The organism is Coleofasciculus sp., from assembly GCF_046565525.1.
In the GTDB taxonomy this organism is placed as follows: domain Bacteria; phylum Cyanobacteriota; class Cyanobacteriia; order Cyanobacteriales; family Coleofasciculaceae; genus Coleofasciculus.
The window spans coordinates 1-110,567 of record NZ_JBKHUP010000010.1; the positions used below are offsets into that span (position 1 = coordinate 1).

The following is a 110,567-nucleotide window of genomic DNA, read 5'->3' on the forward strand; positions in this document are numbered from 1 at the left end:
CAAGAATTAACTGGGCATCAGTATGGGGTCAATGCTGTAGCCTTCAGTCCTGACGGTAAGCAAATCCTCACTGGCTCAGAGGACAAAACTGCTCGCCTGTGGGACAATCAGGGCAATTTAATTCAAGAATTAACTGGGCATCAGGATGCAGTTTGGGGCGTAGCCTTCAGTCCTGACAGTAAGCAAATCCTCACTGGTTCAGAGGACAAAACTGCCCGCCTGTGGGATGATCAGGGTAATCTGATTCAAGAATTAACTGGGCATCAGTATGGGGTCAATGCTGTAGCCTTCAGTCCTGACGGTAAGCAAATCCTCACTGGCTCTTATGACAATACCGTCTGCCTCTGGGATAACCAGGGCAATTTGATGCAACAATTAACTGGGCATCAAGGTGGAGTCAATGCCGTAGCTTTCCGCCCCAATGGCAAGCAAATCCTCACTGGCTCTTATGACAAAACCGCCCGCCTGTGGCATAACCAGGGCAATTTGATGCAACAATTAACTGGGCATCAGGGTGGGGTCAGAATTATAACCTTTAGCCCCGACGGCAAGCAAATCCTCACTGGCGACTTTGACAATACCGCTTATCTCTGGAATCTCCAGGGTACTTTAATTAAAGAACTGACTGGGCATCAGGGTGGGGTCAATACCGTAGCCTTCAGCCCCGATGGTAAGCAAATCCTCACTGGCTCATCTGACAAAACCGCCCGCCTCTGGGACAACAAGGGCAATTTGATTCAAGAATTAATGGGGCATCAGCGTGGGGTCAGAGTCGTAGCCTTTAGCCCTGACGGCAAGCAAATCCTGACCGGCTCATCTAACAAAACCGTCCGCCTCTGGGATCACGAGGGTAATCTAATTAAAGGATTAATTTGGCATCAGCATAATGTCTTTGCTGTAACCTTCAGCCCCGACGGTAAGCAAATCCTCACTGGTTCATTGGACAAAACCGCCCGTCTCTGGGACAATCAGGGCAATCTGATTCAAGCATTCACCGGGCATCAGGGTGACGTCAATGCCGTAGCTTTCAGCCCCGATGGCAAGCAAATCCTCACTGGCTCTTATGACAAAACTGTCCGCCTCTGGGACATCCAGGGCAATTTGATTCAAGAATTAACTGGGCATCAGGGTTGGGTCAAAGCTGTAGCCTTCAGCCCCGATGGTCAGCAAATCCTGACTAGCTCATCTGACAAAACCGTCCGCCTCTGGGACATCCAGGGCAATTTGATTCAACAATTAACTGGGCATTCTGATTCACTCTCTCATGTAGCCTTCAGCTTAGATGGAAAGCAAATCTTGACTAGCTCATTTTTTGATGAAACCACCCGCCTGTGGGACTTGCAAGGGCGGCAGATTGCTGAATTTGCAGGCTATGGAACTATCAGCCCCGATTGGCGCACCATTGCCCTCATTCAAGGGAAGAAAGTCGTGTTAAAGCGAGTTGACCGCAATTTAGATGAACTCTTGGCGCGGGGTTGTGATTGGCTCCAGGATTATCTGGCGACGCATCCGGAAGCGCGGGAGCGGTTGCCCGTTTGTCGAGAGTAGAGGATGGGGATTGGGAATTGGCTTAACCCCACAGTTGATACCCCGTTGAATTCCGCTAGATTAGGGCACGATAATATCGTACCCCTACCCCATGAATTATCCCTGATGTAGGGGCGCACGCCGTGCGCCCGATTTAATGGTAAAATCTATTCCACAATTTTAACTGTGTCAGTCCACTACAAACTATGACACGACTTGACAAACCTGTAAGCTTCAACTGGGCAATTTGCTCAAAAAACTGGCATCCTATTATATAGAGGAACTCAACGTCAGTATTCAGTCATCTATCTTTTGGCTTATCTGTCATCACTGAACCCTAGCACCGACTGAATCTGGATTGGCTCATCTATCCACAGAACCTTTTCAGGATAACGATTATGCCCTACCAAAATATTAGCGCTACGCTTTCCGACGAAGATAAAGAAGCGATTAAAGCCGCTATCAAAACCATTGAGGAAAAACTCTCGTTCTTGGTGAATCTGAGTGTTGAAGAACGCCGTAAGCTGTTTAAGATGGGAGATAAAAGCTTGGGATTTGTCCAGAATAGTTTAAATATTGCCCAGTCGAATCCGGATATTTTGCCCAATAGCTTTGATTTTAATGAATTTGTCCAGGATTATAAGTTAGCACTGGCGCTGCAGGAAATTTTCTTGGAGTTGCGCCAACTGGAGGAAAAGGTAGATGATACGCTGCTGGCGGTGGGAAGTGAGGCGATGGGGAGTAGTTTACAGGTGTATGAGTATGTGAAGACGGCGGCTAAGCGCACCCCCGGTTTAAAGGCGGCGGCGGAGGAATTAGGAGAACGGTTTAAGGCGATGAAGGCGAAGACGCCCAAGTCAGATGCGGGTTCTGCGCCGACGAGTTAAGCGGTTGAGGGATATTGGGAAAGGCAGGATTAGATAAGAATACGGGAACAGAAAGAATTATTGCGGCTTTAGCCTGATTGTTTTGTTATTCAGGTTTGGCTGGGCTGCATCCCAGTTTTAGAGACGCGCCATGGCATTGTAGAGACGCGCCATGGCGCGTCTCTACAGGCTGGGGAGGAGATGGATTCTGTTGACGAGTATTATAGATTCGTCAGTGAGTATCAAAGATTCGTCAGTGAGTATCAAAGACTCGTCCGCGAGTATCAAAGACTCGTCGGTGAGTATCAAAGACTCGTTGGTGAGTATCAAAGACTCGTTGGTGAGTATCAAAGACTCGTCAGTGAGTATCAAAGACTCGTTTATGAGTATCAAAGACTCGTTTATGAGTATCAAAGACTCGTTTATGAGTATCAAAGACTCGTTTATGAGTATCCGCAAGCTGGGCGGTTGAAACCGCAGCTACACAAACGAAACCCGCCTGCGCGGGTTTTCAATATTTCATTAGTCCGCGTAGGCGGACTTTGTTTGTCTAGCCGCGATTTTAATCGCCGTGGCAAAAGGGGATTACTAATCCTTTTTGATTACACCACGCTCAACTAAATAACGCTTAAATTCCACACCCTGACGCTCGACAATCTCCGTATCATAGACATGAAAGCCATATTTTTTAAACAACCCCAAGCTAAACTCACTGGCTTCTGCATATAAGCGCTCAATCCTGTGATTTTTGGCATAATCCAAGAGCGTTTGCATCAGAGTCGAACCAATCCCTTGGTGGATGCGATCGCGCCGGACATAAACTGAGGTAATATGACCATCATCGGCTATCCCTGCAAAGCCGAGAATCCCGGTTTCATCTGTCGCCAGAAATGTTGTCCCTGACAAAATGAACTCGCGGAACCTGACACCATCTGCTGCAAACGACGCCCAGCTATGAGTTTGCTCATCAGAGTAATAATGCGGCGCGATCGCGAGTACCGTTTCTTGATACAATTGTGCCAGTTCCGGAATATCCGATTCTTGTGCCATCCGAATCGTCATGTCTATAATCAGTGAAAAATTAGGTCACCGATGCGGTTGTCTCATCCGTCTCTGTTGAGAGTAAATGGTCTTCTGATGTCAGTAAGTGGTCTTCTGAGGGCTGCTCAGATTGCTCTTTTTCTGTACACACATCCAAGTCAAACCAAAAGGTTGTACCAATCCCCACTTCACTGACTAAATAGACTCGGCTGTGGTGTTTCTCCACAATATTTCGGACAATAGAAAGACCTAAACCTGTACCTTCTAGGGTATGCACCCGGTTTTCGACGCGGAAAAATCGATCAAAAATCGCTTCTTGATCCTCCCAATCAATCCCAATACCCGTATCAGAAATTTCCACCCGAACTTGGGGAATTTCATCCGGATGATGGGGATTGGTTTCTAGGGGATAGGTACGAATCACCACTCGTCCACCAGATTCTGTGAATTTCAGCGCGTTGCCCACCAAGTTATCAAAGACTTGCAGCAATAAGTCATAATGCCCTAACACAAGAGGCATTTGGGGCGCAATTTCCTGAACCAGTTCAATCCCTTTATCCCGGGCATTAAGCTGGTAGGTGCGGAGGGTTTGCTCCACAGGTCCTGCCACGTCTACAGGTTCAAAATGATATATGCGGCAAGATGTCTCTAGTCTCGACAAGTCCAAAACATCGTTAACCAGACGAGTTAAACGGTCGGTTTCTCGATTCGCCGTTTCCAGAAATTCTTGCCGTTCTACTTCGCTCAATTCTTCGCCGTATTCGTGTAGGGTTTCGATAAATGACTTGATATTAAATAATGGTGTTCTCAGTTCATGAGAAACATTGCTAATAAATTGACTTTTTGCCTCATTCAGTTCAACCTCACGGGTAATATCCTGCACTGTCATGGCAATGCCTTTGATACTCTCGCGATATTGGTCAAACACCCGTGTCAGCAGAATCCGAACCGTGCGAGGTGTAGGTTCACTCAGGGTAATGCGAAACTCCTCTCCTTCCCGTTCCCCTGTCGTTTCGCCGCCAGCAATTTGATACAGGGGTCGCGTTAGTTCCAGGGTAACGGCTGTCGGTAGATGATGCAGCACGTTTTCGCCAACCAGGGTATGACTATCCCAGCCAAAAAGACGCCGCGCCGTCGGGTTGACCAAAATCACGTTCAATGTGGTATCGATCAATACAGCACCATCCGCGATCGTAGATACCAAAGTTTCCAGTTTGGCTTTTTCTGCGGTCAACTCCTCAATATTTTGTTCCTCATAGCGCTCTAAGCGTTCTGCCATTTCGTTGAAGCTGGAAATCAGTTCTCCCAGTTCTCCTCCTAGGGGTAAGTCTATGCGCTGCTTGAAGTTCCCAGCGGCAATATTTTTGACACCCGTTAGCAGTTCTTTAATCGGTTGTGTAATCGTCAAGGCATTAAATACCGCGCCCAGAATCACCATCACCCAAATCGAGATAAACACAGCAATGGTGACATCCCGGGTCAAATTCGAGGAGGCGACAACTGTGGGATTGGGGTTAATGCCAATGGCTAAAACTCCCAGATACTTGCCTTCATGGGTGAGAGGAACAAAAACATCAGTAACTTCCCCGTCTGGGGTCAGATGCTGCCGAACCATCGGTAGGTCTGAGTTTTTGGCATAATCTTCAGGAAGCTGAATTCGGCGTTGAATCGTGAGAGAATTGTGAACTTCTGATTCAGAAAAGGGGATGCCGAAGAAGATTCTGCCATCCTCGTCAGCGTAAATCATATAGCGCACGCTAGAGGTACTGCTATAAAAACGGTTAGAAAAGCGAGCGACTTCTGTCAGATTGTTTTCCGCAATCTGAGGCGCTACATTAGCCGCCAGCAGTAGACCCAAATCCCGACCAAAACGAGTATCGTTCACTCGGGCGTCTTGTTGAATCGTGTTGACCGCCCAAAAGGTCAAGCCACTCATAATCAGGGAGACGGCTAAGGTCGCCGCCGCCATTAATCGGGTCTGGAGAGTAAACTCCGACCACCACCGTGCCAGTACTTCTCGGAAGGTTTTCAGCAAAGCCAGAAAAATTGGTTAATCAGCATTAAACGGAAAAGTTTCCTTAATTTATATTAAATTCTCTCAAAAATTGAAGCTTTGAGCAAGGAGAGGGTGATGGGGGAAGTTTTGAGTTAACTCCCATATCCTCCTCGGCTCCTCGGCTCCCAGACGTGGGATGACACGTCTGGAACATCCTCTGTCTCCCTGTTCCTGCTCTTGAGTACAACTGTCGATCTGACAGGGGTTAGGTTTGGGTGACGCGATGACCGATATCTTTACGATAGTACATTCCCTCAAACTCAATACAGTCGAGCGCACGATAAGTGGCTGAAATCGCACCTTCTAATGTTTCGCCTGTTGCTGTCACCCCTAAGACGCGCCCACCATCGGTTAGCATTTGTTGCTGCTTAAACTGAGTTCCGGCACAAAAAACCGTAGCACCTCGTTCCTGCGCTTGTTCAATCCCATTAATAACATGACCTTTCTGATAAGCACCCGGATACCCTTGAGCCGCCGCCACCACACAAGCAGCCGCCCCAGGTTGCCAGCTAATGGGGGGAAATTCTGCCAGTTTCCGCCCTGTACAAGCCAGGAGTAACTCGTGCAGAGGCGTTTCCAGCAACGGTAAAATCGCTTGGGTTTCTGGGTCACCGAAGCGACAATTAAATTCCAGAACGGTAGGATCACCTTGAGGCGTAATCATTAATCCCGCGTAGAGAACACCGCGATAGTCAATCCCTCGTTCCTGCAACGCATTAACCGTGGGTTGAAGAATGTCTTGCTCAATCCGTGCCATCAAGCTAGGATTCACCAACACAGAGGGAGCAAAAGCGCCCATCCCTCCCGTATTGAGTCCCGTATCGCCTTCACCAATCCGCTTGTGATCTTGAGCGGGTAATAAAGGACGAATTGTGATGCCATCGGTTAGTGCCAAAACAGATACTTCTTGACCTGTGACACATTCTTCGATGACCACGGCATTAAACTTATTCTTAAACAAGAACTCAACCGCCGCCACCGCTTCCTCAATGGTTTGAGCCACCGTAACCCCTTTTCCGGCTGCCAAACCATCTGCCTTGACGACAATCGGGGCGCTTTGATCTTTCAGATATGCGATCGCCTCATCCTTATCGGCAAACATAGCAAACCCAGGAGTAGGAACGCCAGCCGACTGCATTAACGTTTTCGCCCAAGCCTTACTCGATTCAATTTGGGCACCCGCTTGCGTGGGACCAAAAACCACCAAGTTTTGACGGCGCAGATAGTCCGTAATCCCCAACGCCAAAGGGAGTTCCGGACCAACAACCACTAAAGAAACATTATGAACCAAAGCAAACCGGGCAATTCCGGCAAAATCATCCACTCGTAAGGGCAGATTCTGACACTGTGGGTTTGTTGCTGTACCCCCATTGCCAGGAACACAGATTACTTGTTTAATGCGTTGAGATTGCAACAGTTTCCAGGCGAGGGCATGTTCGCGTCCCCCATTGCCAACCACCAAAATCTTCACGTTAGCCTTGCGCTCCCGAAGAAATGAACGATAAAGTATACACTGCCATAAAGCAGGTGGTACATCTGCTTGTGCTGTACCCAGTGAGTGTGTGAGTTGAGCAAATGCCCTCCATTATGCCACGGGATTGGGCAATAATTTACATCGGTGCTAGCCGTTCAGGGAATTTCCCTCAGCTTTCTGCTGTACGTAAGGGATCAGTTCACTCATTAGATTTATGAGTATTTTTTTAAAAAGTAAATATAGCCAATTTAAATAATTCGTGAAAAAAAGGGCTGAAAAGCATGTCCAGTAATGGCTACTAGGCTACTATTTGATGACAAATTTACACACACTGTTTGTATATTTTCGTTAAAAGTAATAAAGAACACAGAATTTTCAATTCAGTTTGAGTTATGCTACCTTCAACAAATGTTTCATATCCAAAATTTTCAAGCCGAAAGAACTGGAAAACAGAAGTCAAAAGGTAAAGTTATGCTTAATTTACCGGAAAGCCAGAATTTACCAGGAAACCAGAGATTTCCAGAAAATCAGAAGCCATATATTGAGCTTTCTGTAGTTATGCCTTGTTTAAATGAGGCGGAAACGCTGGAAGCCTGCATTAAGAAGGTGCAAGAGTATTTCGCCCAATATGATATCTCAGGCGAAGTTGTCATAGCTGACAATGGCAGCACGGATGGGTCGCCAGCTATTGCGAAGCAAATGGGCGTTCGGGTTGTAAATGTGAAAGAGAAAGGATACGGTAGCGCCTTAATGGGTGGTATTCGCGCTGCCCATGGGGAGTATATCATTATGGGTGACGCTGATGATAGTTATGACTTCACTAACCTGACTCCTTTTCTGAAAAAGCTACGAGAGGGCTATGATCTGGTCATGGGTAATCGCTTTAAAGGCGGGATCAAGCCAGGGGCGATGCCAAGGCTACACAAATATTTAGGCAATCCTGTCTTGACATGGATAGGGCGTTTACTGTTTCCTAGTCCCTGTGGTGATTTTCACTGCGGGCTTCGTGGTTTTCGGAGGGACGCGATCGCCAAACTTAACTTACGTACAACCGGGATGGAGTTTGCTAGTGAGATGGTAGTGAAAGCCAGCTTGTATAAGCTGCGGATTACGGAAGTCCCAACAACCCTATCTCCGGATGGTCGCAGTCATCCTCCTCACTTGCGGAGTTGGCGAGATGGTTGGCGACACTTGCGATTTTTGCTGCTGTACAGTCCGCGCTGGTTGTTTTTGTATCCAGGGGTGTTGCTAATGCTTATTGGTTTTATCAGCTCTTTTTGGCTTTTATCGAGTCCGAGAGTACACACTTTGCTATACTCATCCACGGCAATTTTTATTGGGTTTCAAACAGTATTGTTTGCGGTATTTACCAAAATTTTCGCAATTAGCGAGGGGCTGCTGCCAGAAGACCCTCGATTAAATAGGGTGTTGCACTATATCGACCTAGAGAAAGGATTAATTGTCGGTAGTATTCTGTTATTAGTGGGAATTGCCGGATCTATCTATGCTTTTGGCATTTGGGGAATCAATTCCTTTGGTTCACTCAACCCTTCTCAGATGATGCGAATTGTTATCCCAGCAGAGACCTGTCTGGCGTTGGGTTTTGAGATTATTTTGTCAACCTTCTTTTTGAGCATATTAGGATTGAAACGACAATGAATTTTGTTGAACAAATTCACGGCAGATATATTTTCAACCGAAGGGTTGATATACTCAGCGATCATTTAGCCAAGCTGATACCACAAAATGCTCACCTGTTGGACGTTGGTTGCGGTGACGGATTAATTACAGATTTGATTATGCAGAAACGTCCTGACATTCAAGCCCAAGGTATCGATGTCTTAGTTCGTAATCAAACGCATATTCCCGTCATTCCATTTGATGGACAAGTAATCCCCTTTGATGAGAAAACTTTCGATGTAGTGATGTTTGTAGATGTGCTTCATCACACAGAAGATCCGATGATTCTGCTTCGCGAAGCTGCTCGTGTTACTCGTAGAGCTATCGTTCTTAAAGATCACACATGTAATGGATTGTTTGCTGGCTCAACCTTGCGATTTATGGATAAAGTTGGAAATGAGCGTTATAGTGTGGTACTACCCTATAATTATTGGTCTAAACAGAGGTGGTTCACTGCGTTTGAAGAACTATTTCTAAAAATTGATGTTTGGAATAAAAATTTGTCACTTTATCCTCTTCCATTAAATTTAATATTTGATCGTTCACTTCATTTTGTTTCAAGACTTTATGTCACATAGTTGTCATAATCTATACTTGATAAGCTTTAGCAAAATTGTGGGTATAAGTTCAGCGACTAGCATCTAAGGGACTTGCGGCTTAATAATATACCAATCAAGCTTGGCTGAGTTGATGAATACAGCTTTCCTCACTGGTACTTTATTGTTACGCAGATCCCTAACATTAATTACAATTTCCCAAAATAACAAAAACATGATTAAGATTTTAAAGAGCAAAAGTGGATACTATGAATATCAACCTAAACTCGGTGGACTGGTGAGTGAAATTTCTTGGTATGTCCGTAAAAAAATATTTAAGTCATTGATGAATACTGCATATCCTACTTCTGAAACAACGGTTTTAGATGTAGGGGTAACTTGCGATAAGCGTCAAGAATCAAATTTTTTTGAAAAGTTATATCCATATCCAAATCAGATTACGGCTGTTGGTATAGAAGACGCCTCTTTTCTAGAACAAGATTATCCAGGCTTGAAATTTATAGAAGCTGATGCTTTAAGACTACCTTTTCCTGATAAAAGCTTTGATTTAGTCGTAAGTTTTGCTGTAATTGAGCATATAGGTAGTAGGGAACGACAACGTGCATTTGTTCAAGAACTTTGTCGTGTTGGTCGTAGCTGTTATATTACTACTCCTAATCGATGGTATCCGATAGAATTTCATACAGCATTGCCCCTTATTCACTGGCTTCCTCCCTCATGGTTTCGCTCTATCCTACAATTGATTGGTAAAGATTTTTGGACACAAGAAGAAAACCTAAATCTTTTATGCGAGAGGGATATGTTACGCTTTTTTCCCAAAAACTCTAAAATTAATAAAATGCATTTTCGACTACTCGGTTTGAGGTCAAATCTAGTTTTTTATATTGGAAATATATAGAAAAAATGGATAAAATAATAATAATTTTATTTATTTTCACCCTCAATGTTTTATTATTTGGGTCAATAAAGTCAGACCGACTGGTGCTGAATTTGCTCAAAAACGTTGGAGTTGGCACAATTGTACCCAGCATTATTACCAAATATTCAATCAATTGGTTCATGAAGTCAGGATTTAAATAAAACAAACAGATTTAATTATCACTTTGTTCCTTCCTTTTGGCTTAGTAAATCTAGAACGAACATTTCCCCATTGTCATATATTCGTTTTCGAGTTTCGCCAAGTTCATTTAAATTATCTTGGAAATCCAAAGTGTGCCGTGCCTCATTTCTAAACCAAATATGAACTTCAGGTCTGAGGTTACTTTCTAATGATTGCTTTGAACGTCCTAATCCTTTAGCATAAGAATAGGCGACATATCGAATAGATTTATCGGTTAAATAATCTGCTAAAGCCTCTCCTCCTTGAAAGAAAGGCATACCAGGCGGAGGGCTAGCCGCACCGGGAAAGTCCACAACAAATATTTGATTGCGCTTAAAATCTAGGAGAAAAGGTTTCTTAACTGCCGCTAATACTTCTGCTTGTTCTGGAATTGCCTGCTGCATTTGCTTATATTGATTGACCTCCTCTGGTGCAACCAACTCTACATTACTTAATCCAATCTTTATTTGGCTTATACTTTGGGCATACAAATCTTTATAGATGGGATTTCCCAAAAACAGACCTGCAACAAAGACAGCAACAATTACAGAAGTAGAAGGGTTAAAGTTTTTGCAGTAAGTAATATTCTTATCACTTAAAACTATTGTTATTAACAGAATTATACCAGGGATAACAAAGACAGTTGAATAACGAGCAGCAGATACTCCCCCAGTGGCTAAGGCTATTAAAATAGTTCCTAACCAACAACTAACAATCACTATCAGAGGAGAACTGCGACGTATTAATTGTTGACCTTGGCGCAAGACTATAATAAAACTCAGCAAATAAAACGCTAAAAATTTAACATTAATTACTGAGCTTAAGATAATTTTTGCCGATTTTAATATTGTGTTCTCGCTAGAAGGATTTAGATAAGTTCCATATACCGAGCCATGATATCCCTTCCCCAATAGCGGATATAGTAAAGTTCCTGATGATTGATACATGGATATCATCCAAGGTAGTATAAATAAGCATCCTAGAATCACAGCCACACAAAATTCAGACATAGCTATTTTCCGCTTATCCGATCTAATACTATAAAAAAAGTAACTCAGTGTAACTAGAACTATACAAGGAGGAATTAAATTAGTTTTTAGCGTACAAATTGCTGCTGTGAGTAAGGCGATAATACAGGCATTTACCGCAAAATAATTAGACTTCAGCTTATCCCAATCTAAAGTTATGTATAAACTTAAGAAAAGAGCCATACCTGTAACAACACTGGTCATGTTTCCCTGATCAGTTGGACTAACCAGAAATACAGTCAGAATGAGCAATGCTTTTTTCGGAGATATTTTTTTCTCTTGAAAATATCCTATAAGGACTCCAATAGCGACGAGTAAAGCAACTCCATAATCAATAATATTTAAATTAACTTCAGATAAGGTACTAAGACTGAAAGTATCTAAGAAAGCTTTGCCTCCCAAAGACGAAACCAGCCTTCTTCCATTAAAAGGATCAAGTCCCATCGATCCCATCTGAAGCATCTTTTTGGGAAAAATAAAATATGCCTGGTAGTCATCTAGAGGTTGAAATGGTAAAAAAGGAGGAACTCTAGGCGTAGACACCCAGCCTGCATAGCGCAAAAAAATTAGTAAACTGACAAAAATAGTACCAATAAGCACTACCTTATCTTTACGGCAATGGCGGATATACTGTGATAGCCGATTAAGCGTAAAGTTTCGCCTTGCAGACAAATCGAATAGCCAGAAAACTAAACCTAATCCTAGGTAGACTAATATAACCGTTCTAGAAATAACCCATGTAACATTTAATACACCACCCACAATAATACTAAACGCCATCCCCCAGGCAGCTTTTTGCCCCCAATCAACAGGAAATTTGGGGAACAAACAGCGGTTAACGACTCCTCCCCATCCAACAAGGGACAAAAGAATGCAAAGTCCCCAGGCAAAAGCGAAAAGATATGAGGTCATGGCTCATACACACTAAACTGTTTTTTTATTTTAGCAGCAAAATGCTCATTAACTGATATCGACAGAACTTTTTTGAGATTGATAGCGCTGTTTAAATTCTTGCTGTCGCTTTTTGTGATCCACGATGGGTTCAGGATAGCCACAACTCGAACGTTCATCCGCAGGAATTTTCCCCGTAACCAAGTCTTTAGTATCCAGTGAACTCAGTTCCGGTAACCATTGGCGAATATACTCCCCATCCGGGTCATATTTTTGTGCCTGAGTCGCTGGATTAAAAATTCGCAAGGGCTTCGGGTCCATTCCACTGGATGCACTCCATTGCCAGCCGCCGTTATTAGCGGCTAAGTCACCGTCATATAATTTTTGCATAAAATAGTTTTCGCCCCACTGCCAGTTAATAATCAAGTCTTTAGTCAAGAAACTGGCAACAATCATCCGACAACGGTTGTGCATCCATCCCGTTTCATTTAATTGGCGCATGGCAGCATCAACGATAGGATAACCCGTTCTACCTTCACACCAGGCTTTAAACAAGGTTTGATTATTGTCCCAGGGGAAATCTTGGAAAGTATCACGATAGGGTCCTGTTGCTAATTCAGGGAAGAAATAAAGGGCATGTTGATAGAATTCTCGCCAAGCTAATTCCTGTTGCCAGGTTTGGATACTATCACGAGTTTCATCGCTACGGCTACGCTCTATAGCCGTTTGGGTAGCTTGCCAAACCGTGCGAATTCCGATCGCACCAAATTTGAGGGCGGCGCTGAGTCGGGATGTGCCATCAATTGCGGGAAGATTGCGTTGGTGTTGGTATTTGTCAATGGCGCGATCGCAAAATTCCTCTAGTCTCTCTTTCGCGGCTTTCTCTCCTGGTTCTAGGATTAGGGGATTGTTCCAAGTCAACCCTAAATCTTTAGCCGTAGGTAACTCAATTGTGCCAACCTTTTTCACCACATCCTGTTCCGTTTCGGTGAGTCCTTCAGGATTTTTTAAGGATTCAGCAGGGGCGGCTTTGGCTTGGTCTTTCCAGTTTTTCCAGAAGGGGGTATAAACTTTGTAAGGATCGCCGGAATTGGTGCGAATTTCTCCGGGGGCGTGTAAGAGTTGATCCCAGAAAATTTCAACCGCAATCCCTTTTTCAGATAGGGCATCTTGTACCGTGCGATCGCGCCTTTGGGCATAGGGTTCAACATCCCGGTTCCAGAATACCGCTTTGGCGTTGAGGGCGTCAGCTAGGGCGGGAATTCCTTGAGTAGGGTTTTGATGCAGGATTAATAATTGACTCCCAACTTCAGCGTAGCGTTGTTGTAACTCCTGTAAACAGCCAATCATGTACGTGACTCTAGCTGGGGCTATATCATCGCGTTCTAGGATATCTGGGTCAAGGCAAAAAACTCCTATCACTTTCTGGCTTTTTTGACAAGCCGCAGCCAGCCCCATATTATCAGAAATTCGTAAATCACGGCGATGCCAGAAGAGAATCAGATCAGTCATGAATGATGAAATTTGAATCTGTAGGGGCAGGTTTAGTGTTTCTCGTTTCGCTGTCGATTATAACGTTTATTCAAAACGCGCCCTCCAAAGTCATCAATCAAGTGCATTAAAATGGGCTAAAACTCTTATCCAGTCAGCTTTAGCTGGCTTGAGCTTTTAGTCTTGGGTTTCAACCCAAGGCGGTTTAAGGCTTATAGGTCAGTGTTAGGATAAAGTAAAAATATTACAGGTAGCGTAGTTTCAGGTCGTTTATAATGATTCAAATCCTACCCAAATCACTAACATTTGACGAGTTTGTTGCTGAATACGGAGATCATCCTCGCTATGAACTAATTGATGGAGAATTAGTTGACAAGGAGCCAACAGGTTCCCATGAACAGGTAACGGGCTTTATTAACATGCAGTTGAACCTAGCCATCGCTCATCTTAAGCAACCCTACTTTATCCCGATGCGATGTCTGATTAAACCCTTAGGTCAATCTTCCGCCTTTAAACCGGATGTTATTGTCTTAGATAGATTTGCCCTACGCGATGAACCGTTATGGCAACGTGAACCGATTATTACACTGGGAACTTCAGTCAAATTAGTGGTTGAGGTGGTGAGTACAAATTGGCAAAACGATTATGCCCGCAAAGTGGATGATTATCAAGCCTTGGGAATTCAAGAATATTGGATTGTTGATTATCTGGGCTTAGGTGGAACATTTTTTATTGGTTCTCCTAAACAACCGACGATTACTATCTGCGATTTAAAGGGAGAAACTTACGAGATGAGACAGTTTCGACGGGGAGATTATGTGGTGTCACCAACATTTCCTGACTTGGAGTTAGACGCTGACCAGATTTTCAAGGCTGGTGTGTTAGATTAGCCGTAATCCCTGAATTTCGCTAGTTGTCATTTAGTTATGTCATTGGCAAAGAGTTGATCGTGCTTCCCTTTGTTTCCTCAATTCTATAAAATTGTCGCACAACTCCACTAACCTCCTCTGCGTTCCTCTGCGTTAACCTCTGCGTCCCTCTGCGTTAAAAATATACTTATCAGATAGAGAGAGACGTTCCAGCGAAACATCTCTACAATGTTCGCCACACAACCCTATTTTGCAACATAACCAATAGCATGAGGACGCAAATTGGATAGGGCGCACAGACGTGCGCCCCTACGGTTTCTGGGATATCTTCAACAACAATTCACCCACTATTGCTGCAAAAATGGACGCGCTAGGTAAAAGCTACAAATCGATTTAGCATCAACCGCATCCTCCCCATGAATCGCTTTTTCTAATTGTTCAGGTGTCATCAATACCGTTTCTAAATCTTCATCCGCATCCAATCCTGGCGGCGTCTCCAGTTTCTCTAAATCTTGCGCCAGAAATGCGTAAATATATTCATCAGAATACCCTGGTGCTAAGGCAAAATTGCCCAAAGATTGCCAACGATGCGCCCGGTATCCGATTTCTTCTTGGATTTCCCGTTGGATTGTCGTTTCTGGGTCTTCTAAGGGTTCCACGGTTCCAGCCGGAAATTCTAATAACCGCCGTTGTACCGTAAACCGATATTGACGCACGAGTACCAGTTTCCCATCTGGGGTCACAGGAACCGCTAGCGCCCCACCGGGGTGACGCACGCATTCCCAGTCGCCTTTAGCTTGGTTGGGAAGACGCAGGTGATTAACTTCAAAGTTAAATTTGCGTCCCTGATAAACAAAGCGTTGTCTGAGTAATTGAGGGGGTTCTTTACCTTGAGGCATGTCTAACTATACGGGGTGAACTCCAGAACAGTCTACCCTTTGTACGAGTTGTGCGATCGCACATCCGGATACCGGTTCTAGCCAGTCGGGGGCAATTTCGGCTAAGGGAACCAGGACAAAGGCTCGTTCACTCATCCGGGGGTGGGGGATTTGCAGGGTAGGGGTGTCTATTATTAAATTATCGAATAATAAGATATCTAAGTCTAGGGTTCTCGGTCCCCAGCGTTCCCGCCGTTCCCGCCCGAACTGTTTTTCGATGCTAAGGGTGGTTTGTAATAAATCCTGGGGGGTTAGCTGTACATCTATAATCACACAACCATTGAGATAATCCGGCTGCGGCGGACCAACGGGGGCGGTTTGATACCAGCTAGACTGAGAGGTTACCGTGATACCGGGAGTTTTCGCTAACATAACTATAGCCGCCTCTAGGATGGCACTCGAATCACCCAAATTGCTACCTAGCGCGATCGCACATTGTTGAGATTGTGACACAAAATCCCCCTGCGGTTAAGTTTATAGACTACCAGAAATAAACAAAGCTTTTGCTGCTATAGAGATGTATTAATGCACGAAGAACAAATTCTCGGTCTTTGGTTATCCGGACCCAAGGGAACCGTTTACTCCCTAGCAATGAGTCCCGATGGCAAAACCTTAATCAGTGGTGGCGGAGATACAATCGTGCGCGTCTGGGATTTAAGCAATGGACAGGAACTCTCCTGTTTCAGAGGTCACTCTGACTGGGTACATGGGGTAGCGATTAGTCCAGATGGTCAAACTGTCGTGAGTGGGAGTTTTGATTGCACACTGAAAGTGTGGAACCTGAAAAGTGGGAAAGAACTACACACCTTAGAAGGTCATTCAGATCGAGTATATTGTGTGACGATTAGTCCTGACGGACAGAGAATTTATAGCGGTAGCCAGGATACAACAATTAAAGTTTGGGATATTAAAAATGGTGCTGAACTTGACACCCTAACCGAACCGTCAGACTGGGTGTATTCCCTCGCCATTAGTTCAGATGGTAAAAGATTAGTGAGTGGTTGTGCTGATGGTACTATTTGGATTGGTCATCGAAAAATACTCACCGGTCATGCAGGTAGCGTTACCTCAGTGGCGATTAGTCCCAATGGGAAAACGTTGGTGAGTAGCAGTATTGACAAAACGATTAAACTCTGGGACTTGAGCACAGGAGAGGAAATTCGCACACTGTTCGGTCATTCGGGAACTGTTACTTCAGTGGTAATTAGTCAAGATGGACGTAGAATTATTAGTGGAAGTAACGATAAAACAGTTAAGGTTTGGGATTTACAGACAGGTGAAATTTTGCACAGGATTAGTGATCATGTAGAAGCAGTTTTAGCGGTAGCAATTAGTCCAGATGGACGGACAATTGCCAGTGGTAGCCAGAATGATGTGATTAAAATTTGGGGGATAAAATAAGGAATGCGAAAGATAGGCAAAATGAGGGTAGTCTAGATGTAGCAGATTACATCTGGAATATCTAGTCAGGGCGGGTTTTGAGGCAAGGTTATCATTAATAACGAAACTTCCTAAACCCCTCCCTACAGACGTACATTAAAACTATGTATTTGAGCCAAGCAAATGCTATAGCAATCCTAAATAGGATGCAACAAGTGAACGGTTTGAAACCCAGGTATAGCAAGGGTTCCAGTTTTGAAAATTGCCACAACCTAAATAGGATTGCTATATTGCCTAATCACCAATCACCAATGATAGTAATTGCTAGTATTGCTGCCCAAAAAACACTCACAATGACGGGGAAGGTCTGCGATGACGATCTTGATTCTGATCCAGATTCTGTTTCCCCTCGTGTTGATTGGGTGGTTGGCTTTTTTGCAGCCCCGCAATCTGCTGGGGATGGGGGTTCAAGCTCTGGTGACGGCGATTGCCCTGGTTGCGATCGCCCGGATGGGTATCTGGGTCTTTCCGCCCTGGTGGACACCCTATCTCTATGGGGTACTGTTTTTGCTGGCGTTGGGGCTGGGGGTGACGAAGCATCAGCCAAAGCATCGGATGCCCTTAAGCTGGCCGGGGTGGGTGATGGTGGTGGGCTGCGTGGCCTTTGGTGTGTATGTTGGCAATGAGGCGGTTCGCAGTTGGGCGGGGCCGTTTCCTGCGGCTGCATCTGCTGTTGACCTCACCTTTCCGCTGCGGGGTGGCCATTTTCTGATCGTCAATGGCGGTAGTAATATTCGCATTAATGCCCACCTGAAAACTTTGGATGAGTCAGTGCCGCGTTTTCAAGCCTATCGGGGCCAAAGTTACGGCACCGATATCATTCAGGTGAATCGGTGGGGGCTGCGATCGCGCGGCATCAGCCCTAAGCAGCCTGGGGCGTACTTGATCTACGGCGCGCCGGTGTTCGCTCCCTGTGCAGGCCAGGTGGTGCAGGCGATCGCGTGACCACGCCCACCTCCAGAGACTAAACCATGACTCCTGCACAATCTGCCCAACTCAAAGAACTGGTGCGTTACGGCACCCTCGCCCCCTCCAGCCACAACACCCAGTGCTGGCGGTTTCACGTAGAGCAGCAGGCGATCGCCATTCTGCCGGATCTATCGCGACGATGCCAGGTGGTCGATCCCGATGACCACCATTTGTATGTGTCCTTAGGATGCGCCGCCGAGAACATCCTTCAGGCCGCCAAGGCTCAAGGGCTATCTGGGCAAGTGAGCTTTGATGCGGCCGGGGACGGGAGTATACGCATTTCATTTACCCCTTGCGCGGTCGAGGCAACCCCGCTGTTTGAGGCGATCGCTTGAGTCTGTGCTGGTTTAAACGCATTCCACCTAAAAAAATAGCCCTGTCAATGTCGCTGGACTCAGCCAGTGGTTTCACCTTTAACCTACATTCGGCAGGCTGACAATTTACTCGATGGAGCATTTTTCTGCTGTGGTTTGGGCAGTTGAAGTTATTTGATTTCAATTAATGAAAAGTCAAGAAAACTTATCCAGGAAAACTCATGTTTTATTTGACTTTGATTTACATCTTCTTATTGGTTGGCCCTGCGATCGCCACGATCGCATTTTTCCGACGACTCTCGACCCGTTGGCACTTGTTTTTGTTGAGCCTCTGCATCTTCTACGGAATTTCTCCGTTTCTCATGACTGGGGGCGCATTCGGTTTGGCTAATCACTTTAATTGCTCGGCAGAAGCTGTCCGCTTTCGCTGTCCTTCCCCGGTTTGGCTAGGAGACGTGATCTCTGGGCTGGCGATGGCGCACTGGCTGGCGATTTTTGCCATTCCATCAGCAATTTTGGGCGCGATCGGGCTGCTGATTTCCGGAATTTTACAACATCGGCGCTCCCAAGATACAGGCAGCACTTCAGGCGAAATCCCTGCTGTTTTTTACCGGAGTCGCCGCCACAAAGTCATTGCAGGCGTCTGTTCAGCCCTCGCTCAACAATGGCACCAGTCCCTTTCACTGCTCCGGGTTGTCACTGTTGTTTTAGCGATCGTCATCCCTGGATTTATTTTTCTGTACTTGTGGTGTTGGTTGGCGTTTCCCATCGAGCCGAGATTGCAACAACAATTCTACGTCAAAGAAGACGGTGAAAAATGAAAAAACATCCCGTAACCTGGTTCTATATCTTGGCCTTTGGTATTGCATGGATTGGCATGATGTCAGCCGCATTGGGATCGCATGGTATTGCCCCCTTTGACAGCCCCTATGTTCAGCTTCTTTCCATCTTTTATGCTGTTGGCCCTGCTCTTGCGGCGGTCATTGTGGCACGCACAGCAGAGGGTAAAACAGGGGTTCAGAATTTGCTCAAGGGGCTGCTCCGATGGCGTGTTGGCCTAGTCTGGTACATCGTAGCCTTGTTTGGTTCTTTAGCTCTTTTCATTGCGGCGCAAGGCATCACTAAATTACTGGGATTTTCAGACACAGTTGTAACCCCACAGGTCGATCGATCTCTCTATATGGTTATTAGCCTCGTGGTCAATTTCTTCGCCAATATCTGCGAAGAAATTGGGTGGCGTGGTTTCGCCTTGCCCCGATTGCAGAAACGACATAATGCCTTCATAGCCACTCTAATCGTGGGTACATTGTGGGCTTTTTGGCATTTGCCAACTGTCTTTTTAGTGGGAAACCCGATGGCTGAGTACCCTTTCCTCTGGTTCATCCTGATCGTAACCAATGCTTTTATCTACACCTGGATTTACAACAGCACTAAAGGCAGTATTTTGCTAGTGGCACTTTTTCATGGTTCGCTGAATGTGTGGGGACTATTTATCACTGGAGTGTCTCCTATCGCGGATGTCCTTCTGAATTGTGTGGTGGTCATTATCCTGATTGCCGTGTTTGGGAAAGCAAATCTATCCCGCCAAAAACGGGTTTATGCAGGCTAATAGTGGGTCAATGACACATCATCATAAATTTGGCTTTTACCCGAGCCTTTTAGCATTTTTCGCTTTGGCGTTTGCTTGGTCGTGGATCTGCTGGCTGCTATCTTCGATGATCAGACCTCAATGGGTCACCGTTGGGATGGTGCTGTTTATTGCGGGGAGTTTTGGCCCCGGCATCGCAGCGATCGCGGTAGTGAGGTATTCCAGTGGACAGGAAGGGCTGCATCGTTGGCTCAGGCGATCGCTGCAATGGCGAGTGGGTTGGCGTTGGCTGGCTCTCTCGTTTTTCTTGCCTTTGGCGGTCATGGGGCTGGCCGCTGCTGGGCACATCGCATTGGGCGGCACGATCGCACCGTCTCCGGCATCCGGGCATGTGCTCCTAGCCGTGGTGAACTTTGGCCTGATACTGGTGCTGGGCGGCCCACTGGGCGAGGAATTTGGCTGGCGGGGTTATGCCTTGCCTGTTTTGCAAGAGCGCTATAGCTGGCGCGTGGCTAGCCTTTTCTTGGGTGGGGTGTGGGGCATCTGGCATCTGCCGCTGTTTTATATGGCCGACACGACGCAAAGCCACCTCCCCTTTGGCCTATTTATGATGAGTACGGTGGCCCTGTCGGTGCTGTTTGCGTGGCTGTTCAACCACACTCAGGGCAGTGTGTTGCCCGCCCTCGTGCTGCATACTGCGGTCAATGCTTGGGGGTGGGTCATACCGGTCATGGTGATGCCAGATGGTAGTAATCTACGACCCTATGGGCTGGCAGTGGGGTTGCTTGTGGCGATCGCCCTCGGTCTATTGTGCGATAAGAAACTCCATCTGTCCCTGCGATCGCGCTGAAGTCAAAATCAGGTTCAGCCATGTTTCATGTTGGCGGGGGGGCGATAGCGGTTTGGGAAACGCCTCAATCAACTCTGGGCGCTGGATTATTTGCCGCACCAGGAGTGGTAGGATTAGCGGTGGGTGGTGGGTTAGGATTAGCAGAATATGAAGGGACAGGGTTACTGGTATCGCTACTTGTAATCATCATGATAGCGATCGCGCGGATACCTTTGCCTAAACTCCCCTATCGTCAAACTTCTGATCCTGACTTGGTTCAGGAATCTACGGTTGTGGATCAGGATTTAGTCTTGCTGGTATTATTGAGTGCGATCGCGTTAACGTCTCTAGTTTGGACTAGCTTTGATTTTCTACTACAGGGTAATATTTCAGCTTTAATTGCGATCGCGATCGCTGCCGCTATTGGTAAAATTTTGGCAGGAATTTTACTCTTGAGTAATCACCCGCACTAAAGTAGCAGTATCAAATGCATCGGAGGGATAATAAACCGTCTCATAATCATTGATCACGATTATCGCTTTTTTCGGTTGACTATCCTCTCCACCCAATTGCTGCTTAGCGACCTCGGGATTATTGAAACAAAACCAAACTTGGCGATCATCGCCCCGAAATCTGGGTAACTGTTTGGCGGCGGCTTCATCAACAACAAAACATGGGATCTTGGTGTTTCCTGGAAGCTGGTGATTAGGTTCGTAAGTCCCAGTGAGAGCAATTTGACCTCGAAATTGGACTCGCCCAATTACACCATACTCAGGTAATGAGTCAGCTTGAACTGAGACAACTTCCAGACCCATAAATTCCTCGCCTGGTGCGAGTTGACGGGGGTCAAAATGGTTATCAACCGCTTTCAACTCAAAGGATAAGTCTTTAGTCGGTGTCGGGGATGGGTTAGTCTTAGCGGCTAATGCAGCCGTACTCCCTAAGCACAGAAGTGAAATAAGTGCGATCGCTGTTGGATGTTGACGCATTGGTAAATAAACTCATTTAGAGTTATCGATGAGGCTACAGTATCAATAATGACCTATATTCGCTAAACTGACGAGCTTGTGCATCACTCCCCAGGATTAAAATCAGGAACTTTCCCATCAAAACGTATTCAAGCTAGTCGCCGGATTACTGTAGATGAGGTATGCGATCGCGTCTAATTCTATCATGAACCTTCAGGTACAATACTGATAAATTGCGCCAGGGTTTGTGCAGTTAAAGCTACTTCCACCAAATCCTCTAATTGATTAATTTCAAGTACCTGTAAACGTTGCTCAATATCTAGCGGAACCTGTTCAAAGCGCATAGAGAGGATACGCAATAACTGTCGTAATGTCCCTTGTTGAAATCCTCGCTGTTGAGCCGCTTCTTCAGGTAGGGGAACAAGATTACCATTTTGATCATAAAATCGTAACCAAACCGCCGTCTCTCGGTCTATGGTTCCTTGCCAAGTTCCCAACCACAACCCCAATTTTTGACACCACAGCCAACCCTGCTCATTAGGGACTAATGGTTGATATTGTTGAGACGCATCCAAATGCCAACCCTGCAATGAATTGGGTTCAAAGGGATTAAAAACAAAGTAATCCGGTGTTCTAAAAATACGCTCATAAATATCTTTCTTCGTCCCCGTATCCACAGACGCCGTAGAAGGAGACATTAATTCGACAATTACATCAGGGTAACGCCCCCCTTCTTCCCACACAACCCAACCTTGCCGTTCAGTAGTCCCGTCAACATTTAATACCGCAAAGAAATCTGGTCCTTTAAAATCCCGGTTCCGCGCCTGCTCACTGCTGTAATAAATAAACATATTACCGCTCGTGAAGAAATCATGGCGAGCAAGATACGCTTGCTGCAACGACCGAATCAGGACATTTATAGAAATACGGTGGCGATTACTTTCCAACGGTTCTCCATCATCAAAGATTAAGTCAGTTGGGGGCATGGATGGTTCCCAGCCTACCATAGTTTGGGATGTTGTCTCTTGAGTAGCCAACTCTGACATAATAAGCGTCTCTTTACATTAAGGTTCTTTTTTTTAGATACCTGAAAGTATCTTAACAAGAATGGCACTGAAAAGCGTGCATTTTTGGATCGCCTAAACCCTTGATAGATCGTAGGGTGGGCAATGCCCACCAGCCTCATCTGAGCGTGCTATTCATCTTAACAAAAGCGCGATCGCTAACACTCCCTTGTAGTAAAATAAACCTTTAATAGGATGTCCGTCATAACTCACATTCTGCATCCCTTTCAGTCAGCCAATTTTCTAGAGTGGCGTGGCATACTAAAAATGACAAATGGCGATTTACTAATTATGTCTCATCGTCCAATTTACCTTGATAACCACGCCACCACCCCCATGGATGAACGGGTGCTAGAGGCGATGCTGCCCTTTTTTAGAGAACATTTCGGCAACCCTTCCAGTATCAGCCACGCTTACGGTTGGGAAGCGGAAGCAGCGGTAAAACAAGCACGACAAACTCTAGCTGACGCTATCCACGCCACACCAGAGGAAATTGTTTTCACCAGTGGTGCAACAGAAGCGAATAATTTAGCGATTAAAGGAGTTGCTGAAGCCTATTTCAGTAAAGGGCGTCATATTATTACCGTCCAAACCGAACATCGGGCGGTGCTTGATCCCTGTACCTATTTACAAAACTTAGGATTTGAGGTCACGCTTTTGCCCGTCCAAAGGGATGGACTACTTGATTTAACTCAGCTTGAAAAAGCGATTCGTCCTGATACAATCTTAGTCTCAGTCATGGCAGCCAATAACGAAATTGGTGTATTACAACCCCTGGCTGAAATTGGGAAACTGTGTCACCAGCATCAGGTACTCTTCCATACCGACGCCGCTCAAGGGCTTGGTAAAATTTCCTTGGATGTCCAGGATATGAATATTGACCTGATGTCCCTAACAGCCCATAAACTTTATGGACCCAAGGGTATTGGGGCGCTTTATGTCCGCCGCCGTAACCCAAGAGTTAAGTTAGCTTCACAAATTCAGGGAGGGGGACAGGAACGGGGAATCCGTTCGGGTACCCTCTATACACCACAAATCGTTGGCTTTGCTAAAGCGGTGGAACTAGGCTTAGCTGAACAAACCTCCGAATCTCAACGCCTCCTCCAGCTACGGGAACAGCTTTGGAACGCCCTGTCTCAGCTAGGGGGGATTCATCTAAATGGTCATCCTCACCAGCGATTGTCAGGAAATCTTAATATTTCCGTGGAAGGGGTGGACGGTTCTGCTCTCCTGTTGGGATTACAGCCGATAGTCGCGGTTTCCTCAGGTTCGGCTTGCTCCTCGACTAATGTAGCGCCATCCCACGTCCTTTTGGCACTAGGACATTCAGAATCCCTAGCTCATGCTTCGATTCGGTTTGGTATTGGGCGCTGTAATACAGCCGAGGAAATCGATACCGTTGCCCAACACGCGATCGCGACAATTACGTCCCTGCGTCAAGCTCAAAACCCTTACAGGTCGGTCTAGTTAGGGTGATTGGAGATTCCTCATTCGTCCTTTGTCCTTTGTTGATGAGGAAATCGCTCCCATCTCCCCAGCTTTCGGGAGCACCCGGAACCCCCTCACAGGTAAACTGATGGTTTCTACCCATTAACAATCAACAATCAACGCAGTATAATGTAAAATTGAGGAAACAGTTAGCGTACCAACAGTGACACTAGGTTCGACCTGTGTAAACTATCTGTAGATACTATCCGTAACTGATTCACACTTCCAGAGCTTTAACTTGCACGTTACCAAACTCCAATGCTAGCCCTTGGACAAAGGGGCATGACATTGGCTACCTGTAGCATTGGAGAAAAAGTTGATCTACGAGAGTGTCAGTAGTCTTCAGTCACTCCCCGATCACAATTTACGTTTTCTAAGTAAAGCTAAAGTTTTTGCTTTTCAGAATCATAAGGGGTAGCCAAAGCAAGAGTGACCGATCAATTTTAGGTATGCGATTTAATATTTTTGGAGGAAAAGGCAATTCAGACAAGCATTCAAGCATTTTTCAAGCTTGGCTCGTTTGCCTGCCCTCTAAACTAATCAGCTATCTAAAATTCCCACAAAAACCAAGCTTCAGTACTTGAACGTACTGCCAAATTTTGAGGAAATTGAATGGCAAAACAAATTATTATTGCAGAGCAATATCGGCTGGCTGCTGTATTTTCAGAAGATCAGATTCAAGAACTTGTCGTTGCCACCGGCAGCCACCAAGTCGGTGATATTTATCTCGGCATTGTCGAAAACGTTTTACCGGGCATTGATGCCGCATTTGTCAATATCGGCGATGCCGAACGCAATGGATTTATTCACGTTACCGACTTGGGTCCTGTGCGACTTAAACGTCGCTCTGGGGCAATTACGGAACTGCTCACCCCGCAGCAAAAAGTCTTAGTCCAAGTGATGAAGGAGCCGACGGGAAATAAAGGTCCTCGGCTGACTGGAAATATCAGCCTTCCGGGTCGTTATCTGGTGCTGATGCCCTATGGACGAGGTGTTAATTTATCCCGACGGATAAAAAACGAAAACGAGCGTAATCGCCTCAGAGCCTTGGCTGTGCTGATCAAACCCGCTGGGATGGGATTATTAGTTCGCACCGAAGCCGAGGGCAGAGCCGAAGAAGCGATTATGGAGGATTTGGAGGCACTGCAACGCCAATGGGAAGCCATCCAACAGGAGGCAACCTCGACGAGAGCGCCATCCCTACTCAATCGCGATGATGATTTTATCCAGCGAGTCCTCCGTGATATGTACACAGCGGATGTGAATCGAATTGTGGTTGATTCCCATACTGGGGTCAAGCGGGTGAAGCAGCAGTTAGTGAGCTGGAGTGGCGGCAGATCACCGGAAGGGGTTTTAATTGACCACCACCGCGATCGCCTCTCAATTCTCGATTATTTCCGCATTAATGCGGCGATTCGAGAAGCCTTAAAGCCACGAGTCGATCTGCCATCCGGAGGCTACATTATCATCCAACAGACGGAAGCTCTCATTGTCATTGATGTGAACTCCGGTTCCTTTACTCGTTCGGCAACTGCACGAGAAACGGTTCTGTGGACTAACTGTGAAGCCGCAACGGAAATCGCCCGCCAATTACGCCTACGTAACATTGCTGGCGTAATCATCGTGGACTTTATCGATATGGACTCGCGGCGTGACCAATTGCAGGTTCTGGAACATTTCAACAAAGCGTTGAAAATGGACAAAGCCAGACCCCAAATCGCCCAACTTTCAGAACTGGGATTAGTCGAACTCACTCGTAAGCGCCAGGGTCAAAATATTTACGAATTATTTGGTCGCACTTGTCCAAGCTGCGGTGGTTTAGGACATTTGGTGCATCTTCCTGGTGAACCAGAACCTCAAGTGCAACAAGAGCTAGAGCCTGTTTCTCGCGTTGAAGTCCCAGAAAGCTCTGATCTTCCAGAACCCTTGGATATCCCTGGCTTTAATGAACCGGATGAACTGGAACTCAATCATCCGAGTTATCAAGAAAGGGGAATCACCAATGGCACTAATCGCCGCCGCCGCCGTCGCCGCTTGGATGATGTGATCTCCAAAGATGAACCCATCGCCAAGAGCAATATTCGTCCAATACCCGTGTCTCAACGCTCCTCTGATGTGGGTGAAGACGTAGAGGAGATCAGGCGTGATAGTACCTCAGTTGAACGTCCCATCGCGCCAGACTCCAGCGAACGAGTGGGCAGACCCCAGCTAATTCGCTCGGTGGTAGAAATGGAACCACCGGAAGTTATTCAGGTTGAGATGACCCCGGAGGAACAGGATGTTTATGCTTTGATGGGCATTTCACCGTTAGTGCGCTTAGACCGGGAGATTAGAAATCCCAGATCGGTTATGGTTTCGGTGGTACTTCCTGGAGAAGCTGAATCGGATACTTCCACCAATGACATAGCTGACGTAGCGGACGATTCATGGGAGGATATTTCTAGCCCATCAGAGGAATCTGACTTAGAAGAGGGTTCAGACAAGGTATTGGTTACTTCATCGGGAGTTGCTGTCGATTCAGAATCATCGGCTGAATCAACCTCAGCCAGTGAATCGGAAACGAAGCCATCTTTGATTCGTCGTCGTCGCCGCCGTTCTTCGGCGATGGAAAATGAGTGAATGAGGAATGGAAACGTTGTCAACTACTCACGGTTACTTCGTTGAACCGTGAGCTTGGAAAGGTCAGTTTTCAGTAAAAGTTGTCTACCGCATGAGTCTGATAATGGTACACACGTTTAGTTGTTTTCCTAGACTAAACCTCTGTAAAACCTCTGACTAGGTTGCTCTAAGAAAGGACATCTTTTATCAGATGGCGGTAAGGAACAAGTAACTTTTTGTAAGGATTATATCCTATGCAACGAGTCCCTGTAATTTCACCTGATGGGCGTCCACTAATGCCCACCAAACCTTCAAGAGCTAGGCGATGGCTTAAAGAAGGAATTGCCAGAATCTATCCTAATAACCTGAATGTTTTTGCGATTCAACTCATCAATGAACCGTCTGGGCATAAAACCCAAGATGTAGTCATTGGTATCGACCCTGGCAAACTGTTTAGTGGCGTTGGAGTTCAAAGTTCTCTCTTCACCCTGCTCAAGCTGCATTTAATTCTCCCGTTCCCCAATGTCACAAAAAAGATGACAGCAAGGCGGATACTTCGGAGAGCTAGACGTGGACGACGAATCAACCGCAAACTACCTTATGACCAACGGTGTCATCGCGCCAAACGGTTTGATAATCGAGTAGCTAAAAAGCTGCCTCCGAGTATCAGAGCTAATCGGCAACTAGAGCTGAGAGTGGTTAAGGAAGTTGGCCGATTATTTCCGATCTCTAACATCGTTTACGAATACATCAAAACTCGTGGCGATAAAGGGTTTAGTCCAGCGATGGTAGGGCAACGAGTCATGTTGGAATGGTTGGAGAGAATTGCACCAACAGCTACTCAATTTGGCTGGCAGACCTCTAACTTAAGGCAGTGGCTAAAACTTCCAAAGGATAAGGCTGACAAGTCAAAAGCCGTGGAAGAAACGCACAGTAATGACGGTGTTGCACTAGCCGCTAGTCATTTCATTAAGTGGCGTGAGTGGCATTCCGGTAATGTAAGGGGTGGTAATTGGGAAGGCTCCGCTTGTGTCACGCCAGCATCATTCAAAGTGATAGCCAAACCTAATATTTATAGGCGTCAACTCCACTTCGAGAATCCCGACAGCCACAAGCCTAATTCCAACCAATACCGTAAGCGCAAGGGTGGAACAATTACACCTTTTGGTTTCCGTAGGGGTGACTTTGTTCAAGCCGAGAAAGCGGGACAGATTTACAGAGGTTGGATTGGTGGTTATACCCAAACAGGTAAGTCCAAAAACATCTCAGTCTACAACTATGAATGGAAAAGAATTGGACAATTCAGCCCTAGCAAGGTGAAATTACTTAAGCGTTCATGCAGATTATGCGTGGCTTAGGGGAGATGTGTTGGACGGCTTCGTCCCTAAGCCGTCCCGCTGTCCCTCCCCAGGTGGCTACGCAGAACCTGGGGACTCCCGCGAACACGTTGAGTGTTCCTTTCCGTGATGCAAGAAGCGCCGTTAAGGGCGGAGGCGAGCCACTCTCGTTGGACTATGTATGGATGATAACCTTCACTCAAAACCCGCCCTGACTGAGTCTCAGGTATCCATGACTATGGAGAATTCAGTCAACTATTGCCAACTACCGGAACTATCGGGCGATCGCAAATTGGTTGCCGGAGTGGATGAAGTTGGGTGTGGCGCTTTATTTGGTCCGGTTGTAGCAGCAGCGGTTATTTTACCTGCATCGACTCTGCTCAACTTGGCTGGTTCTGGAATGAAAGATAGTAAACAGTTAACTCGTCTACGACGCCAGAAATTGGCGCAAGCGATTAAAGAGCTGGCTATCGATTGGAGTATTGGTTATGCCACTAGTGCTGAAATCGATCAAATTAATATATTACAAGCCTCTTTGTTGGCAATGAAACGGGCTGTGCTTAAGTTGAAAGTGCAGCCCGATTTATGCCTGATCGATGGGAGACAAGCGTTGGTTGGTTTACCCGTATCCCAAAAGAGTCTAATTAAAGGGGATGAGCGATCACTAGAAATTGCGGCGGCTAGTATTGTGGCGAAAGTCTGGCGTGATGATTTAATTGAGCGTTTAGCGACTAAGTATCCCGATTATGACTTAGCCGCTAATAAGGGATACGGAACTCAACGACATCGTTTAGCCCTCCAACAGTTGGGTCCTTCGCCGCAACATCGCCGTTCCTTTCGTCCTTGTCAATTCAGGGATGGGGGATGAGGGAGATAGGAAGCTGGGGTGCAGGGGAGTGAACTCAAAACTTCCCTAATCCCCCTAAATGGTAGGATTATCGACAGGTGTAAGATGCTGAGAGTTAGACTGATTAAGGGTTTGACGATCCGCGTTAGCCCATTGACTATAATCCAATAGCAGTTGATGCATTAATTTCTGCTTAATCCGTAGTAAAACACTTTTGAGTAATCCATTGCCGGTTTTTTCGATAATGGGTTGAGGTGTCAGAGAAATGGGAAAGGGAATATCTACCCGAACCTTTACATCCGCTCTGCCTTTAAGTTTAGTTTGGCTGTGGTTTGACTCAGGATAGAGTTTCCCATTGACCTGTAGGGTAAAGCGTTGATTAATATAGTCCAATCCAGGAATGTCGCAGTCTACCGATCGTAGTTGAACTGTACCATTAACATCTGTCCAAACTTTGAGGGTGACTCTCGGTTGAAAGGTTAATGACAGAAAATGCAATGGACGCATCTTCAGGCGAAACTGCTCTGGACTCAGTTGCTCGATCAGATTTGGGTCGGCGATCGCCTGTACCAACCGCTGAGGTTGACGTAAATAGTGCTGAATGGGTACAGATTGTTCCGGTACAGTAATTTCTACGGATTGGGATGCAGTAAACTGGCTGGTCATAGGGTGAGAGCAACGTTGGGTTTCGTCTAAGTTTCTTAATGTTAATCTTACTTTAATTAAGCTTTATTTACATAATTGGGCGAAATTTTTTAAGGTTATGGACATGAGCGAGTCTCCTAAATGAGACCACAGCATATAACTTAATCCTTACTCTGATTGTAGAAATTTTGATCGCCAAGCGTTATCTTCCTATAGAAGACTTTAATGACCTCGATCAGTCTAAACGTTTAGTCCTTAGGAAGGAAAACATTAAATCTCATTACGGAGAATAAAAAAACGCATATTATAAGGTAAAGTGTATTTTATGTCAATTTCAATTGCCCATCTAGGACCACCAGGGACTTACGCGGAAGCGGCTGCCTTAGCTTACTGCCGCACCCTTGCCAGTAAATGTGATTCAAAACCCTGGTTATGCCCTTATCCCAGCATTGCCCAAACCTTACACGCGGTTGCCCTTGGGCAAGCTGATTTGGCTGTGGTGCCTGTGGAAAATTCCATTGAAGGCAGTGTAACAATTACGTTGGATACCCTATGGCAACTGGATCAACTGCAAATTCAACAGGCATTGGTTTTGCCGATCCAACATGCCCTGTTGTCACGAGCATCTCGTCTCCAGGCAATCCAAACAGTTTATTCTCATCCTCAAGCCTTAGCCCAATGTCAAGGGTGGCTCCAGAAGTGTCTGCCCTCAGTGCAACTTATACCGACCAACTCAACCACAGAAGCCTTACAGCATTTGGATACCGACTACACAGCCGGCGCGATCTCTTCACAACGGGCGGCGCTGCTTTACCAGTTACCTATCCTGGCGGCGGCGATCAATGATTATCCTGATAACTGTACTCGCTTTTGGATTGTTGGTCAGCAACCATCCTCTGGCGGTAGTCATACCTCCTTAGCTTTTAGCACCCCTGCCAATGTGCCAGGAGCGTTAGTTAAACCCCTGCAAGCCTTTGCCCAGCGAGAGATTAACCTAAGTCGAATTGAGTCTCGCCCAACGAAGCGATCGCTGGGTGAGTATCTTTTCTTTATTGATTTAGAAGCTAATGCTTCTACACCGTTGGTGCAAGAGGCGCTCTCAGAAGCTGCCGCTCATACAGAAATTCTGAAAATATTTGGCAGCTACAGTGTCATACCCATTGACTCAATGGCGCTGATTGAGGAAGAATAGGCTGCCTTTGCCTGTAGAAAACCCACAGCTCACTTTAAAGTGAGAGTTCCGGTCATTGGCTGGCTGAGAACTTATGAGCGGCTACCTGTCTGCTTTCAACCCAAGTCTGTGACCATATTTAGAACGGCTGACCGATGGTTTATCAGCTTTCATTTGGAATATGAACCAGTCAACCGCCCCAAACCCCATCCCGTAGTGGGAGTAGACCTGGGAATAAAAGCACTAGCTGTTCTATCTACCGGGATTGTAGTGGAGGGGGCGAAAAGTTACCGAAAGTACGAGAAAAAACTATCCCATATGCAATGGCTGAACCGCCATAAGCAAATCGGTTCAAGTAACTGGAAGTCTTCCCAAGTCAAGATAGCCCGTTTGCACCGAAAGATAGCTAACATCCGTAAAGATACGTTACACTCTTCTCACGTCCTATTTAGCCCAAAACCACAGCCGAATAGGAATAGAGAATCTGAACGTGTCCGGCATGATGGCTAATCATAAACTGGCGAAAGCTATTCAGGACATGGGATTTGGGGAATTCAAACGCCAACTAGAGTACAAGTGCCAGTTGTACGGGTCAACCTTAATTGTGGTTGATCGATGGTATCCCTCAACCAAAACCTGCTCAAGATGCCACACCGAAAAAGACTCAATGCCCTTATCTGAGCGGGTTTTTCGGTGTGACAACTGCGGGTTGGAAATTGACCGGGATTTCAATGCCTCCATTAATTTGGAGATAGCCGCCAGTTAGGTGGGGAGAGCCTGTGGACTGGTTGAGTGCCGTCACCTCCAGAATGAAGCAGGAAGTAAGCGTCAAGGATGTCCACTTGTGGGTAGCTTTGGGTAAGTCTTATGTAACGGCTAATTAAAGGCATCTTTAAGGACTGTACGGGCTGCCAAATGATTGCGCGTGGAGGTGAGTATTTCAGCTTCGCGTTCCAAACGGGCTGCTGTATCCTGCATTTCTAGCAAAGCTTGTTGTTCCGAAGCGACGCCGTAAAGATTGCCCGCTACCCAATAGGATAGTTCTAAAGGAAGGTCTGGCAAATCTTCAGGCAGCTCGATTTTCTGATCCGTCAGCTTGGCAGAAAGATGGACGACATCTCGCAGCAATTGCTCAACGGATTTGGAGAGTTCTCTTAAGTCTTTTTGGGAGGGTTGATCCTCTATCCATTCCACCAACCCGACGCGATAGGGTTTTTCTCGGACGTATTCTAAAACCCGAAATCGTTGCTGACCCAGGGTTAAGACTTTCATCCGATCATCGGGCAAGGGCAAACGCTGGAAGTGTATAATTTCAGCGCAGCAGCCAACGGCGGCGGGTTGACCTTGCACCGGGTCCCACATTAATCCCCCAAACCGCCGATCGCTCTCCAAAATCGTGTTCATCAGGATACGATAGCGAAATTCAAAGATATGTAGGGGTAGGGGTCGTCCCGGAAATAGAACCACTTCTGGCAGTGGAAACAAAGGAAGTTCTCTAACAGCAATTGAGGAAGAGGATGCCATTGTGCCTTGGGGAAAAGGGTAACTGCGCTTCTTTACCTACTTTAACGGATTTTTTGGGGACAAGAAGCAAGCATTGGAGCAGAGGAGCTTCAGAAGCTCCAGGAACAAGGGAGATTTTAGGTCTGCCAAGCTACGCTAACGCAGGTTTCCAAATCCTTACGCTTTATACTTTCGCTCTTTTCCCCTCCGCGTGATCCTACCCTCCTACCCTATAGTTTCACTTCAATATCCACACCAGCAGGTAAATCAAGTTTCATCAGGGCGTCAATTGTTTTGGACGACGGTTGATAAATGTCAATCAGACGTCGGTGAGTACGTGTTTCAAAATGTTCCCGTGAATCTTTATCAACGTGGGGCGATCGCAAGACACAATAAATACGACGTTTGGTCGGTAAGGGAATTGGACCGACGGCGGCAGCATTGGTGCGATTTGCTGTATCCACAATCTTCTCGCAAGAAGTGTCCAGCAATCGCCGATCAAATGCTTTAAGGCGAATCCGAATTTTTTGCTGCTGAATCGTTGCCATTTTTTTTGAGTTGTCTAGGTTCTGAAATAATTAAGAATTTTGATGAGGGTGTAGGGGCAGGTTTAGGGATTAATATGGATTGGTTTTCCCAAAGCCTCAGTTGCCAAACCAGCCCTGACTTTGAGTGCGATAGTTTCCACCTTTCGGACTTCCAAAACAGATAGTAAGGAGCAGAGAAGCTGATGCAGTTCTCTGCTCCTACTCTTTTGAGCCAGAACAGTGCTACTTGAGGATCTTGGAGACAACACCTGCACCGATGGTGCGACCGCCTTCGCGAATGGCGAAGCGCATTCCTTGTTCAATCGCGATCGGGTTAATTAGCTCCACGGTCATTTTTACTCGGTCTCCCGGCATGACCATTTCCACATTGCTACCATCATCAGCGGTGTAGGAACTGATTGTTCCCGTCACATCGGTGGTACGAACATAGAACTGGGGGCGGTAGCCGGAAAAGAATGGAGTATGACGACCTCCTTCTTCTTTTTTGAGTACATAGACTTCCGACTCGAACTGAGTATGAGGAGTGATCGAACCGGGCTTGGCAATTACCATTCCCCGCTCAATATCTTTCTTCTCAACACCTCGGAGTAGAATTCCGGCATTGTCACCCGCCATCCCTTCATCGAGACTCTTTTTAAACATCTCAATGCCGGTGACGGTTTTCTTGACCGTATCTCGGAGTCCAACTAACTCAACTTCGTCACCAATCTTGACTTTACCCCGCTCGATCCGACCCGTAGCTACTGTCCCCCGACCGGTAATGGTGAAGACGTCTTCGACTGCCATCAGGAAGGGCTTATCTACATCCCGCTCTGGGGTAGGAATGTAAGCATCGACCTCGTCCATTAACGCGTAGATCTGATCAACCCACTCATCGTCACCCTTCTTAAGGCTTGGGTTAGCTGTGAGAGAGTCGAGTGCCTTTAAAGCCGAACCTGCCACGATGGGAATATTATCCCCATCGAATTCATAATCACTGAGGAGTTCGCGGACTTCAAGTTCCACCAATTCCAGTAGTTCTTCGTCATCCACCATGTCTTTCTTGTTCAAAAAGACCACCAAGTTGGGGACGCCTACCTGCTTGGCAAGGAGAATGTGTTCCCGAGTTTGGGGCATTGGACCGTCAGCGGCTGAAACCACCAAGATGGCGCCATCCATTTGAGCCGCACCCGTGATCATGTTTTTCACATAATCGGCGTGACCCGGGCAATCAACGTGAGCATAGTGGCGATTTGCCGTTTCATACTCAACGTGAGCCGTGTTAATGGTAATCCCCCGCGCCTTTTCCTCTGGCGCCGCATCAATCTCTTCGTACTTCTTGGCGGTTGCTTGACCTGATGCAGCCAGAGTCATGGTAATGGCAGCCGTCAGCGTTGTTTTGCCGTGGTCTACGTGACCAATTGTGCCAATGTTGACGTGGGGTTTAGTCCTTTCAAACTTTGCGCGTGCCATGAATTACGTTTTCCTTTTCTTAGTTATGCGTTCCCTTTGCTCTTAGCAATGATAGCTTCAGCCACGTTACGAGGCACTTCATCGTAGTTGCTAAACTCCATTGAGAAGATACCTCGACCTTGGGTCTTAGACCGGATATCCGTAGCATAACCAAACATCTCGGCTAATGGAACTTTAGCAGAAACTTTAGCAATGCCTTCTTCGGTACCCATTCCTTCAATTTGACCACGGCGGGAGTTGAGATCGCCCATGACATCTCCGAGAAAGTCTTCAGGCACTTCAACTTCCACTTTCATCATAGGCTCTAGTAGCACGGGTGAAGCCTTCAGCACCGCTTGTCGAATTGCCATTGAACCGGCAATTTTGAATGCCATTTCCGAAGAATCAACATCGTGGTAAGAGCCATCAACTAATGTGGCTTTGACATCAATGAGAGGATACCCAGCCAGGATACCCGATTCGCAGGCTTCTTTCATACCCTGCTCAGCCGGGGAAATAAATTCCTTCGGTACGGAACCACCAACAATCTTGGAGACAAATTCAAACCCACTACCGGATTCACCTGGCTCCAATTCAATGACAACATGACCGTACTGGCCTTTACCGCCACTTTGACGGATAAACTTGCCTTCCGCTTGCACGGATTTACGAATTGTTTCCCGGTAAGCCACCTGAGGGGCACCCACATTGGCTTCAACTTTGAACTCCCGCAGCATCCGATCCACCAGAATTTCCAGGTGGAGTTCACCCATTCCCGCTATCACGGTTTGATTGGTTTCTTGATCGATACTCACCCGGAATGTCGGATCTTCTTCCGATAAGGCTTGGAGGGCTTTGGAAAGCTTCTCCATATCCTGTTTTGTTTTGGGTTCTACGGCTACCGAAATCACCGGCTCTGGAATATAAAGCGATTCCAAAATAATTGGCGATTCTTCACCACAAATTGTATCACCCGTTGTCGTTTGCTTGAGACCAATCGCCGCACCGAGATCGCCAGCCCGTAGCTCATCGACCTCAATCCGTTCGTTGGATTTCAAAATAATCAGACGGGATATACGTTCCTTCTGATCTTTGGTGGAGTTGAGAATATAGCTGCCTTTTTGCAGAACTCCCGAATAGACCCGCATGAAGGTTAAACGACCATAAGGGTCTGACATGATCTTAAATGCCAGCGCCGCTAGGGGAGCTTCATCGTCTGCAGGTCTGGTTTCAGGTGTACCATCGGGCAATAGTCCCTGAATTGCCGGAACTTCCGGGGGAGATGGTAGATAGTCCACCACTCCATCTAGGAGTAGTTGTACTCCTCTATTTTTGAAGGCTGAACCACACAGCACCGGGACAATTGTTCCCGCAATTGTACCTTTACGCAAAGCAGACCGAATTTCGTCTTCGGTGAGTTCTTCTTCCGCCAGATACTTTTCTAAAAGCGCTTCATCTGTCTCGGCTACGGCTTCGATGAGCTTGACTCGGTATTCAAGAGCTAGCTCTTGAACATCTTCCGGAATTTCTGTGTCTTGCATATCCGTACCCAGGTCATTGCTATAAATCCGGGCACGCATTTGGACAAGATCGACAATACCGTGGAAATCATTTTCACTGCCGATGGGAATTTGGATCGCAACTGCATTGGTACGCAGGCGATCGCGGAGTTGCTCGTATACTTTGAAGAAGTTAGCACCCGTGCGATCCATCTTGTTGACAAAGGCAATCCTCGGTACCCGGTAGCGATCCGCTTGTCGCCACACAGTTTCCGATTGGGGCTGGACACCTCCCACTGAGCAGAACACAGCAATCACACCATCCAAAACCCGCATCGAACGCTCAACTTCAATCGTGAAGTCTACGTGACCCGGTGTATCAATGATGTTAATCCGGTGATCCAGCCAGTTTGTGCTGATGGCCGCAGCAGTAATTGTAATTCCCCGTTCCCGCTCTTGCTCCATCCAGTCGGTCACGGCTGTCCCTTCATGGACTTCGCCTATCTTATGAACGATTCCTGAGTAAAACAGAATCCGTTCGGTTGTTGTTGTCTTGCCCGCATCAATGTGGGCTGCAATCCCGATATTGCGTATTTTCTCAAGCGGGATGGTACGTGCCACAGCTACCTCCTTCGTCGCCGCAAGTTTCCACGTTGCTATCTCTTTACAATTCTATACTTTGTTTAACTTTTTAGGGATTTGTTGTTTGTCCTTTGTCCTATTCGCTCCTCAAAAAGCCAGCCAGCTAGGTTATTGGTTATTCCTCACGGAACCCCCCGAATCAATCTTTAGCCTTCGCGAGTGCTGTCATTCATCGGTCTAACTGAGTTAGTAGCGATAATGGGCAAACGCTTTATTCGCATCTGCCATCCGATGGGTTTCTTCCCGTTTACGAATGGCATTCCCGGTTTCATTTGCCGCATCCATCAGCTCATTTGCCAATTTACTCGACATACTTTTCCCTGAGCGACTTCGGGAAAACTGAATCAGCCAGCGCATAGCTAATGTTGTTCCGCGTTCTGAGCGGACTTCCATGGGAACTTGATACGTTGCCCCTCCAACCCGACGGGCTTTCACTTCTACTAACGGGGTGACATTCCGTATCGCTTTTTCAAATACCTCTAGAGGTTCGTTACCTGTGCGTTCTTCAATCATTTTGAAGGCGTCATAGATAATTCCAGATGCCAGAGATTTTTTTCCATGACGCATAATCCGGCGCACGATCATACTAACCAAACGGCTGTTATAAACCGGGTCAGGGGGGACAGGGCGCTTTTTAACAACTGTACGACGAGACATAGTAAGCCTTTACAAAATACATAATCCGTTGGCAAATTTAACAAATTATCCGGGAATTGATTTTCTTTTCCCCAGGTTTAAGGGTTGCTTGGAAAAATCCAGAAAAACCCAGCCAGAAAAACCTAGCCACATCATCTACCATTTTCCAGGGCAGCTTACCCAACCTAAACCGCTATGGGCAAGTTGAACCAGGTGTGGGCAGACTTTAAAAAGCTCTATTTGCTTACTTTAGGACGCTTGGTTCCGTACTTGGAACGACCCTGCTTGCGATCTTTCACACCTGCCGTATCTAGGGTTCCCCGAATAATATGATATCGAACCCCGGGTAAATCTTTAACCCGTCCTCCTCTAATCATCACGACCGAGTGTTCTTGAAGGTTATGACCAATTCCAGGAATATACGCCGTCACTTCAAAACCTGATGTCAGGCGTACCCTTGCCACTTTCCGCAGGGCTGAGTTCGGTTTTTTGGGGGTTGTCGTGTAGACTCGGGTGCAAACACCCCGCCTTTGTGGACATTGTTTCAGTGCAGGCGATTTGGTTTTCGCCTTGATTTTGGCGCGTTCGCTACGAATGAGCTGCTGGATAGTGGGCATGAGTTACGGCGCGTAAAATTCCTTAATTGTTTGAACGTATTGACAAATTCTGATTGTACTGACTTTTGGGCAACAATGTCAATGTTTTTGTCCTTTGTCCTTGGTCATTCGTCATTTGCTACTCCTTACACCTAGGAGCATTGATCACGCCTTGACTTTTCACGGGAAGTCTAGAAACTATTGTAGAGACGCGCTTTTGAAGCGTCTGGGCGGGTTTAGTTAAATCGGGTTGCAACCGAAAAGATAGTGGTGAAACCCGCCCCTACACAATTCATACTCACGTAGCGCCATATACCGTGAAAAGTTAGATCACGCCTTGACTCGAAACGAGTTTCCGCAGCCACAGGTTTCAATGGCATTGGGGTTATAAAAGCGAAACCCACCACCCATGAGATCTTCTGAATAATCCAAGGTTAGGTTGGTTAAATACTTGATGCTCACTTCATCCACGACCACAGTGATACCTTGAGTGTCATAGACGCGATCGCTCGCTCTGACGGCATCATCAAACTCCAGAGTATAGTATAAATCAGCACACCCCCCTGGCTTCGCGCCTAAGCGTAATCGAGCTTGCTGTTGCTGGCGCTTGGTCTTGAGGCGTCTTATTTCATTGGTCGCCGCTTGACTCAGTGTAATCATCGGTTTTGTCCTGGCTTAGAAATCGTCGTCACTTGGGGCAAAAAAAATTTCCTCCCTTAGTATTAGGGAGGAGTTCATTTAGCGTCAAGCTAGTACAGCACAGTGTAATTAATCACCAATTTACCAAGCTAAACCGATATTAACCTTCGACTTCCCTGGAAGCCGTACTAGCTACTTCGGACAACCCCACCTATTCTGTGTCACACTCGTTGCGGGCATAGTCATCTTCATAGCGAATAATGTCATCTTCGCCAAGGTACTCGCCATTCTGCACTTCTATTAATACCAGCGGAATAACACCTGGATTTTCTAGGCGATGAGCATGTCCTTGAGGCACATAACTGGACTGATTTTGATGAATCAATAATTCCTTATCTCCGCAAATAACCTTTGCCATGCCGCTGACAACAATCCAGTGTTCACTACGATGGTAGTGCATTTGCAGGCTGAGGCGATGACCGGGCTTCACCTCAATGCGCTTAATCTTGTATCCTCGCCCCTCTTCCAGAACAGTAAATGAACCCCAAGGTCTTAGTTCTGTAGCGGCAGCGCCTTCGGCAGTCAACGATCTGGGCAGGGTAATCGCCGAATCTTGAGGAACTGCTTGCTGAACCATAGTATTTCTCCTGAAAATAGTTACGGTATTAATTGTGATCAAAAGGTTAAATCGGGTATTTAGCTATTGCCCGGTTATCAACAACACAAAAGCCAACTACAGTTAAGATTAGCAAATTCATCTTAGATTTTGCACCCATTAGGGGATAGATACGTCAAATTGTAGAAAGTCTTCACATTGAGAGACTTGAGCTTTATCGAAACTTTAGATAAAAGCTCGGGCAGATAAAGAAGAAGATGTTAAAGGTTAGAGCTAGCTTAGTGTTCGTCATTTGTAAGGATTTGAGAAATTTTTACATAACTTAACAGGGTTCAGTTGATTTCCAGCAACCTACTTAGGGGAAATTGGGTCGAAAGAGTCCCAAAGCATTGTGAACCCGGGCGGCTGTGTAAGGAGAACGATCCAGAAGATGACCCCCTAAATACAGTCCAGTGGAACTTCCACCATCGAGATTCAGTGCATCAACGGCTCCGAGTTGCTGCATCAACTGTGCTGTTTCGGTTAAGTTGGGACCTCTACCACCGAGGCGATTGTGCATGGCGGCAATAATTAGTGTGCCATTTGCCGTGATCCCGATCGCACTCCGAATAGCTGCTTGTTGAGCAAAGGCATCACTAAACTTTTCAGCTTGGGCATCTAGCACAATTTGGCGATTTTGCAGTAACAACGGACCAGCACCGAGGATATGAGGATAATTATTAAACTCAATCGGCACGGTTTTCTGTTCAATCTGAACTTGTGTGCCAATCGTGAGAGTACTTACCGCAACTTTTGGATCACTGCCTCTGTCTATGAGAAGATAGCCATTAACTGGAATAGTAAACGACTCCTTACCCGCTAAACCTCCCGGTAATTGAGCCGTAATCTGGTTATTTTGCACAACCGAGATCACTTCATTATCGGTTAACGGGGTGTAGATTGCGCCCCATTCTGGAGTATAGCGAGATCTCCCGGCTTGCACATAAGCGCTATTCAAGAACAGAATCGGAAAACGTTCTCCCTTGGCGGTGATTAAGGTTTCCTGAAGGCTGAGACGTCCAAATTTGAATTGATGCTGATCCGTCCACGCGATCGCACCTCGGTTGAGAATGGGTCCAGAATACCAGCGTCCATCGCGGCGGATGGCACCTAAGGGCAGTTGATTATTGCGGTTAAAAAAGCCACCATTGATGGCGGCTGAGGCTTGCCACAACTGGGCGGTTTGGATCAGGGGGGCGGTTCCCATTTGAGTTGTGGGATTACTCCAAATCGGCTTCAGGTTGACTTGGGGATTTTTGGGATCAACCTCTAGCCACACTAAAGGAAATCGAGTATCACCCAGGGTCACAGTCCGCTGACGCCACCAGATACCCGGCGCCCACAGAATATCTTTTTCCACCATGGCATCCGGTCGAAGTTCGATGACTAAGCGATTGGGATTAGGTAAGCTAAAGACGTGTAACCGTAGACCATCTGGAATCGAAACGCCGATAGTGGTTTGGGTTTGATTCGTTTCAACGCGGATAATCGGTTGATTCTCCGGCGCTGCATTGTTTTTCTCATCCCCCTCAATTGGGGACGTTTTAAGTGTTGAGTGTGTAGGGGCGGGTTTTACTACTATCATTTCTTGCTTCACCCGGATGTGACTAAACCCGCCCTGACTAAGTTTTGAGTTTTGAGTTTTGAGTGTTGAGTGATTTCCCTCATCTTCCTCATTTTCCACAGGCGGAGGCGGGGTAAACTGTTCAATTACAGACGGATTCGCGATCGCTTCTAATATAATCACCCCTTCACCGGGGCTTCTGCTCACTTGCCAAGGTGTGGGATGATCTAAATCAAGAATCATCCTAAACCCCCACGGGTGTGCCTCTTCCCGGATACTGTCTAATCGTGCGGGTGCAGACGTTAGCGCTAATGTATCTCCTTGGGCTTGAAATTGCCATCCCACCTGTTGGGCAAACTCTGTAATATCTAAATAGCGATAAGCATCACGATGGTGAGCCACCAGAACCAGAGGCGTACTCAGGGGATTAGAGAACCACTGCACAGGTTGTCGCGTCCAATTGCGGGTACTCAACAATTCCAGTCCGAAGAGTTGTTGGATTCCCACATCAGTGATACCCGTGCGTATGACTCCCCCAACTTGCCACTGTTTCCAGGCAAGGGGTACGATACGACCATTTAAGGAGAGTTTTGTCCCCCCGCCAACGACTTGAGTCGGGGTTTGAGCGAAAGTTTGCGTCTGAGGTGAGGGAGAAGCTGAGGGAGTCACGGCTTCAGCTTCTACCCATTCGCGATCGAGTTCAAGGGTTGACTGAACGACTAAACGTTGCAGAATTTCCCCCATGGTTAGACTCTCTATTACTAGGGATTCCGCACAACTAACACGTTTAGCGGTTAAACCTAGGCATGAAGTGCAAATTGCTAAGAGTCCTATCACAATTTTGGCTTTATTCCGTGAGAATCCCTTGGTCATAATCTTGGCTTTGGCGTGAAATGAATTGACGTTTAAACGTACAGATAAACTAATTCCTGTATTGTATGTATATTATGAAAATTAGTTCGATAATTAAAGCTAAATTCTACATAATCTGTTTTGCTGTTGACAGCCATCTCGGCTCAAAGGTTCCCTGGGAATTTGCTTGTAAGTTAAAATAGTCAGTTCAAATAAAGGGTAGATGGCAGACCTGTCCAGTTTTGAGTTGATTTATAATCGAAAAAAACGGGAGACTCAAATGACTTTAGCCACGATCGCAACACCCAAAAAGGAATCCCCCCTTTTGTTTGAGGGAATGACCTGGAGAGAGTTCAAAGCCGTTGAGCAATTGTTAGACCGCCCAGGATATCGACTTTCTTTTTTAGATGGAGTTTTGGAGATACGACGAATGCCTGGAGAACCTCATGAAACTGTTAAGGAAAGAATTGGTGCATTGTTGGAGCTTTATCTGTTGATGGCAGGATTTGATTTTACTCCAACTGGCTCGATGACGTTGGAAAGTGAAGGAGTCGCCGTCAAGCGAGAAGCCGATAAATCCTATAAACTGGCTCCTGGTCGAACTCATCCCGATCTGGCGATTGAGGTGGTGTTTACCAGTGGCGGTATCAACAAGTTGGAGATCTATAAGCGGCTGAAGATCAAGGAAGTGTGGTTTTGGGAAGATGGGGTGTTGGAGCTTTATCACCTGCGAGGAGAGGGGAAGACACTTGACTATGAACAGATTAAGAGTAGTGAGGAAGTGAAAGGGATTGATCTAGATTTGTTATTACGTTGCATCAATATGGTGAATCATGTAGATGCTATTAAAACATTTCAAAAGGCGCTGCAAAATTAAGGTTTTATGGTATATTGTTATCGTGGGAAAATGTGTGCGCCTGTAGCTATATAATTCGCGATCGCACAGGTTGAATCAGTCGCATCGGCTACAGGAAAGTGTTGCAGGATTTTAGCGATCGCGTGAGACCATGAAGCGGGCAAGCACAACAGGTTTAAACAGAACCCAAGCCCGATCGCATAGAGATACATTACCTTTTGCTGGGCTAAATTTCTTGGTAACAGGCTTCCCCGAGAGTGGATGAATTACTCTACATTGATCAATTGATCAATGTCCTTAAATCAGGGAAAAATGTTATGATTTAAGTATCTTCATTAAATTCGTACCATTTAAATCAAAAATGTCAAAGGAAAATATAGCCACTGTTTTTTGGGTAAAATTGGAAGCGAGTTGCGCGATCGCACCCATGAAGCTCCCGAATTTCCTACTGTCGTGAGAGAAGAATAGGAATTCCCCTCCTCCCCCGCTCTTTTTCACCACAAGAACTTATTCAGCAAGCCCTACTTAGTATTGACATCCCCAATTATCATCTTTTCGTCTGTTGGGGGTTCATCGTGCGTGCTATGCTAAAAATTACCTCTACCCTACTTATTATAAACCTGTAATAAGTGCAGCCCAGGCGCGATCGCAAGTCAAAACTCGAAACTCGAACCCCCAATCGCAAAGATTACGCCTCAACTGCACGTCTCAACTGCTAGGATGGGAAGCAATACGCTAGACTAAGGTTTACGTCATACCGATGTTCCCCACCCATCTAGATGGTTGTTGTTTTAAGCCATTTGGATCACTTGGCTAATATCCTAAATCATGCCATTGGGGATTGCCATAGCCAAGTATTTTCGATAAGATTAGTCTCCCCATCGAAAGAGCTTCATTTTAGAACCAAAGTTGCTGACCCTTCTGGGTCTGCAGTTTAGTGGCTGATGCTACTCCGTCTGCCAACCGTATATATAAAAATATTAGGACAACCACGCCAACTGGACACGAGATGACTCACACAATGATCACTAGAGAGCGAATTAACGTCAATTATTTCTGTATTTTTCAGTTTTTCAATGGAACTGGCGATGACGTAGCCGACTTGGATAGAACTGAGATTTTGCCGCATTGGTAATCAATGTCTAGTTACCGTAAGGTGGGCGAGAACAACTAACGATAAGACAAGGGTTTCAAGGTTTATACCCCTTGCCCCCCTTACCTCTAATGACGAATGACCAATAACGAATGACCAATAACACCAGGAACTATATTATGACAAACAGGAGCATCAACCTAAATCAACAGCATCAATCTTGGAATCGAGACGATGTAGCCTATCCAGGACAACGATGGTTAGTTGAAGAACGGGATGCTTGCGGCGTTGGCTTTATCGCCTCAGTCGCAGGTGTCGCTAGCCATGAACTGATTGAACAGGCACTTTCTGCTTTAACCTGTTTAGAACATCGCGGCGGCTGTAGCGCTGACCGAGATTCGGGTGACGGCGCTGGCTTAATGACGGCTATTCCTTGGGGTTTGTTTAACCCTTGGTTTGAGGAACAAGGAATCACCATGCCACCAACAGAACAGTTGGCGGTGGGTATGGTATTTTTACCCCAAGATGGGACATTGGCGACTAAAGTGCGGGAAATTGTTGCCGGAGTCTTTAAACAAAACGGTTTTACTGTATTGGGTTGGCGTGTCGTTCCCCTAAACGAGTCGGTTGTTGGACCCCAAGCCCTAGACAATCAACCGCACATTGAGCAAATTATTGTTAGCTGCCCCAATCAGCCTGGGGATGATCGGGAACGTCTCCTTTATAAAACCCGCCGTCGCATTGGCAATGCTTTAGAAGCGGATGGCACCCTCCATTGGTCCGATGATTTATATATTTGCTCCCTATCGAGTCGCACAATTGTCTATAAAGGCATGGTGCGTTCGGCGGTACTGGGTGAATTTTATCTGGACTTAAAACATCCTGAATTTCAAAGCCCCTTTGCTGTTTATCATCGCCGTTTTAGTACCAATACTCTACCCAAATGGCCCCTAGCGCAACCGATGCGGTTATTGGGACATAATGGTGAAATTAATACCCTGCTGGGTAATATTAACTGGATGAAGGCAAGGGAGGCGGATTTATCGCATCCGGTATGGGGGAATGAAATCGAAGATCTCAAGCCCACCGTTGATCCGGATAATAGTGACTCAGCTACTCTAGATAATATAGTTGAGTTACTCGTGCGATCGCGTCGCTCTCCTTTGGAAGCCTTGATGATCATGGTTCCCGAAGCCTACAAAAATCAACCCGATTTGCAGGATCATCCAGAAATTGTTGATTTTTACGAATACTACAGTGGCATTCAAGAACCTTGGGATGGTCCTGCGCTGTTAGTCTTTAGTGATGGTCAAGTGGTTGGTGCAACCCTAGACCGCAATGGACTGCGACCTGCCCGTTATAGTATTACTCGGAATGGTTATGTCGTCGTCGCCTCAGAAGCTGGAGTCGTAGACTTACCCGAAGCGGAAATCGTGGAAAAGGGTAGACTAGGACCTGGACAGATGATTGCTGTGGATTTAGCCAACCACGAAATTCTCAAAAACTGGGAGATCAAACAGCGAGTTGCCCAACGCTTACCCTACGGAGACTGGCTAAAACAGCATCGTCAGGTTTTATCCTCTCAACCTTTTACGGATAATCCCCAACTAGACGCCCAGACGTTACTACAGCAGCAAACCGCCTTTGGTTATACGGCTGAGGATTTGGATATGATCCTGGAACCGATGACCACTCAAGGGAAAGAAGCCACGTTTTGTATGGGGGATGATACTCCCTTAGCCATCCTCTCCGATAAGCCACGTTTGCTTTATGACTATTTTAAACAGCGCTTTGCCCAGGTAACCAATCCACCGATTGACCCCTTGCGGGAAAGCCTGGTTATGTCCTTGAGTATAGAACTGGGTCAACGGGGTAATCTGCTAGATGCCAAACCAGAGTATGCCCAACTGCTGAAACTGAAAACCCCTGTGCTGAATGAAGTGGAGTTAAATGCGGTAAAAACCTCTGGATTTGCCACCACAGAACTCTCAACTTTATTTGAAATTAGCGCAAGTCCGGATGGGCTAAAAAATGCCATTGACCAATTGTGTGACCAAGCTGATCAAGCCGTGAAATCTGGCTCAAAAGTCCTGCTTTTGAGCGATAAAATTGGCGGGGGTGTGGGTGAAACAACCAGTTATATTCCCCCGTTATTAGCAGTCGGGGCGGTTCACCATCATCTGATTCGCGAAGGGTTGCGGATGAAAGCATCCCTAATTGTGGAAACGGCACAATGTTGGAGTACTCATCATTTTGCTTGTTTAATTGGTTATGGAGCTTCAGCAATTCATCCCTATTTGGCATTGGAATCTGTGCGTCAGTGGTGGTCTAATCCCAAGACGCAGAAACTGATGGATCGGGGTAAAATTGAGCCCTTAACGATTGAAGAGGCACAGAAAAATTACCGTAAGGCGGTGGAAGCGGGTTTATTGAAAATCCTCTCTAAAATGGGGATTTCTTTACTGTCGTCTTACCAAGGGGCGCAGATTTTTGAAGCCATAGGAATTGGTGCAGAGGTATTAGATTTAGCCTTTCGCGGTACAACCTCCCGCTTGGGTGGTTTGAATTTGGCAGAATTGGCACAGGAAGTGATGGCTTTCCATCAACGGGCGTTCCCCGATTTGACGGGTAAGAAACTGGAAAATTTTGGCTTTATCCAGTATCGTCCCGGTGGGGAATATCACATGAATAGCCCGGAGATGGCAAAGGCGCTGCATAAAGCCGTGGCGTCTTTTAAGGGTCAAGGTTCCTCGGTCAAAAACTCAAACGGCAAAACCGACAACGAACAGACAGCCTATGACCACTATGAGGTCTATAAAAAATACCTCAAAGAGCGCCCAGTCACGGCGTTACGGGATTTGTTAGACTTCAGGAGCGATCGCGCCCCCATCCCGATCGAGGAGGTAGAACCTGTCGCTGAGATTGTCCAGCGCTTCTGTACCGGTGCGATGTCCTTGGGTTCCCTGTCGCGGGAAGCACATGAAACCTTGGCAATTGCCATGAATCGGATTGGCGGGAAGTCAAATTCCGGTGAAGGTGGGGAAGACCCAGTTCGGTTTAAAATCCTGGATGATGTGGATGATCAAGGAAATTCGCCCACATTGCCTCATCTTAAAGGGCTGCGAAATGGGGATACAGCGAGTTCTGCGACCAAACAGGTAGCCTCAGGGCGCTTTGGTGTAACGCCAGAGTACCTGATGAGTGGCAAACAATTGGAAATTAAAATGGCTCAGGGTGCGAAACCCGGAGAAGGGGGACAGTTACCAGGGAAAAAGGTGAGTCCTTATATTGCTATGCTGCGGCGCTCTAAAGCTGGTGTACCGCTGATTTCACCACCCCCCCACCACGATATCTATTCGATTGAAGACCTCGCCCAACTGATTTTTGACCTGCATCAAATTAATCCAGAGGCGAAGGTGTCGGTAAAATTGGTAGCAGAAATTGGCATTGGTACGATCGCAGCGGGTGTGGCTAAGGCAAATGCTGATGTGATCCAAATTTCGGGTCATGATGGTGGAACCGGCGCATCCCCCTTAAGTTCGATTAAACATGCGGGTGTTCCTTGGGAATTGGGTGTCACTGAGGTACATCGAGCGCTGATGAGGAATCAATTGCGCGATCGCGTGATTTTACGGGCAGATGGCGGCTTCAAAACCGGCTGGGATGTAGTCATGGCGGCGTTAATGGGCGCGGAAGAATATGGCTTTGGTTCTGTGGCGATGATTGCTGAAGGCTGTATCATGGCGCGAATTTGTCACACGAATAACTGTCCGGTTGGGGTGGCGACACAGCAGGATCATTTGCGGAAGCGGTTTATCGGGATACCAGATCATGTGGTCAACTTCTTCTACTTTGTTGCCGAAGAAGTGCGATCGCTCCTGGCACGGTTAGGGTATCGTAAGTTAGACGAGGTAATCGGTCGGGCGGATTTATTGCAGCAACGAGAGGATGTGGCGTTAACTAAGACGTCCACCGTATCGGTGAAATGCTTAACTGATTTACCCGATACGCGCACAGATCGTTCCTTCCTCAACCATGAGGCGGTGCATAGTAATGGATCGGTTCTCGATGATCAGCTATTGGCTAATCCAGAGATTCAAGCCTGCATCGCCAACCAAGGTACAATCACCAAAGACGTAGCGGTGTTGAATACCGATCGCAGTGTCGGGACACGTCTAGCGGGCGCGATCGCGAAAAAATACGGCAATAATGGCTTTGAAGGGCAAATTACCCTCAACTTCAAAGGCGCAGCCGGACAAAGCTTTGGTGCCTTTAATTTACCTGGAATCACCCTACGCCTAGTTGGGGAAGCCAATGATTATGTGGGTAAAGGGATGCATGGGGGTGAAATTATTATCACGCCTCCCACTGATGCAACCTACAACCCAGCAGAAAACGTGATTGTGGGCAATACCTGCCTCTACGGTGCCACAGGCGGTACTTTATTTGCCAATGGCTGGGCGGGTGAACGATTCGGCGTCCGCAATTCTAAAGGTCAAGCCGTGATTGAAGGCGCTGGCGATCACTGCTGTGAATACATGACAGGTGGTGTGATTGTGGTTTTAGGTCGTGTCGGGCGCAATGTCGGTGCGGGGATGACTGGAGGTTTAGCCTACTTCTTGGATGAAAATGGTCAATTCCCGGCAAAAGTCAACCCCGAAATTGTGAAGATGCAACGGGTAACCACATCGGCTGGGGAACAGCAGCTAAAAGCCCTGATTCAAGCCCATGTTGACCGCACCGGAAGTGCTAAAGCCAAGACAATTCTGGCAAATTGGTCGGACTTCTTACCGAAATTCTGGCAAGTGGTGCCACCCTCGGAGGAAGATACCCCAGAAGCCAATCCCGATGCGGTGGCACAACGGGAGTTAAGTCCAGTTCAATAAAACCTCGTAGAGACGTTGCATGCAACGTCTCTACAGTTCCCGAATGCTAGAACCGTTACGTTTTCACTAATCCTTTTTGAATCGCCAGAACAGCGGCTTGGGTGCGATCGCGCACGTCTAATTTTTGTAAAATGGCATGAAAAATCACAAATCTTCAATCCACTTGCTCCGGGTCAATACCCAACTCTCTCAACCGCTGTGCCAACCTTTCTGCCCGTTGTCGTTCAGCTTCTGCTCGTTGTCGTTCAGCTTCTGCCCGTTGTTCAGCGTCTTGGACTCGTTGTTGAGCCTTTTCTAGGCGTCGTTGAATCTCCACATAACTGGCAAATGGGTTCCCATCAGGACGATAAAGCTGCAACTGTTCCCCAGACAAATCAAAGCGAATACCCAGTCGGGGACTCACCCAATTATTCATCTCGTCAATTACATCCAAACGAGACTCAGAACGCAACCAACCACTCAAATCATTTTTATCCGGATCATACAGATAGTATTCCTCAACACCATAGCGATCGTAAAAGACCTGCTTCTTATTCATTTCCGTTAAGGTATTACCAGGAGAGAGAATTTCAAACACTACCTGCGGCGTGGTATTCCCCTCATTCCACTGCTGGTAGGAACCTCTATCGCCCTTGGTAACACCAAAGACAATCATCAAATCAGGGGCTTGACGAATTTTATTATTTCCTTGAACGGGATACCATAACAAATCCCCCGCAACAAACACATTGGCATCATCAGCGAAGAGCCACTCTAAATTGTAGTAGATGATCGTAATCCAGCAAAATTGCTTGGTATTGTCTGCCATCGGTTGACCATCACTTTCCGGGTAAATGACATCTTCTTTTGTCTGATCCTCTAGTCGAAAAACCATAACCCTACTCTCCATTCAAGACTGTCTAAGGCTGCTAGTTGAGAAGCGATCGCTTTATTTTAGACAGTTTGGTATTATTCGTCATTCGTCTTTAACATAAGCAGGCAGTTGAAACCCAAACAGCGCTCCTTTTGGTTTTCGGTTCTCTGCCCAAATTGTACCGCCATGCGCGATCGCTTCTTCATAGCGGCGGTTGCGATCGCTTAGCCAACCTGTCGCGACTAATGCCATCACCGCAATGAATCGATTGGCGACTGTTGCTGGATTGGTTAATTCTACAGTGGGAACCACCAGATTTAAAAGCGTTAGCACAGAGGCTATCAGCGTGGCTTGCAGGGTTGCTGAACGATTTAAGCGGGGGTTCGTGGGGCGAACCCCTGAACTCTTTGGACGCAAGATTGAAAAGCGAGAAATTATTCTGGCGAGTGTGATTTTGCTAGTTCACCCGATTATGATTTTGATTCCTGGTGCGATTAGTATTTCCTTCGCTGATACGGTGGGTTTGCCAGAGGTAGAAACCCTAGCCGGAATTACGAATCCCGGCTTTCACGGCATCTCCCAAGTTATTTACGAATATGCCTCTGCTGCCGCCAATAACGGGTCAGGATTTGAAGGATTAGCTGATGGTACGTTGTGGTGGAATTTGACAGCCAGCATTAGCCTTTTGGCAGGACGCTACATTCCCATTATTGCCCTATTGCTGTTAGCCGACAGTATGTACCGGAAACAGCCTGTACCCGAAACACCAGGTACGCTGCGGACAGATACGGGATTGTTTACCGGTGTAACGGCTGGCGTGATTCTCATCCTTGGCGCCCTCACCTTCTTCCCCGTACTTGCCCTAGGACCAATTGCCGAAGCCGTGGCAGAAGGGCGGGGGAAGGCACAGGCAGATTCCTTGCGTTCCACTCAATCCGATACCGTCGCCCGGAAACTTTTGCCTGATAATACCACCGTAGAGGTGAGTTCCACTGAATTGCATAAAGGTGAAACCATTAAAGTGATTGCCGGTGACATCATTCCCGCCGATGGGGAAGTGATTGAAGGGGTGGCTTCGGTTGATGAATCCGCCATTACTGGAGAATCCGCCCCGGTTCTCAAGGAACCCGGTTCAGATGTGGCAAGTTCTGTGACAGGGGGAACCCGGATTCTATCTGATGAACTGATTATCCGGGTAACGGCAGAGCCGGGTCAAACTGTTAACATAGTGTCTCTAAAATCCAGACTATTAATTGTGAAAAGAGAAATGACAAAGCTCCTCAACTTACCAGGAGTCTTAGTTGAAAAAATCCAAGAGACAGAAGGAGCATTGATTTTATCGGTTAAAGTACAAAAGAAAACAGGTAAATGCCCCCGCTGTGGTCATACTAGCCATCGCCTTCATCAAAACCAAAGGCATTTGGTGAGGAATTTACCTATATGTAACCGAGAAGTAATGCTTTACTTAAATCGTCGAAGATTTAAGTGTGATTATTGTAAAAAACCATTTAGTGAAAGTTTAGATTTTGTCGGATACAAAAAGAACTTCACTCATAGATATGCTCATGCTGTAACCAAACAAGTTATTCATAGTGATGTTATTAATGTAGCTAAAAACAATAAATTAACAACGGAAGACCCAAAAAATAGAACAATCTCTACAGAATTTCTTCCAACGCCGAAACTTACTCGCCTTGCGAGAATTGGCACTGCGGGAAGTGGCTGACAACCTAGAAGCCGTCGCTGAAAAGTCTGCCCTCACCGGCAAATTTTACAGCGTTCACGAACGGGTGTTAGTTTGTGTGTCAACCTATCCTAATTCAGCTCAACTGCTGCGACGGGGGGCACGGTTAGCGACTATCATGCGAGCGCGTTTATATGGATTGTTTGTGGCTCACCCTGAACAGTTTCTCACCAAAGATGAAAGCCTCTATATAGAAATGTGTGAGCATTTTTGTCAGGAATTTGGGGGTGAATTTTTACACGTCACCAGCACCAATATTCCCAAGGCGATCGCGAAAGTAGCACATAACTACCACATTACTCAAGTCGTGGTGGGACAAACTCATAAATCCCGATGGCAGTTAGCGTTACGAGGTTCTCCTGTGAAGCAGTTGCTGCGGTATCTCAAGGATGTTGACTTGCACCTCATTGCCACCTAGACTAATTGGAGTTCCCTACCCCCACCGCTTGCACTTATTCAGCAGTCCTTTGCTGTTTTTCCTGGCAAATCTTCAGCCAGAGGGAACAATCAAGTCTCGTTTTCGCTCATAATTTTAGTATGGAGAGAAAAATATCTCCTTAATCTGTACTGCGATACCATCGACCTTTTGTAGAACAAAGCACTGCCATGGTTCAATACTCCATTAGTGCCACGAACAATCCCAACAAGCCGATCAAACTGTGTATCTGGGAACCTGCTGTGCTGAGTGACTCTCGGGTTCGACCCTTTCAGTTTAAAGCGAATTATACTTGTGAGACTCTACCAGAAGCCATGGAGATTCTCCGACAAGTTGAGGCTCAATCCCAGTCATACGAGGCAGTCGCCTAATCAAACAAAGTGGAATAGAATCGTCGGGTGGGCATGAGAGCATGTCATCTTTGTCGCCATCGTTAGGCTGTTGGGTAACGCTTACGCTCTAACCAACCTACAAGAATTTTGTGCAGAACTGACATGATCCCACAAGAGATGCGATCGCGCCTTTTTTCTGGTATACTTGTAGAGTGGGAAAATGTGTGCGCCTGTATAGAGAACTGTAGAGAGAAAGTCACTTCCGTTCTGTTGGTAGGTGCAGAGAAAAACGTTCAAAGGCTTAGAAGAATAGCACTTCTGACGCGACAGGCAAAGGAACCTTAGAGCGGATTTAGGCACTCACATTCCCGGATGTGCTGCTGTTGAAGATTTGTTGAGCGGTGAGTTGTAACTCAGGGAAGATGGAGGAGACGAGCAAATCATCACTCCGAAATAATTGCTGCCGAACTTGTTGTCAGAAAAAATCAAAACAAGTTTCGAGAGACTGGCAATTCATCTCACGCCTCCCGATCGGGTAGGTGAGGCTTCTTGCCAAATGAGCTAAAATCGCCGCCGATATTCAATAATCGCCCAACTATCTTCCGAAAAATCAGTCCCCCCCCGCAACAGCACATCATCATTCACTCGATAGCGCAGGTTGTACTGGAACGGTTCCCCAGTGGTTAACTCCTTCAACACCGAAACCGAGAAACTTTGCGTGATATCAATCCCCGCCTCAGCCGCAAACCCTAAACTCGAACTCCGCTGTTCATCATCGGGAATAATCGTCGGAAACAGACGAAACTCACTCAACGGTAACGTATCCGCAATAAAATTACCCACCGGTCCCAACACCGCTGAACCCGCCAGATTCGCCAACCCCAACGTACTATCCCCTCGCCCTAAAGTATCCACAAAACCCCCACCCAACAGCGCCACAATTTCGGCTTCGCTGCGTGCCGGTGTACTCGTCAATTCCAACTGATCCTCCAGTCGAGACGCCGGTCCTTCCACCTGGGCGACAACCCGAACTGTTTGCACCGTACCCAACTCAAACTCCGGCACATCCGCAATTTCCGCCGTCTGGGCGGTAGTGGGGAGTCGCCGTTGGGTGGCTTCCGCCACTGATGCAACTAACCGTACATCTAAAAAGGGATTAAGTCCTTGACTGGGAATAAATGTAGCCGTCTGTTCATACCCCCGCGCCAACCGGAATTGAGTCGTAAATAAATTCACCTGACCCCGCCGCAGGCGAATCACGCCGTCGGGTCTCAAATCATCTAAAGTCCCATTCAGCGTTAGTGTCCCTTGGGCAAGGAAATTCAAAATTGGCGCCTTTCTAATCTGAATATCTTCCACCAGGGTAATTTTTAAGTCATTAAACTCGAAAACAATACCCTCCTCCGTGTCACCCCCAGTTCCTACACCAGTTACCGCACCGCCATCTTGCTCAGGTAGTGGTACAGTACCATCAACTAAGTTAATTTCACCACCAATTGTGGGATTCAACGCTGTCCCAGTTAGCACCACCTGACTTTGTTGGATCTGACCTCGATATAAGGCTTTCAGGTTAATTGCCAGTTCCCCAATATTTACCGTGAGTGGATTGGGTTGAGGGATAGGTTCAGAGATGGGTAGGGTTCCTGCTGCGGTAATTTGACCGCCACCATAGTTCGCCGTCAAGCCATTCACATCAACCTGGTCAAAGTTGAACTCAATTTCCCCTGTCACATCAGTCAGGGGTTCGGGTAAGGCTTGCGAGGCGATTGTTGCCCCTTCCACGATGGCAACTCCTGCTGCCCTCACTCCTGTGGGACGCCCTTGTTCTTGGTTAAAGTTGCCTTGAATATCCAAATTAACGCTTCCGGTTCCCCCTCTCCAGACAACTTGCTGGCGGGTGAGGATATTCAATAAAGCTAGCCCCTCGTCTTCCACATTCACACTCAGGCGAAGTTCCTCACTCTCTGGGGCGACGGCTTCTCTTAAGGGTAACTGGTAAGGGATACTCCCCTGAACCACCAATTGAGGTTCACCCTCGTCTGTGGGTATACTTTCGGCTAAGAACCGCAACCGGGCATCACTGTAACTGAAACTCCCCTGCAAGGTTTCAATAGCTTCTTGATTCAGCGTCGCATCGGTTACCGTCACTGCTCCTCTGGCTTGGGGATTCGCTAAATTCCCCGAAAGGGTGGCTGTAGCGTCCAGACTCCCACTAATAGGACCGATCGCAGGCGGTAAATCCACCACGTCTCGGATTAGGGCGATGGGGAAATTTTCGAGACGTAACTGACCCGATTGCGTCTCTCCACCGATAGTCCCAGAAAATGTGGCAAAACTCTCTCCCGATTGTAAGGTTATCGGCAGCAGAGTCAGTACTCCCTCTTGGAAGCTGCCTTGAAGCGTTGCCTGGTTAACCTCATAATCACCCCATTCCCAGTCTTGTCCCTGGAGGTCAAATTTGGCATTAATTCCTGTTGCCAACGAGCCACTAATTCGTACCTCACCACTAAATGTGCCATCTAACTCGTCTAAATCAGGCAGAATCTCCGCTTCTTCCTCCGCCTGTTGCTGCTGTCGCAGCAGGGTTTCAATTTCCGCAAGACGGCGCAGTTGGGTTTGCAGTTTGGCTTGGGGCATTCCCACTTGGGCGATATCCAAGGGTGCGGTGGGGGTGGTGGGTGGTGTTGTGGTCAGGTCGATTAACTGTAAGCCCGCCACCAAGGTTTCCAGTTGTCCCTGTTCAATATCCAGCGTCCCTTGAAATTGAGGTCCCGTGGGCGTTTGGGTAATTCGACCCGATAGGCTATACAGATTTTCCCCTGGTGCCGCTTCCCCTGGCAAACGACTGCCAAAAATTGGACCTGCTAATTCTACTTGGTCTAAAGCCACATCAAAGGTATTCAAATTGATCGCCAGTTCCCCGGAAATGTCACCCACCAAGGGTTGAGTCTGCAGGGCGACAGGAACCGGGGCGATATCTTTAATCAAGGCGATGGGAATACTTTCGGCATTCACCCGTAGCACATCACCCTGGCGTGTCCCGGTAGCGATCGCGTCCCCCCGACGAATATTAAAGGATACGGGGAGATAATCTGATCCTAGGGCTAATTCAATCTGATCGGTCTCACCTTGCAGATTGAGTTCTACGCCTTCTCCGGGTATCACCGTCACAGGACCTGCGAGTTCCTCTTCAAATGCCAAACCACTAACAGCAAAATTCTCAAGTTCGACATTCCCCTGAACAAGCGGATTCGTCAGATTCCCCGCGATAGTACCCGTAAAATCCGCCAATCCCGCCACATTCACATCCGCTGCGGCTGGGGGTAAATACGCCGAGAGTTCGGCTAAATCCAAATTATTTGCTGCCACATCCAGGTTAAAATTTCCTATCGCCCCAATTAAGTGATCCAACTGGGCGGGATTCACCCCAATAAAACCACTGGCAGACAGTCCCTCAGCGGTTAACTGTTGCAGGTCTATCCCTTGACCTGTCCAGCGAAATGTGGTACTTAGGGGACGGTCAATCAGAGCAAGTCCTTGACTAAATTGCAGTTGACCCGCAGCCGTTAGCGATCGCGCGATCGCTTCCGGGGTCAATGTCTCCAGACTGGTTGATACATCTACATTTCCGCTGACAGTTCCCGATAACTGTTCCCCAAACCGTGCCAATTCAATCCCTTCCGGCGCCAGTCTCCCTTGTAGCGTCCCATCCCTTAACTGCACCCCCGTTGCCCTCACCGTACCCCCCGCCACGGCTAATCTACCCTGACCTTGGGCTCGAATCTGATCCAGTGCCACCTTCTCAACAGACCCCGATAGATCAAAATTCCCACTAAACGCCCCAGCCAATTGCGGCGGTAAATCCGGCACTAACCTGTCCAACTCCAGCCCCGCCGCCTGTACATCTGCCTGCCAGCGTCCGGCGGCGAGATTAATATCCCTTGCCCTGACAACACCCCCTGCCAGGTCAATTAAAGCATTCCCATCTCCCCGAATCGTTTCCAGCGCCACCTGCTCCACACTCCCAGAAAGATTCATGATTCCGGTTAAATTTCCCGACAATTGCGGCGGTAAATCCGGCACTACCCTAGCCAGTCGCACACGATTCGCCGCCACCGTAGCTTGCCAGCGACCGGCATTTACATCCACATTCGACACCTGAACGGTTCCCCCACCCACATTTAGCTGTCCCTCACCAGCTACATTAATCGTCGATGGTGAAAACTCTTCCATTGACCCAGACACCAAGAACGTACCACTGAAGGGAGACTGGAGTTGAGGGGGTAATTGAGGCACCAACTGTGCCAACTGAATCTGATTCGCGTCTATCCTGGCTTGCCAGCGACCATTTTTTAGAGTCACCTCCTCTAAATTAATCTGTCCCCCAGCCGCCGTCAGCGTCACTTCACCGAGTCCAGTAATCGCGGAAACCGAAGGATCTGCCAGAGAACCAGAAAGGGCAAACGTCGCGTTGATTGGTTCTTGCAGGGCTTCCGGAATTTGCGGGGCTAACTCTCCCAACTGCACCCCATTGGCATCAACATTAGCCCGCCAGCGACCTTGAGACAGTTGAATATTCTCCACTCCAATCGTTCCCCCCGCCACATTCAGGCGTCCGCTACCCTGGGCGCGAATCTGGGATAGGGCAAACTCGTCCAAGGGGGTTGATAGGGTAAACTGACCCGCTACTGTCCCCTGAAATTGCGGCGGGACATCAGCGAGTTGGGACAGTTGCACCCCTTGGGCTTGGACTAAGGCGGTGAGACGATTATCCAGAACTTGTAGATTCGTGGCGGTTACTGTACCCCCAGCGGCTTGGACTGTTGCGGTTCCGGTGGCGCGGATGTTTTGAGGATTATCCAACGGACCAAATATTTTGGCGGTTCCGGAGAGATCACCGACGGGAATGGGTAGGGTGGTGTTGTAGGTTTTAGCCAATGGGGTGACGGGGACATTACTGGCTTCTAGGGTAAGTTGTAAACCCCCCTCTTCCCCCAGTTCAATCATGCCCCCTCCAGTAATTTTGCCGCCGATGATGGGTTGGGCTTGCAGGTTGCGAATAGCGAGGCGGCTCGGATCTTCGGGTTGGGCGGGTGTGGTTAGGGTAAAATCGGTACGGATTGTGCTGAAGGTAACCCGATCAATCTGAGTTGGTTTCGTGGTGACGGCTTCTCCTTTAACCACAGGTTGGGTCAAAGGTCCAGTGACTAGCAGGGCGGCTTTGACTTCTCCGGACAGGGGAACGGGCGTATCTTTGATCGCAAAGGTTTGCAAAACGGGCTTGATCTGTACGGCTTGGGTTTGGGCAGTGAGATTAAATCCCGTCTCTAGATCCACAGTACCGTTGGCAGTGGCGGGAATTTGCCCGAATTTTGTGGTTACGTCTTCTAAGCCAATGGTTGTCTCTTTGAAGCGTAATCGCCCATTGGTATTGATAAAGGGTTGGGGGAGTTGGGGGACTTTGGCGGTTACGTTGTTGAGGGTAGCATTTCCCAGAAACCGGAGTTGTTCGGGTTTAATCGTGAGTTCTAAGTCCCCGCCAACGTTACCGGCACTCACGTCTAGGGGTAGGGGAATCAGGCGATTTAGGGTGCTAGCGTTGACATTTTCCCCATTAACTTGTAGGTGGGTGGTGCTAGTGGGGAAGAGGTGTTCCCCTTGCAGATTAAAGGTGCCGCCACTGGCGATTTTCCCTTGGACATCGAAGCGAATAATTTCATTGTCCTGTAGGAATTGACTACTCCCCTGGGGAATCGCGATCGCGACAGGGGATTGGGGTTTGCCTTCCGGGGATCTGGGAACAAGCACCACCTCGGCATTCCGCACCCTTAACTGTTGTAATTCTGCTTTAATTGGACCGGGGTCTCCTTCTTGGAGTTCCAAGGGCATCCAAGACCCATCGACGGCTTGTTCGATATAGACATCGGGTTCAATTAGGGTAACCTCTAATTCTAACCGACGGTCGAGTATAAGGGGTATTAAATCATACTGAACTTCCACCGCTTCAATCGAGGCGCGATCGGGTTCGGTATCCGTAGGGGGTAAGGCGGCGCTATCAAACCGCAAACTATTCAGGGAAAAGCGTTCCACGTCTCCGATTTCTACGGGACGTTGCAGGAGTTGGGTAAGGTTTCTCGCCACCAGGGGTGCCAACATCCGTTGGATAAAATACCACGCCCCAACCGTACCCCCAGCGATTCCCACCAGTAGGATGATACTGATCCCAATTAACCAACGTCGGCGTCGCGATTGTCTAGGGGGTGGAGATTCAGGTTGTGGGTTGGAATTGGAGTCAGGTTCGTTGCTGGGAGGGGGTGAATTTGTCATGATCGTTGTTCACACCGAGCAATAGATGCTCTCTTGCGGTTGCGTTTCTTTTGTGGGTGCGATAGCTATGGCTAATTTCAATAAGGCATAGTCTTTTACTATAGACCGATACTACAATAAGCCAATTCCCCCAACAGGTATAGATGGAAAGAGGGAGCAGAGGGAGCTGGGGGAGCAGAGGGAGCAATGTAGAGACGTAGCATGCTACGTCTGGGAGCTGGGGGAGATGTTAGCTGTTGGCGTTATTTCTGCCTTCTTGCCCGATAAAGCGCCAAATGTCAGGATTTGTAAATATATTCCTCAAGAAATAGACAAGTATTACGGCAAAAAAGTATCATCAGATACAGAAAAAACAATTTACATGAAATTTCCGGCTCAGATTGGTAAGTAGGTTACGGCAAACACATTGATATAATTTTATGAACGTCGATACAGCGATCGATTGGGATGAAGCATTTGAATATTTACCTGGATCTCTGGTGGAATTGAAAGCGCAACCGGGAATCCTATACACCATTGACTTCTATGAACCCATGATGGTTCCCCCGATATGGTTAGTGGATAATCCGCGCCCACGCTATCCTCATGAATTAAGGATCGTATCCCGCCGAAATGAGCGGGTTTGTTCATTAGAGTCTCAACTGGTTTAAGCGCAGAAGGCTCCCAGGTAGAATTTAGTCAGGTTTATCTTGACTGAGGACTTGGCATGGACATGACGACGAACGATGCGATCGCACAATTTTATGGTATACTTTTAATCGTGGGAAAATGTGCCTGCCTATAGCCTCTTGATCAAGCTTTTTAGACCAAGATAGTAGAAGAGGCGATCGCACATCAGTAATTCGGGTTCTAATGTACAATCACCAAAGAGAGCGTAAATCTAGGGTAAATCCTGGTAACACTTCTTCTCCAGAAAGAGTATCTGGAGCCTCTAAAATTTCAACATTTTGCTGGGGACGATAAATTTCTACTCGTCTGTGTTCCGGCGCAATTAACCAGCCCAGACGGACGCCATTTTCCCTATATTCCTTCATTTTATCCTGCGTCGATTTTAAAGTATCTGAAGGAGACATCAGTTCCACAACAAAATCGGGGCAAATTGGCGGAAACTTGGTGCGTTGTTCAGGAGATAAAGCATCCCACCGTTCCTGTCTCACCCAAGCCAGATCGGGAGAACGATTGGCACCATTGGGGAGTTTAAAGCAGGTAGAGGAGTCAAACCCAACCCCTAATCGAGTTTGGCGATTCCATATAGCTAAATCAGCACCAAACTCAAAATTTTGATTTCCGGTTTCTCCTCCGGTTGGGGGCATAATAATCAATTCTCCATGGGCATTGCGTTCAAATTTCAGATCAGGATTAGCCCGACACAATTGATAAAATTGGTCATCGGTAAGCTGAATAACTGGGTTAAAATCTATAGTATAAGCAGTCATTTTAGTTTTTTGAGTTTTATCGATTAACTCAACTGAATTTAATCTATTCCCATTGTAGGGGCACCATCCTTGCGCCCTCAGATGGTTGGTGTGCGCCCTACGATGGGTGTACCATCAACCCTGAGCAAAGGAACCTTGATCGCGCCTCAACCCTCAATACTATAAAGCCAAGGTATCAAATATTGAGATAACCAATCAGAGCGGACGTTGTTGGTTCCGGTTGTGATGTATCACACTAGAAGAAGAAAGTCAAGTTCACTGCTGTTTTACCCTGTCGTCCAGTTGCCATCAATCCCATGCTGGACGAACCCCGAACCACGTTTGCCAATGATTGAAACCAAACAACCGGAAAATGTTACCGACTATAACCAGAGTTCATTGAACGCCCTCGATCGCGCGATCGCATTTTCTCAGGGAGAGTTCTCTCTCGTCTTGGTGCGCTGTAATTACAAGCTTTTACAGAAACGTATCTTACACCAACTGCACGAACGAGCTCAAGGTCGATACCAAATTCAGGAATTAGTTCTTCCCGAATCCGTCACCACCCTTTACACGACGATTCAAAATTATGTGGGGATGAATCAGCATGGCGCGTTTGGGAACAGGGTTGTAGGGGGGGGTTTTACCGATAACCTGTCGGAAACAACAGATAACTTAACTAAACCCGCCCCCATAGAGGAATCAGGAAGACGGGAAGATAGTAGAGACGTTCCGGTGGAACTTAAAACTCCTCCCGCCTTAATCATCCTCGGACTCGAATCCGTCGAAGCGCTAAAGGACTTACTCACCTCCACCAATCAAGTGCGGGATGAATTTCGCAAACGCTTACCCTTCCCCTTAGTCTTGTGGGTGAATGACGAAGTATTGCACAAACTCGTCCGCTCTGCTCCCGATTTTAGCAGTTGGGCAGCAACTCCGATTAAGTTTGAAATTGCCACCGATGAACTACTCGATTTGCTGCAACACAAAGCAGACTCCCTCTTTAGAACCGTATTAAAAGGAACTCCAGGGCGATATGCCCCCTGGCGTATTTGTACCCACCATACCAATCTTAATTTAGCCACAGGATGCCGTTCCCGCGCCGAACTCGATTGCGCTCTTCATGACTTACAACAGCGTCAAGAAACGATTACCCCGGAACTAGAAGCGAGTCTGCAATTTGTATTAGGTCAATATGATTATGCCAATGATCATATTGATGCAGCGGTTATCCGTTACCAAAAAAGCCTGCGGTATTGGCGCATTACCAATAATTTAGAACGTCAAGGAGTCCTCCTATTTCATTTAGGCTTATGTTATTGCCGTAATGCTGACTTACATCGGGCGCAACGACACCGCAACTGGGAAGAAGCGTGGCCCTATCTTCAGCGAGCGGTTGAGGCGTTTGAGTGGGCGGGGCGTCAGGATTTGGTGGCGCAGTTTATTACCCAACAGGCGGAAGTGTTGCAACATTTAGAAGGATGGGACTCCCTCCAACAGGTAGCCAAACAGTGCTTACAGGTACACCAACGCTACTGTTCCCCTATCCAACTGGCGCAAGATTATGGCTTTTTAGCAGAAGTCGCCCTAGTCAAACGGCGGTGGAGAGATGCCAATCACTGGGCGCAGCAAGCTCTCTCTCAGTTAGCATCTATCCCCAATCAACCCCAAGATTATCAAGGCTTACATCCCTATTTATTAACCCAACTCTATCAACTCATCCTGGTCAAATCCTATCATCAGTTGCATCAATCAACTGAAGCCACCCACTATCTCAACCGGGCAAGTCAAGATTTGCCGGATGCCATTGCTAAAAGCGATTATCATTACGAACCCCAGCGCTACTTATATCTTTTGGAAAGCTTGCGGCGGCTGTACTTTGAGCAACAGCGTTACTTAGAAGCCTTTGAGATCAAGCAAGAACAAGGGGCGGTCGAACAACTCTATGGATTTCGTGCCTTCATTGGTGCGGCTCGTCTCCAGCCTCGACGAGCCGTAACTAATCCTACCTTAACCCCAGTTGAACAGCAAGAAATTGTTGCCCAAGAAATTGCCGCATCCGGACGTCAGCAGGATGTGCAGCGTTTAATTGAACGTTTAAGCCGTGCGGATTGCCAATTGACGGTGATTCATGGACCCTCTGGAGTCGGGAAGAGTTCCATCGTTTCCGCTGGCTTAGTACCCGCCCTCAAGTATAGAGCATTAGGCGATCGCTTAGTGTTACCTGTGGTACTGCAAGTGTATACTGATTGGATTAAGGAACTCAATAAAGGCTTGAGAACCGCCCTGTCTGGGTTAACCTCCGGTCAATCTGACCAATTTGCCGCCACACAAACCATTGATGACGATAGTTCCGATGAACTTATTCTCAACCAGTTGCAAGCACAGTTACACGATAACGCCGATCGTAATATCTTAACAGTATTAATCTTTGACCAATTTGAAGAGTTTTTTCTGGGACATGCCTCTACCCAGCAAACCCGCTTATTTTATCAGTTTTTTCAGACCTGTTTAGATCTGTCCTTTGTTAAAATTATTGTTTCCATTCGGGAAGACTTCTTACACTACTTATTAGAATTTGAGAAACTTGATCTAGAAGTAATTGAAAATAACATATTGGATCGAAAAAATCGCTACCCTTTGGGCAATTTTTCCCCTCCCGACGCCCGGGCTGTGATCCAAAGCTTAACCGAACGCGCTCATTTTTACTTAGAATCCACGTTAATTGATGAATTAGTCCGAGATTTAGCACGAGAACTGGGAGAAGTCCGTCCAATTGAATTACAAGTCGTTGGGGCGCAGTTGCAAGCAGAAAATATAACCACCCTGGCGCAATATCGACAACGGGGTCCCGTGGAAAAGCTGGCGGAACGCTTCCTAGAAAAAGCCTTAAAAGACTGTGGTGTAGAAAACGAACAGGCGGCTTGGCTAGTTTTGCAACTCCTCACCGATGAAAATAATAATCGTCCCTTAAAAACCCGTGCCGAATTAGTTATTGAATCGGATCTTGATGTCCAGAAACTAGATTTAATCTTAGAAGTATTAGAGAAATCTGGCTTGGTTTTCCTGCTACCCGAAATTCCTAGCCATCGCTATCAACTGGTTCATGATTACCTGGTAGAATTTATTCGCCAGAATGAACAAAATAGTCTGCGGAAAGAACTTGAAGAACTGCGTCAAAAAGACAAGGATAGTCAAAATAAAATCCAACAACTGATTCGGGAAAAAACCCTGCGGTCTAAATTATCAGCGGCGACGAAAAAACATACTGCTGCTGTGGAAAAACAACACCAAGCTGAGGAGAAATTAAATCAAGTTCTACGACGCCGTTTGCAAGAAGCCCAGATTGTTGGCGTGACATTAGCTACACTGGCGGTGATTGCGGTAGGACTGGTATGGCGAGCGGTATTTAGTGAAACCAACGCCCAATTAATTGCCTTGAATGCTTCAGCAGAAGCCTTAGTCGCATCAAACCGCAAATTTGACGCCCTACTAAAAAGTTTATCAGCCGCCAAAGAATTAAAACAAGCCCTGGGGGTGACACAGGAAACCAGGATGCGGGTGATTTCTACATTGCAACAGGTGGTGTATGGGGTGAGAGAACGCAACCGTTTAACTGAACATAGTGATTGGGTGAGTAGCGTTAGTTTTAGTCCCGATGGTGAGTTGATTGCTTCAGCGTCTAAAGATAAAACGATTAAACTGTGGAGTCAGCAGGGGAAATTGCTGCAAGATTTGCTGGGACATGAAGAGGGGGTGTATTCGGTTCGCTTCAGTCCCCAGGGTCAAATCTTAGCTTCTGCTAGTGAGGATAATACAATTAAACTCTGGAGTCGAGAGGGTACATTATTAAGAACCTTAACCGGACATCGCGATCGCGTCCACAGTATCAGCTTTAGTCCCGATGGTCAACGGATTGTCTCGGCGAGTGAGGATAATACAATTAAACTTTGGCATATCGACGGGACACTGCTGAGGACTCTTTCCGGTCATAATCATTGGGTTTTAGATGTAAGTTTTTCTCCCAATGGTCAGTTGATTGCTTCCGCCAGTCGTGATAGAACGATTAAACTGTGGCAATCTGATGGTACGTTACTCAAAACCTTAACCGCCCACAATCAACCCGTACTCGACATCAGTTTTAGTCCCGATGGTGAATATCTCGTATCTGCTAGTGCAGATAAAACCATCAAACTATGGCGAACCGATGGTACATTACTCAACACTCTATCCGGACATCAAGAGGCTATAATTACAGTCGCCTATAGTCCAGATGGTCAGATAATAGCCTCTGGAAGTGAGGATAACACCATTAAACTCTGGCGTCCCGATGGCACATTAATTGACACATTGCAGGGACATGGTAAGGCAATTCTCGGATTAGGATTCAGTCCCAGTGGCAAAATATTGGCGTCTGCTAGTGCCGATAATACCATCAAACTTTGGCAAGTGGAGGGGGGAATGTTGCAACCAATTCCTGGACATAGCCAACCCATCAGCAGTATCAGTTTTTCCCCTAATGGTCAGAGAATTGCTACAGCTAGCTGGGATAATACGGTGAAACTTTGGACTCGCCAGGGCAAATTATTAAAAACAATTGCGGCACATCAAAAGCCGGTCAATAGTGTCAGTTTCTCTGACAATGGTAAGATCCTAGCAACAGGGAGTGATGATACCACGATTAAACTCTGGAATCAAGATGGAACCGGGCAGAAAACCTTGTCAGGACATCAAGATGGGGTAACCAGTGTTAATTTTAGTCCCGATGGTCAACAACTTGCCTCAAGTAGCACGGATCAAACGGTCAAATTGTGGCAAATGGATGGCAGATTGGATAAAACTTTAATCGGTCATCAGGGGACAGTGTGGGGGGTTAGTTTTAGTCCGGACGGGTCTTTAATTGCATCAGCCTCTGAAGATAAAACGGTGAAACTTTGGAGTCGTAACGGCAGGTTGATCAAAACATTGAGGGGGCATAGGGATGCCGTGAATTGGGTAACGTTTAGTCCCGATGGGGAGTTTATTGCTTCAGCAAGTAGTGATAGAACGGTGAATTTATGGAATCGAGAGGGTGAATTGGTGCATTCTTTGAAGGGACATAATGGATTAGTTAATTGGGTAACATTTAGTCCCGATGGGGAGTTTATTGCCTCGGCGAGTGATGACAAAACGGTGAATCTGTGGAGTCGGCACACGGGTCATTTAATTAATTCCTTTGTCGGTCATAAAGATGCCGTGTTTGGCGTGAGTTTCAGTCCTGATGGTAAGATTTTGGCATCAGCGTCTCAAGACACGACGGTTATTCTGTGGAATTTGGATTTAGCGGATTTAGTTGGACGCAGTTGTTCTTGGTTAGAGGATTATTTACAAAATAATTCAGAGTCGCCAAGGATTAATGATGCCAATCCCCAGGATTTTCGGGCGTTGTGTGCGAGGAGATAGGGAACGGGAGCATCCCATTTTGGATTAAGAGATAGCTCCCACAGGAAACAGGCAATTTTTTGTTCCTAAATAATCCAGGTAATATCGTGTCCGGTTGTATGGAAATTGTTTGTAGTAGGCACTTAAGTGCCTTAAAATGGCTTATTTCCAAGCACTAAAGTGCTGACTACAAACAGGCTCATACAAGTCTGATTAAACTGACATGATATAATAAGCTTATGATTTTTGCTTCTGTCGGCGCTTGAGGGTTGAAGCGGTGCCGACAACACCAACGGCTAATAAACTGAGTATTGAAGTGGGTTCGGGAACAGAAGTTGAGGGTTCTGTTGAGGGACCTGTTGATGGTAATGATGCAGCACCAAAGATTTGACCACTACTACCTGTAACATTCTGATTAAATGTGCCGGCTCCTGTGTTGGTATTAATAGTAATCTGTTGTCGATTAGCGGTATAACCAAACAGGGTGCCATCCTCAAAGAACAAGCCAAAAACATCCACGAAGCCAATATTACCAATCTGGGTAGCTGTACCATCTAGAGCAATAGATAATAAGGTATCTGTGCTACTACTTCTAGATGTGGCTAAAAACTGATTGTTGTCAGGATTAAATACAAGATCACCACTGCTACTAAATCCAGAAATGCGAGCCACTAATGATGTATTTCCACTGGACGTATCAACGGTATAAAAATTACCTGAAGTGCCAGCAGCGTAAAGCTGATTATTCGTTGAAAAGCCTAAAGCATTGATATCATTTACACCAAGTCCACCAATCAGCGATGATACTCCTTGACTTTGATTAATACTATATAATTGACTGAACGTCACCCCAAATAAATCGCCATCCGTCGATAAGGCTAAATCAGTAAAGCTTGGATCACTATTAATAAACGGTGTAAAATTTCCTGTAGCTGTGTCAATCGTTCCAACTTGTCCATTGCTAGTCGAAAGAATAGATGTCGCTTGTGCTACTCCTCCAGAAATTAAAGCCAAGGATACGGCTCCAGCAGTAGCTACCGATAATTTGCTCACCAGGTGAGAAATACCCATGAAGTTGAGCCTCATTATGAAAAAACTTTACTATTAGTATAGGTTCAACCTATTATATTTTCTATAGATAGCGGGAAAGTTTACAGAATCTTTAAGTTAAAAAACAGATAAATTTAGGCAATATATTTGTCAGATTCCTTTTGGGTGAATACTTTCAGGTATTTTTCTGGATCTTGACAATCCAGTCTCTGATGATTAGATATCCGATGTAGTAAAATGGAGCCTGTAGAGACGTTGCCTGCAATGTTTCTACAGTCCTTAATTTTCCCAATTCTCAATCCCTAATCCAAAAGCTTAGCCTGACAATACTTATTCAGCAAGCCCTAAATAACGTTTAACAATTGCCAAAATCCGTTGAGCGGCGTAACCATCACCAAAGGGATTAACGGCGGTAGCCATAACCTGATACGCCATCGAATTCCGGAGTAATTCACTGGCTACGGCGACAATGTGGCTGGGGTTGGTTCCCACCAGTTTCGCTGTCCCTGCTGTAATGGCTTCTGGACGTTCAGTGGTTTCGCGCAAAACTAATATAGGTTTACCTAAACTCGGCGCTTCTTCCTGCAATCCACCCGAATCCGTCAGCAACAAATAACAGCGTGCGATCGCGCCCACTAATTTGCCATAATCTAAGGGTTCACTCAAAAAGACTCGCGGATGATTGCCTAATATTTGTTTCAGGGGTTCTCTGACGGTAGGATTGCGATGGAGGGGTAAGAGTAAAGCAGTATCCGTAAACATATCCAAAAGTTGGACAAAGGCTTGGGCAATATGTTCTAAAGGTTGACCCCAGTTTTCCCGACGGTGAACCGTAGCTAATAAGACGCGATACTTGTTCCAATCTAATCCCGGAACCGGACATTGGGGTTCCTCCTTGGCTACTGTCAGTAAAGCATCAATCACCGTATTCCCCGTCTGGTGAATCTCGCCCACAATCCCCGATGTCTTCAGATTCTCCACCGACTTAGCTGTTGGTGCAAAATTCAGTTGGGCTAACTGAGAAATCAACCGCCGATTGGCTTCTTCGGGATAAGGATTAAACAAATCATCCGTTCGTAACCCTGCTTCTACATGACCCACAGGAATTTTTTGATAAAATGCTGCTAAAGTAGCAGCAAATGCTGTCGTCGTATCTCCTTGTACGATAACCAACTGCGGGTTAATCTCGGTAAATAACTCCTCCAATCCCCGCAAACTTCGACAGGTAATATCTGTCAGCGTTTGCTTGACTTGCATGATTTCTAAATCGCGATTAGCTTTTAGTTGAAATAGCTGCATCACCTGATCCACCATTTCCCGATGCTGACCCGTTAAGATGACCTGAGTATTAAACATCTCACAGGCTTGAAACTGTTGGATAACAGGCGCGAGTTTAATCGCCTCTGGGCGGGTGCCTAACGTAATACAGATTGTCGGTTTATAAGTCATTTTTCATTCGTCATTTTTCATTTTTCATTCGTCTTTAATCATCAGTCCATTCAATTTGATAGCGAATTAATTATGCCGCTGAATTCCCAAACCAGGATACTATTAAACCAAATCAAAGAATTAGGACTACCTCCTCTCAATGAACTGAACCCCGTACAGGCGAGAGAACAAGCAGCGATGGGAGATCAGTTCTCCCCTAAACCTGAACCTGTCGCCTCGGTGAAAAATTGTATCATTCCTAGTTCTGAGATAGACATTCCTATCCGTATTTATACACCAGCCGGAAACCCACCCTTTCCTATTCTGGTATTTTTCCACGGTGGCGGTTGGGTTGTCGGAAACTTAGAGGCGGCGGATAGTATTTGTCGCACGTTAGCCAATCAAGTCGGTTGTATTGTCGTTTCTGTGGATTACCGTCTCGCACCCGAACATAAATTTCCCGCCGCCGTAGAGGATGCGTATACCGCCACAGAATGGGTGGCTAAAAATGCGGCGTCATTTCAAGGTGATCCGGAACGTATTGCGGTTGGCGGAGATAGCGCTGGAGGAAACTTAGCCGCCGTTGTCGCCTTAATGTCACGCGATCGCAACTTTCCCTCCCTAGTCTATCAACTGTTATTCTATCCTGCGACTCAGTACGGTTTTGACACCGACTCCCATCGGCAAAATGGCAAAGATTACCTATTAACCATAGAGCTATTAGTGTGGTTTTGGCATCACTATCTCTCATCAGCCGCCGACGGACAAAATCCCCATGCTTCACCACTCCTGGCAGACAATTTGAGTAACTTACCCCCAGCGCTGATTATCACCGCCGAATATGATCCTCTGCGAGATGAAGCAGAAGCTTATGGCAATCGCTTGCAAGACGCCGGAGTATCTGTAAAAATGACTCGCTATGATGGCACAATTCACGGCTTTGTTGGCATGGCAAATGTTCTGGATCAAGGTCAAGAGGCGCTAGCTGAAGCCGCCGCCGCACTCAAGCATCGGTTCGCCATTGCTTAGTTCCCCAATTTTTGTCAGGCTTTTCTAATTCAACTAATTTATATTTATTCCCACGATATTTAATAATTACGTCCGACTCCTTAGGTCGAGATGCTTCACTCCGCTGTCGCTCCGTTCAGCATGAGATTTCGCCACGATACTTGACGCTTTTACATTTCTATTTCTCACTATCGGCAAAATTTACGTTTTCGTAAATATCACTTATATTGATCTGAAAATCGATTGACCTTAATTCGAGAACCGCCTCAGCTGATTCTTGCTCACTTAATAACCATTGACCATTAGGATTTTTGGCATACTGCATCAGATGATATTTGGTTTGGTCAATCAAAATATATTCCTTAAACTCCGGAATCGACCGATAGTAAATAAACTTATCGCCTAAATCATAATTTTTCGTCGATTTGGATAATACCTCAACAATTAACGAGGGATTCATCACCGTCGTTGTCCCCGTTCCTGTGTAAATCGGTTCTCCTTCAATAACCATCACATCAGGATAGGTGTACTGACGATAACGAGGTATCCATAACCGTACATCCCCGATATAGACCCGATAATTTTGCCCTCTCAAACCAAACTTTAAGTTGGCATAGAAATTCCCGGCAATTTCATTATGATTAGTCGTCCCACCCGTCATCGGTACAATGTCCCCATCGCGATATTCATGCTTATACTCCGCTTTCTCCTCTAGTTCTAAGTATTCTTCTGGCGTGTAGGAGCGTTTTTGTGTCTGTAATTGCATAAATAATACCCGCTATTCCTCTACCTCTATTATTTTCTCAGCCGAAACGTGATAATGCTCAATCTTGACTAACGGGTCTAGTCCGCGATATCGCCCATCTCTCTCAACGTCACTTGAATCGGGACAGGGTGAGAGAGGTTCCCCGATACTCTTTATTGAGCCTAACTCATGACCGAACCGCACCTCGTCTATTTAGGGCTTGCTGAATACCGTTTTAATCTTTTTCATAAATAATTTAAATGTATAAAACTGGATTGATATGTAAACATAATTAAAAGACCGAGTAAATGAAGTTGATATAAGAAAGGAGACGACCGATGGTAGCAGTAGCAGAGGGAATTCAGCGTCGGTTGACGATGCAGACGACCGAAATTGCCCTGGATACCACCGCAATCCGATCGCTAGATTGGGATCGCGATCGCTTTGATATAGAATTTGGTTTACAGAATGGCACGACGTACAACTCATTCCTGATTCGGGGTGAAAAAACGGCGCTGGTGGATACCTCCCATGAAAAGTTTCGCCAACTCTATCTCGATACTCTGAAGGGATTAATTGACCCAGCTCGATTAGATTATCTAGTCGTCAGCCATACGGAACCCGATCACAGTGGCTTAGTCAAAGATATTCTGGCACTTGCCCCGAATATTACAGTTGTGGGGTCGAAAGTGGCGATCCAATTTCTGGAAAATTGGGTCAATCAGCCGTTTCAATCGCAAATCGTCAAAAATGGTGATCGCATTGATTTGGGAAATGGACATATCCTCGAAGCCATAATTGCTCCCAATCTCCATTGGCCCGATACGATTTTCACCTATGATACCAAAACCCAGGTTCTGTTTACCTGTGATGCCTTTGGCATGCACTATTGTGATGATTACACGTTTGATGAAGACTTAGACCTACTCGAAGACGATTTTAAATATTACTATGACTGTTTAATGGGTCCAAATGCCCGTTCTGTGCTATCCGCCCTGAAACGGATGGACAAGTTACCCGAAATTACCACCATTGCCACAGGTCATGGACCCCTACTTTATCACAACCTGAGTGAACTCACGGGACGTTACCGTCGGTGGAGTGAGGAACAGGCAAAAGCAGACACGACTGTTGCTGTATTTTACATATCCGATTACGGGTATAGCGATCGCCTCTCCCAAGCCATTGCCCATGGAATTACCAAAACCGGTGTGGCGGTGGATATGATGGACGTGCGATCGGCTGATCCGCAAGAGATTAAAGAATTGATGAGTATAGCGTCTGGGGTGGTGATGGGTACACCACCGACGACGGGAGAAGTCGCCTCTATCGCCCAAACTGCGATGGGTACAATTTTGGGGGCGACGAATCCGAAGCAGTCTTTTGGTGTATTTGAATCGGGGGCTCTTGAGAGTGAATCAGCTTATCTGTTGGTGAATAAGTTTCGGGATTTAGGACTAACGCCAGGGTTTGCGCCGATTTTAGTCAAAGATACGCCTAACGAACAGGTTTATCAGTTATGTGAAGAAGCGGGAACGGATTTAGGACAATGGTTATCACGCGATCGCACGATTAAGCAAAGTAAGTCCCTGGATAGTGATTTGGATAAAGCCTTGGGGCGACTCAGCAGTGGATTGTATGTTATTACGGCTAAAAAGGGGAATATCAGCAGTGCGATGGTAGCGTCGTGGGTGACGCAAGCTTCATTCAAACCCCTGGGTATATCTGTGGCGGTGGCAAAGGATCGGGCGATCGAGTCGTTAATGTATGTTGGCGATCACTTTGTTCTCAATGTCCTAGAAGCTGGAAATTACCAGGGACTGATGAAGCATTTCCTCAAGCGCTTCCCCCCCGGTGCGAACCGTTTTGATGGGATTAAAACCTATTCTGCTAGCCATGGTTCTCCGATTTTAGCCGACGCCCTAGCCTATATGGAATGTGAAGTGAAAAGCCGCTTAGATTGTGGTGATCACTGGACGATTTATGCCACAGTTTCTACCGGTCGGGTTTCTCAGACGGATGGGATGACGGCGGTACACCATCGTAAGGTGGGGAATCATTATTAGTCATTTGCCATTTGTTTTTGACGAATTGGTGCGATCGCTGATCTCGTAGGGGCGCAAAACTTGCATCCGTGTGACATCCTCCTACACTGTACCCTTAGGGTACAGTGTAGGCTTCCTTTGTCGCAGCCTTACGACTACGCTTCCGGCGTTTTATAGTGGGGAGTATGCAAGAGCCCACTCTCTTGATGTTTATCGCTGCGTTCCAGTCCCTATCCATTATTAGTCCGCATAGACATTCATGGATTCGGACAGATAAATCTTTCTCTTCAAAGCGATTACAACAAGAACATACTTGGCTTGTATCGTGGGGTTTTACCTTCACCACCGACTTGCCAGCTTTTGCAGCTTTGTAAGCGAGAATTGATAGGAATTGACCCCAGCCAGCATCATTGATTGATTTGTTTAAACCTGATTTAGCGCTTTGTCCATTGGGTAAATATTTTCCATTTTCATCCTGTTTAGGTTTATTTTTCCGGGACAAATTTCCTGGCTTGATGTTCTCCACAAAAAACACCTGTTCATCCCGGCTCACCAGTTTTGTCGCCGACTCATAATGGAATTGTTTCCGCTTCCGTTGTAGCTTTTGGTGGTGCTTAGATATCTTTTTTGCCAGCTTCCGCCGTGAAGCCGATTTGTTTGGCTTTCCATCTTTGCGGTTAGCCAACCTTGCCAACTTCGCCTCAGAATTGCGATAGTGCTGTTGAATTGGCTCAATTTCCCCATCCGATGCCGTTTGTAAGGGCGAAGCATTTGCGGAGTTTAGTGAGCGGTTAGTTGCACAAGTTGTCAGCGCAAATGCTTCGCCCCTACCCAAGCCAACGTCCAAACCCAGAGAGTTCTCTTCTGTTGCTTCTATCTCTGGAGGCTTTAAGCTGGGGACAGACTTGTCTTCTAGTGTTAGGGTTATGTACCATCCATCTGCTTTGTGAGAAACTAGCGCCGCTTTGATAGTGAAACGTTCCGGAATGGGGCGGTGGTAGATAAGCTTAACCTGACCTACCTTGGGTAGGTTGATATAAGCGATATCCCGTCGTGCTGAGCCGTTTTTCCGTCGGTGAGGGTTAGCCGTGACGGTTAGGCAACCCGGCTTTAACTGGGGAATCGAAAATGTTCGATATCGCCGCACCGACTTAAACCGAGGCTTCCCGCTTCGCTTCCCGTTTAAATCACCTTTGACAAAGCGGTTAAATGTGTCTTTGCTTCGCTTCAATTTCATCACCTCCTTTACACTTTATTCTAACAATTTCAAGCCGAATAGTTAGGATAAATTGGAAATAAATTTCCTTAGAAAAAGCGATTCATCCCACGCTCAATCGAAGATTAGAGCGTGGGGCTTCTCGCAGATTAAGCTAAAGGTGGAACCAGCCCCTACATAAAACTCTAACTTTCCTATTTTCTTAACGTTGCAATCCGTTTCCTCGACCTTGGATTAATGGATTTTCAACTGCTTCTCGGTACTGCTCAACCTCTTCCGTATACGCAATCGGCAGAACACACTCCACATTTTCGTGAGGACGGGGAATAATCACCCACGATTCTAAGGTTGCACCATAGGTTTTTTCAACGGCGGCAATCCCCGCATCCATGGCAGTTTTTACCTCAGAAACATCGCCACGAATATTCAGATTAAAACGAGCGCTACCGACGCGGATATAGCCAACTATCGTCACTCGACCCGCTTTCACCATGGCATCGGCTGCGGCTAATATACCGGGAAAGCCCTTGGTTTCAATTGACCCAACTGCTACTATTGACATTGCCAATCTCCTTAATCAGTGAAATTATTAAATCAAAAACTTATTCTACGAATTATGGGTATTTTTTCAGGAAAATACTCTGTGTCTTTAGCATTTTTATCGCGAACCAGACCTAGAGCAACTGAAACTTTTACCCTTTCCTTAATCAGTTAAAATGTACGAAACTGTTCAACTTGACTGGTATATTCAATCGGTAGAACGGTGTCAACATTTTCGTGGGGATTAGGAATGATGTAGTAAGCGGTTATCTCGGCGCCATAGGTTTTCTCCACCGCTTCTAGACCCGCATCTACAGCCACCCTGACCTCGGAGATTTTGCCCCGAACGCTGACCATAAAGCGACCACTTTCATTGCGATCAAACTTCACCAGGGTAACAGCGCCAGCTTTGACCATCGCGTCTGCTGCGGCAAGTATCCCTGGAAACCCCAACGCTTCAATCGTCCCAACTGCTGCTGGCATGATTGCTCTGTTGCCTCCACCTCAAAAGACTATATCCAACTTATTGTACGGGGCTTGATGACCCATTTGGGCGAAATTAGATTATAGATTATTTTTTAGATGAAACAAAACTTCATCAATTGAAATATTTTAATGGGTTGGATTTCCAGAGGACGGGTTTGGCGTTGACGGGTAACATGACTGTCACCGTTGTCCCTTTGCCCACCTGAGTCGCGATCGCGATCTTCCCCTGATGCAAATCTACACAATTTTTAACAATAGACAGTCCCATTCCCGTGCCGGCAATTGTACTGACATTACTGGCACGGAAAAAGGGGGAAAATAATCGAGGTTGCTCCGATTCGGGAATACCAATCCCTTGGTCTTGAACTTGAATGATAATACTGTCATCCTCGTGGCGTAGAGACAAGGAAACCGTCGTGCCTTTGGCAGAATACTTAATCGCATTGCTGAGGAGATTGGTGACGATATGTCGCAGCATCTGCTTATCTAACTCCGCTTCACCAGACGAGAGTTGAGCGTCATAAGTCAAAGTATAGCGATCGCCGACCATCAGTCGCTGTTCGTCTACCAATTGGAGACAAAAGTCTTCCACATTCAACGGTTCGGGATTAAACTGAAGTTCGCCAGCTTGGGCTTTATTAAACGTGAGAACCTCTTCCACAAGCTGAGCCATCTGCTTGACGCCCATTTGAATCCGGTCTAAATAAGTTTGTTGTTTCTCCTGTGATAACTGATCACTGTACCGTTTCAGGAGTTCTGTTGAGGTTAAAATTACTGCCAAGGGTGTGCGGTATTCGTGGGAAATCATTGCCACAATCCGAGATTTCAGTTCACTTAATTCCTGTTCAGCGATTAAGGCTTTGCGAATTTCGGCTTCGGCTTTTTGGCGTTCGGCGACTTCCGTTGCCAGTTTAACCCGTTCTAGTTCTAGGGCTTGGGCTTGACGGCGTTCGCTGATATCGCAAAATACTAAAACCGCACCCTTGATATCATCATCGTTGGGGCGCATTAAGGAAACATGATCTACGATTGGCGTCTTGGTTCCATCTCTGGCAATTAACAGGCGATTATGTCCTTGATTCAGGACAGGTTCACCCCGCAGCAGTAGCATCACTGGGTTTTCCACAACTGTATTCGTGGCTTCATTGAGAATTTGCACGACTTCAGTAATGGGTTTGCCCATCGCTTCAGTAGACAACCAGCCCGTTACGGTTTGGGCGATAGGATTCATATAAGTAATGCCGCCCATTGCATCCGTTGCCACTACCGCATCATGGGTTGAGTCGAGAATCGTCGAGAGAAATTCCTCGCGTTCGATTAACTGCTGTTGGGTTTGATGCTTATAAAGCGCGATTTCGATCGTAATCCCTAAATCTCGTTGATTAAAGGGCTTGACAATATAGCCAAATGGCTCTGTCACTTTAGCACGCGCCAAGGTAGCCGCCTCGGAGTGAGCCGTCAGGTAGATGACAGGTATTTTAAATTGGCTGCGAATTTGATCGGCGGCTTCAATTCCATCCATTTCTCGGTGTTTGAGAACAATATCCATCAACACCAGATCTGGATGAGTTTCAGCGACTTTAGCGAGGGCGGCTGTACCAGAATTGGCAATATCCACCACGTCGTAACTCAGTCGTTTGAGTTGACCAGCAATGGCTTGAGCAGTAATAATTTCATCTTCGACAACTAGAATCTTTGCCCTTGCCACACCACTATTGCTCATATATATTGCACAGCTTGAACGGAACCCCGACTAAATCAAAGATTCTAGTCGGGGATTCTCCCCTGCTGTTACCACGAAGAGCCGCCGTTCTCGGTGGGTATCAGGAACTTGGGTCCTTTATACCCCTCCCTGCCATTTCTGCTAGGAAGTTAAGACTAGTCATTGACAAGAATCCCCCGTCTGTCACTCGGGGGAGGATCAACAGAGGACACCAAGTTTGATAACAGATGCTATGAAATTGTTGATGTATTGGTTACCACCTCAAGATCCTGGGCAGTCTTGCCATTTTTATTATTGGTATGACCATTGCCATTACGAGGCTGAAGCACACCATATCCGCCGTGATTTCGTTCATAGATGACGTTAATCTCATCGGTTTTCGCATTCCGGAACATATAGAAGTCGTGATCGACCAGTTGAAGCTGTTCCAAGGCTTCTTCAATGGTCATCGGCGGCATGGCGAAATATTTCATCCGCACGACTTCTGTGGGCAGTTCGGGAGCGCGATCGCCAATTAAATCCTCAGCCACAGGTGCTTCATGAATAACAGCGGCTGTTTTCGGTTGTGCCTGTGTTTTCTTTTGCAGCTTTTCTTTGTATTTACGCAGTTGACGCTGAATCTTATCTGCCACCAGATCGATACTGGCATACAAGTCTTCGCTACTCTCCTGGGCACGAATTACGGTTTTATTGGCATATATGGTAACTTCGGCAGTTTGCTTCGTGCTGATCCGAGGATTACGGGCAACAGAGAGATGCACGTCTACCTCAGTCGTCATATTCTGAAAGTGATTGACCGCTTTTTCTATCTTTTGATTAACATATTCTCGAATTGCATCAGTGATTTCAATGTTCTTGCCCTGGATCACAAGCTTCATACTGACTACTCCGTCCTGTAGTATTGTGTCGTAATAGAGCAGAGCTAGGGCTGGTCTTAGCTGCTCTTGGAGGATACTTCTATTGTAAGGCTGAGTGTGGATAACTTCTGGATGTAAGCAGCAATACTTTACGTAAGTTTGTTCTCTGATATATTCCTTAACCAGGGAATAAGGTATAAATGGCACAAAATGGGGACAAGGAATGCCCAGACGTAGGATTCTACGTCTGGAACAGTCAAGCGGCGCGGGTTGAGTGGCCTCTTCCCCAATAGAGGGAGATGAGGGAGTCAACGGAGGTGTTAACCCAAAATACAACCTGTCCGAGGCGGTAATTCTATCGCCAAATTGTTTTGATTCCAGGTGAAGCTGGCGTCGCCGTACAGGATTTGACGACGTGGTGATAATTCTGGCGGCGCCTCAACCTGAACTTGGGTGGTTGTCATTCCTGCATTGACGGCAATAATTAACTCATCTGCCTCAAGTTGGCGGGCGAAAATATACGTCATTCCCTCGGCAAAGAGCACTTTATAGCTACCTGTACGCAGGGCGGGGTGATGATGACGTAGGGCAATAAGCTGACGGTGACAATCGAGAATCTCTTGATTCCATTGAGATTCTAAGGGAAAACCCCGTCGGGAGTCAGGATCTAATGCGCCGGGTAAACCGACTTCATCTCCATAGTAGATGCTGGGGGCGCCGAGAAAGGTAAACAGTAATAGGGTAGCTAGCTTAACGCTTTCGATCGCTTCGGCGGATGGATTTTTCTTCCCGCCACTGGCAATGGATAGCAGTCGGGCTGTATCATGACTGGCTAGCAGGTTGAGTTGGGTGAGTTGAATTTCCCAGGGGTATAGCTGCAACAGATGCTCGATTTTAGCGGCATAACCCGGTGCATCTAGGGGAGGATAGGGTTCGTAAGAGGGTTGTTCTACGTATGCGTGAACCACGCGATCGCCTGCGGTAAAGGCGATGGTGGGTCCGGTGAATAGGTAGTTCATTACCCCGTCAAATTGAGTCCCATCTAGCCACTGACTCGAGTCTACCCACACTTCGCCGACAATATAGGCATCTGGGTTAATGGCTTTGACGCGATCGCGAAATTCTTGCCAAAATCCTGGCGCTTCAATCTCATACGCGACATCTAAGCGCCAACCATCGACGCCGAGTTTAATCCAATGTTCGGCAACCTGCATAATATATTCCCGCACGTCGGGATTATCATGGTTGAATTCGGGTAACGCCCGATTGCCTTCCCAACCGACATAGTTAGCTGGTTTGCTGCCATCATAGGCTGATAGGGGCCAGCGTTCAATCTTGAACCAATCTAACCACGGCGAATAAGGACCATTTTCGAGAATGTCATGGAAGAAGAAGAAGCCGCGACTTGCATGATTAAATACACCATCCAGGACGACTTTCATCTCCCGCTGATGACATTTCTCTAAGAGTGTCATGAATGTACCATTCCCCCCTAATACTGGGTCGATCTGATAATAATCGTGAGTGTGGTAACGGTGGTTACTGGCGGATTGAAAGATGGGGGTAAAGTAAATGGCGTTAACGCCTAAATCTTGCAAATAATCGAGTTTTTCCATTACGCCCCACAGATCTCCGCCCTTATAACCTTGTAAGGTGGGCAGGGCATCCCAGGGTTCTAAGGGAAGTGTTTTAGCCACTTGCGAACGGGGTGGATGACCCTTGGCGAAGCGATCCGGGAATATTTGATAGAAGACGGCGTGCTTCACCCAATCTGGCGTCTGAATCTGCATTGATAATGGTCTAGCTCTTCTCTACTAGAGTACAAGTATGGCTCGCTAAATACGATTTATGTTATTGAAGTTAGTATTTTACCCGAAAACTGTCTTTAAGCCAAAGAAAAACTTATGTAACGAAATCCAATGATTTCAATTGTGCCAATGATAAAACCGTTCAAGGAATACTGTCTGGATTTCTGGATTACTCACCTACCTAGTTCCTTATGGAGTGAATATTCATGGGCAGTATATCAGTCGCTCCCGACAACGATGATGGAATCTTGATAAAATGCATATTTAACTCGAATTTTTTGTCACCTGTCAAAAGTCGTATATTTTTAATTTCAAGAACGGCGTGAGAATCCCAATCCCCGTGAAAAGGATTGGGATTCTCAGATGGTTTAAGCCGCCATCATCATCTGCTTAGCGGTACTAATTTCCTCAGATGTAGTTTTACGCCATCCTTCAATATTGAGTTCTTGCAACACATCTTTTCCGGCTGGAGTCGTATTCATATCTAAAAGAATACGTTCTAATTGACTCTTATGATCCATGGCATTTGGACTAATATAGATACCATGAAAGATGACCTTTTCTTCCGATTCAGCAAAGGCATTAACCATCGCCTTGGTATTGGCTGAGAGTTCCTTGTATGTGTCTTTATAGACAATGCCGAAAGGGGCTTCGTTTTTGGACACGCTATTGACAACTCCTAACCAGGAGGATTTATCCAAAATTTGTGCCGGTGCAATTCCTTTTTCTTTGAGGCTATGTAAAGCAACCTTACTCGGTAGCATACTTATGACAGTGGCAATAGTTTTCCCTTGCAGTGACTCTAAGGTGGGATTGGCGATATCCTGATTGGCAATATACACGACTTCATCATAGAGATTGGTCGGACGAACTACAGCAGAAAAGCCTTGTTGTTCCCGCAGACGGATACTATCAGCAGGGTTAGCATAGACGATATCGGCTTGCTCTAGATGTTGATGAAAATCCTGGAAATCCAGCGAAACATCTAAATGTACTTTGACATCAAGCTGATTATTTAAATACTGGACAAACCGAAACCATCGATCCGGTTTCTTGGCTGTATCGTGGGGACAGATCATCAGGGTTAACTTGTTCATGGAGGGGTCTATTTTCTACGTACATTGGCGGAAGAGAATTCTTGTCTTCCTCTGATTCCTTTTTTCATGGAAATTTGACCCAATCAGGAACGTGAATTATTGCTTTTATTCATAAAACGGCATCAGGGGTATAGAGTGAGATATATTAACCGATGAATTAAGCTGTCATGGCGTTAAAGTGAGGAGAAGTAGCGGGACGCTTGGTCACACTATATAGATTTCGTAATTCTTGACAATAAGATTTAAATGACGAACATTTATCGGTGACTAGCTAACTTAGTGGCTAAACCCGCCCCTACAGTAGATAAAAACCTATACAAAATAACGAGCTAGACCCTCGCACTACAACCGTTCCCGGTTCCCTATTCTCACAACAATACTTATTCAAAAGCCCCTAATTATTACTGATTACCTAATCCCATTCAGGACCCGTCAATGTGCCTCGCAGACGCCAATTTCCTTGGGGAGAAAACACGTCTAAAAGACCACTATTTAATTCTTGCTGAACATAAGGACTATCCAACACCGCCCAATCATCGAGAATTCGCTCTTTGCCATTAATCTGAGCTACACCCGCCCCTCGATTGGGTTGATAGGTCATCTGTAAGCGATCGCCAGCTAAACTGGTATAGGTAAGCTGACCCATTGTCTCCCAGGAGCGATCGCGAATCTCTGTTTGGTCAAGGGCTTGCTGTAAAGCCTCGATTGTGGGATAATCATCAACACTGGCTACATCGGTAATCCAAGCGGTATTCCTGCCGATTGCCGCTAAAACTTGGTAATCAGAATATTTCTCTGATACCTGACTTTGCCAGTCTATCTTTTCACCCCAAGGACGGGCGCAAAGGAAGGTATTCTCAATTCGCCAAATGTACCAATCCCTATAGCGCTGAGGTTTCCCATATCGAGTCGGTAAAACCAGGTGAGAACGCCCCAGTACATCGGCGGCTTTATCTTGTGGATTTAATCGTAACTGATAAATTACTGCACCCTTTTCTTGGACGTACTGATCTCCTGGAGAACGCCCTGTCGCCATGGCGGAATGATAGGTTCCTCCCAAACTAACAACGGCATTATTTTGCCCCTTTGGATCACGGATGACTAATTTATAGGTAGCATATTGGGCATTAATGGTGCCTTTGACTTGGTAAGAACGACTGGGGTCAATTAATGTACCCAAACTATAATCTTGAGTCACATAAAATGTTTCCCAAAATCGGTTGTCTTGGTGATAACTATAATAACCAGGATGACTGGCTTTAAGCTGAAAGGGTAATTTTATCTCCTTACGGGCAATCGCTCTCAATTGAGGCGGCGGACGATAATCACTCAACGCGGCAGGTAATGCTACCCTAGTAACACCACGATCCATACGCTCGACAGGTGTCAAACTATCCCCCCACCAAATCCAAGCCACCCCACTCAAACCACTATCATCCCACGTCCCCCGATCAAAACCACGACTTTCTGCACCGCCTGCGGTTCCCCAACTGAAGCGCACCGCCATATTGACGGCGTACCAATCTAATGCGGCTTTTGCCAACTGGCGCAGTTCAGGAGTATCGGCAAAATCATAGAGATTTAGCAAACCTGCGATCGCATAACCATAATACGTCGAAGAATGAAACTCTCCCTGTCCAATCGTCAGGAACTTATTCAATTCTGCCCTAAGCCAAGCCTCATTTGTCGCCGCCGTCGCCGGGAGAGGCGTAGGGAAACCACTTCCATCCATCAGCGCTAAACCGGAAATACGCTGCATGAACTGATGGTTTTCTGTACCCTGTTCCAGCCACTCCCGCACACGCGGCGAATCCACCATACTACGGTAAGAGGATTGTACCGCTTTGGGCATGGTATCTCGAAATAAGAAGAAGATACGAATATCGTAGGGGCTGCGGAAGTGATAAAGATCAGGTTTTCCTTCATCTAAACCTAAGAGTATATCCCAGGTTTGCTGGCGATCGTATTGTTCCCCTAAGCTGAGGCGGGCAAGAATGACTGGAAGTAGGTATTTATGGGGGTCACTAATCGTGCGAGTACGCCACCAGGTATCCAATCCCTGCAAATCCTCCGCCGCCACCTTTTCCCGAATTGCCAAACTCCGCGCCCGAAATGCGGCTTCTGCTTCCCCTTCATCTAAAATACGCTCTTTGAGCAGGGTTTGGGACCGTCCAACTCCTCCCCATTGCCACTCAGACAACAGGGCTCGACTCAGGGGAAAATCTGCCGCCCAATCCGCCGTACCGATAAGTGCGGTAAGAGTTGTCAGCGCTAGAACTAGGACTTTGACTTTCATGATATCTAGCTATCTCGAATTGCTGGAACCGTCGCTAGGGTTTGGGCTGATTTTTTCATGGCTTCAATGTCAGACGGTAACCAGGAACGGGTATCTCGGCAATGATGAGCCGCAAGTAATCCCCATAACCGTCGCGGTGTGAGAATCGGCACAACTAAATTGGCATGTACTTTGAGGCTCCGCAAAAAGTCGCGGTGACAGGGATCGATGGGTTCGGTTTCAATATCTGCGATCGCTCTTACCCGTCCTGCATAATACAACTGGGCATACTCGTCATTAAAGCATTCATCGCCCCCTGTCGAGCCGAAGATAGAGTATTTGGGAGAACTTAATGACTCGAAGGTGACCTGACCTTTCCACTCGTGATAGAAATAATAAAGAACCACGCGATCGACTGCCAAGATGTCTCGCAGATAGTCAGTCGTTCCTTGAATTAGCGTATCCCGTGCCAAATTCTTAGCCAGACGGTCAGCAAAGGATCGTAAACCTGGATCACCAGTGGTCATCGATTGATCAGAATCAGAGTTGGTTTGGGGATTCCCTGGCACTGGCTGATTCATGTTAAGTCCCAATTATTGGTTACACTTGCTATTTTATCCCTATCTCCCCCATCTCCGGGAACCCCCTGCACGCCCGCTCAATATCACTGCGAATCAGAGCGCGATCGCAGATAATTGATTAGCAAAGCTGCCATGGAAAACACACACAGGCTTTTCCACACAAATAACCACCAAGGACGCCACCAGGCTCCTGTCTGCACTTCGATGATATCCGATAGTCCAAAGAAAAAGAAGGTGAGGAAAGCCATGAGTGCTTGATATCGCTCTGTTCCCGAATGGCGAATGATGCGGACTCCAAATCCGAGTGCGATCGCTATCCAAATCCCCGCCTCGATATAATTCCCCTTTTGGTAAATAGCTTCTAGCAGCTTAACTTGAGCGGCTGCCTGTTGGGGACTCGTCGGTTCCGAAAACGTTAACCCTGTCCAAATTCCTAAACTTACCAATAGGAAAAATAAGATGATCAGCCTTATCTTAGCAGCGTTAGTAATAGCAAAATGGTTTAGTTTAGTTGGTTTTTTGCTCATTACTTTCACACTCCACTCATTCAAAATGGTTTATTTATTAACTTATGAATAAGGGCGGGTTTTGTTGTTCATTATTTTGTCTATAGCTAGTTGAATAGGCTAAATCCGCCCCTACAATTGACTCATGAATTAGCCAGGAATTGTTACCGTAAACGTTGTGCCAACTTCAGGTTCGCTGGTCACGCTAATGTTACCGCCATGTACGCTAACACAAGTTTGGGCAACCGTTAACCCTAATCCTGAACCCGGAATACTATCAATATTTGTTCCCCGGTGGAAGGCTTTAAATATATGGGGAATATCATCAACCGGAATACCAATTCCTCGATCGCAAACTTGAAAAATTACCTCAGTTGCTGTGCAATTTATCCGAAAATCAATAGTGCCACCTTGCGGAGAATATTTAATTGCATTCGTCAGTAAATTGCTCAAAATAGAACGCAGCATATTTTTATCTAAACAGGCGCTGCCACAGTCGGCATTTATAACACAATTTAGAACATGTTGATGGTCAGGGTTAAGCGGTATATCAGCCAAAATATCTTGACAAAACTTTTCCAGCTCAACCTGCGTCGGCTGGAAATCCAATTGTCCCGTTTCAGCACGATTAATTGTGAGAATGTTATCTAACATTTGCCGTAGGCGTTGAGTCGCACCTTCAATACGTTGCAGATTTCTGAGTTTTTTATCAGGAGAAAATTTATCAGGGCAAAGTTGTAGGAGTTGAACGGAGGCTAAAATTGTACTCAAGGGAGTGCGAAATTCATGAGACACTAACGAAAAAAAGCGTAGCTGGAGTTGACTCAGTTCTTGCTGGCGTTCGAGTTGGCGACGCATTTCTTCGGCTTGTTTGCGCTCAGTGATATCAATGCCAATACCAATGAGATACTTAACTGCACTGTTGTCATCTAGCAGGACTGTATTGTACCAGGAAATTAGGCGACGATTACCATCTCGTGCGAGCCAGTAATTTTCATGCTGGTTGGTAAAGTGGAAATCGGAAGAGTATAGCGCATCTGCTATATCAGCTTTAGTCTCCTTTCTGGTTTATTCAAAAAATTGGCTATGAAAATCTTGTTCGTGGAAGACGATATACCGCTCGCGGAAGCACTCACAGAGGCGCTTATCGATCAGCATTATGATGTGGATGTTGTCAATGATGGGGAAGCAGGCTGGCAACAAGCGATCAGCCTTTATTATGACTTAATTTTGCTCGATGTCATGCTACCTAAGTTAGATGGTGTCAGTTTGTGCCGACGTCTGCGTGCTGATGGCTATCACGGCTCGATCCTGATGATCACAGCCCTTGACACCAGCACGGATAAGGTGAACAGTTTAGATGCAGGCGCTGATGACTATGTGGTCAAACCCGTTGATTTGCCAGAACTCTTAGCTCGCATTCGAGCGCTGTTGAGGCGGGGAGGATGTTCAGTACCGCCAGTGCTAGAGTGGGAGCGCTTACAGCTCGATCCCAGCCGTCATGAAGTAACTTATAATCAACAGCCTGTACATTTAACCCCAAAGGAATATTCCTGTCTAGAATTATTTTTGCGAAATAGTCAGCGTATCATCAACCGCGAGTTTATCATTGAACATTTGTGGTCATCAGAGGCAAGCCCTTTTGAAGATACCGTTAAAGCCCACATTAAGAGCTTGCGTCACAAACTCAAAGCGGTGGGAGCGCCCGATGACTTGATTGAGACGGTTCACAGTTTTGGTTATCGATTGAAACCCTTTTCTTAATCTTCTCTTTAACTAAATCACTAAATTTCCTTTGTCATTCCCCAAATTTTTTACGTTTAACCTGTAAAGTCTGTAGTGGTCATTGAGTCATGACCGATAGGGGTATTCCCGTTTTTGACTGGATGTCCTCTAATTTCAGTGTTTCCGTATGACGACAGCTCCATTCTTATCTCAGCAGGTAAACCATCAAGTTGAGGAAATGAACAATGTCTAAATCACTGTCTAAAGCGGTTGTAGACTTGGGACTACGATTAGTGAATGAAGAAATTGACAATGCACTGGCAGTTTATGGTGATGAGCTCTACAACGAACTGTTTGCCCAGCCTGATGTCCGTCAACGACTCGTTGACTACGTGATGGCAGCAATTCCTGAAGCTTATACCCAGGCAAAGAAAACGACGAACGGTTCTGTATCCACGAAAATTCCTTACCATTCCTTAGAACTGCGTTTGCGGGTTGAAACCTATGCTCATTGGGGAATAGAGTACCTTCTACACACTCAATCAGACTGGCAACCTCCCTCGTCCCTAACCAATGCTCAATTCTATACCTTGCCTTGGAGCCATACCTATCTTTTTGCGCCAGCCTTTTCATAAGGAAAGCTGTTCTTGAGACAACTTACGGATAAGCTGTTGGACATTTTGGGCAAAGTAAATAGGGGATTGAAGGTGTTTTAGCTGATTAAGTATCTGATTCAGTTTCAGCGAGGACAAAAAGGTAGAAAGCAGAAGGCAGAGGGTAGAAGGCTCTATGCTTTTGGTATCTGCTTTTTTGTCTAGTTTTGACGGAGTGGTATCGGAAACAGCTCTGCCCTAGTCTTCTGCAGTCAAACTTGTGGATAAAGCTTTTTGGTAATCCTTTATTCTGCTTCTAAGTAAGAATTGTGACCAACTGATAACATTACGGGGGTTATTGATGATGACTCAACTATTTTCTTCTCGGCTCAATGACATTAGTAATCTTATGCTTTGTTACTACACCAATGGAACAGGCAAAACCTTAATTGCTCGGATTACCAATATCCCAAGTTATTTAGCACGATTAGCCGAGAATTTTTCCGCTAAAAGCGTCTGCGTAAATCACACTTGGTTCAATTTGGCGAATGGGGTTGGGGGAATCATAAACGATTAATAGCGCATCGGATTCTCCTAAACAGGGAAACAAGGCTAAACCTTCGGCGTGATCGCATCCTGGGGTAAAGGGTAAGTCAAACAGACTCTCTAGCTCTCCTGAGGCTTGCCCAGTGATACTATCGGCTGAACGGTCTAAAATAGACTTGAGGCGAAATACATTGATAGCGCCTTCTAAATCCATTGTCGGTCCAGCGAGAATCAACAAATCGTCTCCTTGCCAACAGAGTTCCCGCACGCCTAAACCATTAAGATCGATAAAGTGCTTGAGATAGCGTCTGCCGTTTTCACCGATATTCTGAAGGGTTAATATCCCCGGTGCAGTTTCAGCCACTTTGATTTCTATGATAACTGCCCAACCCCTGAGAACCGGACCCCGACAGCCCAAAAACACGCGATCGCCACGCACCGCCAATCCTTCAATATCTAAGCCATTATCCTTACTGGGTAAGGGATGGGTGACAAACGGACCCAAGTGAATATCGTCAATTAAGGCGTCCATGAGAATATTACTCGCTTCTGTCTTTTGTAGACAGGCGGCGGTCAATTTCTTATCAGGATTATCCGGGAGAGAAGATACTTTTAATAATTCGCCATTCACCAGAGGAATACGAATCAGTAAATATCGATTCACATCGGTTTTAATTGTGGCAAGGCGTTGTATGTCTTTTTCTAAGTTTTTCCCTTTAGGTTTGCCACGTTTAGTGCTGTGGGAACCTGTTATCCAAAGATAATTATCGTCATGATCGATTCCTTCAATATCGATTTCATCATCTTGATTAAATAGTTCAATGAAATCTCCTACATAATAGGATTGGTGATTACCAAAAACACAAGGTTCGATCAGAGAAAGACGTTCTACATTTAACCCGTCATCGGAACCTAGCCACAAATTGCCATCCGGTGTGAACGTGGTGGCTGAGAGTTCGTTAAGTAGGTCTTCATCGGAGGAATTAAAGCGTAAAAGGACGCGGCTGAGCAAAAAGGGATTGGACATAATTAGTGATTGGTGATTGGTGATTAGGTATTGGTGATTAAGGTGCGTATTTTTTCACAAAGTCAATGATTCTTATTCCCACCAGTACCTCAAGCCCTCTGGAGAAAATTTAAAGTACCAATGTTGAGGGCAAAGTATGGAAAGCCCTCACAGTAACCACGATTTGTTAGCAAAATCAGCCGGCTTTTCACTTTCCTTTTGAATCGGTCGTCCTAGAGTGCGGGCTTGAGGACGCTTGGTTTCTAAAGGTCGTTTGGTCTCTACAGGTCGCTTTTGATTTACTTTGGTCGCTTCATTCTCTTGTTTAAGTGTATCAACCTCCTGGATCAATTTCTCATTGGCTTGGGCAAGTTGAACGGCGGCTTTTTTGGCTTGATCAAACTCACTCTTGAGATGATTAATTTTCTTTAACTCATTTTGTAATTGTTCAACAGATTCTTGCTGCTGCTGCAATTGTGTTTCTAATTCCGTAATTTGTTTTTTTAAATCACGTTCTCGTTGCTCAGCTTGTGCTAAACTATCTTTTAAATCAACCAAAGTGGTTTCTTGGTTTTGAGCTTCCTCCAGTGCTTGCCTCAATTCCGCAACGGTGGCTTCTAGGTCAGCTTTTGTCGGATTTGAGCTTCTTGTTGTACTGGTTCTCCGGCTAGTTGCCATAGTTGATGTCTCCTCTGTTTCAGTATTCGGTTCGTCGGTATCGTCAACATTTTGCTGATTCGGGGATGGCGATTTTTCCACTTCTTCCCGTAGCAAATCAGTTAAACGTTTTTTAGTCATTAGCACCCCCAATTATGGTGTATTTCATCCGCCACGCGGCGATAATCAGCTTGAGCTTCACGGGCATTTTCTCCCCGCCATTGAGTAATCGGTATCCCCTGTAGGGCGGCGCGTTCATGGGCTTTATACGCCCGAATAAACGTCCCGAATGCAGGAACGCCGAGTTCCCGGAGTGTGGTTTGAGCTTCTAAAGCTTCCCGGCGACTACGAGAGTCTACCCGGGTTAAGAGTACCCGATGGGAGGTTCCCACAGGCGCGATCGCACGGCGCACGGTTTCCATCAAAACCGCTAAATCCATGGGTGCGGGAGGTGTGGGTAAAACAATATAATCTGCGATCGCGACAACTGCATTCAAAGCTTGCGATCGCAGCGCAGGCGGCGTATCCACAACGGCTAACTCGTAGCCTTTCAGGGTTTGCAGGCGACTCAAGAGTTGAGGATTGGTTTCTTTAGCGACATCAAACCCGATTTTTCCCTCACTCCGTTCCACCCACCAACTCGCTGAACCTTGCGGATCAGTATCCACTAATAAAACCTGTTTCTTCTCCGCTAGTACGGCGGCTAAGTTGATTGAGGTCGTGGTTTTGCCCACACCTCCCTTACCATTAATAATAGCGATTATGCTGGTCATTCGTCATTTGTTTATGTCATTTGTCATTCGTTTATGTTATTTGGTAGGGGCGGGTTTAGTGACATCTGGGTCATTGGAAACAATAGGGGTGAAACCCGCCCCTACACAGGTTTTATTGCTTTGGGCAATGCTCCTTGCATCTTACTTAACCACTCAATTAAATTTTCTAACTGTTTGTTAGCTTTGAGGACGCCTAATCCCCGTACTGTTACTTTACCAGGAGAATAGACAAAGCGCGATCGCAAATTTTCGGGTAAGTTCTCTTTCAATAGATTCCACGCCGGTTCCTCCATGGGCGTTTCCAGAACAATGTGCTGTTTCCCTTCGGGTTTAATTCGACTAAATCCTAGAGACTTCGCCACCTGTTTGAGTTGTACAATCCGCAATAATTGCTCAACGGGTGCGGGTAAAGAACCATAGCGATCATTCCAATCAGCCGCAATTTGGGCTAACTCCGACGGGGTATTCGCAGCCGCCACTGTCCGATACGCACTCATTTTTTGCTCCAAATCGGGAATATAATCAGCCGGGATAAAGGCGGTGATATTCAAGTCAATCTGCGTATCATCCACTTGGGGAATTTCTTGACCCTGAATCTCGCGAATGGCTTCTTGCAGCATTTCCATATACAAATCAAAGCCAATCACATCCATTTGTCCCGACTGTTCCGCCCCTAGAAGATTTCCCACCCCCCGGATTTCCATATCCCGCGTCGCGAGTTGATATCCCGAACCCAACTGAGTAAACTCCTGAATCGCCCGTAAGCGCTTGCGAGCAGGGTCAGAAAGCGTTTCTCGCTTCGGATAGAATAACCAAGCGTGTGCTTGAACCCCAGATCGCCCGACTCGTCCCCGCAGTTGGTAGAGTTGGGCTAGACCAAAGCGTTGGGCGTCTTCAATCAGGATAGTATTCACTCGCGGAATATCTAACCCCGATTCAATAATAGTGGTACAAATAAGGATATCCGCATCCCCGTTACTAAAGGTGAGCATTGTCGCTTCTAATTCCCCTTCTGGCATTTGCCCATGGGCGATAGCCAATCTCGCCGCTGGTATCATTTCCCGCAGTTTAGTGGCTACTTCTTCAATTCCCTCGACTCGGGGAACAACATAGAACACCTGTCCCCCTCGATCTAATTCCGTGCGAATTGCGGTACGAACCGCTTCTGGATCATAAGGGGCTAAATGGGTTTTAATGGGACGCCGGGAAGGGGGTGGTGTGGTAATTAAACTCATTTCCCGCACCCCAGATAGGGACATATATAAAGTACGGGGAATGGGTGTAGCGGTTAAGGTAAGCACATCGACTTGAGTTTTTAGAGCTTTAATTTTCTCCTTTTGGTTCACCCCAAATCGCTGTTCTTCATCAATGACTAACATACCTAAGTCGCGGAATGTTACACCTTTTCCTAATAATTGATGGGTACCCACAACAACATCTAATTCCCCAGTATTGAGGCGGCGCTGAATCTCCTTGCGTTCCTGAGCGGTGCGGAAACGGTTGAGTAATCCCACATGAATGGGATAGGGAGCAAAGCGTTCTTTGAGGGTGTGGTAATGTTGTTGAGTCAGAATCGTGGTTGGGGCGAGGAAGGCGACTTGTTTGCCGGAGGTAATCACTTTAAAAATTGCCCGCAATGCCACCTCGGTTTTCCCAAACCCCACATCCCCACAAACCAAGCGATCCATGGGGCGCTCGCTCTCTAAATCTCGCTTCACATCTTGCACCGCCTTGAGTTGATCTGGGGTGGGTTGGTAGGGAAATGACTCCTCTAGTTCATCTTGCCAAGGGGAATCCACGGGAAACGCATAACCGGAACGTTGACTGCGTTGGGCATAGAGCTTGAGTAAATCAACCGCCAGTTTCTTAATGCTTTTGCGAACCCGACTTTTGGTCTTTTCCCAGGCTTTGCTGGACATTTTATTCAGTTGGGGCGCAGGGCTATCGGCGCTGCGATAGCGAGACAAAACCCCCACCTGATCGGCGGCTACTCGCAATAATCCATCGGCATATTGTAAAACTAGATATTCACGGGTTTCATGGTTAAGGGTGAGGCTTTCTAGCTTGACAAATTTACCAATCCCGTGGTTTTTATGTACCACATAATCCCCAGGGGTTAACTTATTCGGGTCAACCTGTTTCGAGGCGGCGCGGCGTCGTTTACGCACATAACTGGGGGTGGCGAGGGTATGCTGCCCAAAAAACTCGCGATCGGTAATGACAACAAGGCGAAACGTAGGCAGGATAAAGCCTTCGAGTTCAGCTAATCCGGAATATTTGACCGCCACGGGTGTTTTCTGGCTTTGCAGTTTATCAATGGCGGGATAGTCACGGGGATTAGGAACAAATTGGGCGGGACAATCATGTTCCTGTAGAAGAGAGACAGAACGACTAGGTTGAGCAGAAATCAGCCAAACCGAAAACTTGCGATCGCGTTCACTGCGGACAATTTCTGCAAGTTTGGCAAATTGGTGCGGTGTTGCGGGAATGGGGCGGCTGGCTAAATTTACCGCTTTGTCATTGGTTGCTTCTGCCAGTTCTGATAAATAGACTGCAAAAACGTGCCATGGCGCGTCTGGGTCAAATTGACGATGCAGAGGGGGAAGGGGATGGGCAAGGGTTTCTAAATGTTCTTGGGCGTGTTCCACCCAGCGATCGCAATGGGCGCGACATTGTTCGGGTTCGTCAATGGCAATAACGATATTATCGGGTAAATAATCCAATAGAGAGGCGGGTTTTTCAAAGGCAATACCCAAGAAGCGGCGACTCCCTTCCAGATGTCCCCCGGCTTGCCAAAGTGCCTGTTCCTCTTCCTCTAGATGGATTTGAACCTGTTGAACTTGGGTATCACTGAGGGCATCGGTAATAATGGGGCTAAAATCAGTAGGGGTAAGTACCAGTTGCTCAATTTTATCTAGGGAGCGTTGGGTCGCGGGGTCAAATTCGCGCAGTTGTTCGAGTTCATCCCCAAACCATTCCAAACGCACCGGTAATTCAGCCGCAACTGGGAAAATATCCACAATATCACCGCGCCGACTCCACTGACCTTCCATTTCCACCAGTGGCACTCGATCATAACCCAAGCGTGCTAATTGTTGATCGATTTGTTTAGTGTCCCAACTTATGCCTCGGTTGATTGTCAGGCAGTAGGATGCCAAGGCGGCGACGGGTGGTAAATGGGGTTGGAGTGCCGCATGAGTGGCGACAATTGCCAGTCCCTTGTGTTTTGTCTGTCCATTGTCTTTTGAAGTCCCTGGGTTAGCCTGATCAGAACTTGACGAATGACCAATCACCAAATCGGCTAATACCTGCATTTGTCCCCAAGTCATTTCCGATTCTGGGTTAAAAGGTTCGTAGGGTGAGGCTTCTGAAGTGGGATAGAAATGAACCGTCTGCCAATTCATCGCTTCCAATTGCGCCGCCCAGCGACTAGCTTCTTCCAACGTGGCACAGACAACCAAAAGATTACGCCCTGCGGCTTGGGCGATGGCAGATGAGACTAACCCCTTAGGTAGACGAGCAATCCCATTCAGGTGCAAAGACGACTGACGATTCAGTTTAGAGAGGAGTTCACTCGTCAGAGGCGATCGCTCCAGAGTCCGAATGATAGAAGAGAATGCCATGATTCACCGCACGTTATTAGAAATAGACAACCCAAGCCGCCATCCATCGGCTTATCTCATTGTAGAAGCCTTGGTCGAGGCAGATTTACTCACTTATGAGTCAAAAAGAAATAATAATCGTCAAAAGAAGCCCCGACACCAAACCCCCAACCTGATTCACCCCACACCCAATCTCCCGATCAACCCCTCTGCGTCCCTCTGCGTGAACCTCTGCGTCCCTCTGCGTTAAAAAAACTATTCTATCGCCACCCTCAAACCTTGGTCAGGACGGGTTTCCTCCCATGGATAGGAGTCAAAAGGAACCCCGACACCAAACCGCAGACGCTTCTCGCATCACATCTCTACAGCCAAAACCCAGAACTCAAGTCATGCTTAATACTAGAACGTGAGGAATACATCCTCCCTCACTTGCCAGCCACTAAACCCATGTCCTCTGTCTCTCGCGAAATTGTCTTTATCCTCTTACTTATCGGACTCAATGGTATCTTTGCTATGTCAGAGATGGCGATTGTCGCCGCTCGCAAGGTGCGCCTGCAACAATTAGCTAATCAAGGTAATTCTAAAGCTCGCACGGCTTTGGAGTTGACTAATTCCCCGAATCAGTTCCTCTCCACAGTTCAGATTGGGATTACTCTGATTGGTATCCTCGCCGGTGCCTTTGGCGGTGCGACGATTGCCGAACAACTCGCTACCCAGTTGAAGGGGATTCCCCTACTTGCCACCCGGGCAGATGCGATCGCGTTATTTGTTGTCGTGGTGACGATTACCTACCTGTCTCTGGTTATCGGGGAACTGGTGCCTAAGCGATTGGCACTGAGTAACCCAGAATTAATCGCCACGGCGGTAGCGACACCGATGAAATTTTTGGCAAAACTCGCAGCGCCTGCGGTTCATTTATTAAGCTATTCCACGGAAACTGTATTGCACCTGTTGGACATAGCCCCTTCCCAAGAACCGACGGTAACTGAGGAAGAAATCAAGATTTTAATGCAGCAAGGCACAGAAGCAGGAACCTTTGAGAAAGTCGAACAAGACATGGTGCAGCGAGTATTTCGGTTAGATGATCAACGGGTTGGTGGCTTGATGACGCCTCGTCCCGATATTGTCTGGCTAAATTTAGACGATTCCTCGGAAATGAACCGCCATAAAATGATGACGAGTTCCCATACTCGTTTTCCGGTTTGTCAGGGTGGAATTGACAATGTGCTGGGTGTTGTGCAAGTCAATGCCTTACTTGCCCATTGTCTGGCGGGTTATCCTCTCGATCTAACCTGTTGCTTGCGGCAGCCATTATTTATCCCCGAAAGCACTAGGGCGCTGAAAGTACTGGAGTTATTCAAGCAATCAGGACCCCATTTGGCATTGGTGGTGGATGAGTATGGAATAATTCAAGGATTAGTGACACTCAATGATATTTTAGAAGCCATTATTGGTGAAATTCCCTCTTTTGATGATGCGGATGAGTTGCACGCGGTACAGCGGGAGGATGGTTCCTGGTTAGTTGATGGTATGTTATCCGTTGAAGAGTTCCGCAAACTATTTGGCATTGACGAGTTACCGGGAGAGCAACGGGGAAACTATCATACGTTAGGCGGTTTTGTGATTACTCATTTAGGTCGCATCCCTACTGCGGCTGAATATTTTGAATGGGGAGGGTTACGGTTTGAAGTGATGGATATGGATGGCAATCGGGTGGATAAGGTATTGGTGGCACCGTTGCAAAAAGAGTTTTATCCGCGTTCCAATGATGTGTATTGAAACTCATACCAAGTTGCATTCAAAGATATAACTTTCCCTCCCCCTGCTTCCAGACGCGCCATGGCACGTCTCTACATTGCTTCCCCTGCTTCCCCTGCTTTTCCTATTTACTATGTTTGAGCACAACTCGGTCTAAGGCGGGTGGGCATTGCCCACCCTACGGTAAATAGGAGGATGTCACCGAGTCTCGATATCGTACAAATGGCAGAGAGTGTGTAGTTTTTGTTTGACACGCTCACGCACATTCTCTGGCGACATGACTACGCAATCTCCCCCGTACCGCAAGACTTCTCGTTCCAACCAGAAGGGGTTTGATACGCGCCGTATGACCTGTCGTACCTCTCCGACAACTTCATTGCTAATGTCTTTCGCTCTCGGTTCGTAAGCTTTAACCATTCCTCGATAAAAGTGTAAGTACACTTTTAGGTGATCTAAGCCTTCACTGTGCCACTGTCCTTCAATCGGTTCAATCGCTTTGATTCGATCTAGGCGCAGACAGCGATTGTGTATGAGTTCTGGAAAGCTTGTATTTTTGAGGTCTTCTGTTTCTTCACACCAGATTTCTAGGTAAAAACGCTTTTCTTCAAAGGAAATTTCAGCGTAACGAACGGTGAACTCTAACTCTTGCTCTTGAGCGTTGTAGTAAAGCAGACGAAACGGTTGTTGGTGATTGATGTGTTGATCGACCCGGATTCGCCATGCTTCGCTAGGTTGGCTAGCTAGCTGCTGGAGGGATTGACGCACTGGATTCTCCAGGTTTCCCTGTTCTAGCAACAGACTTAAAAGCGTATGAGCTTCTCCGATGTAGCCTGAGTCAATGAGGACTTTGGTTGCTTGCTGTAGTGCAGCTACATGGGTTGAGTTTAGGTTGAGGGATTGTCCAACTTCAACTTGTTGCTGTGCGATCGCCACAATCAAACCTGACACACTGGGTTCTTTGCCCCAGAGGATGTTGAGGCGACGGGCGATCGCTTCGAGTTGCTCCTTGGTTCCTGGTGGAATTGACAGTGTTAGGGTTTCTTTTTTTCTGGGCATTCAAAAATGTACTTGCACTATTTTTATTTTTATGCCATGATGTTTTATGTAAGGGCATTATACCATCAATTCATCAAGTTTAAGTGTGGCTGCTGTCGCTAATCTTGACCCTGTTCAATGTTGCGTTTTATGAAGCGCACTGTTTACACACACCTACTGAATGAAAGGAAAGCAAGATGCTAAAACGCCGTCGGCTCCTGAACCGTGAGCCGGAAAGTTTAGATGAGCAATACTTTAAGGAGATTCGCCCCAAGCTGTACGAGTTACACGCTACTCATGGACAGTATGGAACACGCAAAGGGCGGACTCTGGCGGAACACCTTGACTCAGCCTGTCAGTTTGTCCTTACCGTCAGCAAAATTGCTAAGGTTCCTGAAGAGAAACGAGCTTGCATCCTTGCAGCAACGGCTGTTCATGATTTGAACAAACTGATAGAAGATGGGCGCAATGTCAAAACCTTAGCACGCGATCGCAACGTTCTCACCGAACAACTTGATCGTGCTGGTGTAAGTACACTGGTCAAAACCGATGAAGATCTTGAACTGATTCGCCGTCTGATTGAAAGCCATTCAGGTCATGGTAATAGCGATGGGATGCGGTTTGTTGCCGAAGATCCCCAAGTGAAAGACCAAATCAAACGCTGGGCGGCGATGCTGATTGGTGGGGATTTATTCGATTTGGAAATTCCTAAAGAAACGCGGATTCGTAAAGTCGAAAATGAATTAACCGTTGCTTTGGCTCGTCCTAGCCAGTTGTTTGAAGTGAGGTTATCAGAAGATCGGGGTTATCTAACTTCACTGTTACTATCTGCTTGTGAACAAGTCTTGCATAAGCGCGATTTGCATACCCTTGCCATTGACCCTGATGGACATATTTTTGCAGGTGAAGTCTTTCCTGAAGACGATTTAACCGTTGAGATTGCCAGCGCATGGCAGAAACAGATTGATCGGGTTTTTGGTGGCAATATTGAACAACTGGTTAAAGCCACTAAAGATGGAATTAAAGTCGATCCGCAAGCCATTCAACAGAATCTAGAAGGGGCGCTTGAGCAAGTCGAAATTTTGCTAACCCGGAAGCTGAGTGGCTACAAATCTGATAAAGTTGCACAAGATATTCAGAAGTACGGTAAAGATGCGGAAGAAGACGCGATCGCGGCGGCTCAATCTGTTGGATTAACTCCTGTAGCCACGGCTGATGAGTTTGCGCTTTCGGAAGGAATGAAAGCCGCCTATCTCAGCTATCGAGAAGCCGAACTTAGTCCTAAAGCGGCTTGGGATCGCATAGCTACCCAGGTTGGACTTTCTCCTGCACAACGTAGGGCTTTAGAACCATTCAACGCTCAATATGGGCGGAGTTTGTTTGCCGTTAAAGGGGTAGCCTGTGGGATAGAAAGCATTCGCGCCACGTTACAAGATTCATTTCAACTTCGACAAACTGAAGATGTTGATGTTTCAGAAGATTTGATAATAGCGGTCAGACGATTACTAAATTTTTCTAGTGCAACAGATTGGAAAAGGTTTGCAGAACTGACAGCTTATGTCGAGGCAAATCCGCGCCAGCGCTGTTCTCTGGGAGCAACTTCTGCTCAGGTTGATGAATTGATTTCTAACAAAATGCCACCGGGAACAAAAGTACAAGCGTTCTCAAATCGTCTTCCGGGTGGTATGAGTGCAGAACCTAAGCGACGGGCAGATAGTTTGGCATCCCTGGCTTATCAGCTAATGACAGTGGGGGCTAACTTTCCTAAAGCCAGCAAACAAGACCCACTTTACTTACACTTTGCCCTACCTAAAGGGTCAAGTCCTCAATTACAAGCCATTTGGCGAAAGTGGCTTCACGATACAGCAGCAACGAACGCAGAAGGAGGAACGGTAACAATCGATGAATTGCAATTATATCGAGATAACTTAATTGCGTTTAAAACCAATAAAGTTGTTGGGTTTGCATTACCAAAGCGTCCAGAGTTCACCTATTCTACTGTGACAATTCCGGTGGTTTGGGGTGATGTTAATAATTCAGTGGCGTTGCTCAAATCGTTACGCTTGGCTTTAGAACTATCCCTTGCCCCTGATTTTGGATTTCCCTTTATTCTCAGTGCTAATTTAGAAGTTGAGCCAGAGTGGGATGTTTTTGGCAGAGTGGAAGGAATTGCTTCGTCACTTCAACCGTTACTCGGCTCAGGCATTTATCAACGTCAAGGGCATTTATCTAAACAAGAACAGCAATTGGCTTTGACGGCTGAAGCGGTTTTAGAGCGTTTACAGTGTATTGGTCAATTAACGATTAATGTGGCTAGTCTTCAGAAAAAAGATGATTGCCTCTACGATTTAGCTCGCGCCGCTCAACGACCCCTAAATCTGTATTTTGTCCTATTGCGATGGATTTTACGAGAACAAGAGAACCCAAATCTAGAAGCAATATGGACTCGCATTTGTGAACCTTTAACCACACTACTGAAGAGTCTTATGTCAGAAGAACATGATCGCGTTTCACATTATCTCAAACAAGCCGCTCGTATTGCTGAAGTCGGCAAACTGCGGGGCAGTTCATTTCGTCGTACTGCTCAAGCTGAACCCTTTTCTGAATTCATTAAGGCTGTGCGATCGCGTAAATCTCACATGGATTGGGAAACGATTTTTGCGGCGCTGGTTCAGGACTATCACACTCGCCTTGATCGGATTCGAGAACATGGTGTTGGGGCAACGAAATATGAGCAAGTTAAACAGTTTTATCAAATTATAAGAGAACTGTTTGAAGAGGTTTATCATTCACGTCCAGAACGGCTTTTAACCGATAGCAAAACTCTGGAAGCCGCTTATCTGTTCTTTTTACAAGAAGCTCGTCAAGAATTAAAAGCCCAAACTAAACCAGCAAAACTTGTCAGTGACCAGTAATCAGTAATCAGTAATCAGTAATCAGTGATCAGTGATCAGTGATCAGTAATCAGTAATCAGTGATCAGTAATCAGTGATCAGTGATCAGTAATCAGTGATCAGTAATCAGTGATCAGTGATCAGTAATCAGTGACGGATTAAAACCCAAAACTAAACCAGCAACTGAAACTAAATCGGAGTAATTATCATGTCCCTTGAAACCCTAAAGCTATTTCTCGCATCCAGCTACGAAAACTTTCCTAAAGGACGCACTATAGGAGTTGTTGTCCTTCGCACCACGCAATCTGAAACGATTTTTCGCACGGAAGGTACAGGGGAACCGATGTGCAGTGAGTATGTTCAGGCTGGAATCGAGCATACCCAATCAATTCCTCGGTTGGTAATGACTAAGCGTAAGCAGGTTGCACCCGAACGGCGGCGAGGACGGGAATTTCTGCGATCGCACGAACTCCTCTACTCTGCACCCAAGAGCAATGCTCTTTGCGCTCTTAACACGAATGCACCTTGTGAAATGTGTATTGACTGTTTCCTCTATGGTTTTGCTGCTGGAGGGGAAGGCGCACAAAAAAGCCGGGTTTGGACAGAAGATGCTTTTAGTATTTTGCCTTCCACGGAATTAATTGGCGATCGCACGATCAACGCCATCTTTGAAAATGGAACGATGCGAGATGAAAAAGGTAATCCCTCAACTGCTCTCAATACCAGCGAATACATTAAACCGGGCGTTCATTTTCTTGATATTGTCACCCTCAAAGATGTAACCGCTGATGAGTTGCGCTATGCTCTCGGTAACATTCTACTGACTAGCCGTTATGGAGCGGTTTCGAGCCGCGTTGGACGGATGGAAAACCAGATTATCGGCGTCTTTGGTGGCATTGCTGAACTGCCAAGTTCTCTGGAATTGGTGCAGGGTGTTTACGACAAGCTGATTGCTGATGGAAAGGCTCTCGAACATCCGTTTAATACTGAAGCTTTAGTGTCGGTGACTCAATCCGTTATTGCTAATTGGACTAATAAACGAGGAATTTCTGTGCAACTGTCTGCTGAGGAACTGGATGCTCTGATTGCTGATGTCGATCGCCATTGGGATTTGACTGAACAGGAAACATTTCTCAAGCGACTCGATCAATCTTATGCACCCCTGCGCCAAGTGAAAAGTGAAGGGAAGAAAAAAGGACGAGGAAATAAACAGGAAGAGTAAGCGATGCAACAGTTAGAACTTTCGTTCATGTCCTCTGATATTAACCTACCGTTTCCAACCGCTCGTCTAATCGAGTTGTGGTGTGCTGAACCCGTCTTTTTTGCGTCGCGGGAATTATCAGACACCTACTACACCGAAGGCGCGATCGGTAATTATGCTCTCGCTTATGCACTGGGATGGGCGCGCGCGCCCTACCGCCTGATGGGGAAAGATACGGGACGACCGAGATATTTAGAGGATCTTACCCCATTAGCTCAACAGTGCTACATTCTTCCGGCTTACCCAGTCGAGGGGGGACTATCATTCCGGTTTGAGCGTTTCAATGCTCTATCTGATTCTTACTGGTATGCCATGACAAATAACCGTGTGGCAACGGCGCGGGAAGATTTGCCCCTGAAGCGAACCGGGAAAAAGCCAAGTACTTTTCGCCCTAGCAACTTTCCCCAAACTGGCAGATTGCGAGTGATTGAGCGAGGTAGCCGCTTTCAGACATTGGTATTTGGAAATCAAGAACTACCTGAATACATCCGCGTGGGCAAATTTACTAGCAAAGTGCGTGTTGATGTTATGGGAGAACTGACGGTAACGTTACTTTCTGCGGGTGAACATTACTGCAATGTCTATCTTAGTGCGGCTGATCTGCCGAATAATCTGGAACTATTTAGCTTTGATTTAATCTCGATTCCTCCGGTTTCATTGCTGAAAAACCTGCGGTTTAATGGTGCAGCATGGAAAGTTGGCGATTTTACCCTACCTGCAAATTTAAGATTCTGTGGTGGACGTACTAATGAGTAATCTAAAAATCAACCTCGAATCCCGCAGCATTGCTGCTTGTCCCAATCCTGACTTACCCTCAGACTTGGCGCAAGCATTCATGCAGAAAACACTTCAACACCAAGTTGATGTTTATAAAGCAGCAGAAACGAATGATATTATCCTTGACCTTGCACCAACAGGAACTGGAAAAACGAAGGCTGGCTTGAGTGTGCTGCGTCATAATTCCAAATCTAATGCTGTCTACATTGCACCCACTAACGCACTGATTAAACAGCAAACGGAAGCGGCTGATAAATTTGTGCGGGATGCTGGTTTACCCCATATTGTCAAAGCGGCATCGGCAAAACATATTAAGCGTTGGCGAGGGGATCGAGTTGGCAAGCGTTCAGGAGAAAAGCTTTACAATGTATTGCGTGAACCTGCAACGATTTTTCCAGAGTGCGGCGGTGGTCAACCTATTCTGCTGGTGACTAACCCCGATATTTTTTATTACGCCACATTTTTTGCTTACAACAGGTTAGATCGCAGCAATATTGCGAGTGAGTTTTACAACAGTTTTGCCACGGTTATCTTTGATGAGTTTCACCTGTACGATGCCAAACAGCTTGTTAGCTTGTTCTTTTATTTGGCGCTTTCTAAAGAGTTTGGTTACTTTCAGTACAATCGCAAAGTTGTTCTTTTGACAGCAACACCGGAACCCGCCTGTGAAGCTGCTCTAAGAACCCTTGAATACTCTGGTGTTAAGATTGCTCACATTGATGGAGAATCAAAAACAGACTATCTTATTCCTTCCCAAACGGCTGTTCGTTTGGAAATTCGGAAGCGGTTAGACAAAAACAAACTGATTTCTGACATTGCTAATGAAGTCATCCAGAGACTACAGACTTATCCTCAGCAATACGGTGCAGTTATCTTAGATTCTCTAGACCAAATTAATCGGCTCAATGAGCGACTCTGTGATGCAGGTTTAAAGCAGTTGCGTGGGCGGATTACAGGTGTAATCGAGGGTGAAGATCGCCAAAAGTCAGCTCAGAAACAAGTCATCTTAGCAACCAGTACAGTTGATGTTGGGTTTAACTTTGAGCGTGAAGTTGAGCCAGAGCGACAGAACCTAGATTGGCTGATTTTTTCATCTCGCGATCGCTTTGCTTTTTGGCAGCGTCTTGGGCGAGTTGGGCGGGTGTTGGGTAAGCCGCAAACGGATGTTCCCTCAGACGCGATCGCGTATTTACCTGAACAAGCTTGGGAACAGGGAATCGAGAATTTAGACTGCTCAGGTGGACGAGAAGCCCTCAAGCAAATGCTAGAGAGTTTGGACTGTATGAATCGTCCGTTTTTAGAGATTTACTGGCGTTCTGAAGCCTTTCTAGAGATAGCAAAACCTTTACTTGAATTTGAGACTTTTCTCGACGGTTTACCTAATGAAGATTTGGTTGTTAAACTTTATCAAACGCTTCAGAATATCCTGAATGGAAAACGACAATGGGACTATTACAGAAGGCGAATGAAAGTCTTAAAAGGTGCAGAGGATATTGCCCGGAAAACGGTTAAAGAGATTCAAAAGGATTGGAAATATGTCAAAGGCGGTCAAAGCTTTGTCATGAGTTATCTGAGAGCTTACTGTCCAGAATATTTTGATGAGATTCAATCTGTACGCACTTCTATTAAAGATATTGAGCAGATGATTCAGAAAGACAAAGAGCTTGCACAAGACATACAAGAATACGCCGTAATTATCAAAGAAAGCTATGCTCCTTTATTTCGGTTTCGAGACAGCTTATTTAATAGTCTAAAAATTTATGATCCACATAATCTGCTTTTGGATGAAGTGGGAGAAACCAATCTTGACCCCATTCATTTACTGCGCTTCTATGAATTTGAGACTGATGGTGAGCGCATTGAAGTTACATCACGAGCTGAACAACCGTATAATCTAGCATTTTCGCTGCTCGTTGATGATTTGGAAGAATTCAAAAATACGCTCTTGTGCAAGCTTTATGCGTTTGAAAATTGCAGTATTAAGCGAATGCATGGCGATGTTGTATGTCCTACACCATTAGTTATTGAGAAACAGCTGATTCCCGGCGTAATTGTTGCTGAAACGGCGAAGAATCGCTGGGCGATCATGCGTTTGAGAAAGCAGGGATTAGAGTGTTACCCTATTTTTGTCTCGTCCTACGAGTCTCCCGCACCGAAGCAATACACATTCTTTCCAAGTTTATCTGGAATTTTGGCGATCGCGGCTGCTGGAGTTGCCCTAAAATGTCCTGATGAAGAGGATTTCTGGGTAATTTAAATGCTGTCACTTAGTGTTAATATAGAAGCTATAATAATGGTTAGCAATATGCCCCTTTTAAATCCCAATCAATCTTATACGTTTAGTAAAATCTTTGAACTCCAGATTGAGCCAGAGGATTTCGTGACTGAATTTGGCTACACACTTGAACGAATTCGACTGAACATTAAGCCAATCAATGCGTTAGCTAATTTTGCCCTTTATAGTCGCGTTGGACGCAAAACTCCCATGGGTGGTGAGACGAATTAGGGGCTGCTGAATAAATGTTGTGGTGGGGGTAGGGAGATGGGGGAGTGTCAAGAGAAAATAGTTTTATGTGTAGGGGCGGGTTTCATTACTATCGTTTTTTGTTCACCCTAATGTCACTAAACCCGCCCTGTCTAAATGATGAATGACAAATGACAAATGACGAATGACAAATGACGAATGATGAACGAAATAGATTATATTCCCATCACAGCACTCAACCACTATGCTTACTGCCCCCATCGCTGCTGGCGGATGTTTTGTGCGGGGGAGTTCAGTGATAATCAATACACAATTGAAGGGACAACATTACATACTCGCGTCCATACTTCTGGAGAGGGACAGCGAGAGGAACGAGAGCAAATTCGAGCGATTTGGCTTAAGTCGGAACGTCATCAGCTAATTGGAAAATCGGACTTGATTGAATCAGAATCGGGTCAATTATATCCGGTGGAATATAAGCGGGGACGTCCGGGTGAATGGAATAACGATGAATTACAAGTGTGCGCTCAAGCTTTATGCCTTGAGGAGATGACTGGAAAAAGGATTACAACAGGCTATATTTACTACGCGACGTCCCACCAACGCCAACTTGTAGACATTTCAACGGAGTTGCGACAAGAGACGCTGACAACATTAGACGCGGTAAAAAAGTTGCTGGCTACGGGTATAATGCCTGCGGCTATTTATACTAAACGTTGCTCTGGATGCAGTCTTTATTCCCAATGTTTACCCCAAGCGGCTAGTAAAGTGGAACGTTATCAGGAAATGAATTGAAAGAGGAGAATAGTATGGGAACCGTTTATATTACGTCTGAGGATGCCTTTATCGGCAAAACTGATGAACGCTTGCAGGTGAAAGCGAATCAACAAAAGCTTTTGGATGTACCGTTGATTAAGGTCGAGGGTCTGGTTGTTCTGGGACGGGCAACGATTTCGCCGGCGGCGCTGACAGAACTTTTAGAACGCAAAATTCCGCTGACGTTTCTCACCGCAACGGGGAAATACTTAGGTAAGTTTGAACCGGAATTGACGAAAAATATTTTTGTCCGTAAAGCGCAGTGGAAAGCTATGGGAGAGTCAGAAAAAGCGATTCATGTGGTTAAAGGTTTTGTTCGAGGTAAGCTCAAAAATTATCGGATGATGCTCTATCGCAATCAGCGCAAACATGGAGCACTTGAGTTGGGTGAAGCAATACGTCGCTTAGATCATGCGATCGCGCCGATTCACCAAACCCATAATATTAACTCTCTGCGAGGCTTAGAAGGGGCTGGTAGTGCTGCTTATTTTGGGGTATTTAACCAGCTTCTACGCACGACGAGTTTTCGCTTTGAAGCCAGACGCCGCCGCCCTCCTACTGATCCCGTTAACGCTTTGCTGAGTTTTGGTTACTCCCTATTGCGTCACGATGTCCAAAGTGCGGTGAATATTGTTGGCTTTGACCCTTATTTGGGTTATCTTCATTGTCAATATTATGGTCGTCCTAGTTTAGCACTGGACTTGATGGAAGAATTTAGACCGTTAGTGGTGGATGCTGTAGTTTTGAGTGCGATTAATTTGGGGAAACTGACTCCCGATGATTTTACGACAGAGACACTCAGTAATGCGGTGCTGCTTTCTCCGGCTGGGCGAAAAGTATTCCTCAAATTGTACGAACAGAAGAAGCAATCTGAGTTTAAGCATCCGGTGTTGAAACGTAAATGCACTTATCAGGAGGCGTTTGAGATTCAGGCGCGACTCTTGGCGAAGTATCTGATGGGCGAAATTAAGAAATACCCACCTCTGGTACTGAAATAAGCGGTCGTGCTTGATATCAAACCTAACCCCAGTTCTCTGTTTAGAGCCTGACTTTTCACGGGAAACCTAGAAACCTACATCGGGGCGGGTTTAGTCACATCTGGATGCAACCGAAAAGATAGTAGTGAAACCCGCCCCTACACACGTTGCGCCACATAAAGTTGCTTTGCTTTTATTGCACGGGGGAGAATTTAAAGCCTCTCTCTAACCTGACTTTTCACGGGAAGTCTAGAAACCTGAGTCGGGGCGGGTTTAGTCACGTCTGGATACAACCGAAAAGATAGTAGTGAAACCCGCCCCTACACATATTGCCCCAAATAAGGGGGGATGGAGAGAGGTTTTCCCCTGACCAAAAGTTAAGTACACCCGACACCCTATTGAGTAAACACGATGTATATTGTTGTGTCGTATGATATTCCAGAGGATAAGCGCCGTACCAAGATTCACTCGATCCTTAAGTCTTATGGGCAGTGGATGCAGTATAGTGTATTTGAGTGCAACCTAACGGATACTCAATATGCGAAGTTGCGATCGCGTCTGAATAAGGTGATTAAGCCAGACGAGGATAGCATTCGCTTTTATTTCCTCTGTGGCTGCTGTCAGGGTAAGGTAGAGCGAATTGGGGGAGAGCCACTGCGAGATAATTCTATTTTCTTCGCTTAGTTGCGTCCACCAGGGGGTGTTTTTTGACGGGGGAGAAGATTTTAGCCTACACTCCTTGTCTGGTAAGGGTTTGAAGCCTCTCTCCAAAAAATGAGGTAGTCGCCACTTCTGAAAGGCTTGCTACATAAGGGTTTTAGCCAATTTCTTCTAGTCCTCTTGCCAAGTCTCGGCTCTAGAATGCTATAATTAGAGGAGGCAGTCGCCAATGAACCTTGAAAACTAAATACAGCAAGCTTTTCAAGTGCCTGCGGTTCCAATGACATTGAATCCCTATCAGGGATTGAAACATTAGCCTCTGTCGTTTCTGCCGAATCACAAATCCTTGATGCTGGTTCCAATGACATTGAATCCCTATCAGGGATTGAAACGAGTAAATCGCGACAGGAGCCTTGGCTTTAGTCTTGTTCCAATGACATTGAATCCCTATCAGGGATTGAAACTCTTTATTATCAAGTAAAGAAGAGGCGCCGCCCAGGAAGTTCCAATGACATTGAATCCCTATCAGGGATTGAAACGAATTACCACAATGACTCAACCTCGCAAGGCTATAGTTCCAATGACATTGAATCCCTATCAGGGATTGAAACAATTTAAGCGCCCTTTAGGAACCTTGAAAATAGAGTTCCAATGACATTGAATCCCTATCAGGGATTGAAACAATACAATGGTTGACGTTACTGCACTGCACTTAGGTTCCAATGACATTGAATCCCTATCAGGGATTGAAACTTTTATTGACGACTTGCACTGACAATGGTGGACTGGTTCCAATGACATTGAATCCCTATCAGGGATTGAAACTTTTGCTGCCTGGAAGCGAAGCCAAACAACCTCCGAGAGGTTCCAATGACATTGAATCCCTATCAGGGATTGAAACAGGAACCGCGCAACGGCTAAACGGTTGGTTGTGGGAGTTCCAATGACATTGAATCCCTATCAGGGATTGAAACAGAAATCAATCAACCAATCAGCTGCACCTGGCATAGACGTTCCAATGACATTGAATCCCTATCAGGGATTGAAACTCAAAGCGAAAAAAGTATTATATGGCTAGGAGTTGTTCCAATGACATTGAATCCCTATCAGGGATTGAAACTCGATGACATATTGCATTTTCAACTCCAAATCTGCGAGTTCCAATGACATTGAATCCCTATCAGGGATTGAAACACTGAATCCACCACTTGTAAACTGGTGGATTAAACGTTCCAATGACATTGAATCCCTATCAGGGATTGAAACTAGCAGATTGTCAGCGGCGATCGCGTTCCGCACCAGTTCCAATGACATTGAATCCCTATCAGGGATTGAAACGTACGCTCTCCCTCTGCTGGATCAAAATCTTCTCCTGTTCCAATGACATTGAATCCCTATCAGGGATTGAAACCAAGCTAATATTCCATTTAATTTCCCAACTCCAGGTTCCAATGACATTGAATCCCTATCAGGGATTGAAACGGATTGTATCCTTTGGGCATCTTTTCGATGTCGTCGTTCCAATGACATTGAATCCCTATCAGGGATTGAAACAGGCATGATGTGCAGTGTTGGATTAATCCCAACAGGTTCCAATGACATTGAATCCCTATCAGGGATTGAAACTCAATTGGGAACCAACGCGGCTGCTCATCTGCATGTTCCAATGACATTGAATCCCTATCAGGGATTGAAATAGTTGTGACCAAATATTCCATTTGTCTGCCTCTTCCTGACTTTTCACGGGAAACCTAGAAACCTGCATCGGGGCGGGTTTAGTCACATCTGGATGCAACCGAAAAGATAGTAGTGAAACCATCCGTGTCAACTTAAGCTCAACCCCTCTCCCCCAGCCCCTCTCCATCCCCCCTAACCCCCCTTTGAAAGGGGGGGAATAGGGAGAGGGGAGCAAGAGATCCGGTTCCCCTTCTCCCCACGGTCCGGAGAAGGGGTTAGGGGATGAGGGGGAAATGTCGAGGAGTAGACAGACACAGCTTAAAACCTTGTCAGTATTAGTTTGCACCTTAAGTTGACGCCAATGTAGTGAAACCCGCCCCTACACACATTGCGCTACATACCGTGAAAACTAAAATCTCCCTCATCTCCCTCATCACAAAACCCGAAATGATTAATAGGTAGGCAACGGGGGAGGCGACTCTAACCGCAGTGGCGCAAAATAACGACTCTTAACTACACTCGTCGGCTTCCAGGGTGGATGCCAATACATCTCTTGAATCACCGCTTTATCCTCATCCGGTGACCAGTGAAAACAGACAACGCTAATATTATTACAGCCGACAATTTCCTCACCCTCTTGTAACCAGCGATTTCGCCATAACCAGGATATAGAACCTAATAAAACCTTTTGCCATAAGGGTGATGTCTGGTGTAATTCGGGTTGGGGATGTCGCTTCAGCCAAGGTACTGACTCCGCTTTTTGGCGTTTACTCCACTCTGTGCGATACCGCCAATCGGGTTGCGATCGCTCATCCTTGAGGGCGACTTGCCACGCAATGTCCCAATTCCCTTGAGGAACCTGGATTTGCTGCCAAAAAGGTCCTTCACCGGGAACAGGCAGATCCTGGATTCTCACCTTATCGGGAGTGGTGATAATTTCCAGCAGTTGTGGCGGTTTCTCCCATCCCACCCAATATTGGGGTTGTTCTAATAGCAGTGATTTGACTTTGGTATGAGCTAAATAGGTCTTTAACTCGGCATTTTTAATCGCACTAGAGGTTAACTGTACCAGCACAGAGGCAGATTTAGGATTTTGGCTCTCTTGAGCTTCCTTAACCCGCGATGGCTCATCTCGACAGCCTTCATCTGCTTCCCAGATGTAGCCTGATGCTTGTCTCTGGAGTTCCCCACAGGGATGGGACCAATAGTTGAGGCGAACCACCGAACCATAGTGAATATCCCCCGACAGCAACACGATGCGATCGCGTCGCTGAAATAGCGCCGTTAACAGCTTCGTAAAAGCGACATCGTGAAAGTTCCACGAATCCCCCACATCAGTCCCAAACACCTTACCCTGACGCCAATACCACTGTTGAGCTAAATCCACTATCGATGCATGAATTAAGTTTGTCGGTAAAACAATTAACGTGGCTTCAATCCTTGACTCACCCGCCGCTTTTAGCTGATCGGTTTTGTCTAGAGAGTCTTCAATTTGCTGATCAAAAGCTGTCGGGGATAATAGCATCGGCGGCGCCATCAACTGATCTTCTCCCATGGGATAACCCCGCCACGTCCGCGTATCGAGTACGATAACTTCGTGTTTAAAACTCCTCACGCTATAGTGCCAGATTAAGCTAGGAGTGCGATCGCCATAGTCTCGATTCAGGACTAAAACCGTTCCATCCTGTTTCAACTTCGGCAATCCCGTTTCAGCCTCAATCCCAGGTACTCCCAAATACTTACCCATCTTCTCCCAGGCTAATTCATCCGTCCCGGCGGATTCTGACCATTGTTGCAACGCCTGCAATAGTTTATCTCCCGGTTGCCCTGAGGTAAACTGTTCCGGTGTATTTCCCCACCCTTGACACAGGGTATAGGCTAATAGTCCATTTTGTACCACCCGTCTACCCAGAGGTTTACCCAAAACCCGATTACACCACTCCCGATTCAAATACCAATCATCGCTAACATCGTGGTCATCAAAGATCATATAGGTTGGCACATTCGCTAGCGATCGCCTGACTTGCCACAAACGGCTAGCAAACTCCTGAATCGCTTTAACTTCCTTATCCCACGTTTTCGGCTTTTTTCCCCTGATCTTGCCCTTAGTAAAGGGATTCACCCAAAGGATTGGCGACCAAAAAAATAGATACATCGCCAAATATTCACCCAAACTAAACAGATGACTTTTGGCGCGTTCAGGTTGATTATCCAGCATCGCGGTCAAGCCAGCATAATTATGGGCAATTTCCGTGCGCTGTCCGGGTTTCCATTCACTCACTTTTTTCCGGGAATACCCCTTAACAAAATCCCCTTTATAGGGAATATCTTCCTCCCAACCCAGTAAGGTAGTCCCCACATCGCCTAGGGCGGCTAACAACGGATCAGCCACATCATCCCCATAAATTTGATCCCCCGTTAAGAAGAGTTGATGGGGTCTACAATAGGGTTGAGCGGCTGACTGTTCTATCAAGCCATCCAGCAGGGGTAGGGCATCTTGTCCCTTACCGTGGGCTTTTCGACAGGAACCGTGAACAATCCGCAGATGATTTAAGTCATCCGGCGGCATAGCAAATGTCGGCAGATTGTGTTCTAAATAGCTAATCGTGATGAAGGGGAAAACCTCTCTGGCGTTGAGGGCATCGTTGAGGGTTTGATTGCGATCGCCAAACTCCAAATCGTAGGCATAAATCTGTCCCGGTTCGAGTAAATATCCATCCACAGGTTTAGCCGTCACAGCGACAATATGCAGGTATTTGCCAACAGCTACAGTAGCGCGTGATCCAGTCAACCGTTCTTGATCAATGGTTTTACCCTGACCGTCGATAGTGGTATAAACTCGAAGCGTAACTATACTCGGCGCTTTCAGTGCCAACCAAACCGTGACGCTATCAGGATCAGTACGCCGCAAGATTGGACCTGCCAAAATGAGCGGCAGATGGGGGAGTTGTTGCTGAAATTCGCTGTAGGCGTCGAGCAAGGGCAAAGCTAAAGGGTTGAAGAATGAGTTGTCATACAGACTTTATACTACCAAAAAAGGTTGATAGGTTTTTGGCAATCTCCATGAAAATACTCAACGGAAATAACATTGTTAAATAGTAATTCTATCAAGATTAATCAATTACTGACGGCTCTACCTGATCAGGAATACCAGCGCCTCGTTCCCCACCTCAAAGAAGTATCTCTGACATTAGGACAAATTCTTTACCAACCCGGAGAACCGATTCTCCATGTCTATTTCCCGAATCGGGCAATAGTTTCTTTAATCATCCTCTTGGCAAATGGTTTGACGACTGAAGTTGGCATGGTAGGGAAGGAGGGAATGGTGGGGATTCCTGTATTTTTAGCGGATGGGATGGCAATCAACCAGGCAGTTGTGCAAATAGAAGGCACAGCGATGAAGATGAATGCCTCGATTCTGAAAAGCGAGTTTGAGCGAGGGAGTAAATTGCCACGATTGCTCCTCTTTTACACCCAAACTCTATTGAATCAGGTTAGTCAAACGGCGGCTTGCAATCGCCAACATCGGCTAGAGCAACGGCTGGCTCGCTGGTTACTTTCCGCTCAGGATACTATTAACTCTTCTGAGTTGCGACTCACTCAAGAATTTCTGGGCAATATGCTGGGAACCCGTCGTGCTACGGTGACAGTCGCCGCGAGCAAGCTTCAGGAAACAGGTGCAATTCGCTATCACCGGGGGGTGATTACCATTCTTGATCGGGAACTGTTGGAAACCATAGCCTGTGAATGTTACAGCGTCGTGAAACAGGAGTGCGATCGCTTGCTGTATCCAAAAATCTAGCGATCGGTGATTTGTCATTCGTCATTTGTTTCCCCAGCTCCCCCGGCTCCCCCGGCTCCCCCGGCTCCCCCGGCTAAGAGACGTAGCATGCTACGTCTGGAACAACCCCATCTGTGTACGCTACCGTACCGACAAATACTCTCCATTGTGTGATGCTTGAACAGTATAGGTAGAATTGAATCCGTGCTAGCGTAGGCGATCGCTGTGGAATCAACAAAAGCTGGACGACATTAAGACATTAATGAATCATTCTTTCAAAAACAAGCGGATTCTGGTTGTAGATTACAATACCGATTCCAGAGAATTACTCAGCGTTCTTTTCGAGCAAGAACAAGCCCAGGTTCTGAGTGTTAGTAGCGCGAGGGAAGCGTTAGAGGTATATGAGGACTTTCAACCTGATATTCTACTATGTGAGCTACTTCTGCCGGGAGAAGATGGCTATTGGTTGATCCGTCGCATCAGAAGTCTTGAGGCAAAACGAGGGCGTCAGAGCTCTGCGATCGCGGTGACGGTGGCGGCTAGTGAGCAAGATCGCCAACTCGCCCTAGCTGCAGGGTTTGACAGTCATATCGCCAAGCCGCTCAAGGTTGATGATTTATTAGCGATCGCTGCGATCGTTGAGGATAGTCAACGTTGTCCCCAATTGGCACAATAAGCCAAAACGCCTTCACATTCTATAGTATTCAATCGGGTAGAATATAACTCGTCTTAACCAGGAGATGAGAGAGAAACGCTTTGGTGATGAACAATTTATTAAAAGGCATCAATGTCTACCTGATTGGCATGATGGGTGTCGGTAAAACCACCGTAGGACAACTATTGGCAAAAGAACTCGGCTACCGTTTTGTAGATACAGATGTCCTGATCGAGCAAGTAGCAGGTAAAACAATTAACCAAATTTTTACCGACAGTGGAGAGGAAGAATTTCGCCAGTTAGAAGCTAAAATCTTGTCAGAAGTATCTGCTTACACTCAATTAACTGTTGCCACAGGTGGCGGTATCGTGCTGCAACAGATGAATTGGAGTTATCTACACCAGGGTTTAATTGTCTGGTTAGATGCACCTGTAGACCTATTGATACAGCGTCTACAAGATGATACCACTCGCCCCTTATTGCAAACAACCGATCCAGCAGCAGCACTGCAAAGTTTACTTGATAAACGGCGTCATTTATATGCAGAAGCCGATCTCCACATTCTAATTAATGCCAGCGATACACCGGAAGTGATTACATCAAAGATAATAGCAGCAATTCCTTCAGTACTCAAATAAAATAAATGAGTAGGTTGGGTCGAGGGACAAAACCCAAGAAACAAAAACTCGATGTAAATCGGTTGGGTTGAACGAATTGAAACCCAACCCACAAAAGCTTTATAATATTCACAAATTGACAATGGATAATGACCTCTCCTTAAAAGAAGAGGATTGAAATTAAGGAAAATCTTTTTTAATTTC

At 46.3% G+C, this 110,567-nt stretch carries 86 protein-coding genes, 6 pseudogenes and 1 CRISPR repeat array; of the genes and pseudogenes, 47 read left to right on the forward strand and 45 right to left on the reverse strand.

Translation table 11 applies throughout. From position 1 onward, the window contains the following. The 3 genes from ACLGGO_RS05235 to ACLGGO_RS05245 form a co-directional block, all read left to right on the forward strand. Nucleotides 1–1,548: eIF2A-related protein (locus tag ACLGGO_RS05235; RefSeq protein ID WP_446418509.1), on the forward strand; the 1,548-nt coding region annotated here is incomplete at its 5' end. 377 nt (nucleotides 1,549–1,925) lie between these two features. Then, nucleotides 1,926–2,414 carry a hypothetical protein gene (locus ACLGGO_RS05240; RefSeq protein ID WP_446418510.1) on the forward strand — a complete coding sequence of 163 codons (489 nt, stop codon included), beginning with the start codon at nucleotides 1,926–1,928 and terminating at the stop codon, nucleotides 2,412–2,414. 180 nt (nucleotides 2,415–2,594) lie between these two features. Further along, nucleotides 2,595–3,014 carry a hypothetical protein gene (locus tag ACLGGO_RS05245; RefSeq protein ID WP_446418511.1) on the forward strand — a complete coding sequence of 140 codons (420 nt, stop codon included), beginning with the start codon at nucleotides 2,595–2,597 and terminating at the stop codon, nucleotides 3,012–3,014. Here ACLGGO_RS05245 and ACLGGO_RS05250 read toward each other — a convergent pair. The 3 genes from ACLGGO_RS05250 to purD form a co-directional block, all read right to left on the reverse strand. Next, the gene (locus tag ACLGGO_RS05250; protein WP_446418512.1) at nucleotides 2,982–3,455 is read right to left on the reverse strand and encodes an N-acetyltransferase family protein; all 474 of its coding nucleotides are present in this window, start codon (nucleotides 3,453–3,455) and stop codon (nucleotides 2,982–2,984) included. The two genes, ACLGGO_RS05245 and ACLGGO_RS05250, sit on opposite strands and share 33 nt — an antisense overlap. A gap of 19 nt (nucleotides 3,456–3,474) precedes the next feature. Next, nucleotides 3,475–5,403 (reverse strand): two-component system sensor histidine kinase NblS, encoded by a 1,929-nt coding sequence (nblS, locus tag ACLGGO_RS05255; protein ID WP_446418566.1) that lies wholly within the window; start codon nucleotides 5,401–5,403, stop codon nucleotides 3,475–3,477. A gap of 292 nt (nucleotides 5,404–5,695) precedes the next feature. Then, a complete protein-coding gene (purD, locus tag ACLGGO_RS05260; RefSeq protein ID WP_446418513.1) occupies nucleotides 5,696–6,961 on the reverse strand; it encodes a phosphoribosylamine--glycine ligase in 1,266 nt (421 codons plus the stop codon). A 561-nt stretch (nucleotides 6,962–7,522) separates the two neighbouring features. Here purD and ACLGGO_RS05265 point away from each other — a divergent pair. The 3 genes from ACLGGO_RS05265 (at nucleotide 7,523) to ACLGGO_RS05275 (ending at nucleotide 10,099) form a co-directional block, all read left to right on the forward strand. Then, nucleotides 7,523–8,623 (forward strand): glycosyltransferase family 2 protein, encoded by a 1,101-nt coding sequence (locus ACLGGO_RS05265; protein WP_446418567.1) that lies wholly within the window; start codon nucleotides 7,523–7,525, stop codon nucleotides 8,621–8,623. Then, nucleotides 8,620–9,222, forward strand: a complete 603-nt coding sequence (locus ACLGGO_RS05270; RefSeq protein ID WP_446418514.1) for a class I SAM-dependent methyltransferase — start codon at nucleotides 8,620–8,622, stop codon at nucleotides 9,220–9,222. Before ACLGGO_RS05265 ends, ACLGGO_RS05270 begins: the two co-directional genes overlap by 4 nt. A gap of 112 nt (nucleotides 9,223–9,334) precedes the next feature. Further along, nucleotides 9,335–10,099, forward strand: coding sequence for a methyltransferase domain-containing protein (locus ACLGGO_RS05275; RefSeq protein ID WP_446418515.1), 765 nt, complete (start codon nucleotides 9,335–9,337; stop codon nucleotides 10,097–10,099). Between the two features lie 200 nt (nucleotides 10,100–10,299). Here ACLGGO_RS05275 and ACLGGO_RS05280 read toward each other — a convergent pair whose 3' ends face one another. Both ACLGGO_RS05280 and ACLGGO_RS05285 read right to left on the reverse strand, forming a co-directional pair. Then, nucleotides 10,300–12,240 (reverse strand): hypothetical protein, encoded by a 1,941-nt coding sequence (locus tag ACLGGO_RS05280; RefSeq protein ID WP_446418516.1) that lies wholly within the window; start codon nucleotides 12,238–12,240, stop codon nucleotides 10,300–10,302. A 48-nt stretch (nucleotides 12,241–12,288) separates the two neighbouring features. Further along, complete coding sequence (locus ACLGGO_RS05285) at nucleotides 12,289–13,731, reverse strand: FAD-binding domain-containing protein (RefSeq protein ID WP_446418517.1); 1,443 nt, start codon at nucleotides 13,729–13,731, stop codon at nucleotides 12,289–12,291. 254 nt (nucleotides 13,732–13,985) lie between these two features. Here ACLGGO_RS05285 and ACLGGO_RS05290 point away from each other — a divergent pair, with 254 nt between their 5' ends. After that, the gene (locus ACLGGO_RS05290; protein ID WP_446418518.1) at nucleotides 13,986–14,600 is read left to right on the forward strand and encodes a Uma2 family endonuclease; all 615 of its coding nucleotides are present in this window, start codon (nucleotides 13,986–13,988) and stop codon (nucleotides 14,598–14,600) included. A 326-nt stretch (nucleotides 14,601–14,926) separates the two neighbouring features. Here ACLGGO_RS05290 and ACLGGO_RS05295 read toward each other — a convergent pair whose 3' ends face one another. Together ACLGGO_RS05295 and folK are read right to left on the reverse strand one after the other, a co-directional pair. After that, nucleotides 14,927–15,478 carry an NUDIX hydrolase gene (locus tag ACLGGO_RS05295; protein WP_446418519.1) on the reverse strand — a complete coding sequence of 184 codons (552 nt, stop codon included), beginning with the start codon at nucleotides 15,476–15,478 and terminating at the stop codon, nucleotides 14,927–14,929. Between the two features lie 6 nt (nucleotides 15,479–15,484). Beyond that, nucleotides 15,485–15,970: a 2-amino-4-hydroxy-6-hydroxymethyldihydropteridine diphosphokinase gene (folK, locus tag ACLGGO_RS05300; protein WP_446418520.1), complete on the reverse strand. Its 486-nt coding sequence runs from the start codon at nucleotides 15,968–15,970 to the stop codon at nucleotides 15,485–15,487. Between the two features lie 72 nt (nucleotides 15,971–16,042). On the opposite strand from folK, the gene ACLGGO_RS05305 reads away from it, so the two are divergent. From ACLGGO_RS05305 to ACLGGO_RS05335, 7 genes and pseudogenes are all read left to right on the forward strand, one after another. After that, nucleotides 16,043–16,918, forward strand: a complete 876-nt coding sequence (locus ACLGGO_RS05305) for a WD40 repeat domain-containing protein (RefSeq protein ID WP_446418521.1) — start codon at nucleotides 16,043–16,045, stop codon at nucleotides 16,916–16,918. Between the two features lie 351 nt (nucleotides 16,919–17,269). Beyond that, nucleotides 17,270–17,902 (forward strand): hypothetical protein, encoded by a 633-nt coding sequence (locus ACLGGO_RS05310; RefSeq protein ID WP_446418522.1) that lies wholly within the window; start codon nucleotides 17,270–17,272, stop codon nucleotides 17,900–17,902. Between the two features lie 26 nt (nucleotides 17,903–17,928). After that, a pseudogene (locus tag ACLGGO_RS05315) lies at nucleotides 17,929–18,255 on the forward strand (Acg family FMN-binding oxidoreductase); the annotation flags it as partial. A 206-nt stretch (nucleotides 18,256–18,461) separates the two neighbouring features. Then, complete coding sequence (locus ACLGGO_RS05320) at nucleotides 18,462–19,061, forward strand: PspC domain-containing protein (protein WP_446418523.1); 600 nt, start codon at nucleotides 18,462–18,464, stop codon at nucleotides 19,059–19,061. Next, on the forward strand, nucleotides 19,058–19,849 hold the full coding sequence (locus ACLGGO_RS05325) for a CPBP family intramembrane glutamic endopeptidase (RefSeq protein WP_446367114.1): 792 nt from the start codon (nucleotides 19,058–19,060) through the stop codon (nucleotides 19,847–19,849). Before ACLGGO_RS05320 ends, ACLGGO_RS05325 begins: the two co-directional genes overlap by 4 nt. A gap of 10 nt (nucleotides 19,850–19,859) precedes the next feature. Continuing rightward, a complete protein-coding gene (locus ACLGGO_RS05330) occupies nucleotides 19,860–20,678 on the forward strand; it encodes a CPBP family intramembrane glutamic endopeptidase (RefSeq protein ID WP_446418524.1) in 819 nt (272 codons plus the stop codon). 20 nt (nucleotides 20,679–20,698) lie between these two features. Next, nucleotides 20,699–21,130 carry a hypothetical protein gene (locus ACLGGO_RS05335; protein ID WP_446338535.1) on the forward strand — a complete coding sequence of 144 codons (432 nt, stop codon included), beginning with the start codon at nucleotides 20,699–20,701 and terminating at the stop codon, nucleotides 21,128–21,130. On the opposite strand, the gene ACLGGO_RS05340 is transcribed toward ACLGGO_RS05335, so the two are convergent. Both ACLGGO_RS05340 and ACLGGO_RS05345 read right to left on the reverse strand, forming a co-directional pair. Further along, on the reverse strand, nucleotides 21,104–21,646 hold the full coding sequence (locus tag ACLGGO_RS05340) for a hypothetical protein (RefSeq protein WP_446338534.1): 543 nt from the start codon (nucleotides 21,644–21,646) through the stop codon (nucleotides 21,104–21,106). The genes ACLGGO_RS05335 and ACLGGO_RS05340 overlap by 27 nt on opposite strands. A gap of 182 nt (nucleotides 21,647–21,828) precedes the next feature. Continuing rightward, entirely contained in the window at nucleotides 21,829–22,671 is an 843-nt protein-coding gene (locus ACLGGO_RS05345) for a Uma2 family endonuclease (protein ID WP_446418525.1), read from the reverse strand. A 309-nt stretch (nucleotides 22,672–22,980) separates the two neighbouring features. Here ACLGGO_RS05345 and ACLGGO_RS05350 point away from each other — a divergent pair, with 309 nt between their 5' ends. The 4 genes from ACLGGO_RS05350 to ACLGGO_RS05365 all read left to right on the forward strand — a co-directional run bounded on the left by ACLGGO_RS05350 (nucleotide 22,981) and on the right by ACLGGO_RS05365 (nucleotide 28,980). Next, nucleotides 22,981–24,156, forward strand: a complete 1,176-nt coding sequence (locus ACLGGO_RS05350) for a cysteine desulfurase family protein (protein WP_446418568.1) — start codon at nucleotides 22,981–22,983, stop codon at nucleotides 24,154–24,156. 633 nt (nucleotides 24,157–24,789) lie between these two features. Further along, entirely contained in the window at nucleotides 24,790–26,796 is a 2,007-nt protein-coding gene (locus ACLGGO_RS05355) for an Rne/Rng family ribonuclease (protein ID WP_446338532.1), read from the forward strand. A 233-nt stretch (nucleotides 26,797–27,029) separates the two neighbouring features. Further along, nucleotides 27,030–28,133, forward strand: coding sequence for an RRXRR domain-containing protein (locus ACLGGO_RS05360; protein WP_446338531.1), 1,104 nt, complete (start codon nucleotides 27,030–27,032; stop codon nucleotides 28,131–28,133). A 211-nt stretch (nucleotides 28,134–28,344) separates the two neighbouring features. Then, the gene (locus tag ACLGGO_RS05365) at nucleotides 28,345–28,980 is read left to right on the forward strand and encodes a ribonuclease HII (protein ID WP_446338544.1); all 636 of its coding nucleotides are present in this window, start codon (nucleotides 28,345–28,347) and stop codon (nucleotides 28,978–28,980) included. 54 nt (nucleotides 28,981–29,034) lie between these two features. On the opposite strand, the gene ACLGGO_RS05370 is transcribed toward ACLGGO_RS05365, so the two are convergent. Further along, on the reverse strand, nucleotides 29,035–29,625 hold the full coding sequence (locus tag ACLGGO_RS05370; protein ID WP_446338530.1) for a DUF1997 domain-containing protein: 591 nt from the start codon (nucleotides 29,623–29,625) through the stop codon (nucleotides 29,035–29,037). A gap of 304 nt (nucleotides 29,626–29,929) precedes the next feature. Here ACLGGO_RS05370 and pheA point away from each other — a divergent pair, with 304 nt between their 5' ends. Together pheA and ACLGGO_RS05380 are read left to right on the forward strand one after the other, a co-directional pair. Next, on the forward strand, nucleotides 29,930–30,796 hold the full coding sequence (gene pheA, locus ACLGGO_RS05375; protein ID WP_446418526.1) for a prephenate dehydratase: 867 nt from the start codon (nucleotides 29,930–29,932) through the stop codon (nucleotides 30,794–30,796). Between the two features lie 30 nt (nucleotides 30,797–30,826). Then, nucleotides 30,827–31,659, forward strand: a pseudogene (locus tag ACLGGO_RS05380) (RNA-guided endonuclease InsQ/TnpB family protein); the annotation flags it as partial. On the opposite strand, the gene ACLGGO_RS05385 reads toward ACLGGO_RS05380, so the two are convergent. The 9 genes from ACLGGO_RS05385 to ACLGGO_RS05425 form a co-directional block, all read right to left on the reverse strand. Continuing rightward, on the reverse strand, nucleotides 31,652–32,299 hold the full coding sequence (locus ACLGGO_RS05385) for an LON peptidase substrate-binding domain-containing protein (protein WP_446418527.1): 648 nt from the start codon (nucleotides 32,297–32,299) through the stop codon (nucleotides 31,652–31,654). The pseudogene ACLGGO_RS05380 and the gene ACLGGO_RS05385 overlap by 8 nt on opposite strands. Before the next feature lie 209 nt (nucleotides 32,300–32,508). Further along, nucleotides 32,509–32,826 carry a 30S ribosomal protein S10 gene (gene rpsJ / locus ACLGGO_RS05390; protein ID WP_044208966.1) on the reverse strand — a complete coding sequence of 106 codons (318 nt, stop codon included), beginning with the start codon at nucleotides 32,824–32,826 and terminating at the stop codon, nucleotides 32,509–32,511. Between the two features lie 222 nt (nucleotides 32,827–33,048). Continuing rightward, on the reverse strand, nucleotides 33,049–34,278 hold the full coding sequence (tuf, locus tag ACLGGO_RS05395; protein ID WP_446336043.1) for an elongation factor Tu: 1,230 nt from the start codon (nucleotides 34,276–34,278) through the stop codon (nucleotides 33,049–33,051). A gap of 23 nt (nucleotides 34,279–34,301) precedes the next feature. Beyond that, nucleotides 34,302–36,377, reverse strand: a complete 2,076-nt coding sequence (fusA, locus tag ACLGGO_RS05400; protein WP_446418528.1) for an elongation factor G — start codon at nucleotides 36,375–36,377, stop codon at nucleotides 34,302–34,304. A gap of 207 nt (nucleotides 36,378–36,584) precedes the next feature. After that, complete coding sequence (gene rpsG, locus ACLGGO_RS05405) at nucleotides 36,585–37,055, reverse strand: 30S ribosomal protein S7 (protein ID WP_446336045.1); 471 nt, start codon at nucleotides 37,053–37,055, stop codon at nucleotides 36,585–36,587. 215 nt (nucleotides 37,056–37,270) lie between these two features. Continuing rightward, nucleotides 37,271–37,651 carry a 30S ribosomal protein S12 gene (rpsL, locus tag ACLGGO_RS05410; protein WP_446336046.1) on the reverse strand — a complete coding sequence of 127 codons (381 nt, stop codon included), beginning with the start codon at nucleotides 37,649–37,651 and terminating at the stop codon, nucleotides 37,271–37,273. Nucleotides 37,652–37,960: 309 nt separating this feature from the next. Then, on the reverse strand, nucleotides 37,961–38,290 hold the full coding sequence (locus ACLGGO_RS05415) for a HesB/IscA family protein (RefSeq protein WP_446336047.1): 330 nt from the start codon (nucleotides 38,288–38,290) through the stop codon (nucleotides 37,961–37,963). A gap of 190 nt (nucleotides 38,291–38,480) precedes the next feature. Then, nucleotides 38,481–38,906 carry a phosphomannose isomerase type II C-terminal cupin domain gene (locus tag ACLGGO_RS05420; protein ID WP_446336048.1) on the reverse strand — a complete coding sequence of 142 codons (426 nt, stop codon included), beginning with the start codon at nucleotides 38,904–38,906 and terminating at the stop codon, nucleotides 38,481–38,483. Nucleotides 38,907–39,240: 334 nt separating this feature from the next. After that, entirely contained in the window at nucleotides 39,241–41,232 is a 1,992-nt protein-coding gene (locus ACLGGO_RS05425) for a phosphodiester glycosidase family protein (protein ID WP_446418529.1), read from the reverse strand. 388 nt (nucleotides 41,233–41,620) lie between these two features. Between ACLGGO_RS05425 and ACLGGO_RS05430 the strand changes: the two genes are divergently transcribed. Continuing rightward, nucleotides 41,621–42,217, forward strand: a complete 597-nt coding sequence (locus tag ACLGGO_RS05430) for a Uma2 family endonuclease (RefSeq protein ID WP_446418569.1) — start codon at nucleotides 41,621–41,623, stop codon at nucleotides 42,215–42,217. 17 nt (nucleotides 42,218–42,234) lie between these two features. Here the strand turns inward: ACLGGO_RS05430 and ACLGGO_RS05435 are convergent, their stop codons facing one another. After that, nucleotides 42,235–42,408, reverse strand: a complete 174-nt coding sequence (locus ACLGGO_RS05435) for a hypothetical protein (RefSeq protein WP_446418530.1) — start codon at nucleotides 42,406–42,408, stop codon at nucleotides 42,235–42,237. 1,060 nt (nucleotides 42,409–43,468) lie between these two features. Between ACLGGO_RS05435 and ACLGGO_RS05440 the strand changes: the two genes are divergently transcribed. Further along, nucleotides 43,469–48,175, forward strand: a complete 4,707-nt coding sequence (locus ACLGGO_RS05440; protein WP_446418570.1) for a glutamate synthase-related protein — start codon at nucleotides 43,469–43,471, stop codon at nucleotides 48,173–48,175. Nucleotides 48,176–48,230: 55 nt separating this feature from the next. Here the strand turns inward: ACLGGO_RS05440 and ACLGGO_RS05445 are convergent. The 3 genes and pseudogenes from ACLGGO_RS05445 to ACLGGO_RS05455 all read right to left on the reverse strand — a co-directional run. Further along, nucleotides 48,231–48,314: pseudogene (locus ACLGGO_RS05445) on the reverse strand (DNA-binding response regulator); the annotation flags it as partial. Between the two features lie 15 nt (nucleotides 48,315–48,329). Beyond that, nucleotides 48,330–49,049 carry a Uma2 family endonuclease gene (locus tag ACLGGO_RS05450; RefSeq protein WP_446418531.1) on the reverse strand — a complete coding sequence of 240 codons (720 nt, stop codon included), beginning with the start codon at nucleotides 49,047–49,049 and terminating at the stop codon, nucleotides 48,330–48,332. 168 nt (nucleotides 49,050–49,217) lie between these two features. Continuing rightward, nucleotides 49,218–49,412: pseudogene (locus ACLGGO_RS05455) on the reverse strand (sensor histidine kinase); the annotation flags it as partial. A 1-nt stretch (nucleotide 49,413) separates the two neighbouring features. Here ACLGGO_RS05455 and ACLGGO_RS05460 point away from each other — a divergent pair. The 4 genes and pseudogenes from ACLGGO_RS05460 to ACLGGO_RS05475 all read left to right on the forward strand — a co-directional run. After that, nucleotides 49,414–49,929 (forward strand): annotated as a pseudogene (locus ACLGGO_RS05460) (potassium-transporting ATPase subunit KdpA); the annotation flags it as partial. Then, the gene (locus ACLGGO_RS05465; protein WP_446418571.1) at nucleotides 49,912–50,754 is read left to right on the forward strand and encodes a P-type ATPase; all 843 of its coding nucleotides are present in this window, start codon (nucleotides 49,912–49,914) and stop codon (nucleotides 50,752–50,754) included. The pseudogene ACLGGO_RS05460 and the gene ACLGGO_RS05465, both read left to right, overlap by 18 nt. Beyond that, nucleotides 50,669–51,190 (forward strand): annotated as a pseudogene (locus ACLGGO_RS05470) (sensor histidine kinase KdpD); the annotation flags it as partial. The gene ACLGGO_RS05465 and the pseudogene ACLGGO_RS05470, both read left to right, overlap by 86 nt. Nucleotides 51,191–51,378: 188 nt before the next feature. After that, nucleotides 51,379–51,579: a hypothetical protein gene (locus ACLGGO_RS05475; RefSeq protein WP_446336071.1), complete on the forward strand. Its 201-nt coding sequence runs from the start codon at nucleotides 51,379–51,381 to the stop codon at nucleotides 51,577–51,579. Between the two features lie 522 nt (nucleotides 51,580–52,101). Here the strand turns inward: ACLGGO_RS05475 and ACLGGO_RS05480 are convergent. Further along, nucleotides 52,102–57,867 carry a translocation/assembly module TamB domain-containing protein gene (locus ACLGGO_RS05480; protein WP_446418532.1) on the reverse strand — a complete coding sequence of 1,922 codons (5,766 nt, stop codon included), beginning with the start codon at nucleotides 57,865–57,867 and terminating at the stop codon, nucleotides 52,102–52,104. Nucleotides 57,868–58,093: 226 nt separating this feature from the next. Between ACLGGO_RS05480 and ACLGGO_RS05485 the strand changes: the two genes are divergently transcribed. Both ACLGGO_RS05485 and ACLGGO_RS05490 read left to right on the forward strand, forming a co-directional pair. Next, a complete protein-coding gene (locus ACLGGO_RS05485) occupies nucleotides 58,094–58,258 on the forward strand; it encodes a hypothetical protein (protein ID WP_446418533.1) in 165 nt (54 codons plus the stop codon). Between the two features lie 28 nt (nucleotides 58,259–58,286). Continuing rightward, entirely contained in the window at nucleotides 58,287–58,517 is a 231-nt protein-coding gene (locus ACLGGO_RS05490; protein WP_446336074.1) for a hypothetical protein, read from the forward strand. A 210-nt stretch (nucleotides 58,518–58,727) separates the two neighbouring features. Here the strand turns inward: ACLGGO_RS05490 and ACLGGO_RS05495 are convergent, their stop codons facing one another. Then, nucleotides 58,728–59,303, reverse strand: a complete 576-nt coding sequence (locus ACLGGO_RS05495; RefSeq protein WP_446336075.1) for a Uma2 family endonuclease — start codon at nucleotides 59,301–59,303, stop codon at nucleotides 58,728–58,730. A 327-nt stretch (nucleotides 59,304–59,630) separates the two neighbouring features. Here ACLGGO_RS05495 and ACLGGO_RS05500 point away from each other — a divergent pair, with 327 nt between their 5' ends. Further along, nucleotides 59,631–64,724, forward strand: coding sequence for a WD40 domain-containing protein (locus ACLGGO_RS05500; RefSeq protein ID WP_446418534.1), 5,094 nt, complete (start codon nucleotides 59,631–59,633; stop codon nucleotides 64,722–64,724). A gap of 216 nt (nucleotides 64,725–64,940) precedes the next feature. Here ACLGGO_RS05500 and ACLGGO_RS05505 read toward each other — a convergent pair whose 3' ends face one another. Together ACLGGO_RS05505 and wecB are read right to left on the reverse strand one after the other, a co-directional pair. Next, nucleotides 64,941–65,774 (reverse strand): PEP-CTERM sorting domain-containing protein, encoded by an 834-nt coding sequence (locus ACLGGO_RS05505; protein ID WP_446418535.1) that lies wholly within the window; start codon nucleotides 65,772–65,774, stop codon nucleotides 64,941–64,943. Nucleotides 65,775–66,083: 309 nt separating this feature from the next. Continuing rightward, a complete protein-coding gene (gene wecB / locus ACLGGO_RS05510) occupies nucleotides 66,084–67,202 on the reverse strand; it encodes a non-hydrolyzing UDP-N-acetylglucosamine 2-epimerase (protein WP_446418536.1) in 1,119 nt (372 codons plus the stop codon). Nucleotides 67,203–67,274: 72 nt separating this feature from the next. Here wecB and ACLGGO_RS05515 point away from each other — a divergent pair, with 72 nt between their 5' ends. Further along, nucleotides 67,275–68,210 carry an alpha/beta hydrolase gene (locus ACLGGO_RS05515; RefSeq protein WP_446418537.1) on the forward strand — a complete coding sequence of 312 codons (936 nt, stop codon included), beginning with the start codon at nucleotides 67,275–67,277 and terminating at the stop codon, nucleotides 68,208–68,210. A gap of 157 nt (nucleotides 68,211–68,367) precedes the next feature. On the opposite strand, the gene ACLGGO_RS05520 is transcribed toward ACLGGO_RS05515, so the two are convergent. Further along, nucleotides 68,368–68,955: a Uma2 family endonuclease gene (locus ACLGGO_RS05520; protein WP_446418538.1), complete on the reverse strand. Its 588-nt coding sequence runs from the start codon at nucleotides 68,953–68,955 to the stop codon at nucleotides 68,368–68,370. Nucleotides 68,956–69,272: 317 nt separating this feature from the next. Between ACLGGO_RS05520 and ACLGGO_RS05525 the strand changes: the two genes are divergently transcribed. Beyond that, a complete protein-coding gene (locus ACLGGO_RS05525) occupies nucleotides 69,273–71,000 on the forward strand; it encodes a diflavin flavoprotein (protein ID WP_446418539.1) in 1,728 nt (575 codons plus the stop codon). A 94-nt stretch (nucleotides 71,001–71,094) separates the two neighbouring features. Here the strand turns inward: ACLGGO_RS05525 and ACLGGO_RS05530 are convergent, their stop codons facing one another. The 6 genes from ACLGGO_RS05530 to ACLGGO_RS05555 all read right to left on the reverse strand — a co-directional run bounded on the left by ACLGGO_RS05530 (nucleotide 71,095) and on the right by ACLGGO_RS05555 (nucleotide 77,591). Continuing rightward, on the reverse strand, nucleotides 71,095–72,210 hold the full coding sequence (locus tag ACLGGO_RS05530; RefSeq protein WP_446418540.1) for an RNA-guided endonuclease InsQ/TnpB family protein: 1,116 nt from the start codon (nucleotides 72,208–72,210) through the stop codon (nucleotides 71,095–71,097). A 187-nt stretch (nucleotides 72,211–72,397) separates the two neighbouring features. Further along, nucleotides 72,398–72,757 carry a carbon dioxide-concentrating mechanism protein CcmK gene (locus ACLGGO_RS05535; protein WP_446336082.1) on the reverse strand — a complete coding sequence of 120 codons (360 nt, stop codon included), beginning with the start codon at nucleotides 72,755–72,757 and terminating at the stop codon, nucleotides 72,398–72,400. A 149-nt stretch (nucleotides 72,758–72,906) separates the two neighbouring features. Then, nucleotides 72,907–73,218, reverse strand: a complete 312-nt coding sequence (locus ACLGGO_RS05540) for a carbon dioxide-concentrating mechanism protein CcmK (RefSeq protein ID WP_446336083.1) — start codon at nucleotides 73,216–73,218, stop codon at nucleotides 72,907–72,909. A gap of 115 nt (nucleotides 73,219–73,333) precedes the next feature. Continuing rightward, entirely contained in the window at nucleotides 73,334–74,944 is a 1,611-nt protein-coding gene (locus ACLGGO_RS05545; RefSeq protein WP_446418541.1) for an ATP-binding protein, read from the reverse strand. A 230-nt stretch (nucleotides 74,945–75,174) separates the two neighbouring features. Continuing rightward, nucleotides 75,175–75,822, reverse strand: a complete 648-nt coding sequence (gene hpf, locus ACLGGO_RS05550) for a ribosome hibernation-promoting factor, HPF/YfiA family (RefSeq protein WP_446336085.1) — start codon at nucleotides 75,820–75,822, stop codon at nucleotides 75,175–75,177. Nucleotides 75,823–76,121: 299 nt separating this feature from the next. Continuing rightward, on the reverse strand, nucleotides 76,122–77,591 hold the full coding sequence (locus tag ACLGGO_RS05555) for a glycoside hydrolase family 13 protein (protein WP_446418542.1): 1,470 nt from the start codon (nucleotides 77,589–77,591) through the stop codon (nucleotides 76,122–76,124). A 178-nt stretch (nucleotides 77,592–77,769) separates the two neighbouring features. Here ACLGGO_RS05555 and nrtS point away from each other — a divergent pair, with 178 nt between their 5' ends. Beyond that, a complete protein-coding gene (nrtS, locus tag ACLGGO_RS05560) occupies nucleotides 77,770–77,850 on the forward strand; it encodes a nitrate/nitrite transporter NrtS (protein WP_446336104.1) in 81 nt (26 codons plus the stop codon). Between the two features lie 127 nt (nucleotides 77,851–77,977). Here nrtS and ACLGGO_RS05565 read toward each other — a convergent pair whose 3' ends face one another. From ACLGGO_RS05565 to ACLGGO_RS05585, 5 genes are all read right to left on the reverse strand, one after another. Continuing rightward, nucleotides 77,978–78,706, reverse strand: coding sequence for a phosphate/phosphite/phosphonate ABC transporter substrate-binding protein (locus tag ACLGGO_RS05565; RefSeq protein ID WP_446418543.1), 729 nt, complete (start codon nucleotides 78,704–78,706; stop codon nucleotides 77,978–77,980). A gap of 412 nt (nucleotides 78,707–79,118) precedes the next feature. Continuing rightward, nucleotides 79,119–81,002 carry a hypothetical protein gene (locus ACLGGO_RS05570; protein WP_446418544.1) on the reverse strand — a complete coding sequence of 628 codons (1,884 nt, stop codon included), beginning with the start codon at nucleotides 81,000–81,002 and terminating at the stop codon, nucleotides 79,119–79,121. 5 nt (nucleotides 81,003–81,007) lie between these two features. Beyond that, nucleotides 81,008–81,562, reverse strand: a complete 555-nt coding sequence (locus ACLGGO_RS05575) for a GAF domain-containing protein (protein ID WP_446418545.1) — start codon at nucleotides 81,560–81,562, stop codon at nucleotides 81,008–81,010. An 83-nt stretch (nucleotides 81,563–81,645) separates the two neighbouring features. Continuing rightward, nucleotides 81,646–82,089, reverse strand: a complete 444-nt coding sequence (locus ACLGGO_RS05580) for a hypothetical protein (protein WP_446418546.1) — start codon at nucleotides 82,087–82,089, stop codon at nucleotides 81,646–81,648. A gap of 129 nt (nucleotides 82,090–82,218) precedes the next feature. Next, entirely contained in the window at nucleotides 82,219–82,926 is a 708-nt protein-coding gene (locus ACLGGO_RS05585; protein WP_446418547.1) for a sensor histidine kinase, read from the reverse strand. A 228-nt stretch (nucleotides 82,927–83,154) separates the two neighbouring features. Here ACLGGO_RS05585 and ACLGGO_RS05590 point away from each other — a divergent pair, with 228 nt between their 5' ends. Both ACLGGO_RS05590 and ACLGGO_RS05595 read left to right on the forward strand, forming a co-directional pair. Further along, nucleotides 83,155–83,832: a response regulator transcription factor gene (locus ACLGGO_RS05590; protein WP_446418548.1), complete on the forward strand. Its 678-nt coding sequence runs from the start codon at nucleotides 83,155–83,157 to the stop codon at nucleotides 83,830–83,832. A gap of 206 nt (nucleotides 83,833–84,038) precedes the next feature. Next, nucleotides 84,039–84,428, forward strand: a complete 390-nt coding sequence (locus ACLGGO_RS05595) for a hypothetical protein (protein ID WP_446418549.1) — start codon at nucleotides 84,039–84,041, stop codon at nucleotides 84,426–84,428. A 445-nt stretch (nucleotides 84,429–84,873) separates the two neighbouring features. Here ACLGGO_RS05595 and ACLGGO_RS05600 read toward each other — a convergent pair whose 3' ends face one another. From ACLGGO_RS05600 to mfd, 4 genes are all read right to left on the reverse strand, one after another. Further along, nucleotides 84,874–85,959 (reverse strand): DUF3616 domain-containing protein, encoded by a 1,086-nt coding sequence (locus tag ACLGGO_RS05600; RefSeq protein ID WP_446418550.1) that lies wholly within the window; start codon nucleotides 85,957–85,959, stop codon nucleotides 84,874–84,876. Nucleotides 85,960–86,106: 147 nt separating this feature from the next. Further along, on the reverse strand, nucleotides 86,107–86,736 hold the full coding sequence (locus ACLGGO_RS05605) for a hypothetical protein (protein WP_446418551.1): 630 nt from the start codon (nucleotides 86,734–86,736) through the stop codon (nucleotides 86,107–86,109). Beyond that, nucleotides 86,736–87,368 (reverse strand): ParA family protein, encoded by a 633-nt coding sequence (locus tag ACLGGO_RS05610; RefSeq protein ID WP_446418552.1) that lies wholly within the window; start codon nucleotides 87,366–87,368, stop codon nucleotides 86,736–86,738. The genes ACLGGO_RS05605 and ACLGGO_RS05610 overlap by 1 nt, the downstream gene beginning before the upstream one ends. A gap of 101 nt (nucleotides 87,369–87,469) precedes the next feature. Further along, nucleotides 87,470–90,991 carry a transcription-repair coupling factor gene (gene mfd / locus ACLGGO_RS05615; RefSeq protein ID WP_446418553.1) on the reverse strand — a complete coding sequence of 1,174 codons (3,522 nt, stop codon included), beginning with the start codon at nucleotides 90,989–90,991 and terminating at the stop codon, nucleotides 87,470–87,472. Here mfd and ACLGGO_RS05620 point away from each other — a divergent pair. Both ACLGGO_RS05620 and ACLGGO_RS05625 read left to right on the forward strand, forming a co-directional pair. Further along, nucleotides 90,990–91,220: a hypothetical protein gene (locus tag ACLGGO_RS05620; protein ID WP_446418554.1), complete on the forward strand. Its 231-nt coding sequence runs from the start codon at nucleotides 90,990–90,992 to the stop codon at nucleotides 91,218–91,220. The two genes, mfd and ACLGGO_RS05620, sit on opposite strands and share 2 nt — an antisense overlap. A 197-nt stretch (nucleotides 91,221–91,417) precedes the next feature. Further along, nucleotides 91,418–92,749, forward strand: a complete 1,332-nt coding sequence (locus ACLGGO_RS05625) for a hemolysin family protein (RefSeq protein ID WP_446418555.1) — start codon at nucleotides 91,418–91,420, stop codon at nucleotides 92,747–92,749. 177 nt (nucleotides 92,750–92,926) lie between these two features. Here the strand turns inward: ACLGGO_RS05625 and ACLGGO_RS05630 are convergent, their stop codons facing one another. After that, entirely contained in the window at nucleotides 92,927–93,784 is an 858-nt protein-coding gene (locus tag ACLGGO_RS05630) for a helix-turn-helix transcriptional regulator (RefSeq protein ID WP_446418556.1), read from the reverse strand. Between the two features lie 176 nt (nucleotides 93,785–93,960). On the opposite strand from ACLGGO_RS05630, the gene ACLGGO_RS05635 reads away from it, so the two are divergent. The 8 genes from ACLGGO_RS05635 to cas2 all read left to right on the forward strand — a co-directional run bounded on the left by ACLGGO_RS05635 (nucleotide 93,961) and on the right by cas2 (nucleotide 103,657). Further along, on the forward strand, nucleotides 93,961–96,678 hold the full coding sequence (locus tag ACLGGO_RS05635; RefSeq protein WP_446418557.1) for a CRISPR-associated protein Csc3: 2,718 nt from the start codon (nucleotides 93,961–93,963) through the stop codon (nucleotides 96,676–96,678). 187 nt (nucleotides 96,679–96,865) lie between these two features. After that, nucleotides 96,866–97,879: a type I-D CRISPR-associated protein Cas7/Csc2 gene (gene cas7d, locus ACLGGO_RS05640; RefSeq protein ID WP_446418558.1), complete on the forward strand. Its 1,014-nt coding sequence runs from the start codon at nucleotides 96,866–96,868 to the stop codon at nucleotides 97,877–97,879. Between the two features lie 3 nt (nucleotides 97,880–97,882). Next, on the forward strand, nucleotides 97,883–98,674 hold the full coding sequence (cas5d, locus tag ACLGGO_RS05645) for a type I-D CRISPR-associated protein Cas5/Csc1 (RefSeq protein ID WP_446418559.1): 792 nt from the start codon (nucleotides 97,883–97,885) through the stop codon (nucleotides 98,672–98,674). Continuing rightward, nucleotides 98,667–100,952, forward strand: a complete 2,286-nt coding sequence (cas3, locus tag ACLGGO_RS05650; RefSeq protein ID WP_446418560.1) for a type I-D CRISPR-associated helicase Cas3' — start codon at nucleotides 98,667–98,669, stop codon at nucleotides 100,950–100,952. Before cas5d ends, cas3 begins: the two co-directional genes overlap by 8 nt. A 36-nt stretch (nucleotides 100,953–100,988) precedes the next feature. Further along, nucleotides 100,989–101,201, forward strand: a complete 213-nt coding sequence (locus tag ACLGGO_RS05655) for a hypothetical protein (RefSeq protein ID WP_446418561.1) — start codon at nucleotides 100,989–100,991, stop codon at nucleotides 101,199–101,201. 180 nt (nucleotides 101,202–101,381) lie between these two features. After that, entirely contained in the window at nucleotides 101,382–101,975 is a 594-nt protein-coding gene (gene cas4, locus ACLGGO_RS05660; RefSeq protein ID WP_446418572.1) for a CRISPR-associated protein Cas4, read from the forward strand. Nucleotides 101,976–101,989: 14 nt separating this feature from the next. Beyond that, entirely contained in the window at nucleotides 101,990–102,994 is a 1,005-nt protein-coding gene (cas1d, locus tag ACLGGO_RS05665) for a type I-D CRISPR-associated endonuclease Cas1d (RefSeq protein WP_446418562.1), read from the forward strand. A gap of 390 nt (nucleotides 102,995–103,384) precedes the next feature. Beyond that, nucleotides 103,385–103,657: a CRISPR-associated endonuclease Cas2 gene (gene cas2 / locus ACLGGO_RS05670; RefSeq protein WP_446352958.1), complete on the forward strand. Its 273-nt coding sequence runs from the start codon at nucleotides 103,385–103,387 to the stop codon at nucleotides 103,655–103,657. A gap of 250 nt (nucleotides 103,658–103,907) precedes the next feature. Next, nucleotides 103,908–105,330: direct repeats of the CRISPR family, unit length 37 nt; unit sequence GTTCCAATGACATTGAATCCCTATCAGGGATTGAAAC. 431 nt (nucleotides 105,331–105,761) lie between these two features. Here cas2 and ACLGGO_RS05675 read toward each other — a convergent pair. After that, nucleotides 105,762–108,296: a PhoD-like phosphatase gene (locus ACLGGO_RS05675; protein WP_446418563.1), complete on the reverse strand. Its 2,535-nt coding sequence runs from the start codon at nucleotides 108,294–108,296 to the stop codon at nucleotides 105,762–105,764. Between the two features lie 96 nt (nucleotides 108,297–108,392). On the opposite strand from ACLGGO_RS05675, the gene ACLGGO_RS05680 reads away from it, so the two are divergent. The 3 genes from ACLGGO_RS05680 to ACLGGO_RS05690 all read left to right on the forward strand — a co-directional run bounded on the left by ACLGGO_RS05680 (nucleotide 108,393) and on the right by ACLGGO_RS05690 (nucleotide 110,384). After that, nucleotides 108,393–109,112, forward strand: a complete 720-nt coding sequence (locus tag ACLGGO_RS05680; RefSeq protein ID WP_446418573.1) for a Crp/Fnr family transcriptional regulator — start codon at nucleotides 108,393–108,395, stop codon at nucleotides 109,110–109,112. Nucleotides 109,113–109,353: 241 nt separating this feature from the next. Next, a complete protein-coding gene (locus ACLGGO_RS05685) occupies nucleotides 109,354–109,767 on the forward strand; it encodes a response regulator (RefSeq protein WP_446418564.1) in 414 nt (137 codons plus the stop codon). Nucleotides 109,768–109,853: 86 nt separating this feature from the next. Further along, a complete protein-coding gene (locus ACLGGO_RS05690; RefSeq protein WP_446418565.1) occupies nucleotides 109,854–110,384 on the forward strand; it encodes a shikimate kinase in 531 nt (176 codons plus the stop codon). The last annotated feature ends 183 nt before the right edge of the window (nucleotides 110,385–110,567 follow it).

Coding starts and splice junctions, on each gene's coding strand:
- ACLGGO_RS05240 (WP_446418510.1), top strand. CDS start 1,926: ATGCCCTACCAAAATATTAGCGCTACGCTTTCCGACGAAGATAAAGAA.
- ACLGGO_RS05245 (WP_446418511.1), top strand. CDS start 2,595: ATGGATTCTGTTGACGAGTATTATAGATTCGTCAGTGAGTATCAAAGA.
- ACLGGO_RS05250 (WP_446418512.1), bottom strand. CDS start 3,455: ATGACGATTCGGATGGCACAAGAATCGGATATTCCGGAACTGGCACAA.
- nblS (WP_446418566.1), bottom strand. CDS start 5,403: ATGGCGGCGGCGACCTTAGCCGTCTCCCTGATTATGAGTGGCTTGACC.
- ACLGGO_RS05265 (WP_446418567.1), top strand. CDS start 7,523: ATGCCTTGTTTAAATGAGGCGGAAACGCTGGAAGCCTGCATTAAGAAG.
- ACLGGO_RS05270 (WP_446418514.1), top strand. CDS start 8,620: ATGAATTTTGTTGAACAAATTCACGGCAGATATATTTTCAACCGAAGG.
- ACLGGO_RS05275 (WP_446418515.1), top strand. CDS start 9,335: ATGAATACAGCTTTCCTCACTGGTACTTTATTGTTACGCAGATCCCTA.
- ACLGGO_RS05280 (WP_446418516.1), bottom strand. CDS start 12,240: ATGACCTCATATCTTTTCGCTTTTGCCTGGGGACTTTGCATTCTTTTG.
- ACLGGO_RS05285 (WP_446418517.1), bottom strand. CDS start 13,731: ATGACTGATCTGATTCTCTTCTGGCATCGCCGTGATTTACGAATTTCT.
- ACLGGO_RS05290 (WP_446418518.1), top strand. CDS start 13,986: ATGATTCAAATCCTACCCAAATCACTAACATTTGACGAGTTTGTTGCT.
- ACLGGO_RS05295 (WP_446418519.1), bottom strand. CDS start 15,478: ATGCCTCAAGGTAAAGAACCCCCTCAATTACTCAGACAACGCTTTGTT.
- ACLGGO_RS05305 (WP_446418521.1), top strand. CDS start 16,043: ATGCACGAAGAACAAATTCTCGGTCTTTGGTTATCCGGACCCAAGGGA.
- ACLGGO_RS05310 (WP_446418522.1), top strand. CDS start 17,270: ATGACGATCTTGATTCTGATCCAGATTCTGTTTCCCCTCGTGTTGATT.
- ACLGGO_RS05320 (WP_446418523.1), top strand. CDS start 18,462: ATGTTTTATTTGACTTTGATTTACATCTTCTTATTGGTTGGCCCTGCG.
- ACLGGO_RS05325 (WP_446367114.1), top strand. CDS start 19,058: ATGAAAAAACATCCCGTAACCTGGTTCTATATCTTGGCCTTTGGTATT.
- ACLGGO_RS05330 (WP_446418524.1), top strand. CDS start 19,860: ATGACACATCATCATAAATTTGGCTTTTACCCGAGCCTTTTAGCATTT.
- ACLGGO_RS05335 (WP_446338535.1), top strand. CDS start 20,699: ATGTTTCATGTTGGCGGGGGGGCGATAGCGGTTTGGGAAACGCCTCAA.
- ACLGGO_RS05340 (WP_446338534.1), bottom strand. CDS start 21,646: ATGCGTCAACATCCAACAGCGATCGCACTTATTTCACTTCTGTGCTTA.
- ACLGGO_RS05345 (WP_446418525.1), bottom strand. CDS start 22,671: ATGTCAGAGTTGGCTACTCAAGAGACAACATCCCAAACTATGGTAGGC.
- ACLGGO_RS05350 (WP_446418568.1), top strand. CDS start 22,981: ATGTCTCATCGTCCAATTTACCTTGATAACCACGCCACCACCCCCATG.
- ACLGGO_RS05355 (WP_446338532.1), top strand. CDS start 24,790: ATGGCAAAACAAATTATTATTGCAGAGCAATATCGGCTGGCTGCTGTA.
- ACLGGO_RS05360 (WP_446338531.1), top strand. CDS start 27,030: ATGCAACGAGTCCCTGTAATTTCACCTGATGGGCGTCCACTAATGCCC.
- ACLGGO_RS05365 (WP_446338544.1), top strand. CDS start 28,345: ATGACTATGGAGAATTCAGTCAACTATTGCCAACTACCGGAACTATCG.
- ACLGGO_RS05370 (WP_446338530.1), bottom strand. CDS start 29,625: ATGACCAGCCAGTTTACTGCATCCCAATCCGTAGAAATTACTGTACCG.
- pheA (WP_446418526.1), top strand. CDS start 29,930: ATGTCAATTTCAATTGCCCATCTAGGACCACCAGGGACTTACGCGGAA.
- ACLGGO_RS05385 (WP_446418527.1), bottom strand. CDS start 32,299: ATGGCATCCTCTTCCTCAATTGCTGTTAGAGAACTTCCTTTGTTTCCA.
- rpsJ (WP_044208966.1), bottom strand. CDS start 32,826: ATGGCAACGATTCAGCAGCAAAAAATTCGGATTCGCCTTAAAGCATTT.
- tuf (WP_446336043.1), bottom strand. CDS start 34,278: ATGGCACGCGCAAAGTTTGAAAGGACTAAACCCCACGTCAACATTGGC.
- rpsG (WP_446336045.1), bottom strand. CDS start 37,055: ATGTCTCGTCGTACAGTTGTTAAAAAGCGCCCTGTCCCCCCTGACCCG.
- rpsL (WP_446336046.1), bottom strand. CDS start 37,651: ATGCCCACTATCCAGCAGCTCATTCGTAGCGAACGCGCCAAAATCAAG.
- ACLGGO_RS05415 (WP_446336047.1), bottom strand. CDS start 38,290: ATGATTACACTGAGTCAAGCGGCGACCAATGAAATAAGACGCCTCAAG.
- ACLGGO_RS05420 (WP_446336048.1), bottom strand. CDS start 38,906: ATGGTTCAGCAAGCAGTTCCTCAAGATTCGGCGATTACCCTGCCCAGA.
- ACLGGO_RS05425 (WP_446418529.1), bottom strand. CDS start 41,232: ATGGGGGAAATTCTGCAACGTTTAGTCGTTCAGTCAACCCTTGAACTC.
- ACLGGO_RS05430 (WP_446418569.1), top strand. CDS start 41,621: ATGACTTTAGCCACGATCGCAACACCCAAAAAGGAATCCCCCCTTTTG.
- ACLGGO_RS05435 (WP_446418530.1), bottom strand. CDS start 42,408: ATGTATCTCTATGCGATCGGGCTTGGGTTCTGTTTAAACCTGTTGTGC.
- ACLGGO_RS05440 (WP_446418570.1), top strand. CDS start 43,469: ATGACAAACAGGAGCATCAACCTAAATCAACAGCATCAATCTTGGAAT.
- ACLGGO_RS05450 (WP_446418531.1), bottom strand. CDS start 49,049: ATGGTTTTTCGACTAGAGGATCAGACAAAAGAAGATGTCATTTACCCG.
- ACLGGO_RS05475 (WP_446336071.1), top strand. CDS start 51,379: ATGGTTCAATACTCCATTAGTGCCACGAACAATCCCAACAAGCCGATC.
- ACLGGO_RS05480 (WP_446418532.1), bottom strand. CDS start 57,867: ATGACAAATTCACCCCCTCCCAGCAACGAACCTGACTCCAATTCCAAC.
- ACLGGO_RS05485 (WP_446418533.1), top strand. CDS start 58,094: ATGTTAGCTGTTGGCGTTATTTCTGCCTTCTTGCCCGATAAAGCGCCA.
- ACLGGO_RS05490 (WP_446336074.1), top strand. CDS start 58,287: ATGAACGTCGATACAGCGATCGATTGGGATGAAGCATTTGAATATTTA.
- ACLGGO_RS05495 (WP_446336075.1), bottom strand. CDS start 59,303: ATGACTGCTTATACTATAGATTTTAACCCAGTTATTCAGCTTACCGAT.
- ACLGGO_RS05500 (WP_446418534.1), top strand. CDS start 59,631: ATGATTGAAACCAAACAACCGGAAAATGTTACCGACTATAACCAGAGT.
- ACLGGO_RS05505 (WP_446418535.1), bottom strand. CDS start 65,774: ATGGGTATTTCTCACCTGGTGAGCAAATTATCGGTAGCTACTGCTGGA.
- wecB (WP_446418536.1), bottom strand. CDS start 67,202: ATGACTTATAAACCGACAATCTGTATTACGTTAGGCACCCGCCCAGAG.
- ACLGGO_RS05515 (WP_446418537.1), top strand. CDS start 67,275: ATGCCGCTGAATTCCCAAACCAGGATACTATTAAACCAAATCAAAGAA.
- ACLGGO_RS05520 (WP_446418538.1), bottom strand. CDS start 68,955: ATGCAATTACAGACACAAAAACGCTCCTACACGCCAGAAGAATACTTA.
- ACLGGO_RS05525 (WP_446418539.1), top strand. CDS start 69,273: ATGGTAGCAGTAGCAGAGGGAATTCAGCGTCGGTTGACGATGCAGACG.
- ACLGGO_RS05535 (WP_446336082.1), bottom strand. CDS start 72,757: ATGTCAATAGTAGCAGTTGGGTCAATTGAAACCAAGGGCTTTCCCGGT.
- ACLGGO_RS05540 (WP_446336083.1), bottom strand. CDS start 73,218: ATGCCAGCAGCAGTTGGGACGATTGAAGCGTTGGGGTTTCCAGGGATA.
- ACLGGO_RS05545 (WP_446418541.1), bottom strand. CDS start 74,944: ATGAGCAATAGTGGTGTGGCAAGGGCAAAGATTCTAGTTGTCGAAGAT.
- hpf (WP_446336085.1), bottom strand. CDS start 75,822: ATGAAGCTTGTGATCCAGGGCAAGAACATTGAAATCACTGATGCAATT.
- ACLGGO_RS05555 (WP_446418542.1), bottom strand. CDS start 77,591: ATGCAGATTCAGACGCCAGATTGGGTGAAGCACGCCGTCTTCTATCAA.
- ACLGGO_RS05565 (WP_446418543.1), bottom strand. CDS start 78,706: ATGAACAAGTTAACCCTGATGATCTGTCCCCACGATACAGCCAAGAAA.
- ACLGGO_RS05570 (WP_446418544.1), bottom strand. CDS start 81,002: ATGAAAGTCAAAGTCCTAGTTCTAGCGCTGACAACTCTTACCGCACTT.
- ACLGGO_RS05575 (WP_446418545.1), bottom strand. CDS start 81,562: ATGAATCAGCCAGTGCCAGGGAATCCCCAAACCAACTCTGATTCTGAT.
- ACLGGO_RS05580 (WP_446418546.1), bottom strand. CDS start 82,089: ATGAGCAAAAAACCAACTAAACTAAACCATTTTGCTATTACTAACGCT.
- ACLGGO_RS05585 (WP_446418547.1), bottom strand. CDS start 82,926: ATGCGTCGCCAACTCGAACGCCAGCAAGAACTGAGTCAACTCCAGCTA.
- ACLGGO_RS05590 (WP_446418548.1), top strand. CDS start 83,155: ATGAAAATCTTGTTCGTGGAAGACGATATACCGCTCGCGGAAGCACTC.
- ACLGGO_RS05595 (WP_446418549.1), top strand. CDS start 84,039: ATGTCTAAATCACTGTCTAAAGCGGTTGTAGACTTGGGACTACGATTA.
- ACLGGO_RS05600 (WP_446418550.1), bottom strand. CDS start 85,959: ATGTCCAATCCCTTTTTGCTCAGCCGCGTCCTTTTACGCTTTAATTCC.
- ACLGGO_RS05605 (WP_446418551.1), bottom strand. CDS start 86,736: ATGACTAAAAAACGTTTAACTGATTTGCTACGGGAAGAAGTGGAAAAA.
- ACLGGO_RS05610 (WP_446418552.1), bottom strand. CDS start 87,368: ATGACCAGCATAATCGCTATTATTAATGGTAAGGGAGGTGTGGGCAAA.
- ACLGGO_RS05620 (WP_446418554.1), top strand. CDS start 90,990: ATGATTCACCGCACGTTATTAGAAATAGACAACCCAAGCCGCCATCCA.
- mfd (WP_446418553.1), bottom strand. CDS start 90,991: ATGGCATTCTCTTCTATCATTCGGACTCTGGAGCGATCGCCTCTGACG.
- ACLGGO_RS05625 (WP_446418555.1), top strand. CDS start 91,418: ATGTCCTCTGTCTCTCGCGAAATTGTCTTTATCCTCTTACTTATCGGA.
- ACLGGO_RS05630 (WP_446418556.1), bottom strand. CDS start 93,784: ATGCCCAGAAAAAAAGAAACCCTAACACTGTCAATTCCACCAGGAACC.
- ACLGGO_RS05635 (WP_446418557.1), top strand. CDS start 93,961: ATGCTAAAACGCCGTCGGCTCCTGAACCGTGAGCCGGAAAGTTTAGAT.
- cas7d (WP_446418558.1), top strand. CDS start 96,866: ATGTCCCTTGAAACCCTAAAGCTATTTCTCGCATCCAGCTACGAAAAC.
- cas5d (WP_446418559.1), top strand. CDS start 97,883: ATGCAACAGTTAGAACTTTCGTTCATGTCCTCTGATATTAACCTACCG.
- cas3 (WP_446418560.1), top strand. CDS start 98,667: ATGAGTAATCTAAAAATCAACCTCGAATCCCGCAGCATTGCTGCTTGT.
- ACLGGO_RS05655 (WP_446418561.1), top strand. CDS start 100,989: ATGGTTAGCAATATGCCCCTTTTAAATCCCAATCAATCTTATACGTTT.
- cas4 (WP_446418572.1), top strand. CDS start 101,382: ATGAACGAAATAGATTATATTCCCATCACAGCACTCAACCACTATGCT.
- cas1d (WP_446418562.1), top strand. CDS start 101,990: ATGGGAACCGTTTATATTACGTCTGAGGATGCCTTTATCGGCAAAACT.
- cas2 (WP_446352958.1), top strand. CDS start 103,385: ATGTATATTGTTGTGTCGTATGATATTCCAGAGGATAAGCGCCGTACC.
- ACLGGO_RS05685 (WP_446418564.1), top strand. CDS start 109,354: ATGAATCATTCTTTCAAAAACAAGCGGATTCTGGTTGTAGATTACAAT.
- ACLGGO_RS05690 (WP_446418565.1), top strand. CDS start 109,854: ATGAACAATTTATTAAAAGGCATCAATGTCTACCTGATTGGCATGATG.